A 113,517-nucleotide genomic window follows, 5' to 3' on the forward strand; every position below is an offset into this window, starting at 1 on the left:
GAAGTGGGTGCCGAAGTTGCGGTCCGTCAGCAGCATGGTGATGGCGCCGGCCAGAACAGGCAGCGACAGCAGCAGCAGGAAGGCGGTGATCAGAACCGACCAGGCGAACAGCGGCATGCGGTGCAGGGTCATGCCCGGCGCACGCATGTTCAGGATGGTGGTGATGAAGTTGATGGCGCCCAGGATCGAGCTGGCGCCTGCGACGTGCAGGGCGAAGATGGCCAGGTCGAAAGACGGGCCGACGTGGCCCACGGTCGACAGGGGGGGATAGGCCGTCCAGCCGCCGCCGAAGCCCTTGCCCGGTCCGCCGTCGACGAACATCGACAGGATCAGCAGGCACCATGCGGCGACCAGCAGCCAGAACGAGATGTTGTTCATGCGCGGGAAGGCCATGTCCGGCGCGCCGATCATGATCGGAACGAACCAGTTGCCGAAGCCGCCGATCATGGCGGGCATGACCATGAAGAAGATCATGATCAGGGCGTGGGCCGTGACCGTGGCGTTATAGCCGTGCTTGGAGGCCTCGACGAGGCCCAGGTACTGGACGATCGTGCCTTCCTTGAACACCTGGATGCCCGGCTCGGCCAGCTCCCAGCGGATCAGGCCCGACAGGGCGCCGCCGACGATGCCCGCCATGATGGCGAACAGCAGATACAGGGTGCCGATGTCCTTGTGGTTGGTGGACAGGAACCAGCGGGTGAAGAAGCCCACCTTGGGGTGGTCGTGATGGTCGTGGTGCGCGGTCCCGGTCTGGGTCGCGTCACGGGTAGCGATAGCGTCAGCCATAATCTGTTCGCCTCTTAGTGGGCGGCCGCTGCGGCGGGAGCCGCGGCGGGAACGGGTTGGTCGGTCGGCGCGGCGGCGGCCGCTTCCGGGGTCGAAGCCTCTGCAGCCGGAGCAGCCTCCACTGCCGGAGCAGCAGCAGGCGCCTCAGCGACCTTCGGCGTCATGGAGCCGCCCTTGGAGGCGATCCATTGTTCGAACCCAGCCTGGGTCACGACGTGGATTTCGATGGGCATGAAGGCGTGGTCGACGCCGCACAGCTCAGAGCACTGACCATAGAAGACGCCGGTGCGCTCAGCCTTGAACCAGGTGGTGTTGATGCGGCCGGGGACGGCGTCGATCTTCAGACCAAAGGCCGGAAGGGCGAAGGCGTGGATCACGTCCGAAGCGGTGATGACCAGTTGAACAGTCTTGCCGACCGGCACGACCATCGGTTCGGTCGCAGCCAGACGATAGACGGAGTGCGGCAGGCCGCGCTCAGCCAGCTGGTCTTCCGGCAGCATGTTGGAGATGTATTCCGACACGTTCTGGTCCGGGTATTCGTAACCCCAGTTCCACTGGTTGGCCGTGACCTTCACCGTCAGGTCCGGCGTCGGCATGTCGTGATAGGCGAACAGCAGGCGGAACGAGAACAGCGAGATGAAGACCAGGATCACGACGGGCAGAACCGTCCAGATCACCTCGATCAGGGTGTTGTGGCTCCAGCGGGCCGCCGTCGGGTTGGTCCGACGGTTGTAGCGGAAGACGATCCAGGCCAGCAGACCCAGCACCAGCAAGGTGATGGCCGTGATGACCGGCATCAGAATGATGTCGTGAAACCAGATGGCGTCATGCTTCAGCGGCGCCGCCGCTGGTTGAAGACCGATGCCGCCCGGCGTCGGTTGACCCATCAGATCCTGCGCCCAGGTCGGCGCAGCGGCGAAGATCGCCAGGCCGGCGCCCAGGACCGTCGAGGCGACGGCGCCCTTGAGCGTTCCTCGGGCTCGTGTGCCCATCCCCATACGAGATTTCCCCATAAAACCGTTCTGCAGCAGACACTTGCGAATAGTTCGCAAGTAATCACACTGGCGCAATTTCCACGCCTGTCGATCACGGTCACCTATCGGATCGGTTTCAGCTTGCCAAGCGATCAACGCACCTGCGCCGAGAAGTCGCCACTCATTCGCCCAGATTAAATCGCTGTCATGTTTGGACAGCTACCTTGCACGGCAAGATACCTTGCCGTATTCAATCTCCATCAGAGGAGACGCCGAGGTGCCTGAAACCATCGAGATACAACTGAAGAAGGGGGCGCTGGGACTGTGCGTCCTGGCCCTTCTGAATCAGGCGGACAGCTACGCCTACGAGATCGCCAGCCGACTGGCCGATGCGATCGGCATGGGGGAAGGAACCATCTACCCCCTGATGCGCCGGATGCAGTCTGACGGACTGGTGGAGACCTATCTGGTCGAATCATCGGCCGGGCCGTCGCGCAAATACTATCGTCTGACCGATGCGGGCCGGGGGGCCCTGGCCGCCCAATCCGCCGAATGGACCACATTCACACAGGCCGTCGACGCCATTCTGGCCAAGGACGCCGCCGCCAAGGAGGGAGCCGCTCAATGACGCGCGCAGAATTCATCGCCCGTCTGAAAGACGGCCTGGTCGGCCTGCCGACCACCACCGCCACTGACATCATCGCCGACTATGAGACCCATTTCGATGATGGTCTGGCCGCCGGCCGCACCGAAGCTGAAGTCGCCGCCGCCCTGGGCGATCCCGTCCGCCTGGCTCGCGAACTGAAGGCCGAGGCCGGGATCCAGCGCTGGCATCAGGAGAAGAACCCCTCCGCCGCCGCAGGCGCCGTCTTTGCGGTGTTGGGTCTGGGGGCCATCGACATCCTGATCCTGCTGCCCATCGCCATGGGCGTGGTCGGGACCATCTTCGGCTTCTTCATCGCCGCCATCGCCCTGTTCATCGGGGGCGGCGTGGTGATGGTGGCGGGACCGTTCGCCGGTTTCCCCGGCGGTCCGTTCGCCGCGATCCTGATGGGTCTGGGCATGATGGCCGGGTCCGTCTTCATCGGCGCCCTTCTGACCATCGTCACCATCTGGCTGGTCAACGCCACTGTCTGGTACGCCCGCCTGCACTACCGCCTGTTGAAGCCCGCGCTTGAGCCCCAGGCCCAGGCCGCCGTCCAATCCGCACCCCCCGCGCCAGGAGCCTCGGCATGATCCGCACCCTGTTCATCATCGCCGGCGCCGCCCTGGTGCTGTGCCTGGTCACCCTTGGCGGCGCCGCCGCCATCGGCGGCCATGACCTCCAGCGCCACGGCTGGTCCTGGACCCTGAAAGACGACAATGGCGAAAGCGTCCGCTTCGAGCGGGTCAAGGGCGGGGGGACCGAGGACCTGGGCCCCATCACCACCCGCTCCCTGCCCTGGACCGGCGGCGAGGCCCTGAAGATCGAATCGGCGATCAACGTCGAATATGTCCAGGGGCCCGAGAACACCGTGGTCATCACCGGGCCCAAAGGTCTGGCTGACCGGGTCCGCCTTGAGGACGGGCGTCTGTATCTGGCCGACGGCGACGAGCGCGTCGTCTTCGGCTGGAGCAACGGCGCCCTGTCGGCCCGCTCGGAACGCGACGAACTGAAGGTCGTGGTCACCACCCCCAATGTGCGCCGCTTCGAGGTGTCGGGATCGTCCGACCTGTCGGTGACCAGCTTCGACCAGCCGTCGCTGGCGGTGGCGATCTCTGGTTCGGCCGACGTCACCGTCACAGGCCGCACCGATGCGCTGGACCTCAGCATCTCTGGCTCGGGCGACGCCTATCTGGACGGCCTGAAGACCACCGACGCCACGGTCAACGTCGCCGGTTCCGGCACGGCCCGGATCGCCCCGACGGGCAAGGCCAGCATCACCATCTCCGGCTCCGGCGATGTCGACCTGTCGACCCGCCCGGCCCAGCTGGTGACCAATGTGTCGGGCTCAGGCTCGATCTCGCAGGGCTGATCCCAGCCGCACGAGGACTTAAGGCGGGACCGCAAGGCTCCCGCCTTTTTCTTCGCCCTTCACCCCCCGCTCCATTCCCGTTAAGTCACGGATATGACTTCCGCGCCCCTTCCCGATGCAGGCTCCAACTGGGTGGACCGCCACGCGCCGGAGGGGCTGAAGCCCTGGCTGAAGCTGGGGCGGCTGGATCGCCCCATCGGCACATGGCTGCTGCTGCTGCCCGGCTGGCAGGGGATCGCCCTGGCCCTGGCCCAGTATCGTCACGCGCCGGGCCTGTATGATCTGTGGCTCTTCGTCGGCTTCGGCATCGGGGCCGTGCTGATGCGTTCGGCGGGCTGCGCCTTCAACGACATCGTCGACCGCAAGATCGACGCCAAGGTCGCCCGCACGGCACTGCGCCCCATTCCCGCCGGTCTGATCAGCGTCAGACAGGCCCTGGCCTTCGTCATCGGCTGCTGCCTGATCAGCCTTCTGATCCTGCTGACCCTGCCGGTCGCGGCCATTGCGATGGGCGTCGGTTCGCTGGCGCTGGTCGCGGCCTATCCCTTCATGAAGCGGATCACCTGGTGGCCGCAGGCCTGGCTGGGCCTGACCTTCAACTGGGGCGCATTGATGGGGTTCGCCGCAGCCCTGCCCCTGGCCGCCGCCTCGATCCTGCCCGCCGACATGGCGTCAGAGCTGCGCCCCTTCCTGTGGCAGGTGTTCGATCAGGGCGCGGGGGACGGATATGCGCTTCGCCTGCATGGCGCCGCCTATCTGCCCGCCCTGCTGCTCTATGCGGGCGGCATCTTCTGGACCCTGGGCTACGACACCATCTACGCCCTGCAGGACATCGAGGATGACGCCATGGTCGGGGTCAAGTCGTCCGCCCGCCGACTGGCCTCGGCGGTTCAGCCCGGCGTGGCGGTCTTCTATGGCCTGGCGGCCGCCCTTGCAGGCGCGGCGGGTCTGGCCGCCAACCTTGGCCCGTTGTTCTTCCTGGGCCTGATCCTCTACGCCGCGCACCTGATCCGACAAATAGTTCTCATCGACCGCAACGATCCCGCCCGCGCGCTCGTTCTGTTCCGGTCTAACCGCGAAGCTGGGTTCATCCTGCTCGCCGCCATCATTCTCGGTTCCATCGGCCTGTCGTCATGAAGGAGCGCCGCATGTCTCTCTCCACCCGCACCCTGTTGATCGCCGTCGCCGTCACCGCCACCCTCGCCGCCTGCCAGCGTCGCGATGAGAAGCCCGCTGCACCGCCTGCGGCCCCGGACAAGGCGCCCGCAGCCGCCGCCGCCAGCACGACGCCGACCGCCTATGACAGCAAGAACCAGTATGCGACGGTCAAGCTGGCCCTGCCCGCAGGCGTGACCGACAAGCCCGAACTTCAAGGTCCGCTGTACGCCGACGCGGTGCGCGAACTGAACCAGTTCTCAGAAGGCGCTCAGGCCGATCTGAGCGAGGCGGGCGCAGGCCCCAATCCTTATGAGAAGTCGATCACCTATTCGCAGGGCGGCGAAAGCGGCAAGCTCTTCAGCCTGGCGCGCACCAATTTCGAATACACCGGCGGCGCCCACCCCAATCAGACCTATGCCGCGGTCATCTGGGACAAGGGCCTGAAGAAGCGGATCGGCTTCAATGACCTGTTCCGTCCGGGCGCCGACCTGTCGGTGTTGGACAAGGCCCTGTGCGATGCGGCCAACGCCGCCAAACAGGCCCGTTCGCCGGGTTCCGAGCGCGTCAGCGTCGGCGGTAAGGGCATGTGGTCCTGCCCCAAGGCCAGCGCGACGCCCTTCGTCCTGACCCCTGGCTCGACGCCGGGCAAGGTGGGCGGGATCACCTTCCTGTTCGATTCCTACCAGATCGGCCCCCACTCTGACGGCGACTACTGGCTGGCCGTGCCGCAGGCCGCCTTCCGCAGCCTTCTGGCCCCCGCATACGCCGACGAGTTCGCAGGCGCCCCGGTCAAGGCCGGGGACGTGACGCCCAAGGCTGGCTGATCCCTCATGGCTCACCCTCCTCGCCCCTGCGGCGAGGAGGGTGAGTGTCAGGTTAAACTGACACCCTAGATCGGCGTGTGCGGGTTCTCGAAGATGTCCTCGACCGGGCGCTGGAACGTCGCGGCGATGCGGTAGGCCAGGTCCAGCGACGGATCGTGCCGTTCCGTCTCCAGGGCGATGATCGCCTGTCGCGAGACGCCCAGCGCCTGTCCCAACTGTTCCTGGGTCCAGCCGCGTTCGACCCGCAGCAGCTTCAGCCGGTTCTTCATTTGCTGGACTTGATGAACAGGGCGCTGGCGCCGAAGAAGAACCACATCACCGCATAGGCCAGCCAGCCCGGCAGGTGCTGGGCGCCGGCGAAGGTTTCAAGAAACCCCCAGACCGACCACAGGGCGAAGGTCAGACAGGCCGCCACGATGAAGCGTTTGGCCATCAACGCCCGCAGAAACTCGTCGGTTCTGCGGAAGAAGTCCAGTGTGAAGACCAGCTGCGCCGTGATCGCCAGCCCCGGCAGGATCGAGGCTGCATACAGCGGCCAGCCGTGCAGCCAGCCCTGATTGACGCCCACGCTGACCCCCGCGACGGACAGACCGTAAAAGCCCATCGAAAGCCCCGTTCCCCAGCCATAGCGCGTGTCCCGCGGTCCACATTCCAGGTTCACCATCAGCCTGTCCCTTCCCATCTTTTTGTGAGGACAACCTGACATCGCTGAAATGTAATGTCAACCTGACTTAATGTCAGGCCAGCCCAACATTGCACGGCCCGCTTCCCGCCGCGCCTACTCCGGTCTATGCAGCCCCATGATCGTCGCCGACCCCGCCGCCTTCATCCGCGAGAACACCCGGCTGCAGCCCGTGCCGCACGCGCCGGAGATCAGCCTGTGGCTGGCCGACGAGATCACCCCGATCTGGCGTCTGACGGAGGAGGAGCTGGGCGAGATGGGCGTGCCGCCGCCCTTCTGGGCCTTCGCCTGGGCGGGCGGTCAGGCGCTGAGCCGCTATGTTCTGGACCATCCGCACGAGGTTGCGGGCAAGCGGGTGCTGGATTTCGCGGCGGGATCGGGCCTGGTCGGGGTGGCGGCGATGAAGGCAGGCGCGGCGTCGGTCCTGTGCGCCGACATCGACCCCTTCTGTCAGGCGGCCGTCGCGGCCAATGCCGCCGCCAACGCCGTGACCCTGGCCTTCACCGGCCAGAACCTGCTGGACGCCCCGCCGCCCGATGTCGATGTCATCTGCGCGGGCGACATCTGTTACGAGAAACCGATGACCCAGGCGGTCCTGGCCTGGCTGGCCCAGGCCCGCGCCCAGGGCGTGCGCGTTTTGATCGGCGATCCCGGCCGCACCTATTTCCCGCGCACCGGCCTGGACTTCCTGGCCGAATACCGCGTGCCGACGACGCGGGAGCTGGAGGATCAGGAGATCAAGCGCGCGTCCGTCTGGTCGATGCCGTAAGCCTCAGCCGCCCTGATGGCGGCCCTCGGCGAATTCCTCGATCATCCTGGCGTTGAAGGCGGGGATGTCATCGGGATTGCGGCTGGTGACCAGCCCATTGTCCACCACCGCCGCCTCATCGACCACATTGGCTCCGGCGTTCTTCAGGTCCGTGCGCAGGCTGGGATAGCTGGTCAGGGTGCGCCCCTTCACCACCCCGGCCTCGATCAGCAGCCAGGGCGCATGACAGATGGCGGCGACCGGCTTTCCCGCATCGAAGAAGGCGCGGACGAACTTCACCGCATCGGCGTCAGCGCGCAGCTGATCGGGATTGGCCACCCCGCCCGGCAGCAGCAGCGCGGCGTAATCCGAGGCCTGCACGTCCGCCACCGCCTTGTCCGCCGTCACCTTGTCGCCCGGCGTCAGGTGGTTGAAGCCCTGAAACGGCCCGGCCTTCAGCGACACGATCTCGACGGCGGCGCCCGCCGCCTTCAGCGCCTTCACCGGTTCGGTCAGTTCGATCAGCTCCACGCCGTCGGTCGCCAGGACAGCGACGGTCTTTCCCGACAGGGATTGGGTCATGACAGTGCTCCATTTCATCTGAATGTGGTCCTGCAATGAACCCGCGCCGCTCCAGACGGTTGCTGCGGCGCTTGGCGGCAGGCCGCCCGCCCCCATATGAGCGGCCATGAAGGGTCCGCCATTTCTGATCGCATCCGGCCTGATCGCCGCCGCCCTCGCCAGCCCGGCCGGCGCCCAGACCTATCAGCCGCCCTATGCCGCCTATCCGGGCGGCGCCCCTGCGGCCATCGCCGACCAGCACCGCTATGAGAACGACCGCCTTCGCAATCAGGCCGAGACCAACGCCGCCTTCGCCCGACAGCTTCAGACCGAAACCCAGTTGCGCCGTCTGGAGATCGAGGCGGCCCGCCAGCCCACGCTGACGCCCGCACCCCAGGCCCGGCCGCTGTATTCGCTGGAGCAGGAACGCAGCCTGCGTGAAGGGGCTGCGGCCCGTCTTGAACAGACCCAATCCGGCATGAAACAGATCGACGACTGGCTGGATCGCCCCCGCTGACGCATCCCTTCCCTTCCACCCGCGTTCGGGCCTAGCTTAGGTCATCAGACGAGGGGAAACGCAGATGCGTTGGCAAGGCGGACGGACGGGCGGCGGCGGCGTCGAGGATCGGCGCGGGCTTGGGGGCGGGGCGATTGCGGGCGGCGGCATCGGCGTCGGCGTGCTGGCCCTGATCGGCTATTTCTTCTTCGGCATTGATCCCTCGACAACCACGCAGCTGGCCAGCCAGCTGGGCGGCGTCGGCGCCTCGGAACAGCAGGGCCAGGTCGGCACGCCCGAGGATCAGGCCGGGCGGTTCGTCGATGTGATCGGCGGCAACATCAACGACGTCTGGGCGCAGAAGCTGAACGGCTACACCCCGCCCAAGGTGGTCATCTACACCCAGGGCACCCCGACCGGCTGCGGCATGGGCCAATCGGCGATGGGTCCCTTCTATTGCCCGACTGACAGGACCGTCTATCTGGACCTCGGCTTCTGGCAGGAGATGGAGACCAAGCTGGGTGCGTCCGGCGCCGACTTCGCCCGCGCCTATGTCATCGCCCACGAGTTCGGCCACCACGTCCAGACCCTGACCGGCACCTCGGATCAGGTCCGCCGCGCCCAGCAGCGGGCGCGCGGCCAAGGCGAGGCCAATCAGTATTCCGTCGCGCTGGAGCTTCAGGCCGACTGCTACGCGGGCGTGTGGGCCAAGAACGCCGCCGCCGTCTCCAACGGCCAGGTCGCCCTGGAGCCGGGCGACATCGAGGAAGGCATGAAGACCGCCCAGGCCATCGGCGACGACACCCTGCAACGCCGCGCGGGCGGCCGCGTCTCGCCCGAAAGCTTCACCCACGGTTCCTCGGCCCAGCGGGTCGAATGGCTGCAGCGCGGCTATCAGTCGGGCGATCCGGCGGCCTGCGACACATTCAGCGGCGCCTGACCGCGCGTAATCCCACGGTTGCAAAGCTTGGCCATAAGGCGGATGTCGGCCCGATGTCCGCCTTCGCTCATGCGTTGAACCCGACGCCCAGACCTATAGATTGATCCCATGCATGACCGCGCCGGCCAACTGGCCCGACCTGAAGACCTGATCGACCTGGACGCCCTGCTTGGCGCCTATCAGACGATCCGACCCGACATGAGCGACCCGGCCCAGCGCGTCGTCTTCGGCACCTCGGGCCATCGCGGGTCCAGCCTGGACGGCGCCTTCAACCAGACGCACATCCTGGCCATCGCCCAGTCGATCGCCGAATATCGCGCGGCTCAGGGGATCACCGGCCCGCTGTTCGTCGGGCGCGATCCGCACGGCCTGTCCGAACCCGCCTGGCGCACCACGCTGGAGGTGCTGATCGCCAACGGGGTCGAGGTGCTGATCGACGCCCGCGACGGCTTCACCCCCACGCCCGCCGTGTCCCACGCCATCCTGGCCCACAACCGCATCAATACGCGGCAGGCGGACGGCGTCCTGATCACCCCGTCGCACAATCCGCCCCGCGACGGCGGCATCAAATACAATCCCCCATCCGGCGGCCCGGCGGGCGGCGACGCCACCGGCGCCATCGCCGCGCGCGCCAATCAGCTGATCGAGAACGGCAACAAGGACGTGCGCCGCGTCCCCTTCGCCAAGGCCTATGCCGAGGCGGGCCGGTTCGATTTTCTGGCGGCCTATATCGACGACCTGCCCAGCGTGCTGGATCTGAATATCATCCGCGACGCCGGGGTCCGCATCGGCGCCGATCCGCTGGGCGGCGCCGCGGTCGACTATTGGGGTCAGATCGCGGATCGCCACCGCCTGAACCTGACCGTCGTCAATGAGGCCGTCGATCCGCGCTGGGCCTTCATGCCGCTGGATGCGGACGGCAAGATCCGCATGGACTGCTCGTCCCCCTCGGCCATGGCCAATCTGATCAGGATCATGCAGGGCGGCGCGGCCTATGACGTGGCCACCGGCAATGACGCCGACGCCGACCGGCACGGCATCGTCACGCCCGACAGCGGCCTGATGAACCCCAACCATTTCCTGGCCGCCGCCATCGCCTATCTGTTCGCCAACCGTCCCGGCTGGGGCGCGGACGTGGCGGTGGGCAAGACCTTGGTGTCATCGTCGATGATCGACCGGGTCGTCGCCGGGCTGGGCCGCCGCCTGCTGGAGGTGCCGGTCGGCTTCAAATATTTCGTGCCGGGCCTTCTGGACGGCAGCGTCGGTTTCGGCGGCGAGGAATCGGCGGGCGCCTCCTTCCTGCGTCGCGACGGCACGGTGTGGTCCACAGACAAGGACGGCATTCTTCTGTGCCTGCTGGCCGCCGAGATCCAGGGCCGCACGGGCCAAAGCGCCAGCCAGCTCTATACGGGCCTGACCGACCAGTACGGCGCCCCCGCCTACGCCCGCGTCGATGCGCCTGCGACCCGCGAGCAGAAGGCCCGCCTCGGCGCCCTCAGCCCGGCGGATGTGGCCGCAAAGACCCTGGGCGGCGAGCCGATCACCGCCATCCTGACCAAGGCCCCCGGCAATGACGAACCCATCGGCGGCCTGAAGGTCACCACCGCCAACGCCTGGTTCGCCGCCCGCCCGTCAGGCACCGAGGATGTCTATAAGATCTACGCCGAATCCTTCCACGGCCCTGACCATCTGGCCCAGGTGCAGGCCGAGGCGCGCGACGTGGTGGCGACAGCGCTGAAGGGCTGATCGCCCTCCCTTTTCGTCATTCCGGGTTCGCCCTTCGGACGCCCCGGAATGACGATTCTAGGGTGAATGTCGATTAAACCTAACGCCCCACCGTGATCTCCAGCGGGCGCGTCATGAACAGCCTCGGCCCGCCCAGATCCAGCACGACACGGCGGTCCTCAAACGCCGCCATGCCGATCAAGGCCTTGGGAAATCCCGGCACAGCGACATTGTCATAGATGGCCACCGACGCCTGACGATGCAGCTCATTGCCAATCGTCAGCGTGCGGACGGTGACCGTCTCGGCCCCGACGACGCCGCCCAGAACGATGCTCTGGCCCGGCGTGCGCTCACGGCCGTCGATCAGGCCGACCATCTCTGCGGTCTCTCGCGTCACGGCCAGCAGGGCCGACGCCCCGGTATCCACCACCGCCTCGACCTCGGCGCCCTCGACGGTGATCGAGGCCTGCAGCGCCTTGCCCGCGCGGGTCACTTCGACGGCGGCCAGATCGCGTGACGGGGTCCAGCCCTCGCGTCTCAGGAACCGCACCCGTTTCTGCGTGGTGTCCAGTTCCAGCACCAGGTTGCGCAGCACGTCCTGGCCCAGGATCAGGGGCGCCGCCAGCCCGTCGTCGCTGGCCAGCGGCCCCAGCCCCAGAATGGCGGCGCGCAGGCCTTCCAGCCGCATGGCCCCGACGGCGACATCCAGCGTCGTGCCGCGCCCCACCTGCGCCTCGCCGCCCACGCCGTAAGCCACCATCGGAATATTGAACCTGTGGGTCAGGCCCAGGGTCGCGACCAGCGAACGGTCGATCACCGAATACTGCGCCCCGGAATCGATCAGCGCCCGCACCCGCTGGCCGCTGATCGTCACCTCCACGGTCGGCGTCGCGGCGCGCGGCTCGGCATAGGTCATCCAGCCCGACGATCCATCCGCTGGAAAGACGATGGCGGGTTCACGCCACAGCACATGGTCGCGCAGCCACCAGGCCCCGCCCACGCCCCCGGCGACCAGCCCCAGGCGGATCAGAAGATCGCGTCGTCTCATGACCAATCCCATGGACTGTCACGGCGTGCGACGCCAGCAGGGGAATGGTCGCGCGCACCGGAAGGCGGCGCCTGCACCGCCGTTTTCAGGCAGGAATTTGCACCTCCGGCCCGCAACGCCCCCGGATGTGCGGAACGAAAAACCCAAACCCGCAAAAACCCGACAAAATCGCCCAAAAACCGGATGACGCCGCCGCCCCGTCTGGCTACGACCTCAGACATCATGAGCACCTCCAGCGCCCGTTACATCTCGACCCGCGGCAAATCGCCCGAAACCGACTTCGCCGACGCCCTGCTGCGCGGCATCGCCCCCGACGGCGGCCTCTATATGCCGACCGCCTGGCCGGCCCTGTCGTCCGATGCCTGGACCAAGGGCGCCGACTACAAGACCATCGCGCTGGAAGCGATTTCCCCCTTCATCGGCGACGCCCTGCCTAAGGGCGCGCTGGACCGGGCGCTGGACCGCCTGACCGCCGGGTTCGACCATCCGCTGGTGACGCCGTTGGTCGAGCTGGAGCCCGGCCTGTTCGTGCTGGAGCTGTTCCACGGCCCGACCGCCGCCTTCAAGGATCTGGCGATGCAACTGGTCGCCGCCCTGACTGACGAGGCGCTGACGGCATCCGGCGAACGCCTGACCATCCTGACCGCCACCTCCGGCGACACCGGCGCCGCCGCCGTGCGCGCCTTCGCCGGGGCCCAGTCGGTCAATCTGGTCGTGCTGCACCCCCTGGACCGCGTCTCGCCGGTTCAGCGCAAACAGATGACGACGGTCGAGGCCGACAATGTGCTGAACCTGGCCGTACGCGGCGATTTCGACGATTGCCAACGTCTGGTGAAGGGTTTGCTGGCCGAGGAATCCCTGCGTCAGGCGGGGCGTCTGTCCTCGGTCAATTCGATCAACTGGGCGCGTCTTGCGGGTCAGATCCCCTATTATGTCTCGGCCACCGCGCAGCTGGGCGAGGCCGCGACCTTCGTGGTGCCGACCGGCAATTTCGGCGACGCCTTCGCTGGCATCGCCGCGACCAAGATGGGCCTGCCCGCCAGGGGGTTCGTCGCCGCCGTCAACCAGAACGACGCCCTGGCCCGCGCCATCAATGACGGCGTCTATGCCCGCAAGGCGGCGGTCGAAAGCGGCAGCGTGTCGATGGATGTTCAGGCGCCGTCCAACTTCGAACGCCTGGTGTTCGAGGCGACCGGCCGTGACGCCGACGCCACGCGCGCCCTGTTCGAAACCTTCGCGCGCGAGGGGACGGTGACCTTCGACCCCGACCTGCTGTCGGCCCTGTGCGCCGAGGTTTCCGCCGTCTCCATCGACGAGGGCCAGACCCGCGCCGAGATTGCCTACGCCCACAAGACCTGGGGCCGGGTCATCTGCCCGCACACGGCCGTCGCCATCGCGGCGGCGCGCCGTCAGGACCGTTCGAATGGCCCCGTCGTCGCCCTGTCGACCGCCCATCCGTCCAAGTTCGGCGCTTTTGTCTCGGACGTGCTGGGCTTCGATCCCGAACTTGCAAACGTCATCACCGCCCTGGGCGACAAGCCCGAGCGGTTGACGATCATCGACGGAACGATGGAGGCGGCGCTGGACGCCGTGGCGGCCTTCTCAGGCCGCCACTAACGCGGATCAGCGACGGCGCAGGCCGCGCGACACGATGCCCGCCAGAAGCAGGCCGACGCCGGCGACCGACAGAGTCGTCAGCAGCGGCTTTTCACGGGCGGCGGCGGCGACTTCGCGGGCCTTGGGACGATAGTTTTCCGGCGCCTTCTCGACCAGACGATCGACGGCGTCCATCGCCTTGCCGAACTGCTCCAGCGACTTGCCCTTAGCGTCGTTATAGGCGCCTTCGACTTCCAGCTTCTGATCACCGACCAGTTTGCCAAAAGCCTTCTGCGCCTTGCCCTGCACCTGCGAGGCGGCGCCGTTGATCTGTTCGTCAGTCATGATTGGACCTTATCTTCGAGGTGAGGTTCGGGGAGAGCGGTCATCCCACCGCATGACTTGTTGAAGCCCCAAACCGCCATTCGGTTCCAAGCGTGACCTTAAGGTGCGACGTCAGGCCGTTTCGACCGCGCGCCAGTGCTCCAGGCGCCTCAGGAAGACCGCCGGGTCCTTGGGCGTCACCAGTTTGGAGGGGTCGTGGAAGATGCGGTCGTGCAGGCGCGTCAGGGTGAACCGCAGGGCCGCCGCCTCGCCCAGTCTGGGCAGGGCCGCCCGCTCTGCGTCGCTAAGCGGGCGCACGGATTCATAGCCGCGCTGGAAGGCGGCGATGGCGCCCGGCATGGCCCGTCCTTCGGCGTCGAAGCCCCAGGCCGACAGGGCGATGGCCAGATCATAGGCGAAGGCGCCGTTGCAGCCGAAATAGAAGTCGATGACCGCCGACACCTGTCCGCCCTCGAACAGGATGTTGTCGGGGAAATAGTCGGCATGGATCGGCCCGCCCGGCAGGTCGGCGCCGAACACATCACCCAGGCGCGCCAGAGCCGCCTCGACCTGATCCAGCAGCACCCGGTCCTCGCCCGACGCCCCCGCCGCGCAACGGTCGGCCAGACGTCGCCACATGGCCGGTCCCACCGGGTTCTCGCGCTGGATTTCGAAGCCCGCCGCCGTCTGGTGCAGGCGCGCCAGAACCGCGCCCGCCGCCGCCTGATCAGCCTCTGACGGATGGCGCAGCCAGGCGCCGGTCTTCCATTCGATCACCGCCGCCGCCCGTCCGTTCAGACGCCCCAGCCAGGCGCCCGCCCTGTCTTCGATCGGCGTCGGGCAGGGAAAGCCGCGCGCCGCCAGATGGGCGGTCAGCCCCAGACAGAAGGGCAGAGACGCCTCGTCCGTGCGCCCCTCGAACAGGGTCAGGACGAAACGGCCGTTCGCCGTCTCCAGCCGATAGTTGGTGTTCTCCACCCCCTCGGCGATGGGCGTCAGTTCGACCACCTCGCCCAGGTCGTACCCGGCCAGGAAGCCCTTGGCCTCGTCAATGGAGACAGGGGTGAAGACAGCCATGATCTAGTTCAGGCCTGCATCGGCGCGGCGCAGGCGCACGATTTCCGCCAGATCGGCCATGATGCTCTCGGTCGTGGCCCAGCGGCCGGCGCCGCGGCCCCGGCAACGCCAGACGCGGCCGTCGGCGCCGTAAACCTTCAGCGCATTGCCCTCGCCCCGCAGGTTGGAGAACAGCGGATCGCCGTGATCGGCGCTCAGCGACACCGAAGGCGTGATGGCCCCGTCCTTCAGATAGGCGGCGCCCAGCTGGCGCACGCCGCCGCTGGCGTCGGTGGCTTCCGTCAGATGATCGCGCGGCACGTCTTCGACCGCAGGAGAGACGCCGAAGGCTTCAAACGCCAGCAGGCGCACCTTGGCCGCCGCATCCAGACCTTCCAGGTCCGACGAGGGGTCCTCCTCGGCGAAGCCCGCCGCACGGGCGTCGGCCAGGGCCTCGGAGAAGGCGGCGCCGTCGCCCAGACGCTCCAGCATGAAGTTGACCGTACCGTTCAGGACGGCCTCGAACCCGACCACCTCGCCCGCCGCGCGGGCGGCGCGGACCGTCTCGACCATCGGCGCGCCGCCGCCGACCGAGGCCGACCAGAAGACGCGTTTTTTCTTGAGCTTGGCCAGGTCCTGCAGGCCGCCCGGATCACGGCTGACCGCCTGTTTGTTGGCGCTGGCCACATCGCAGCCGGCCTCCAGCGCGGCGCGGATCAGGGCGTGACCGGCCTCGCCTTCCGACAGGGCCTCAAGCACGATGTCAGGTTTGCGTGACAGAAGCTCGTCGGCGTCGGCGGTGAACAGCGACTGCGGACAGGCCACGTCGCGCACCTTGTTCGGATTGCGCACCAGCACCCCGACCACGTCATAGCGCGGGTCCGCCAGCAGCCGCCCCAGCACCCCGCCGCCGACCACGCCGCAACCGGCGACCGCCACCTTCAGCGGCGGCAGGGCGGGCGCAGGGCCGGGGGGCGCCGAGCGTTCGCCGATGACCGTGCCGTCGGCCCGGTCCAGGGCCGCGACCTCGATCTCCACGCCCCGGCTTTCGCCCAGGTCGATGGCGTCATGCTGCACCAGCGCGCCGCCCAGCTTGCGCGCCACATCCCAAGAGGCGCGGCGGTAACGCAGGGCCGGGGCGGCGTGATCGTTCGGGTCGTGGTCGTACAGGCCGTCAACATCCTTGACCAGGCGCACCTTGTTCAGACCCAGCTCCGCCGCCAGGAACACCGCCGTCAGATCCGATCCGCCGCGTCCCAGCAGCGCCACCTTGCCGTCCGACTTCACGGCGCCGAAGCCGGGAACCACCACCACCTCGTGCCGGTCCAGCGCCTGTTTCAGATGATCGGGACGCAGGCCGCTGGGGCGCGAATGCTCCGGCTCGCCCTCGGCGACGATGCCCAGCTCCCTGACCGACAGGGCGCAGGCGTCCAGGCCGATCCGGTCGCAGGCGATGGCCACCAGGGCCGCCGACTTCTCCTCGCCCAGCGCCACATAGCCGGGCAGCAGGTCGTTGGAATGCGACAGGCCCAGCGCGCGCGCCTCGGCCAGCAGCCGGTCCGTCGCCCCGCCAAAGGCCGAAACCACCGCCACCACCTTACGCCCGGCCCGCACATGGCCATAGACGGCGGATGCGACCAGCGGCGCCTCGGCCGGGCTGCGCAGGATGGACGAACCGAACTTCAGCACCACGACCTCGGCGGTCTGGGCGGCTAAGGCCGGTTTCTCAGGGTTCTCTACGACAGCGAGTGAGACGGACATCGGGTTTCTCGGGTTTCGGTGGGGTGCGTGGGGTCAAATCAAAAAACCCCGCCTGGCGATCCGGGCGGGGTTGGGGTTCTGCCTTGCCGGGGTTCCGGCGTGCTAAACTCGTCCCGCCCTGGGGGGCATGGTGGTGGTCGTACCGGTGATAATCATGCCGAAGGGCGTCGCGGTGAGCGCGACGGCGGAAGTTGCGGCGATGATCGAGCGCTGTTGCACAGACGGGATCCGGTTAAATCTGAGCCTTAGGGTGATGGCTCGCCCCCCATCCTGTCAAGCGCGCTTGGATGAATTTTTCGTCGCGTGGGATTTTCGGTCCATTTCACCCCTTCAACCTGCGCAGCATCCCTAATGTGGGGTGGAATTTTTCTCTTGACGAAATGACGCGCTGCAACCAACGTAAAGTCACTCATCAAGACCAGCCGAGGGATTAGGCCCTTTGACGCTGGGGCAACCATCGGACTAACCCTCCGAAACGGTGCCAACTCCTGCGAGATCCCTCGGGATCGCGAGAGATGAGTGGAGCATCGACGAGGCGACGCTCCACGATCTGTCACCGCATCGAGAACTTGCTGAGGCGAGACGATGCGGAAGACGATGATGACCCTTGCTGAAACATCCCTGCTGGAAGACCCCGACTGTCGGGTCGAGCCGATTGACGCCCCCGTCCGCGAACGGGGCGGCGCGCGTGACGTCATCGTCGCCATTCCCGCCGACTTCCGCCTGGCCTCAGGCGAAAAACTGAACCAGCCCAACATCGTAGGCCGTCTGCACGGCCGTGCAGGCGCGCCTGTCGTGGTCGTCGCCGGCGGCATTTCAGCCGGTCGTTTCGTCCACCGGACCGAGACCAACGGCCTGGGCTGGTGGTCGGGCGCCGTGTCGGTGCGCGGCCCCATCGACCTGTCGCGCTATCAGGTCCTGGCCGTGGATTTCGCGCCCGGCGCCGAGTTCCTGGACACCCCCGTCACCATCACCACCCAGGATCAGGCTCGCCTGCTGGGCCTGGTGCTGAACCATCTGAAGATCGAGCGCGTCTCCGCCTTCGTCGGCTGCTCCTACGGCGGCATGGTCGCCCTGGCCTTCGCCGAGCTCTACCCCGACTGGGCCGAGCAACTGATCGTCGTCTCCGCCGCCCACCGCGCCCATCCGCAGGCCACCGCCTGGCGCGGCATCCAGCGCCGCATCCTGCAGTTCGCCGTCGATGCGGGTCGCCCGGAGGAAGGCGTGGCCCTGGCGCGCGAGCTGGCCATGACCACCTACCGCACCGCCGAAGAATTCAACGACCGGTTCGAGACCACCGCCCCCGACGCCGTCGGCGGGGCCTATCCGATCTGCGAATATCTGACCGCGCGCGGCGAGGCCTATCGCACCCACACCACCCCGGCCCGCTGGCTGTCGATGTCCGATTCTCTGGACCGCCACAGCGTCACGCCGGAGAACATCACCACCCCCGTCACCCTGATCGGCTTCACCTCCGACCGTCTGGTGCCGATCGACGACATCCGCGAACTGGCCGCGCGGCTGCCGACCCTGTGGCGCTTCGTCGAAGCCCCCTCCCTCTTTGGCCACGACGCCTTCCTCAAGGAGGACGCCTTCGTCGGCGACATCCTCCGCACCGCCTTCAAGGATATCAAAGCATGACCCGCCGCCCCGCTGATCCGCACACCATCGCCGCCCGCACGGGCGTGGATTCGGACACGGCCCACGGCGCTGTCATGCCGCCGCTCTATCTGTCGTCCAACTATTCCTTCGCCGGCTTCGACCAGAAGCGGAAGTATGACTACAGCCGCTCGGGCAACCCGACCCGCGACGTCCTGGCCGAAACCCTGGCCGAACTGGAGGGCGGCGCAGGCTGCGTCATCACCGCAACCGGGATGGCCGCCGTCGACCTGCCGCTGAGCCTGCTTGTGCCCGGCGACCTGCTGGTCGCGCCGCACGACTGTTACGGCGGCACCTGCCGCCTGCTGACGGCCCGCGCGCGTCAGGGCCACTTCGAGCTGCTGCTGGTCGATCAGGGCGATCCTGAAGCCCTGGAGGCCGCCCTGGCGCTGAAGCCCAAGCTGGTGCTGATCGAAACCCCGTCCAACCCGCTGCTGCGTCTGGTCGATGTCGCCGACATCTGCACCCGCGCCCATGCGGCGGGCGCCAAGGTCGTGTGCGACAACACCTTCCTGTCGCCTGCGCTGCAGAACCCGATCAAGCTGGGCGCCGACTTCGTGGTGCATTCGACGACCAAGTTCATCAACGGCCATTCCGACGTGGTCGGCGGCGCCGTCGTCTCGGCCGATGCTGCGGATCACGAGACCCTGGCCTGGTGGGCCAACTGCACCGGCGTCACCGGCTCGCCCTTCGACGCCTATCTGACCCTGCGCGGCGTGCGCACCCTGTTCGCCCGCATCGAGCGTCAGCAGGCCACGGCCGTCCGCATCGCCGAGCTTTTGGACGCCCACCCGGCGGTCAAGGTCGTTCACTATCCGGGCCTGAAGTCGCACCCGACCCACGCCCTGGTCGCGGCCCAGCAGGCCGGCCCCGGCGCCATGCTCAGCTTTGAGCTGAACGGCGGCACCGACGCGGTGCGCGAACTGGTCGAAGAGCTGGAGATCTTCACCCTGGCCGAATCGCTGGGCGGCGTCGAAAGCCTGATCGCCCACCCGGCCACCATGACCCACGCCGCCATGACGCCGGAGCAGCGGGCCACCGCCGGAATCGGCGACGGCCTGGTGCGCCTGTCGGTCGGATTGGAGCACGTCGAGGACCTGATTGCGGACCTGATCCCGGCTCTGGACGCCCTGGCGCCGCAAAAGGCGGAAGCGGCGTAATTTTTCGCTTGCAGAAGGGGCCGATCCGGGGCAAATGCGCCGCCCCAGCCGGTCCCTTCGTCTATCGGTTAGGACGTCAGGTTTTCAACCTGAAAAGAGGGGTTCGACTCCCCTAGGGACTGCCACTGGAGCATTCAGCATGCTCCAGTCTGATCTGGAGCCTGTTTGACGGCGTCGATGAAATCGCGAGGTGATTTCTTCTCCGCCGATCAGGCTCTGGCCTCACCCGCCGGCTGGGAAACAATCGGGTCGTTGAGCATCTGCTCCGGTCACGGATTAACCAATCAGTAACCAGTATGTCCGGATCGAGGCGGTAAGCCTTTCGATTCATGGACTTTTTTCGGACGCAGTCAGGAACTATCCACAGAGCCTGTGGTTAATTCCACATCTCCTCAGCGCAGAAGCGCACCTTCCTCCTGCATTCGAGACACTGATGTTCATCGCCATCGCCCGCCCGGCGGTGGAGCCCAAAGGCCCCGACGCCGTCGCCGTCCCCGGCTCTCCCGCCATCTTCGAACTGTCGCCCCGCGCGCTTCACGCACGCCTGCTCGAAAACGCCGCACAACGCCGCCTGCGCGGCATGGAGCGGCGGCGTGAGAAACGGATGGACGACGCCGACTATTGGCTGCACGCGGCGCCGATCGCCGTGATGAAGGCCAGCGCCCTGCGCGGCCAGACCGGTTTCTTCGCCCTGCCCTGACGGGCCTCAGCGAAACTCCATCAGATAACGCGACAGCGTCGCCTTCAGCTTGGCCTGCACGCGTGAAAGACCCTGCGGTCCCGTGCGCACACGGTCGCGCGCCTCTGCGCTCCATCGCGCCCGCACCAGGCCCATCAGTTCGGGATGGCGGTCATACTGGTGCACCACCGGACTGATCGAGCCGTCAGGATTGGTGATGCGGTCCTCGTCCACGCCGACGCCGTCGATGCACTGGCCCAGGGTGGCGACCCGCGAATAGTTGGGCCGGACGCAGGCCGCGACCAGCCCCTGATGCACGGCCAGCTCCAGCGAGGCCTGGTCGATGCCGAAGCCCCCGCCGACGCTGGAGCGGGGAATGGCGCCCAGCGTCAGGATCAGGCGGCACAGGCGCGCCACGTCCGCCGCCGGGCCGATGATGGTGCCTGCGCACAGGCACGGCCGGTCGGCGATGGTGTCGGTCACCTCGTCGCCCGCCAGCGCGCGCAGATATTTGGAATGGAAGGGGTTCTGTCCCAGGCTGTGGTCCTCGTCCTCGACGAAGACCTCCAGGCCCGTGATCGGCTGGGCGAAGGGCGAGGCCTGGAACACCACGTCACGCACATCCGTCAGCAGGACGTTGCGCAGCGCAGAACGGCTTTCGATCAGGCGCGCATAGTCGCCGAACCGCGCCACCACCGGCAGGGGCGCCCACCCGGCGCAGGCGGTCGGATCCAGCGTCTCGACGCCCTGCGACGCCAGCCATGCGCGGAAATCAGGATCGGGATCGACGAACAGGCCGACAGGCCCGTCATGCACCGCCCGCAACGAGCGCACGAAGGCCTCGACATCGCACCGGCCATAGCCGGTCGCATAGCCCAGAACCAGGTCGTCGGGGCCGCCCGCAGACGCCGATGCATCCACGGGGGCCAGCGCGCGGGCCAGCCAGCTCAGATAGGTTGAGCGGGCGGCCCCTCGGCTCACGCGCGTTCGATCAGGTCTGCAAACCGGTCGAACAGATAAAGGCTGTCCGTCGGTCCCGGCGAGGCTTCCGGGTGGTGCTGCACGCTGAAGATCGGCTTGTCCTTGACCGCGATGCCGCAGTTGGTGCCGTCAAACAGGCTGACGTGGGTTTCGGTGACGGCCTCCGGCAGGCTGTCGCGGTCGACGGTGAAGCCGTGGTTCATCGACACGATCTCGACCTTGCCCGTCGTCAGATCCTTGACCGGATGGTTGGCGCCGTGGTGCCCCTGCTCCATCTTCACGGTCTTGGCGCCCAGGGCGATGGCCAGCATCTGGTGGCCCAGGCAGATGCCCATCAGGGGCTTGCCGCTGGCGACCAGCTTCTGGATTTCTGGCACGGCGTATTCGCCGGTCGCCGCCGGGTCGCCCGGACCGTTGGACAGGACCACGCCGTCAGGATTGCGGGCCAGAACCTCTTCCGCCGTCGTCGTTGCGGGGACCACGGTGATCTTGACGCCGGTCGAGGCCAGGGCGCGCAGGATGTTGCGCTTCACGCCGTAGTCGACGACGACCACATTCTTGCGCCCCTGCGTCTTGGGGTGGCCCTCCGGCCATTCCCACAGGCCTTCATCCCATTCGAACGCCTGCAGCGTCGAGGCGGGCTTGGCCAGGTCCAGGCCCACCAGCCCAGTCCAGGCCCTGGCCTGGGCGACCAGGGCGTCGAGGTCGAAGTCGCCATTGGGATCGTGGGCGATGACCGCGTGGGGCGCGCCCTTGTCACGGATGATCTTGGTCAGGGCGCGGGTGTCCACGCCCGCCAGGCCGACGACGCCGCGACGCTTCATCCAGTCATCGAAGCTGGCGTCCGAACGATAGTTGGCCGGATCGGTCGGCACGTCGCGGAAGATCGCGCCTCTTGCCGAGGTGTCAGACCCGCCGCCGATCTGTTCGATGTCTTCCAGATTGGTGCCGACATTGCCGACGTGCGGGAAGGTGAAGGCCAGGATCTGGCTCATGTACGACGGGTCAGTCAGGATTTCCTGATAGCCGGTCATGGCGGTGTTGAAGACCACCTCGCCCAGGGCCGAACCGGTCGCGCCGACACCGATTCCCTGCAGGATGGTGCCGTCGGCCAGTGCGAGGACGCCTGTCGCGCCGGGAAGAATCTTCGTCGTCATGGGCGCACTCCTACACGCAAATCCAGCCAGAACCGAGGCAGATCGCCGCAGAGCGTGTTCGCGTCTGCACAGCGACCGCGCGGCGGCCCCCGTGAGATGCAATCATGCTTCGGGCAAACGGCGGCGTCGTTAAGCCCTGCCGCCCCTTCGGTCAACGACCATCGGTGATCGAAGGCGGTTCGATTGCCGGCGCGGCCCCCTCCCGCACTTGTCGGGCGCCGTCGGCGACGCTCATCCAAGCGCGATGTCCAGGAACATCATCCCGACCAGGCCGATCATCAGGCCGATCATGGAGCCGTCGCCCTTGGACTGGTGGCGGGTCTCGGGAATGATCTCGGCGGTGACGACATAGATCATGGCGCCTGCGGCCAGACCCAGCCCCCATGGCAGGGCGCCCGGCATGGCGCCGACCACGCTGGCCCCGATCAGGCCGCCGATCGGCTCGACCAGGCCCGAGGCCAACGCCGCCAGGAAGGCGGCCCATCGGCCATAGCCCAGGGTCGCCATCGCCGCCGAGACGGCCAGCCCCTCCGGCATGTTCTGGATGCCGATGCCGACGGCGGTCGACAGGCCCTGCTGCATGTCGCCGCCGCCGAAGCTGACGCCGACGGCTGCGCCCTCTGGGAAGTTGTGCAGGGTGATGGCGATGATGAACAGCCAGATGCGGCGCGACAGATGCCGCGACCCGGCCGGCCCGATGGCCAGCATGTCGACCGGCGCGAACCGGTTCATCAGCCCGATCACTGTTGCCCCGATCAGCACCGCCCCCGCCATCGTCCCCGCCGCCCAGGCCTGTGACGCGCCGCCCGCCTGCAGCACCTCTACGCCGGGAATGATCAGGGAGAAGAAGGAGGCCGCCAGCATGACCCCGGCGGCGAAGCCCAGCAGCACGCTCTGGGTCTGCACGCCGGGTTTCCTGAAGAACAGCAGCGGCACGGCGCCGACAGCGGTCATCATGCCCGCCGCCAGACTGCCGAGCGCGCCAGCGGCGACCGGGGAAAGGGATTCCATCATTTCACTGGTCTGAGGGGCCAAGCAGCAAGAGACAAGCCTGAATGAGGGCGTTAGAGAAACCGTCATGTCGAATATGGCCTCCACCCTGTCGAAACTGGACGCGGCTTGCGCGCTGAGCGGTGCGCGACGCGTCGTGGTCAAGATCGGCTCGTCCCTGCTGATCGATGCCCAGACGCGCCAGCCGACGCGCGACTGGCTCGCGGCCATCGCGCGCGATCTGGCGGTGCTGAAGAGCGAAGGACGCGATGTGATCGTGGTCTCGTCCGGCTCCATCGCCCTGGGACGCGGGCGGCTGCCGGGGCTGGGCGTGCGGCTGGAGGACAAGCAGGCGGCGGCCTCGGTGGGGCAGTCCCTGCTGATGGCGGCCTGGTCGACGGCGCTGGAGCCGCACGGTCTGGTCGCCGGTCAGGTGCTGCTGACGCGCGACGACACCGAACGCCGTCGCCGCTGGCTGAACGGCCGCGCCACCATCGACGCCCTGCTGGCCCACGGCGTCATCCCCATCGTCAACGAGAACGACACGGTGGCGACCGAGGAGATCCGTTACGGCGACAACGACCGGCTGGCGGCGCGGACGGCCCAGCTGGCGCGTGCGGATCTGCTGATCCTGCTGTCGGACGTGGACGGCCTCTACACCGCCGATCCGCGCCGCGATCCCGCCGCCGCCCATCTGCCGCTGATCGAGACCCTGTCGCCCGAGGTCATGGCCATGGGCGGGGGCGCCAATGCGGATGCGGGCGTCGGCACCGGCGGCATGGCGACCAAGCTGGCGGCGGCCCAGATCGCGCGTTCGGCGGGCTGCGCCACCATCATCGCCTCGGGCCAGGCCCTGTCGCCGCTGACCGCCATCCGCGAGGGCGCGCGCGCCACCCTGATCTCAGCGCCCAACGGCCCCATGGCAGCCTACAAGCAGTGGATCGCCGGCAGTCTGTCGCCTGCGGGCGAGCTGCGCCTGGACGCCGGGGCCGTCACCGCCTTGAAGGCCGGAAAGAGCCTGCTGCCCGCAGGCGTCACCGCCGTGTCCGGCGATTTCGAAAAAGGCGACTGCGTGCGCCTGACCGACCCTTCCGGCCTGCCGGTCGGGGTGGGCCTGGCCGCCTACGCCGCCGAAGACGCCGCCCGTATTCGCGGACGCCGCAGCGATGAGATCGAGGCCATCCTCGGCTATCGCGGCGCCTCCGTCCTGATCCACCGAGACGACATGGTGTTGAGCGACCGATGACCGACCTGACCGCCCATATGCTTGAACTGGGCCGCCGCGCCCGCGCCGCCGCCCAGGGCCTGCGCGATGCGCCAGCCGCCGCCCGCACCCGCGCGCTGGACCTGCTGGCCGAAAAACTGAAGGCCGCCGAGGCGCCGATCCTGGCCGCCAATGCAAAAGACGTCGAGGCCGCCCGCGCAAACGGCATGACCGAGGCCATGATCGACCGTCTGGCCCTGTCGCCCGCCCGGATCGCGGGCATGGCCGAGGCGGTGGCCACCATCGCCGCCGTAGCCGACCCTCTGGGCGTGGAGACCGAACGCTGGACCCCCGCCAATGGTCTGGACATCGCCCGCGTCCGCACCCCCATCGGCGTCCTGGGCGTCATCTATGAGAGCCGTCCCAACGTCACCGCCGACGCCGCCGCCCTGTGCATCCGCTCGGGCAATGCGGCCATCCTGCGCTGCGGCTCCGACTGTCTGCAGTCGTCGCTGGCCATTGCGGCCCTGGTCGCAGAGGCTCTGGCCGAGGCCGGACTGCCCGCCGACGCCGTGCAACTGGTCGATACGCCCGACCGGGACGCGGTGGGCCTGATGCTGGCGGGACTGGACGGGGCCATCGACCTTCTGATCCCGCGCGGCGGCAAGAGCCTGGTCGCGCGCGTTCAGGCCGACGCCAAGACGGCGGTGCTCAGCCATCTTGAGGGGCTGAACCACACCTATCTGCACGAAGCCGCCGATCTGGACGTGGCCCGCGCCGTCGCCGTCAACGCCAAGATGCGGCGGGTGTCCGTGTGCGGCGCGACCGAGACCCTGCTGGTGGACCGGGCGGGGGCCCAGCGCCTGCTGCCCGCCGTCGCCGCCGATCTGATCGCCGCCGGATGCGAACTGCGCGGCGACGATGAGGCGCGCGCCCTGGTGTCGGAGATGAAGCCCGCCGACGACGCCGACTGGACCACCGAATATCTGGCGCCCATCCTGTCGGTCCGGGTCGTCGATGATCTGGACGCCGCCGCCGACCACATCGCCCGCTATGGCTCGGGCCATACCGAGGCGATCATCACCACCGACGCCGGGGCCGCCGAACGGTTCGCGTCGAAGGTCGACAGCGCCATCGTCCTGATCAACGCCTCGACCCAGTTCGCCGATGGCGGCGAGTTCGGCTTCGGCGGCGAGATCGGCATCTCCACCGCCCGCCTGCACGCTCGCGGCCCGGTCGGCGCCGAGCAGCTGACCACCTACAAATATGTGGTGCGGGGCCAGGGCCAGATCAGACCCTAATGATCTCCCTCCCCGTTCGGGGAGGGTGGCTGAGCCGAAGGCGAAGACGGGTGGGGGCGGCTGCACTGCTCACTCCAAAACGAGAAGGAGCGGCTCGTCGCCGAGCCGCCCCCACCCGGTCGCTGACGCGACCACCCTCCCCCGCAGGGGAGAGAGATTTGCTCTCGCCTCAGGATCTCTGAGGCAGGGCGTAGGCGATCACATAGTCGCCTTCCGGCGTCTCCATGAAGTGGTGGCCGGCGGCCACGATCACCAGATACTGGCGGCCGTTCTGCTCATAGATCATCGGGTTGGCCTGGCCGCCCGCAGGCAGGACGTCCGACCAGACGGTCTTGCCGGTCTCGATGTCGATGGCGCGGATCAGATCGTCGGTCGCCGCAGCGATGAAGATCAGACCGCCCGCCGTGACGACCGAACCGCCGTTGTTCGGCGTGCCGATCTCAAGCGGCAGCATCGACGGGATGCCGAACGGGCCGTTCTTGCGGGCCGTGCCGAACGGACGGTCCCACAGGGTCTTGCCGCTCTGCACGTCGATGGCGCGGATGCCGCCGTAAGGAGGCTCCTTGCACAGCACGCCGGTGAAGGGCATGCGCCAGCCCGCGTTCACGTTGATCGCATAGGGCACGCCCTGCTGCGGGTCGCCCGCACCCTCGCCCTTGGAGCCCTTGCCCGGCTGTTCAGCCTGATAGCGGGGGTCGTCGCGCGAGAACCAGCCCAGCTTGTCGGCCTCGGCGCGCGGGACCAGACGGTTGTAGTTGGGCATGTCGTTGTAGTTGGCGATGATCACGCCGCGCGCCGGATCGAGCGCCAGGCTGCCCCAGTCGGAACCGCCGTTGTAGCCCGGATACTGGATCCAGTGACGGTCGACCGTGGGGGCTGTGAACTCACCCTCATAGGACGCCTTCTTGAACTGGATGCGGCAGATCATCTGGTCGATGGGCGAGATGCCCCACATGTCGCGTTCGTGCAGCACAGGCTTGGCCAATGTGTTGAACAGCGAATAGGGCTGGGTCGCCGCACGCTGGGCAGGCTCGACGCCGCCGCGCGGTGCGGGACGGTCCTCAACGCCGTGCAGCGGTTGGCCCGTGCGACGGTCCAGCACGAAGATCTCGCCGCGCTTGGACGGCAGGATCACGGCAGGCACGACGCCCGACGCGGTGGGCAGGTCGACCAGGGTCACCTGCGAGCCCAGGTCATAGTCCCAGACGTCCATGCGGACGGTCTGATAATGCCAGCGCGGCTTGCCCGTGGTGACGTCCAACGCGACCAGGGCGCTGGAGTACTGGTTCTCCTGCGGACGACGCAGGCTGGAATAATAGTCCGCCGCCGAGTTGCCCATGGGCAGGTAGACCAGGCCCAGGCCTTCGTCCGCCGTCGCCGTCGTCCACATGTTCGGGGTGCCGGGGGTGTAGGTCTGGCCTTCCGGCGGGGTGGTGGTCGTCTCGGGACGCATCATGTCCCAGGCGAAGCGCAACTGGCCGGTGACGGCGTCATAGCCCTGGATCACGCCAGACGCGTTCCAGCGCTTCTGCCCATCCAGAACCTGGTGGCCGGTCACGATGACGCCGCGCACGATGACGGGGGGCGAGGTGATCGAGACCATGCCCGGATAGGGATCGCCCATGCCGACCTTGATGCTGACTTCGCCGTTCGTGCCGAAGGCTGGGCAAGGCACGCCCGTCTTGGCGTCCAGCGAGATGATGCGGCCGTCCAGCGTGCCTTCGATGATCCGCGTGGCGCAGGGCTGGGCCTGGTCCGCGTTCGGCACGGCGTAATAGGTCACGCCGCGGCAAGCCGCCGTGTACGGGATCTGGTCGTCCGGCACCTTGGGATCATAGGTCCATTTCTGCTGGCCGGTGTTGGCGTCCAACGCGAACATCTTGTTGCGCGCCGAGCAGAGATAGACGGTGTCGCCGATTTTCAGAGGCGTGGTCTCGGCGCCGAAACGCTCGCCCGGCAGGTCGCCGGTGCGGAAGGTCCAGGCGCGCTCCAGCTTGCCGACATTGTCCCGGTTGATCTGGGTCAGCGGCGAATAGCGCTGCGCGGCGTCCGAGCCGCCATAGGCGGGCCAGTCGACGCCCGCCTTGATCAGGGCCGGATCACCAAAGGGACCGCGCGCGCCCGGCACCGGGCTGTCGACGCGGGCCTGATTGGCCTGACCCACGACCAGGCCGAAGACGACCGAAACAACAGCCAGGGCGATGATCCCGATGCCCGCCTGTTTGCCGCCGCCGCGCGCTCTCACCACCGGCAGGGTGGCGATCACCAGGAACAGCAGCACCAGCGGCCCGACCAGACGCGGCACCAGTGCCCAGCCGTTCAGCCCCTTCTCCCACAGGGCCCAGACCAGGGTCAGCAGGAAGGTCGCGCCGTAAATCCAGACGCCCTTGATGTCGCGAAACACAAGGAAAAAGCCCGACACGATCAGCGCCAGGCCCGCAATCAGATAATACCAGGAGCCGCCCAGTGCGGCGAGCTGCACGCCGCCGATCGTCAAAACCAGTCCGATCACGGCAAGCAGCAGGCCGAGAAGCAGCGTCAGCCAACCTCCCAACCCGGTCGGCGAAGTCCATCGTGGCATGGAAGCCCCCTCATCTAAGGATCAGGGTTTTGCAACGCTTGGGTGCAGAGGCGGTTCCATATTGTCGCACCCCCTGAAACCCCTTGAAGACCATTGCGTCAACGCGCCGCTCAGTCACACGTTTTCGGCGCGCAATGAGGCGCTTGCGAATGTTTCTTGCTATTTTCGCAACTGAGAACCGCTCACAGCAATAATATTTGCCTGATATGGGCTGATTGCTGCATATGCGAAAAGTGACCCATAAAACCATAAAGCAAGGCGGGACTTTCGTCGTAGAGCCGCGCCGCCTCTCCAAGGCCTCAGCCGAACTGCGTGCGCGCGGATTCGGGGAGATTACGATTCCCCATTCGACCGAGACGGCCGAGAAACAGGCGTCACGCTGCACCGACTGCGGGGTGCCGTTCTGTCAGAACGCCTGCCCGCTGCAGAACAATATCCCCGACTGGCTGCGCCTGTCGGCCGAGAACGAGCCGCGCGAGGCGTGGCGCGTCGCGTCCCTGACCTCGACCATGCCCGAAATCTGCGGCCGCATCTGCCCGCAGGACCGGCTGTGCGAAGGGGCCTGCACGCTGAACGTCTCGGGCTGGGACGCCGTGACCATCGGCTCGGTCGAGGCCTGGCTGGGTGATCAGGCCTTTGCGAACGGCTGGGTCGAACCGATCCGTCCCAAGGCTGAACGCGCCGAGACCATCGGCATCGTCGGCGCGGGGCCCGCGGGCCTGGCCGCCGCCGACCGCCTGCGCAGCGAAGGCTATCAGGTCGTCGTCTATGACCGCCACGACCGTGCGGGCGGCCTGCTGATTTATGGCATCCCCGGCTTCAAGCTGGAGAAGCATGTGGTCCAGCGCCGCGTGGACCGCCTGATCGAAGGCGGGGTCCAGTTCGTCCTGGGCTGCGACGTCGGCAAGGACGTGACCCTGAGCGAACTGCGCGACCGCCACGATGTCGTGCTGCTGGCCATGGGGGTCTATCAGCCGCGCATCCTGTCGGCGCCGGGCCGTGGCCCGGACTCGACGGTCGAGGCCCTGCAGTATCTGACCCATCAGAACCGCCGCGACCTGGGCGACGCCGAACAGGCGGGCTGGTACGAGGCCAGCGGCAAGCGCGTCGTCGTGATCGGCGGCGGCGACACCGCCATGGACTGCGTCCGCACCGCCATCCGTCAGGGCGCGGCCTCCGTGACCTGCCTCTATCGCCGCGACCGCGAGAACATGCCGGGTTCGGCCCGCGAGGTTCAGAACGCCGAAGAGGAAGGCGTCGTCTTCGAATGGCTGGGCGCGCCCAAGGCCCTGCTGTCGCAGGGCGACCGCGTCACCGGCGTCCGCGCCGCGCGGATGCAGCTGACCGAGGCGGCCCCCGGCGAGCGGCGCGACATCGTGCCGGTGCCCGGCGCCGATTTCGACATTCCCGCCGACATCGTCATCGAGGCCCTGGGCTTCTCGCCCGAGCCGTTCGCGGCGCACGAGCCGGATCTGCGCCTGCGCGACGACGGCACCATCCGCGTCGGCGCCGTCAGCTTCGCCACCAGCCTGCCCGGCGTCTTCGCTGCGGGCGATGCGGTGCGCGGCGCCTCTCTGGTCGTCTGGGCCGTGCGCGAGGGCCAGGACGCCGCCGCCGAGATTGATCGCTACCTTAAGACCCGCACCGAGGAGGTCGCGGCATGACCCAGTGGCTTGATAAGTACGAACAAACCCGCGACCGTCTGGAAGCCGGCAACGCCTATGACCGCAGCTCCGAGCGCGACGCCTGCGGCGTGGGCCTGGTCTGCTCCATCGACGGCAGCCCGCGTCGCGACGTGGTCGAATATGCGATCCGCAGCCTGAAGGCCGTGGCCCACCGGGGCGCGGTCGACCCCGACGGCCTGTCGGGCGACGGCGCTGGCATCATGGCCGAACTGCCCCAGGCCTTCTTCGCCGAACAGGTGGCCTCCATCGGCCAGTCCCTGCGTCCCGGCCCGATCTGCGTGGGCCAGGTCTTCCTGCCGCGCACCGACCTGGGCGCCCAGGATCGCGCCCGCGCCATCGTCGAGACCGAGGCCCTGCGCGCCGGTTTCTGGATCTATGGCTGGCGCCAGACGCCCATCGACCTGTCGGTCGTCGGCACCAAGGCGGGCGCGACCCGGCCCGAGATCGAACAGATCATGCTGGCCCCGCCGCTGGACGACGCCGGTCAGCCGCTGGACGGCGAGGCGCTGGAGCGCGAACTGTATCTGTGCCGCCGCCGCATCGAAAAGACGGTCAAGGCCGAGAACCTGTCGGCCGTCTATATCTGCACCCTGTCCGCGCGCTCCATCGCCTACAAGGGCATGGTGCGGGCCGAACTGCTGGGCGACCTGTATCCCGATCTGGAGGACCCGCGCTTCGTCTCGGCCTACGCCGTCTTCCACCAGCGCTATTCGACCAACACCTTCCCCGAATGGAAGCTGGCCCAGCCCTTCCGCATGATGGCCCACAACGGCGAGATCAACACGCTGAAGGGCAATCTGAACTGGATGAAGTCGCACGAGATCCGCATGGCCGCCCAGGCCTTCGGCGACCGTGACGGCGAGGTGAAGCCTGTCGTCCAGCCGGGCGGCTCCGACAGCGCCGCGCTCGACAACGTCATGGAGGTGCTGGTCCACGCCGGCCGCCCCGCGCCCATGGCCAAGGCCCTGCTGATCCCGGAAGCCTGGTCCAAGGACGACGTGGTCATGCCCGAGGCGCACAGCGCCTTCTACGCCTATTGCAACGCGGTCATGGAGCCGTGGGACGGTCCGGCCGCCATCTGCGCCGCCGACGGCCGCTGGATCGTGGCGGGCAAGGACCGCAACGGTCTGCGTCCCCTGCGCGCGGTCGAAACCGTCGACGGCCTGCTGATGGCGGGCTCGGAAGCCGGTCTGGTGCCGATCCCCGAAAGCCGGGTGAAGCGCCGCCTGCACATCGGCCCCGGCAAGCTGATCGCCGTCGATTTGAAGCATGGCCGCGTCTATGACGAGCATGAGGCCATCGAGGCCCTGTCCGCCGTCCATCCCTACACCGAATGGCTGGGCAATATGGTCGATCTGGAATCGATCATCGGCCCCGGACCGGAGCCGCGCTCGGCCTCGGGCGAAGACCTGACGCGCCGTCAGATCGCCGCCGGCTACAGCCGTGAAGACCTGGACCTGCTGCTGGACGCCCTGGTGCGTGACGGCAAGGAAGCGGTCGGCTCGATGGGCGATGACGCCCCGCCCGCCGTCCTGTCGGCCCTGCCGCGTCCGCTGTCGCATTACTTCCGCCAGAACTTCAGCCAAGTCACCAACCCGCCGATCGACCCCTTGCGGGAATCGGGGGCCATGAGCCTGAAGACCCGGTTCAAGAACCTGGGCAACATCCTGGCCGTCGAAGAGGCCCAGACCGACGTCTTCGTGCTGGACAGCCCGGTCCTGACCAACGGCATGTACGAGCGGATGATCGACACGGTCGGCGCCGGTTCGACCGTGGTCATCGACTGCAGCTATGACGTGCCGTCCGACACGGCCCGCCCCGGCGCCGGTCTGCGCGCCGCGCTGGACCGGATCATGGACGAGGCCGAGGCCGCCGCCCGCAACGGCGCCGCCCTGATCGTGCTGACCGATCAGCAGGGTTCGGCCCAGCGTCTGGCTGCGCCGATGATCCTGGCGACCGCCGGGGTGCATGGCCGCCTGACGACGGCGGGTCTGCGCTCCTACTGCTCCATCGTGGTCCGCACCGCCGAGACGCTGGACCCGCACGGGTTCGCGGTCCTGGTCGGCGTCGGCGCCACCACCGTCAACGCCTGGCTGGCCCAGGACCTGTTCCAGGAACGCCTGGATCGAGGCCTGTACCCCGGCATGACGCTGCGCGACGCCTGCCTGAACTATAAGGCGGGGATCGAGGCGGGTCTGCTGAAGACCCTGGCGCGCAAGGGGATCAGCGTCATCTCCGCCTATCGCGGCGGGTGCGAGTTCGAGGTGCTGGGCCTGTCGCGCGCGCTGACGGCCGAGTTCTTCCCCGGCGCCCCGTCGCGCATCTCCGGCATCGGCCTGGCCGGGCTGGAGCAGGCGGCGCTGAAGCGTCACAGGCTGGCCTGGGGCGAGGCCCTGCCCTCCCCCGCCATCGGCGGCTTCTTCAAGATCCGCGCGGGCGGAGAGGCCCACGCCCACGAAGCCAAGACCATCCACCTGCTGCAGGACGCCTGCAACCGGGGCGACTATCGCCGCTTCAAGCAGTTCTCGGAGGCCGTGCGCAATCAGGCCGACGTCTCCCTGCGCGACCTCTTGGACTTCCGCGAAGGCGTCGCCATTCCGGTGGATCAGGTCGAGAGCGTGTCGGACATCCGCCGCCGCTTCCTGACCCAGGCCATGTCGCTGGGCGCCCTGGGCCCCGAAGCGCATGAGACGCTGAACATCGCCATGAATCGCATCGGCGCCCGCTCGGTGTCCGGCGAGGGCGGCGAGGATCCCGAACGCTATCACCCACGTCCGAACGGCGACGACGCCAACTCGGCCGTCAAACAGGTGGCCTCGGGCCGGTTCGGCGTCACCGCCGAATATCTGAACCAGTGCCGCGAAATCGAGATCAAGGTCGCACAGGGCGCCAAGCCCGGCGAGGGCGGCCAGCTGCCCGGCTTCAAGGTGACCGAGTTCATCGCCCGGATGCGCCATGCCGTGCCCGGCACCACCCTGATCTCTCCGCCGCCGCACCACGACATCTATTCGATCGAGGACCTGGCCCAGCTCATCTATGATCTGAAGGCCATCAACCCCGACGCCCGTGTCACGGTGAAACTGGTGTCCGCATCGGGCATCGGCGCCATTGCGTCGGGCGTGGCCAAGGCGAACGCCGACGCCATCCTGATCGCCGGCCACAACGGCGGCACCGGCGCCTCGCCCCAGACCTCGATCAAGCACGCGGGCCTGCCGTGGGAGATCGGCCTGGCCGAGGCCCATCAGGTGCTGACGCTGAACAATCTGCGCGGCTCGGTGACGCTGCGCACCGACGGCGGGGTCCGCACGGGCCGCGACGTCGTCATCGCCGCCATGCTGGGGGCCGAGGAGTACGGCGTCGGCACCGCCGCCCTGATCGCCATGGGCTGTCTGATGGTGCGCCAGTGCCATTCCAACACCTGCCCCGTCGGCGTCTGTTCGCAGGACGACCGTCTGCGCGAGAAGTTCACCGGCACGCCCGACAAGGTGGTGAACCTGTTCACCTTCATCGCCGAGGAGACGCGCGAAATCCTGGCCTCGATCGGCGCCCGGACGATGGACGAGATCATCGGCCGCACCGACCTGCTGCGCCAGGTCCGCCGCGGCGGCGCGCACCTGGACGATCTGGACCTGAACCCCCTGCTGGTTCAGGTGGACGAAGGGGCGGCAGGCAAGTGGGCCGACAAGACGACCCGCAAGCCTATCGCCGAAAGCCTGGACGCGCGCGTGCTGAAGGACGCCGTGCGTTTCCTGGATCGCGGCCAGACGCTGGAGCTGTCCTATCCGCTGAACAACACCCAGCGGACCGTGGGCGCCGCCGTGTCCTCGGCCATCGTGCGCCGCTTCGGCGCCCAGGGACCGGCGGGCCGTCTGAAGCTGCGTCTGGAAGGCATCGCGGGTCAGAGCTTCGGCGCCTTCGCCGCCAAGGGTCTGGAGCTGCACCTGACGGGCGAGGCCAACGACTATGTCGGCAAGGGTCTGTCGGGCGCCGAGATTTCGGTCCGCACGACCGAATGGCGCGAGGATCAGCTGATCTGCGGCAACACCACCCTGTACGGCGCGACCTCTGGCCGGCTGTTCGTCGCCGGTGCGGCGGGCGAGCGGTTCGCCGTCCGCAACTCCGGCGCCGAGGCCGTGGTCGAGGGTCTGGGCGCGCACGGCTGTGAATATATGACCGGCGGACGCGTGGTCGTGCTGGGTTCGGTCGGCTGGAACCTGGCGGCGGGCATGAGCGGCGGCGAGCTGTTCGTGCTGGATCAACCGGGCTTCGCCGAACGGGCGCTGAACGGCGATCTGGCGGGCGTGACCGACATCGACGAGGCGGCGGCCGAACGGCTGCGCGAACTGATCGAGGCCCATCTGGCGGCGACGGCGTCCCCGCTGGCGCGTCGTCTGCTGGGCGACTGGTCCAACACCCTCAGCCGGTTCGTCCGCATCGTGCCCCTGACCGACATCGTCGCCAGGACGGAACGGCTGAAGACCAGCGCCTGACCCCCTATTTCCCCGCCGTCTCCTCGGCGGCGGGGATTCCATGCCCAGGGCTGAAAACCCATCCCCGCTGCCCACAGGCCGGGATGGTTGATCCGGGCGCAGCCTGCCCCCATCTTCATCTGTGACCGGAGGTCTTGCCGATTGCGGGAGACAGGCCGGTCGGTCGCTTTTCCGAGGACCCAGATGACGACCCGCACCATCCTGTTCGACAGCCCCTTCCTGCTGGGCTTTGACCATACCCGCGCCCTGATCGACCGCGCCGCCAAGGCCGCAGCGGAATCCTATCCGCCATATAATGTCGAACAGATCGGCGACGCCGGGGTCCGCATCAGCCTGGCGGTGGCCGGGTTTTCGCCCGACGAACTGTCCATCACCCTGGAAGGCCGCCAGCTGACCATCGCTGGAAAGCGCGATGATGCGGGCAAGACCGAGCAGGCCTTCCTGCACCGGGGCATCGCGGCGCGCGGCTTTGTGCGCAGCTTTGTTCTGGCCGACGGGCTGGAGGTTCAGGGCGCGCGGGCCGAGCACGGCCTGCTGCACGTCGACCTGATCCGCCCCGAGGCCGAGCGCGCCGTGCGGCGCATCCCGATCACGGCGGGCTGAAAATATCGAAGTTCGAACCGCTCAGGGTTCTGAGCGTTCATCAGTAATGAAGGAGGCGGTCCTATGACGCCGTTGATGATGACCAAGGAAGATTTTGCAGGCCTGGGCGCCCCTGACCTCGTCTATGTGCGCGAGGTGAAGGCGTCGGACCTGATGGAGGACGCCGTCGAGATCAGAGACATGAGCTTTGATCCCGGCCAGTCCCTCTATGCGGTGCACAGCGCCGACGGCGAACGTCTGGCTGTGATGCTGGACCGCGACACCGCCTTCGCCGCCGCCGTGGCCCACGAACTGGAGCCGGTTTCGGTTCACTGAGAAAGACTGGAGGGCGGCCCCGCGATGGGAATGCGCCGCCTTCCAGAAGCCGTGATCAGGCCGCCGTCGCCGGGGCGTCGTCCTTGACGAACAGAGCCTTGATCGCATCAACGGTGCGCGCCTGACGCAGTTGTTCGCGCAGTTCCGACGACCGCAGCGCCCGCGACACCGCAGCCAGAGCCCGCAAATGTTCGGCGCCGTCCTTGGGCGGGGCGAACAGGGCCAGCAGCAGATCGACCGGACGGTCATCCACCGACTCATAGGCCACCGGCGTATCCAGACGCACGAAGACCGCCGTCACGCGGTCGACTTCTTTCAGACGGGCGTGCGGAACCGCCACGCCCGAGCCCAGACCCGTCGAGCCCAGGGCCTCGCGCTCCAGCAGCGCCTCCAGCACGCGCCCCTCGTCCACGCCCAGCGCATCGGCGGCGGCCTCGGCCACAGCATTCAGCGCCTGACGCTTTGATGAGGCGCCGCCGCGCAGCACCACGCCGTTCGGCGCAAGCAAATCTGCGATATCCATTGGAAACCCGGTTCTCAAAAATAGACTGGCGGTTGCGGGCGCCCGTTTAGAGGCTCCCGCAACAAAGTCAAACTAGGCCGTGCCTTTTGCCTGGCCGTTCAGTTTGCTGGTCCGCTCAGGATCGATCCAGCCGACGTTGCCGTCCGGCCGTCGATAGACGACCGACAGACCGCCATGAGCCGCGTTGCGGAACAGCACGACGGGATAGCCCGTCATGTCCAGCTCCAGCACCGCCCGCCCCACCGTGATGGTGCGGATCTCGTGTTCGGTCTCGGCGATGACCATGCCCACCGGCGGCGGGCCGTCGTTCTCGCTGGCGTCGCCGAAGACGTCGTCGTCCACGCTGTCGGGGTCACGCAGCACGATGCTGCGTGCGACCTCGCGGGCGGCGTTTTCAGTCTTTTCGGGCGACAGACCCTTGGGCCCGATATGATGGTCCTTGAGCCGGCGCTTGTAGCGACGAACCCGTGTCTCGAGCCGATCCAGCGCCTCGGTGAAGGCCGAGTGGGCGTCGCCGCCGAACCCGGTCGTCACCAGCGTCTGACCCGACGCGAGACGGACCCAACAGTCCACCTTGAAGTTGTGGCCGTCCTTGGAGACCACGACCTCGGCGCCATCGCCGCCGCGGGCGAAGTATTTTCCGACCCCGTCTTCGAGTTCCTGGGAGATGCGCGAGCCTAACGCTTCGCCGACATCCACTTGCTTGCCGCTGACTTGGACTTGCATGCCGATAGAACGCGCCCGACTGGATTTGGTGTCAATCCAGATCACCGTTTTGTGGTCACGCTTGTCAGGCCGTACGGAGCATCCTGCGGCGCTCGACGGAGGACGGAATCCTCAAGGCTTCCCGATACTTGGCGACTGTACGGCGGGCGATGTCGATGCCCGTCTCCTTAAGTATTTCGACGATCCGGTCGTCGGACAAAACGTCGCCATCCAGCCCCTCGCCATCAATCATTGTTTTTATCCGGTGACGGACCGCTTCGGCCGAGTGGGTCGAGGCGCCGTCCACCGATTGAATGGCGGCGGTGAAGAAGAATTTCAGCTCGAACACGCCGCGTGGCGTGGCGACATATTTGTTCGATGTGACGCGGCTGACGGTGGATTCGTGCATGCTGATCGCGTCAGCCACCGTCTTCAGATTGAGGGGCCGCAGGAACTCGACGCCGAAGGCCAGGAAGGCGTCCTGCTGGCGCACGATCTCGGAGGCGACCTTCAGGATGGTCTTGGCGCGCTGGTCCAGCGACTTGACGAGCCAGTTGGCCTGGGCCGCGCAGTCGGCGACGAAGGTCTTTTCAGTGTCGGACCGCGCGCCCGCCTGGACCAGACCGTGATAGCGTTTGTCGACCAGCAGACGCGGCAGGGTGTCGGCGTTCAGCTCGACCCGCCATCCCCCCGCCGGATCGGCGCGGACATGGACGTCGGGCACGACGGTCTGGGCTGGTTCGCCGCCGAAACCCGCGCCGGGACGCGGCGTCAGGGCCTTCAGCTCGGCGATCATGTCGGACAGGTCGTCGGCGTCCACGCCGCAGATCTTGCGCAGTCCCGCCAGGTCGCGCCGCGCCAGCAGGTCCAGATTGTCCAGCAGGGCCGCCATGGCGGGATCAAACCGATTGCGATCGATCAGCTGCAGCTTCAGGCATTCCGGAACCGAGCGCGCCATGACGCCCGTGGGTTCGAAACCGTGGCAGACGCCCAGCACCGCCTCGATCCGCTCAAGCGGCACGCCCAGCCGGTCGGCGAATTCGTTCAGTTCGCCGCGCAGATAGCCGCCCTCGTCGGTGGCGTCGATCAGGGTCAGGGCGATGCCGTGGTCGGCGGGGCTGAATCCGGCGGACGAGGCCTGGGCCTGCAGATGCTCCCACAGCGACAGTTCGTGGGTGTCGGGGCGTTCGAGGTCGCCGCCTTCGAAGGTCTGGCCGCCCTTGCCCGCGCTGGACCAGTCGGACAGGCCGGGCTGGGCCTCGTCGGTCATGCGGTCGCTGGTGCGCTCGCCCGGCGCGGCGTCGCCGTAAACATCGTCGGACCCGGCGTCCATCGAAGCCACGGCTTCATGGCCCACGCCGTCGCCAAAGGACATTTCACCGTCGGCGGTCGCGGTTTCGGCCTGTTGCGGGGCGTCCGGCCCCTCGCCTTCAGGCTCGTCACGTTGCAGCAGCGGATTGCGCTCCAGCTCGGCCTCGACGAATTCCTCCAGCTCGAGATTGGACAGTTGCAGCAGCTTGATCGCCTGCTGCAGCTGGGGCGTGATGACCAGCCCCTGCCCTTGTCTGACCTCTAACTTTTGACCGATCACTTGGCTTTTTCCCACCGAACGCTGAACTGGCCCGGAACTTGCTGGGGCCAGAATGTCGCCAAACCGGTTAACGGGACGCCAACAGCAACGCCTCCCCGTCAGAAACGGCGCGTTGGATAGATTGACGACGCCGGATCCCCTCCCTCGCCCGTCATCCTTGGCCTTGTCCCAAGGATCCATGCTCCCGGTGTTTCGGGTGTGCGCTGCGCCCGGAATGACGAAAGAGGGTGTGGCGATGCGGAACGAACTCCTCCGTCACGGCGCAAGAACGCGCCGCGCCACCTCCCCATGAAATGGGGAGGAGAAGGGCCTCAGGCGTACATTTCGCCCAGATAGACCCGGCGGACCTCGGGGTCGTGGATGGCTTCGTCGGATGTGCCTTCGAACAGGACCGAGCCGCCGGAGATGATGGAGACGCGATCGGTGATCTCCAGCGTCTCGCGCACATTGTGGTCGGTGATCAGCACGCCGATGCCCTGGCTGGCCAGATAGCGGATGACCGAGCGGATGTCGGCGATGGCCAGGGGGTCGATGCCGGCGAAGGGTTCGTCCAGCAGGATGAAGGACGGGCGCCCCGCCAGGGCGCGCGCGATCTCGACCCGGCGACGCTCGCCGCCCGACAGGGCTGTGGCCGGGGCGTGGCGCAGGTGGTCGATGTGCAGTTCGTTCAGCAGCCGGTTCGTCTCGGCTGCGATCTGGCTGCGGTCATAGTTCAGCTCGACCACCGACTTGACGTTCTGCTCGACCGTCATGCCGCGGAAGATGGAGGCTTCCTGGGCCAGATAGCCCAGACCCATGCGGCTGCGCTGATACATGGGCTGGCCGGTGATGTCCTCGCCGTCCAGCCAGATCGACCCGGCGTCCGGCGGGATCAGGCCGGTGATCATGTAGAAGCAGGTCGTCTTGCCCGCGCCGTTGGGGCCAAGCAGACCCGCGACCTCGCCGCGCTGGACGGTCAGGGAGACGTCGCGCACCACCTGACGCTGGCCGAAGCTGCGGGCGAGGTTGCGCACGCGCAGGCCCTTGTCCGCCTTGGAGGGGGCCAAGACCGGCTCCGCGACCGGTTCGTCGCGGTTCAGTGCGGAAAGTTCCTTGCGCGCCAAGTCTGCGAACGGCCTCTAGTTGTTGCCGGGATAGAAGACGCCCTGGATGCGGGTTCCGGCGGAGCCGCGCGGGGCCCCCGCCATGGTCGCGGCGTCGGTGTTGACGTTGTAGTTCAGCCGCCCGCCCGTCAGGACGTTCTGCCCCTGGGTCAGGATGACGTTGCCGGTCACGACGACTTCGCCGTTGTTGATCGTATAGACGGCGCGGTCGCCGCGCATCGACTGGGTCGGGGTGACGAAATAGACGGTTCCGGTGGCTTCGACCCGATCGGGGTCGCCCGCCGCATTGCGGAACATGGTGATGGCGTCGGCGCGCAGGCGGTTTCCGCCCTGCGTCACCTCGGCGCGGCCGCGCAGCGAGATGCTGACCGGCGTCTGCTCGCCCGAGTCGGCGCCGAAGGCGATCGGCTGGTTCGAGGTCTGTTTGTTCACCTGGGCGTCGCCCACGGCCGGAAGGGCCAGGACCGCCAGGGCGGAGACCGCCGCCAGTGCTTTGAACTTCATCGCCATCATCCGCCTGATCCCGAGGGATTGATCGTACCGCTTATCTTCTTGTCGCCCTGCCCGTCGAACACCACGCGCTGGCCCTGATCATAGATCGCATAGGACGAAGCGTTGATGGTTCCAAGAGGCCCCGCGCCCTGAACCCCCTTTGAACCCGTGATCACGCCGGTGTCCGTATTGACCACCGCCTCCGGCGTCGTCAGCACGAAGCCGGTGCCGCCGTCCGAGATTTTCACGTCAGGACCAAGGGTTACGGTGCGGGCCTGCTCATTATAGGTGCCGCCGCCTGCCGTTAGCTCCGTCACCTTGCGTCCGCCCAGGTTCAGTTTCAGCGCCGGTCCGACCAGGCGGAACTGGCCGGTCGCGGCGTCGCGGACCGCGCCCTGCGCCCCCACGGTGAAGGCGCGGCCCTGCGAATCCTGACCGTGGAACAGGGGCTTGTCCAGGCGGACCTCGTTGCTCTGGCTGGCCTTGCGCTCCACGCCCGACATGACGGTGCGGAACACGGTCCAGGTCAGGGCGCCGCCCGCCAGCACCAGGATGATGATGGGCAGGACCCGCCGATACAGCTTCACCCGCCGCGAGCGCGCGCGCCAGCGTTCGCCCGCCAGGGCGACGCGGGCCTCGTCGGCCTCGATCCGGGACTGATCGGCGGGTTCGGTCAAGCGCGCCTCAGCTGTGGGCGAAGATGTCGATCTCGTCCCAGCCGGCGAGGTCGAGCGCCGAACGGGTCGGCAGGAAGTCGAAACATTTGGCCGCCAGCTCTGCCCGGCCTTCGCGCTCCAGCATCTGATCCAGACGGGCCTTGGCCGCGTGCAGATACAGAACGTCGGAGGCGGCGTAGTCCAGCTGTGCCTGCGTCAGTTGCGGCGCGCCCCAGTCTGAAGACTGCTGGGCCTTGGACAGGTCCACGCCGACCATCTCGCGCACCACGTCCTTCAGACCATGGCGGTCGGTGTAGGTGCGGGCCAGTTTGGAGGCGATCTTGGTGCAATAGACCGGGCGCGTCTCGACGCCCAGGTGCAGCTGGAACATGCCGATGTCGAACCGGCCGAAGTGGAAGATCTTCACCACCTTCGGATCGGCCAGCAGCCGCTTCAGGTTCGGACAGTCATAGGCGGGGCGGTTCAGGCGCACGACATGGGCGTCGCCGTCGCCGGCGGACAGCTGGACCACGCACAGGGGATCACGGCCGAAACGCAGGCCCATGGTTTCGGAATCGACAGCGACCTCGGGCCCCAGGTCCAGATCGTCGGGCAGATCGCCCTCGTGCAGATAAACAGTCATGCGGGGCTTCTTACACGCGCAGGCGACGGGACGGAACGGCCAGATGTCGAAGGCCGCACCGATAAACGCACAGCTGCGTGCAAATGCCGATTCACCCAAACCGCCTCAAGCAGCAAGCCGCCGCGCGGCTTGCGATAGGCGAAAAATGAAAACGGCGCCGTGTTCGAAAACACGACGCCGTTTATAATATGGTGCCCAGAAGAGGACTCGAACCTCCACGGCCGTTAAGCCACTGGCACCTGAAGCCAGCGCGTCTACCAATTCCGCCATCTGGGCCCCGTCGGCAGCGCCTTGCGGCGTTTCCATCGGGAAGGCGCGTCATCTACGAGAGGGCTCGGGCCGGGTCAACAAGCTTTTTTCAGTTTGTGCGTTTTCTTGCGCAAGCGGAGCAAAAAGCGCGTCGGAGTAGCGCTCACGCATTGTTCCGGTTAGGTTTTTGACGATTTCCACGCCCCTCCTCCCCAATCAAGGCGTCGCCAAATGATGTTCATACTGCGTTGCGCGGCCGGTCTCGCACTGGCCGGGCTGTTCGTCGCCATGCTCGGCCCCTTTCAGGGGGCGGAGGAGAATCTGGGTCTGGACGACAAGTCGGCCCATGTGATCGGCTTCTTCATCATCACCGCCTGCCTGACGCTTCTGTTTCCCAAGCTGGGCCTGTGGCGCACCGCCTTTGTCGCCATCGCTCTGGGCGCAGGGGTCGAGGTGGTGCAGGGCCTGACGGGACGATCGGCCAATCTGTACGATCTGCTGGCCGACAGCATCGGGGTGGCGCTGGCCTCGCTGACGCGCTTCGTCATCCAGCGGGTCCGCCCCGGATTGGTTGACGCGGGTTAAGCCTGTTTTCTAACCCGTCCTTGAAGCCTGCTGCTGCATCCTGCGTCCATGGTGGATTCACCCTTCATCTCCCCGGCGCACGAGCGTCGATCCGCGCCGCGACCGCAGTTCCGCAAGCGTCGGCGCAGGCGTGAGCGCGTGCACATGCTGGGGCAGCTGGTCGATCTGGTGAAGCCCGAGGAAGTGCTGCACCACGTCCAGACGGCGGTGGCCGAAGGGCGCAAGACCATCGTCGCCAACCACAATCTGCACAGCCTGTATCTGATCCAGAAGAACCCGGAGATGCGCGCCTTCTATGCGCAGGCCGAGATGGTCGAGGTCGATTCGACGCCGATGATCTGGTTCTCGCGGACTCTGGGCCTGCACAGCCGGGGCTTCCACCGCTGCACCTATCTGGACTGGCGCGACCATTTCTGGAGCGTGGCCAACCGCAAGAAATGGCGCATCGCCTATGTCGGCGGCGAGCCCGGCGTCAGCGAGACGGCGGCGGAACGGCTGAACGCCGTCTATCCCCACGCCCGGATCCTGCCGCGCCACGGCTTCTTCGACGCCAGCGCAGGCTCGGCGGACAACGCCGCCCTGATCGCCGACCTCATCGCCTTCAAGCCGGAAATCCTGTTCGTGGGCATGGGAATGCCGCGCCAGGAGGCCTGGATCCTGCGCAATCTGGAGCTTCTGCCCAACTGCGTCATCTTCTCTGTCGGCGCCGCCTTCGACTATGAGGCCGGAACCCAGAAGCCCGCGCCGCGCTGGATGGGCCGGGCCGGGGTCGAGTGGGCCTATCGTCTGGTGCAAGACCCCAAACGCCTGTTCCGCCGCTATTGCGTCGAGCCCTGGACCTTGATTCCACTAGCGATTTCCGACATCCGCGCCGCGCGACGCCGAAAGGCCGGCCTGGCCCCGAAGGCGGCGCGTGAGTTCGGCGCCCCGCCGGTCACCGGCTATCACCGCTGACAGCCGACGATAGAATTTCCTACTTGTCCGGTAGGCATTTCTGACCAAGATCGAAAACCGAACCGCGCCGGATTGCGTTATGAGTGCGGGACGAGTGGTCGAGTTGGGAGCGCCTATGCCGCAAACCGGAACGCCAGACGGGCGCCAGAACGTGGCCGTGGTCGGGGCAGGATTCAGCGGTCTGCTGACGGCGATCCACCTGTTGCGGCTGAACGCCAGGCTCCGCGTCACCCTGATCGAGCGGCGCAAGGTCTTTGGTCCCGGCACGGCCTATGACACCGGCAACCCCCACCACCTGCTTAACGTGCGCCTGGACAATATGGGCGCCTTTCCCGATCAGCCGGGGCATCTGGCGGACTGGCTGGCGGAACAGCCGTCATGGCGGGCGCAGGACGGCTTCATCACCCGCGGAGTTTACGGCGACTATCTGCAGCACCTGCTGGATCAGGCGCTGGACGGCGCGCCCGAGCGTCTGACGCTGGCGGCGTCCGAAGCCAGGGCGCTGAACCGCAACGGCGCGGGCTGGACCCTGACGCTGGACGACGGCGGGACGGTGCAGGCCGAGGCGGTCGTGCTGGCCCTGGGCAATCTGGAGCCCGCCTCCCCGCCCGGCGTAGACGAGGCGTTGCGCAACTCGCCCCTCTATGTCGAGAACCCCTGGCGGCTGGAGGCCGAGGCGGCGGAGGGCGCGCGCGACATCCTGCTGATCGGGGCGGGCCTGACCATGGTGGATGCAGCCCTGTCGCTGCGGCGGCCCGGACGGCGCTTCACCGCCCTGTCACGGCACGGTCTGCTGCCGCGCGCCCACGCCACCGTGCCGCCCGAACCTTATGTCGAGGCCTTCGCCGGCGGTCCGTCCGACGTGTTGAAACAGGTGCGGCAGGCGACCCAGACGCACGACTGGCGCGCCGTGTTCGACCACCTGCGCCATTCGGCCCGCCCGCTGTGGCGGTCGTGGACGGCGGTTCAGCGCAAGCGGTTCCTGCGCCATCTGCGCCCCCTGTGGGACGTGCATCGCCACCGCCTGTCGCCCGGATCGGCGCGCGACATTCATTCGATGCTGGCCTCCGGTGAACTGACCGTGCTGGCGGGCAAGCTGTCAGAGACGGCGCTGGACGGCCGATCGGTCGAGGCGGCCTGGCGTCCGCGCGGGCGTCGCCGGGCCATCCGGGGACGCTTCGACCTGGTGGTCAACTGCACCGGCCCGCTGGGCGTCATCCAGCAGAGCCGCGAGCCCCTGATCGCCGACATCCTGAAAAAAGGATACGGCCGCCCCGACCCCCTGGGCCTGGGTCTGCAGGTCGACGGCGACGGCCGCCTGATCGGCCAGGACCGCCCGACCGACGGCCTCTACGCCATCGGCCCCCTGACGCGCGGCGCCTTCTGGGAGATCACCGCCGTGCCCGACCTGCGCGCCCAGGCCCTGGACCTGGCCGAACATGTGGCCGACGCGGCGGGCGCAACCGGGCAAAGCAGCGCCGCCGACTGGCCTCGGACCGATCCAGCGGCCATAGTTCGCGGAACATAAGACCCGGCGGAACATTCGGGTCGCTGGCGACAGGGACCAGAGACACGTGCGGTTCAATCAGTATTCGGCTTTCGGCCTCTGCATCCTGGTCTTCATCGTCGGCGTGCTGCTGGCGCTGTATTATCCTTGGACATGGTTCCTGCCGGTGATCGCCGGGGCTTTGACCCTGCTGGGCGTCGCCGACCTGGTGCAGCCGCACCATTCGATCCGTCGCAACTATCCGGTCATCGGCCATGTCCGTTGGCTGGCGGAGATGATCCGCCCGGAGATCCGGCAGTATCTGATCGAGTCCGACCAGGAGGCCGCGCCCTTCTCCCGCAACCAGCGCTCGCTGGTCTATGCCCGCGCCAAGAAGGAGGGCTCGGAGCGGTCTTTCGGCACCCAGATGGACGTCTATAGCGTCGGCTATGACTTCATGGGCCATTCGATCCGGCCCGCGCCCGCGGCGGACCCGGCGACCTTCCGCATCCTGATCGGCGGCGACCAGTGCGCCCAGCCCTATTCCGGGTCGGTGTTCAACATCTCGGCCATGAGCTTCGGCTCGCTCAGCGCCAACGCCATCCGCGCCCTGAACAAGGGGGCCGCCCTAGGCGGCTTCGCCCATGACACCGGAGAGGGCGGCTACAGCCCCTATCACCGCGAACACGGCGGCGACATCATCTGGGAGCTGGGCAGCGGCTATTTCGGCTGCCGCACCGAAACCGGCGCCTTTGACCCCGAAAAGTTCGCGGCCCAGGCCGCCAACCCCCAGATCAAGATGATCGAGATCAAGCTGAGCCAGGGGGCCAAGCCGGGTCACGGCGGCATTCTGCCCGCCGAAAAAGTCAGCGCCGAGATCGCGGCGACGCGCGGCGTGCCGATGGGCCAGGACTGCATCTCGCCCTCCACCCACAGCGCCTTTTCGACCCCGCTGCAGATGATGGAGTTCATCGCCAGACTGCGTGAGCTGTCGGGCGGCAAGCCGATCGGCTTCAAACTGTGCATCGGCCAGCCGTGGGAGTTCATGGGCATCGTCAAGGCCATGCTGGCGACGGGCATCCGCCCCGACTTCATCGTGGTCGACGGCGGCGAAGGCGGCACGGGCGCGGCGCCGGTCGAGTTCACCGACCATCTGGGCACGCCGATGCGCGAAGGCCTGCTGTTCGTGCACAACACCCTGGTCGGCGCCGGTCTGCGCGATCAGATCCGCATCGGCGCGGCGGGCAAGATCACCAGCGCCTTCGACATCGCCAGCGTCCTGGCCATCGGCGCCGACTGGGCCAATGCGGCGCGCGGCTTCATGTTCGCCCTGGGCTGCGTCCAGTCCCTCAGCTGCGGCACCAACCGTTGCCCCACCGGGGTCGCGACCCAGGACCCTCTACGTCAGCGGGCGCTTGTCGTGCCGGACAAGGCCGAGCGGGTGCACCAGTTCCACCGCTCCACCCTGAAAGGCCTGTCGGAGATGCTGGCGGCGGCGGGCATCCACCACCCCAGCGACCTGCGCCCCCACCATCTGGCGCGCCGCATCAGCCAGACCGAGATCAAGCTGTTCTCGCAATTGCACGTCTTCCTGCGCCCCGGCGAACTGCTGACCGGCGAAGACGGCCGCAGCTTCTATTCCGAAAGCTGGCGCCTGGCCCGCGCCGACCGCTTCGACCTGGACGAACCCGCCGCCACGCGGGTCTAAGGCGCCGCGAGCCCAAGCCTGCCGCAGGGGCGGCAGGGCCGCACATAAAACCGACCATGTCGTTGATTTTATAGCCAAATATGATTTGGCGACCCCGGCAGGACTCCAACCTGCGACCTCGGCTTTAGGAATCGATCAGAGGTTGTATTCATCCAGTTTCACTTCGTTCCAATCGGTTTCAAACCTCAGATGATTCAATAATATACTTGTTTTCCCCAGTTTCATAGCGTACCCTCAAGTTGTGTCACTCTGTGTCCCACAGGCGTCCCAACTTTGGAGGTCGCTATGGCCACCGTCGCGCTAACGGATCGATACTTAAACAGCCTGAAACCGCTACCCAGAGAGAGGATAGAGCTTTCAGATGCGGGGTGCCCCGGCCTGGTACTGCGAGCCAGTCACAAGGGCGCCAAGGTCTGGCTTCTGCGATACCGAGGCCACGACGGAAGAAACGCTCGCCATCGCCTGGGCGAGTATCCGGCAATGACGTTGAAGACGGCGCGCCTTGAGGCGGGTCGCCTTCGCGAGTTGATCGAAAACGGCGGCGATCCGCTCCACGAGAAACGTGAGGCCAAGGAGCAAGCCCGCCAGGATGCTGTCGCGACTTTCGGCAAATTGATTGATGCCTACTGGACGGCCTGCGAGACCGGCGAATGGCAACCCAAGCGCAAACGCAAGCGCACGAGCACCCTCGCCTACGAAAAGCGTCTCGCTGAGCGCCACATCCAACCCGTCCTGTACGATCTGCCGCTTAGCACGATCAAACGCTCGACCGTGAAGTCCCTGCTCAGAGAGATGGTTCGCAAGGGCATCACCGCACAAACCAATCGGGTCCAAGCCGTCATTCGGCAGGTTTACAATTTCGGCATCAGTGAGGAGTTGGTCGAGATCAATCCCGCCATGGGCTTTCCCCCCTTCCACGCTCAAAAGCCTCGCCTCAGGATTTGGAAGGATCAGGAACTGCGTCTTCTGTGGCGGGCTCTGACCGAGCCGGAACCGCGGAAAGCGATCAAGTCAGACGAAATCTTTGTGGGACCTCAGGTTCGCGTCGCCCTCCAACTCGCCATGCTGCTCCTTCAACGTCGAACGGAGATCGTAGGCATGGACCTGTCAGAGCTAGATCTCGATCAAGGCGTCTGGAGAATTTCCCCGGATCGAATGAAGTCGGGTCGCCCGCATCAAGTCCCGCTGCCGCCGTACTCCGTGGAACTGATCCGCAAGGCGATAACCCTTTCCAGCCTGCCTTCTGACCGGATGTCGGGCCCCGTCTTCCACGACCCGCGCGACACCACCAAGCCGATGCAGCCGGCCGCACTGACGCGTGCGATGGGTCGATTGAGAGAGCTGATCGGCGTCGACGACCTGACAGTTCACGATTTGCGCCGCACGGGATCGACTGCATTGACGAGCGAGCGCCTGCGGGTCTCGCCGCTAATCCGCTCCAAGGTGCTCGGCCATAGCTCCGACACAGGCGGAGGCGCCCAGGTTTCCAGCACGCACTATGACATGAATGAGTACATGGTCGATAAGCGCTCAGCTCTGAAAGGTTGGGAAGCCCTGCTGCTGAAGATCGTGAGCGACGGCCCGGCCAGAGATTCGAAGCCTCGACACCCCATAGTCATGCGAACCGTCATGTTCGGACTAGAAGCCGCAAACGACCCTTGGCCGATCTCATCGGCAAGTCATTAAAACTGACGAGGAACATCAAACGGGGCTTCAAAGCACGGTCATGTCCGAGCGCCACGGCAGAATTGCACGATTGGCTGCGCTTGAATTCCCATCCGATGAGACCGGCCGCAATCAGTCGAAGGTGATTACAACTTTGCCAAAATGGTTGCCGTCTTCCAGGTGACGGAGCGCGTTGGATAACTCTTCCAAAGCAAACGTCGCGTCCACGACCGGTCTTATGCCTTGGGCCGATATCGCTCTGACCATAGCCTCGGCGTCCTCGCGGTTGCCCGACATGATGCCGTGCAATCCCACACTCTTGGTCATGACCGGATAGAGCGGGATCGACGCCTCGAACCCGCCCAGGACTCCCACGATGGATATCCGCCCGCCGCTCGTCACTGCGTTGACGGCGCGCGCCAGAGTGGCGGAACCGACTACATCGACCACCAGATCCACCCCCCGGCCTACCGTCTGCGCCAGGACCTCGACGTCCCAGTCCGGTGTCGTCCGGTAGTTGATTAGATGATGCGCGCCCAACGCGCGCGCGCGCTCCAGCTTGGCATCGTCCGAAGAGATCAGCCAGACCTCCGCACCTGCCGCCAACGCAAACTGCAAGGCAAACAGCGAGACTCCGCCCGTCCCTTGTAACAGCACAGAACTGCCAGGGATAAGCCCACCCGCTTGCGTCACAGCCGACCAGGCGGTCAGCCCTGCGCAAGGCAGAGTCGCTGCCTGTGCATCGCTCAGATGGTCGGGAACCCGGACCAGTTCGTTGGCAGGAAGGACTAAATATTCAGCAGCCACGCCGTCTCCGGTCGCGCCGCGATCACGCGCAAACTTCTCTGGCCTGATCGGGCCGCTCTGCCAGTCCGGGTAATAAATGGCGAAAACGCGATCCCCGATGTCGAGACCATTTACGCCCGCCCCCGTCTCGACGACCTCACCGACCGCATCGGACAAGGGAATACGTGGATAGGCGACCGGCGCCAGCCCCTTGACGATCAGCAGGTCCCGATAATTCAGCGACGCCGCCCTGACCCGAATCTTGGCATGCCCGGCAGGCACGGACGGGATTTCGCGCTCGGCCACACGCATGGCCTCAAGGCCCGGGCCTATAAGCTCAATAACTTTCATTCTGGACATCCTGCCCCCCCGACCTACAGCCACTCTTCTTCGACTCTCAGCCGCGTCGTGTGACTACGCTGGATTTTCCAAGCGCCATCAACCTTGACGTACTCCTGATGATAGTGGCCCCAGCCCTTGAAGTTGCAGCTCGGCAGTTGAACCCAGTCATGCATCCACCAAACGCCCTTGGCCGTCGTGAGACTGGTGATGGTGATTTCTGGCAGGCTGGCTTGATGCACCGCCTTTACGCCCTGCAACAGAACCTCCATGGCGGCGATGAAGTCGTCGCGCCCCTGCATTTCGATCACGGCATTATGGTCGGGCGATGCACGCGGCGCGGCATCGATCAAGAAGGTTACGTCCTCGGTTAGTGTGGCGGCGAACTCGCCCCACTGTCGCGCATCGCCGAAGCGGATATAGCGGGCCTTAAGCTGTTTGATGGCTTCGATTTCGACCAGAGCCTCGAGTGGAGTCATTCTTGTTCTCGTGTGGGGAACCCACAATTTCGCGTGAAGGACACCTGGTATCACTTCTACACTTAGAGTAAATTAGGCACCAAAAAGAAACCAAGTGTTCTGAAGGTCACCGATGACAGCCACCGATAGTCGCCGCCTGCTGCTCGACCAGATTGCTGACAAATGGACGATCCTCATTCTCGAGGTCGTCTGCACCTCGGGAGGACGCGCTCGGTTCAATGCCATGCGTCGCAAAATCGACGGCATCTCGCAAAAGACCTTGACCCAATGCCTGAGACGCCTTGAGCGCAACGGCATCCTCAAGCGTACCGTCCTGAACACGACACCGATCGGCGTCGAATATTCTATTACGCCTCTGGGTTATTCGCTCGAAGGGCCGTTTAAGTCCCTGACCGAATGGGCCGAAAACAACCTAAGCGTCGTCACCGATGCCCAACAACAGTTCGATGCCCGTGAAGGCGCCTGAACGCAATAAACTCGACGGGACAACGCTCCCGCCCAATGCCGCGTCATCATACTCCCCCTGATTGAACCCGGCCAACAAGGGCACAGGATGGTCAGTTCCTGCGCCTCCATGGCGCGCAGTTCGGTCAGGCTGCGGCGGCCCAACTGATGACAGGCAGGACCGAACCGGGACGCATCACGCGTCTGGCGCCAGCGCGGCGTGCGCGCATTGCGAAGGCGAAGGGCGGATAGGCCGAGATGCTGGTGGGCATTTTCGGATCGGCGTCGGCTGTGATTTCACCGCGTTTAGCTACGATCTGGCCCATTTCGACTGCGCAGCTTCGAGCCGAGTTGAGCAGGACTTCACCAGCGCAGCGCAACGCGCCCGATGACCGCGCCGATCAGACCTGCCGCCGCCACGCCCAGGGTGTACCAGGTCGCTACAAAGGCTGCGGTCGCCTCCGGGCAGTGGAGCAGGCCATAGACGGTCGCCGCGATGCCGCCTGTCGCAACACCCAGGGCCGATCCCGTCAACGACGGGCGCGTGGGAGCCAGACGGCGTGCAGACAGGAAAACGAACGGCGCAGCCACACCAGAGATAAGCAGGATGTTGCGTCCGCAGATCGTCCATGTGCGCCCCAGCCAGTCAGCCAGACGGTCCCCGGGCGGTGTCATGATCACCTCGATGGCTCCCCACGAGAGGGCGACAGCGACCACCGAGGCGAGCGCAAAGACTGCCGGACGCGGGTCGACACCGGGCCGCCCCAGCCGCGCGGTCAGCCAGATGGCTGTTCCTGCCAGAGCCGCGGTGTAAATGCCCTTAAGCCAGGGCGTCGGTGCCTGCATCGCGTCGCCCAGGTCCGACCGAACACCCAGCAGAAGCCATACGGCCGCCAGGGCCGCGACGCCCCCAGCCGCCAACAGGACAATGGACGGGCGGGCCGGTCGTGTCGGTTCCAGACCCACGGCCAGGGCGTCGATCAGATCATCAGTCTTCATCGGGGATCACGCTGGCGGTCAGGGTCTTCATGGAGCGGTGAACACTCACCTTGGCTGCGCCCTCAGAGAAACCGTTGCGGGCAGCGGCTTCGGCCAGGCTGTAGCCGCTGATCCGCACGTCCTCGATCAGTCGGCGTTGGCGCCGGGGCAGGATGGACAGGACCCGTTTCAGATCACGCCTGACCACGCCCTCCTCCACCGTGTGTTCGGCCAGAAGCACGGACGCCTCTTCCAGCGGGACGGTATGGCGTCGGCCCTGACGACGGAAATGATCGATCAGCTTGTAGCGCGCGATCGCATAGGCCCAGGCGGTGAAGGGCAGCGATCGGTCATAGGTCGCCCGTTTGGCGTGGATGGCGATCAGGCTGTCCTGCACGAGATCCTCCGTATCGGCCTCACATCCGATCAGACGCCGCTTGAAGAACGGGGTCAGCAAGCCGCGCATTTCGGTCAACAGCGCGCGCCACGCCACGGCGTCTCCATCGAGACCCCGTAACATCAGACGCTTGAGCTCGGTTTCCTTGTCGACCACGCATCAACTCGTTCGTCGCGAACGGCTGAAAGGTTACACGGCGCGCGGCCCGCCGCGACGAATTCTTTTCTGGTGGTTCGCGTAACCTTTGTTGCGGGTGGTCCGAACCCCCTCCTGTCAGGCCGCTCCGTCCCGGACCGGCCCCCTTTGCAGGAGACGACCCCATGAACACCTCCACCCGGATTCTGGCCGGTGCCAGCGCACTGCTTGTCCTCAGCGCCAACGTCGCCGCCGCCCAGAACCGCCCGACCGCCCAGCAGGAACAGGGCATGGAAAAATGCTTCGGCATCGCTAAGGCTGGTCAGAATGATTGCGCCGCCGGGCCCGGCACGACCTGCGCCGGCACATCGGTGCGCGACTATCAGGGCAATGCCTGGAAGCTGGCGCCCAAGGGCACCTGCACCGCGATCCAGACGCCCAAGGGCAATGGTTCGCTGACCGCGATCCCGAACCGCTGATGTCCGCCCGCCCGACCGCCGGGGTAGGCCTGAAGCCCCAACACTATGCCGAGGCCGAAGCCTGTCCGGCGGTCGGCGCACAACAGGGCCTGTGGTTCGAGGTTCATCCGGAAAACTACATGGTCGAAGGCGGACCGCGCATGAGTTGGCTGGAGCGGATACGCAGTCGCCGCCCCTTGTCGCTGCATGGCGTGGGCCTGTCGCTGGCCGGAGATGAGCGGCCCGACCGCTCGCATCTGGCCCGGTTCCGCGCCCTTATCGACCGGTATGAGCCCTTCATCGTGTCCGAGCATCTGGCCTGGTCGCGGCGCGGGAACATCTATCATCCCGACCTGCTGCCGGTGCCGCGCAGCCGCGAGGTTCTGGCGCTGGTGTGCGATCATATCGACGAGGCCCAGATCGCCCTGGGACGCCCGCTGTTGATCGAAAACCCCAGCGCCTATCTGCCGTTGGCCGGTCATGAATGGGACGAGGTCGAGTTTCTGGTCGAGATCGCCCGCCGCACCGGCTGCGGCCTGCTGGTCGACGTCAACAATGTCCACGTCAGCGCCGCTAACATGGGATTTTCGGCTGAGAACTGGATCGACCGCATCCCGGCTGATCTGGTCGGAGAGATCCATCTGGCGGGGCACCGGCCCGACGCCGCCCTGGGCGAGGCCCTGCTGATCGACAGTCATGACGCCCCGGTCGCAGACACGGTCTGGCGACTGCATGAGCGCCTGGTCGCCCGTATCGGTGCTCGCCCGACCCTGATCGAGCGTGACGGCGACGTGCCCGAGTTTTCCGAACTGCTGACGGAACAGGCCCGCGCCGCAGATGTGCTGAGCGGCTTGGAGATGGCCGCATGACCGCCTTCCACGCCGCCTTCGCCCAGGCTTTGGAGGGACAGTCTGAGCCGCTGTGGCCCCACCTGACGACGAACGGGGCCGGGCCGAGTGCGCATACGCAGGCCGCCCTGGCCGTCTATCGCAACACCGCGATCAAGGCACGGATCGACGCCCTGGAGGCCAACTATCCGACCGTGGCCCAAATGGTCGGAAGCGAGTGGTTCCGCGCCGCCGCGCGTGAGTTCGTGGAGGCAGAGCCGGGCGATGATCCGGTGCTGGCCGCCTATGGCGAAGGCTTTCCTGAATGGCTGGCGCGTTTCGAACCCGCGCGGGTCATGCCCTATCTGGCCCCAACCGCGCGTCTGGACCGCGCCTGGACCGAGGCGCATCTGGCCCCGAATGCTACCCCACTGAACCCCGGCCAAGCGGCAGATGCGGGGTTGGCCCTGGCCGGGATTCCAGCCCGTCTGCACGCGTCAGCGCGGCTGTTCTGGTTCGACTGGACCGTGCCATCACTATGGCTGGCGCATCGAGACCCGCAGGCCGAGACAGATCTGTCCTGGAGGGCCGAGGCCCAGGGTCTGCTGATCCACCGACCCGATGCTGAAGTGCATGCGCGACGCCTGACCCGCGCCGAATGGGCCTTTCTGGATGCCGGCCGAAAAGGATTGTCCTTCGGCGCTGCCGCCCTGACCGCCCAATCGACCCAACCGCATCTGGATGCCTCTGGCCTGTTCGCAGACCTGATCGGCCTGGGCGTCTTCGATTCCGCCATCATCAAGATTGCACGCCCATGAACCCTGTCGCCCGCATTCACCAGCGCATCACTGCCGCCGTGCCCGAATGGTCGCTGGCCCTGTTGTTGCGCGTCGGGATCGCCGCGCCCTTCTTCCTGTCCGGCCGCACCAAGGTGGAAGGCTTTCTGACCCTGTCGCCCTCGACCCATTATCTGTTTGCCGAGGAATATCATGTGCCGCTGCTGTCGCCCGACGCAGCCGCCTATGTGACGACCTATGCCGAACACCTGCTTCCGATCCTGCTGGTGCTGGGGTTGATGACACGCCCGGCCGCACTTGGACTGCTGATCATGACCATCGTGATCGAGGTGTTCGTGATCCCGACCGGTTGGCCTACCCATCTTCTCTGGGCCGGACCGCTTGCCTATCTGATCGCACGTGGCCCCGGTGCCGTCAGCCTGGACCGTCTTGTGAAAATCGACTGAGCCGCGCCCAGGCCGGAGAGGAAATCAGCATGAAACTTCTGGTGGTTGGCGCAGGCTCAACAGGCGGATATTTCGGCGGACGTCTGCAGCAGGCGGGGCGGGACGTGACCTTTCTGGTCCGACCTCGACGTGCAGAACAGCTTCGCGCCACCGGCCTGCAGATCCGCAGCCCGCATGGCGACGTGGATCTGGTGCCCGACCTGGTTCAGGCCGACGGGCTGGATCAGACCTATGACGCCATCTTCCTGACGGTGAAGGCCTATGCCCTGGACGCCGCCCTGGCCGATATCGCGCCTGCGGTCAGGCCAGAGACGATGATCCTGCCGATCCTGAACGGCATGGCCCACATCGACCGCCTGACCGAGCGGTTCGGGACGCAGGCTGTCATCGGCGGGCTGTGCAAATGTTCGACCACCCTGGGCGAGGCGGGCGAGATCCTGCAACTCAACCCGATGCAGGACCTGACCTATGGCGAACTGGACGGGTCGCAGTCAGACCGGATCCAGCGCCTGGATGGCTTCATGAAGGGGGCAGGCTTCAATGCGCGCCTGTCGGCCGACATCGCGCTGGAGATGTGGGAGAAGTGGTTCTTCCTGTCCTCGCTGGCTGGCTCGACCTGTCTGTTGCGCGGCGATACAGGCCAGATCAATGCCGCCCCATCAGGCACGGATGCGGTCCATGCCATCATCGACGAAGCGGCCGCCATCATATCCGCCGTCGGCATCGCGCCACGCCCCGACTATGTCGCCGGCACGCGGGCGCAACTGACCAACACAGAGGCCCCGCTGTCGTCCTCCATGTTCCGTGACATGCAGGCAGGGCTGGCGGTCGAGGCGGACGCGATCATCGGTGATCTGGTCCATCGCGCAAAGGCCGCCAGCCTGCCCGCCCCCTTGATGACGGCCGCCTTCGTGAACCTGGCCCTCTATGATGCGGCGCGCCAGGAGCGGCTGATCTGATTGCGCCCTTCCCCGAGAGGTCTGCGCCGCTTCAGGGCTTTACGGGGTAGGGCTGAGGGCCGCCGAGATCGCCGGGTCGGCCGCTCAGGCGGCTGAGGATATTGTCAACCGCCGCCGTGATCTGGGCGTCTGGCAGTCCCTTCAGCGCAGGCTGATCCAGATCGACGTCGATATCGGGCGTGACGCCCTCGCCTTCGATGATCCATTCGCCATTGGGACCGGTCAGGGCGAACTGCGGCACAGTGATCAGTCCGCCGTCCAGCATCGGGCCGGTGTCGCCCGCCCCGATCACGCCACCCCACGTGCGACGACCGATCAGCGGGCCGCGCCGGGTCTGCTGAAACGTCCAGGCCATGGTGTCGCCGTCGGACATGGTCGTCTCATCGACCAGCATGGCCATTTCACCGGTGAAGACCTGTGTATAGCCGCCCCACGGATAGGTTTGCGGTATCTGCAGACCCCGCACAAAGCCGCGAGTGTAGGCAGGTCTCACCAACCGTTCCAAAATCATCCGTGAAACGCGACCGCCCGCATTGCCCCGGATGTCGATGATCATGCCATCCTTGCGTATCTGCCCATACCAGTCCTTGACGAACTCCTTGAGGCCGCCTCCATCCATGTCGGAGATGTGGACATAGCCGATGCGGCCGTTCGAGAGCCGATCAACCAGCCTGCGCGCCTCAAGCGTTTCGTTGAAACGGATCAGGGGCGCCTCCGTATCCAGCGTCTCAACCTGGACACGTCGCGCCGCCGAACCATCGCGCCGCACGCCCAACTCCACCACCCTTCCAGCCTTTCCGGCCAGAGCCAGATAAGGCGATGTGTCGGCGTCAAGAACGCGCCCATCCACAGACAACAGGGCATCGCCCGACCTAACCCCGACGCCGACCTCAGTCAGAGGCGAACGATATAGGGGATCGCCATTATCGCCTTCCAGTATGCGCGCGATCCTCCAGACGTTGGCCGATCGATCAAAGGTGAAACGGGCGCCGATGAGGCCGGTCTTTGGGCGATCCGGCAGGCTTTCCTGTCCGCCGCCGACATAGGCGTGGCTGATGTTCAACTCACCGATCATTTCACCGATCAGATAGTTCAGGTCGGCGCGTGTCCCGACGGCCGGCAGAAGCCGTTCGTAATGATCTCGGACCGCCTTCCAATCATGGCCGTGCATCTGGGGATCGTAGAAGAAGTCGCGATACCGTCGCCAAGCTTCAGAAAAGATGGTGGCCCACTCCTGGCGCGGAACGACCAGGGAGGTCAGAGCATCCAGCACGACCGGTTGTGCTTCACCAGCAATCTTGAGGTCGCCATCCAGATGAGCAAGCGCGCGTTTTCCAGCCTTGTCACGCAGCAGCACGCGCCCGTCGCCTATGGCCCGATCATAGTCCGCTACATCCTCGCGGATGCGGCTGGCCTGGCCGTTTTTCAGGCTGAAAATGTAAAGGTCGCCGGTGACGTCGTTCTCACCGAAAAATCGAGGCTGCTCGATACGATAGAGCAACCCGTCGGACGTCGCCGTCAGGTCCGCGTAGTTGTCGGGCTTCAGCGGCGCACGGATCAGCCGCTGCGCCAGCCCCGCGAACTGGATCGGCCGCATTCGACCATCACGAAGGTTTGTGCGTCTATCGGCGTCAGCGGCGCCGGACGCTGCATTTCGACCGCCGTTTTCTGCACCGAACGGGTTAGCTGTGTCGTCCTGCAGTGTGAGCAGATAAAGGCGTGTCTGACGTGAAGGGGCGAAGTTCCAGTCAGTTTCGCTCATCTGCAGGTTCACGTCGCGAACCGACTGGAACCACAGATAGCGCCCATCCGGCGACCACGTCGGATTCCATGAATCGTACAGCGGATCCGTGACGGCTGCGGCCTCCGCGCCCGTCGATCCATCCCAGATCCTGATGGTGCGAAAATTGGTCGGCTGCATCTCAACGAACGCCAGATAGCGGCTGTCGGGCGACCAGGAGTAGTCCTGCTGATACCAGGCCTTGGTCGCGCCGGCCTTGCGTCGCGCTCCCGTCGCGACATCGACGACGAAGAGATCACCGTCCTTGTCCAGATAGGCAATTCGACGTCCGTCCGGCGACCAGAGCGGACGAGAGTAGCGGGATGTATTCCCACGCGTGATCTGCTTGGCGGAGCCGCCATCCGCGTTGATGGTCCACAGTTCTTCCTCGCCGCCTGCATCGGACAGATAGGCGATTGTGCGGCCATCTGGCGACCAGGCCGCCTCACGATCGTGGGCGGTCGAACTGTTGGTCAGATTGACCACTGCGCCCTCCCGGCCTGCAGGGACCACGAACAGGTCGCCACGAGCGATGACGGCCAGCCGCTCCCCATCCGGTGACAGCGCGACCTTCTCGATCTGGTCGCCGACCTTGACCGTTCTGGGGCGCGCCGCTTCGTCTGAAGCAGGCAACTCAATCTCCAGCACCCGCGTCTGACCAGTCGCCGCCTCATAGACCTGGAGCGAACCTTCATACTGGAAGACCACGTCGCCCCCGGCGTCAGCGCTGGCGAATGCGGCGTCGCCTTGCGTGAAATGGGTCAACTGTCTGGGCGCTGAACTCGGCTCATCCTGATGATACAGATTGAGGCGCCCGTCCCGATCGGACAGGAAATATATCCCGCGCGTCGTCCACATCGGATCGCGATCCGTGCGGGGATCCCGAGTGATATTGGTCAAGGTCTTGGAGCCGAGATCAGCGACAAACAGGTCCTGCGCCAGCCCGCCCTGATACCGCTTCCACGTCCGGAAATCCTGCGACGTGGTCGAGAACAGCACCTTGCCGCCATCCGGCGAAAAGACCCCGGCCCCCGCCCGCGCCATCGGCAGGGCGGCGACATCGCCGCCAGCGGCAGGCACGGTGTAGAGGCGCGACTGCGACGGCGCAGAGACGTCCCGCAACGACCTGAACACGACCGCCGATCCATCCGGCGTCCAGCCCGTGACCTGATTGTCGTAACCGTATCGCGCCGGCAGCGGACCGCGCGCCGGATAGAAGGTCAGTTGTCTGGGGACACCCCCTTCTGAGGGAATGACATAAACCTGTTCGTCTCCACCGTACTGGCCTGTGAAGGCGATCCAACGCCCGTCCGACGAGTATTTGGGAAACAGCTTCAGCCCCGGTCCGCTGGTCAACTGACGCGCCAACCCGCCGTCGATTGATGCGCTCCACAGTTCGCCGCCATAAGAGAACGCCACCTCGCGCCCATGAATGTCGGGAAAGCGCATCAGCCTGGCTTCCGCCGCCTCAGCCGGCACGCACAGCGCCGAGACGACGGCGATGACCGACAGGAGCATTAGCCCGCGGCGGGGGCGAACTGGCACGGGCGCCTGCGCGGTTTTCATCAGGTGACGGACAGACATAGTTCGATCCATGCTAGGGGTCGTGGTTCATCCAGGCCGCCAGACTGTCGATGCAGTCTCGGCCTAACTGGATGCAGGCCTGTGGCGACCAGTCGGCGACGAAGTCGGGTGCCTCGAGCGACCGGCTGAACGGCATTTCCAGGGTCATGCCGACGGCGCCGAAACGGGCAGAGACGGCACGGGCGCACATGCCCACAGCCCCATCGCCGGCATAATCCTCGGGATAGCCGACAGCGGTCTGGAACGCCGAGTTTCGAGCTTGGAGCAGTCTCTCGAACCGTTTGGCGCCGTCCGCCTGCCTCTGCGCGGTTTCGGGGTATGGCGAAGCGGGCCGGCTGTCTATGAAGACGTGCGGCACGCATTCGTCACCGTGCACATCCAGCACCAGATCCGCGCCCCACCGCCCCATTTCGTCCAGAAGCCCGGCGACCTCGGGGGCCTCTAGCCGGTGCGGATCATTCCACTCGCGGTTCAGATCGCGCCCTGCAGCGTTGGCGCGGAGATTGCCGAGAACCACGCCGTCCGGATTGACCAGGGGCACGACGCTGATGCTGGCGCGCTCAAACAGGTCAGCCCTCTGTGTCGTCATTTCGCTCAACCGTGCGACCGCGCCCTCCATCCACCAACTGGCCATGGGCTCGCCAGGGTGTTGGCGCCCCAGCAGCCACATGCGGAAGTCGCCCTGTCCGAACACCAGCCGCTCAATCGCCCGGCCGGTCGGCGTCAGGGCCAGTTGATGCCGTCCACCACGGGCTGCGCCGTGATCCAGCAGGCGCGCATGCGCATCCAGACCATAGGGGGCGAAATAGGCGACCTCGACCGCTGCTCCCGTCAGCTGGTGATGAATGGACAGGACGCCCGCAACATAGCGGGTCTCGGCGCGGACCCAGTGGCGCCCGTCTTCGGAAACGCACGCGCGATACGACGCCCATCCATCCGGATAGGTGCATTCCGCAGCGTTGACGATCTGAAGCTCGCATAGAGCGCCTGGGTCGCCCCTGACCACGAAATGAAACCACTGGGCCCATGGCGCACGGCTGTCGCGCCTGATCTTCAGCCGTGCGCGCGTGCCCGCCACGTCTTCGACGACGATATTGCCGCCGTCGAAGTCCGCGTCGATCGCATGTATCCGAAGCCTGTCCTTCATTCAGCCGCCTGTGCGTAGCTTTCCAGCGGCGGACAGGAACACACCAGATTGCGGTCGCCGAACACATTGTCGATCCGGTTGACCGGCGGCCAATATTTGGAGCCTGTCTGCGCCCCAAAGCCAAGCCAGCCCTGGGCACGCGGATAGGCGCGATTCCACACATCGGCGGCGACATCATCCGCAGTATGGGGCGCATGACGAAGCGGGCTGTCTTCAATGACCAGCCGCCCCTGTTCGACATCGGCGATCTCGCGCCGAATGGCGATCATGGCGTCGCAGAAGCGATCCAGTTCGGCTTGGCCTTCGGATTCCGTCGGCTCGATCATCAGGGTGCCCGCGACCGGGAAGCTCATGGTCGGCGCATGGAAGCCATGATCGATCAGACGCTTGGCCACATCATCGACCGTCACCCCGGTCGCATCCTTGAACGGACGCAGATCAAGAATGCACTCGTGGGCGACGCGCCCCTGATCACCCCGGTACAGGATCGGGAAATGAGGCGCGAGCCTTTCGGCGATGTAGTTGGCGTTGAGGATCGCCACCTCGGTCGCCCGCTTCAGCCCCTCATCCCCCATCAACAGGATGTAGGCGTAGGAGATCGGCAGGATTGACGCCGACCCATAGGGCGCGGCCGAAACAGCGCCGATCTCGCCTGTCTGGGGCGCGCTGGGGAGGAAGGGCGCGAGATGGGCGCGAACCCCGATCGGCCCCATGCCCGGACCGCCGCCACCATGCGGGATGCAGAAGGTCTTGTGCAGATTGAAGTGGCTGACGTCCGCCCCATAGGCGCCTGGACGGCACAGGCCGACCTGGGCATTCAGATTGGCGCCGTCCAGATAAACCTGCCCCCCCGCCGCATGGGTCAGGTCGCAGATCTCGCGAATGCTCTCTTCGAACACGCCATGGGTGGACGGATAGGTGATCATGATCGCGGCCAGCCGGTCACCGACCTGTTCGATCTTGGCGCGCAGGTCCGTGATGTCGACATTGCCCGTCGCATCGCAGGCGACCACGACGACGGACATGCCCGCCAACTGAGCCGAAGCGGGATTGGTGCCGTGGGCAGAAGCCGGGATCAGACACACCTCCCGCTGGATGTCGCCACGGCTGCGGTGATAGGCGCGAATGGCCAGAAGGCCGGCATATTCGCCCTGCGCGCCGGAGTTCGGCTGCAAAGACACGGCGTCATAGCCGCTGATCGCACACAGACGGGTCTCAAGATCATCGAACAGCAACTGATAACCAGCCAGTTGATCTTCGGGCGCGAAGGGGTGGATTTCACCGAACTCGGGCCAGGTGACCGGGATCATCTCGACCGTAGCGTTCAGTTTCATCGTGCACGACCCCAGCGGGATCATCGTCCGATCCAGCGCCAGATCCCTGTCCGCCAGACGCCGCAGATAACGCAGCATCTCGGTTTCAGAACGATAGCGGTGGAAGACCGGATGTTCGAGGAACGGGCCGCTTCTGACCTGATCGGCCGGAATGCCTGCCAGCGCCTGACGGGAGTCTGCAGTCGCGCTCGATGTGGCCGCCGGCGCAAAGATCGCCAGCACCAATCGCACCGTCTCGTCCGAAGACGTCTCATCCAGCGACACCCCCAAGGTGTTCTCGTCAATACGCCGCAGATTGACGCCCGCCGCACGGGCGCGCTCATGGATCGCAGAGGTCTGGCCTCCCGTCTGGATGGTCAGGGTGTCAAAGAAGGCGCTGTTGATGCGTTCAAAACCCTGATCGGCCAACGCCTGCGCAAGACGGGCCGTCAGGTCATGGATGCGCTGAGCGATGGCGCGCAACCCATCCGGCCCATGATAGACCGCATACATGGAGGCGATGATCGCCAGCAGCACCTGGGCGGTGCAGATGTTGGAGGTCGCCTTCTCGCGGCGGATATGCTGTTCGCGCGTCTGGAGCGCCAGACGGTAGGCAGGCCGCCCCCGACTGTCCTGCGACACGCCGACCAGTCGTCCGGGGATCGAGCGCTTCAGTGTGTCACGCACAGCCATATAGCCCGCATGAGGGCCGCCGCATCCCATCGGCACGCCATAGCGTTGCATGGAACCGACGACGATATCCGCGCCCAAAGAACCGGGACTTGCCAGCAGCGTCAGCGCCAAGGGGTCCGCAGCGACCGCCGCAATAGCGCCTGCCTCGTGTAACTGAGCGATGACAGGCTTGATGTCGCGCACCTGTCCTGACGCGCCCGGATACTGCAGCAACGCACCGAAAACGTCAGCGGCTGCCAGATCCTTCTCGGGATCGCCGATGACCAACCGCCAGCCCAGCGCCTCAGCACGGGTTTTGACGACAGAGATCGTCTGGGGGAAGCAGTCGGCGTCGACAAAGAAGCTGTCCGCCTTCGAAGACGCCGAACGCTGCGCCAGGGCCATCGCCTCGGCTGCCGCCGTGGCTTCATCCAGCAACGAGGCGTTCGCCACGTCCAATCCGGTCAGTTCGCACACCAGTGTCTGGAAGTTCAGCAGGGCCTCAAGCCGTCCCTGGCTGATCTCTGGCTGATAGGGCGTGTAGGCCGTGTACCAGGCCGGGCTCTCCATCAGATTACGCAGGATCACCAGCGGCATTTTCGTGCCGTAGTACCCTTGGCCGATCAGCGAGGTGAACCGCTTGTTGCGCCGGGCGATCTCACGCAGGCGTTCCAGACAGGTCGTCTCATCCAACCCCGGGCCGAACCCCAGGCTGGAGCGGTCGCGAATACTGGCTGGGACTGTCTGCTCGATCAGGCCGTCCAGATCCGGCACGCCCAGAAGTTTCAGCATCTCAGCCGTTTCGGCCTCATCAGGACCGATGTGACGGTGAACGAAGGCGCCGAGAGTGGCGTTGCTGGAATTGCTCATCAGAATACTCCGCGACTAGGCGCCGGCGACCAGCGCGTCATAGGCTGCGCGGTCCAGAAGTTCCGACAGGCTTGCCGGGTCATCCAGCCGGATCTTGACCAGCCAGCCTGCCCCCTCCGGGTCGGCACTGACCACCGCCGGGTCATCAGACAGGGCGGTGTTGACCTCCACGACCTGCCCCGCGACAGGGGCGTAGATGTCGGAGGCGGCCTTGACCGATTCCACCACCGCCACCGCGTCGCCCGCCGACACCTGTTTTCCGTCGGCGTGCAAGTCGATGAAGACCAGATCGCCCAGCGCTTCTGCGGCGTGCTGCGTAATCCCGACGACGGCGAGATCGCCCTCGTGTCTCACCCATTCGTGGTCCTGCGTATAATAGGTCATGAAGCCCTCCCTCTGGCTGGTTATCGTTTGTAGGTTTTCTGGATGAATGGCGTTTCGCTGACCGTCACCGGCAGACGCATTCCGCGAACCTCGGCATAGAGAACTGAACCGACTGCAGCATGAGCGATCGGGACGTAGGCCATCGAAACCGCTCCGCCGACGCTGGGACCGAACCCGCCCGAGGTGACCTGCCCCAATGGAGTCGCTGCAGATATGGAATCGTACAGCAGTGTTCCGCTACGCACCGGCGTACGTTCCGGCGGGCGCAGGCCGACCCGGCGCCGCGACGCGCCTTGTGTTAATTGAGCCTCGATGACGTCCGCGCCCGGATAGCCTCCTGCCCTGACGCCGCCCGGACGACGCGACTTCTGAATCGACCATTCCAGCGCCGCCTCGACCGGCGTGGTGTCCGTCGTCAGGTCGGAGCCATAGAGGCACAAGCCGGCCTCAAGCCGCAGACTGTCACGCGCGGCCAGGCCGATCGGTTTCACGCCCTCGATGGCGAGCAAGGCCTGGGCCACATGAACAGCGGCCTCGCCGGGCATTCCGATCTCGAACCCATCTTCTCCGGTGTATCCAGAACGAGAAACCGTACAGCGCACGCCGGCCACATCCAGCTCACGGATTCCCATAAAGGCGAGATCCGCGAAGCCGTCGCCCAGTTGCGACAGTGCGGCCTCCGCCAGCGGCCCCTGCAACGCCAGAAGCGCCCGATCCGGGTGCTCGACGATTTCGACCTCCTCGCTCAGAGACCGCCGCAAATGCTCAATGTCATCCGCCTTGCAGGCAGCGTTGACGACCAGATAGAGGCGGTCGCCCAGGTTGGCGATCATCAGGTCATCCAGAATGCCGCCCGCTGCGTTGGTGAAGACGCCGTACCTCTGGCGACTGGGTGACAAGCTTACGATATCAGCCGGGACAAGCCGCTCCAGCGCTTGGGCGACATCGGTGAGATCGCCACTACGCGGACGAAGCTCCACCTGCCCCATGTGTGAGACGTCGAACAGACCGGCGGCTTCGCGTGTGTGCAGGTGTTCCTTCAACACCCCCGCCGCATACTGGACCGGCAAGTCATAGCCCGCGAACTGGACCATCTTGCCGCCATTGGCCAGATGCAGGTCATAGAGCGGCGTGCGCCGCCCGGGCTCCCCCCTTTCGCCGTCCATCACAGAAGCTCCGGGATGACGCCATCGGATCCAGCCTGCAACCCATAGACCGGGAAGGCCGCCGTCAGCGCCAGAACCGCTTGCCGCGCCTTGGCCTCTGCCTGCGAGTTGTCCTCCCGATTGTCGACCAGCGCGTCCAGTACGTCGGCGATCAGATGACCGACCTGGGTGAACTCAGCCTCCTTGAATCCTCGCGTGGTTCCCGCAGGGGACCCCAAACGGATGCCGCTGGTCTGCGCAGGCGGACGCGGGTCGAACGGAATGCCGTTCTTGTTGCAGGTGAGGTGGGCGTGCTCGAGGCTGACTTCCGCCTCACGTCCGCTGATGTCGCGTGAGCGCAGATCAACCAGCACCAGATGGGTGTCTGTGCCGCCGGTGACCAAATCAAAGCCCCGCTCGATCAGAGCTGCACCCAGAGCCCGTGCGTTCAACACCACCTGTTGCGCGTAGTCCTTGAAGGAGGGGTCCAGCGCCTCGCCGAACGCGACAGCCTTGCCTGCGATCACATGCATCAGAGGCCCGCCCTGCAGTCCGGGGAACACCGCCGAGTTGATCTTCTTGGCCAGCACCTCGTCATTCGTCAGGATCAGACCGCCGCGCGGCCCACGCAGCGTCTTGTGAGTCGTGCTGGTCACGATGTGGGCATGCGGCACCGGGCTGGGATGCAGGCCGCCCGCCACCAGACCCGCGATGTGAGCCATATCCACCAGCAGATAGGCCTCCACGCTGTCGGCGATCTGGCGGAACCGCGCGAAATCGATCTGACGCGGGATCGCCGACCCCCCTGCGATGATCAGCTTGGGGCGGTGCTGTTCGGCGAGGGACTGGACCTGATCATAGTCGATCAGACCATCACTCTCACGTACGCCGTACTGGACCGGCGTGAACCATTTCCCGGATAGAGTCGGCTTGGCGCCGTGCGTCAGATGCCCCCCCGCGTCGAGAGACATGCCCAGGATGACATCGCCAGGCTTGAGCAGCGCCATCAGCACCGCCCCGTTCGCCTGCGCGCCGGAATGCGACTGCACATTGGCGTAGGCGCTGCCGAACAGTTCGCAAGCCCGCTCAATGGCGACACGCTCGACGATGTCGACATATTCGCACCCGCCATAGTAGCGTTTTCCGGGATACCCCTCTGCGTATTTGTTCGTGAGAACACTGCCCTGAGCGGCGATCACCGCAGGCGACGTGATGTTCTCGCTTGCGATCAGCTCGATCTGGCTGTTCTGGCGAACGGCCTCCTGATTGATCGCGTCATAGATGACCGAATCCGCCTTCAGGTTGCGCGCGAAAAAGTCTGACATTCTGGTGCTCCTCCTCAGCATTCGACGACGTTGACTGCGAGACCGCCAAGGCTGGTCTCCTTGTATTTTGACCGCATATCCTCGCCCGTCTGGCGCATGGTCTCGATCACGGCGTCCAGAGAAACGACGTGCTTTCCATCGCCCTGCAGGGCGAGATAGGCGGCGTTGATCGCCTTCACGGCGCCCATGGTGTTGCGTTCGATGCAGGGGATCTGAACCAAGCCCCCAATGGGATCACAGGTCAGGCCCAGATTGTGCTCCATGCCGATCTCGGCGGCGTTTTCGACCTGCTCGTTCGTGCCGCCCAGTGCGGCCACCAGACCCGCTGCGGCCATCGAACAGGCGACGCCGACTTCGCCCTGACACCCCATTTCGGCGGCGGAGATCGAGGCTCTGGTCTTGTAGAGAAAGCCGATTGCGGCGGCCGTGACCAGGAAGGTCCGGCTGCCCTCAAGCGTCGATCCCGGAACGAAGGCTTCGTAGTATTTCATCACCGCAGGCAGAACGCCCGCTGCACCATTGGTCGGCGCCGTGACCACACGCCCCCCGGCGGCGTTCTCTTCGTTCACGCTCAGCGCATAAAGACTGACCCACTCGAAGACATGTGACGGGTCCGTGCGCGGCCCACGCGCCGTCAGGGCGTCATGCAGGCTCTTGGCCCGCCTGCGGACGTTCAGTCCGCCGGGAAGGATGCCTTCCTGGCGATAGCCGCGCTCGATGCAGGCCAGCATGGCCAGCCGGACGGCGTCAATGAAGGCGGCGGTTTCCTCGCGCGAACGCCAGGCTTCTTCATTGCCCCAGACGATGTCAGCGATTGAAAGCCCTGTCTCGGCGCCGATTGACAGCAGATCCGCGCCAGAGGTGAACGGACGGGCGACCTGAACATTCTGACGCGGCGGCGCATGGCCGCCCTCTTCCCTCACCGCCCCCCCGCCAATGGAATAATAGGTTCGTTCGATCCGGCGGCCGTCAGCATAGTCCGCCGACAGACGCATGGCGTTGGGATGGCCGGGCAGGAACTCTCCGAAATGGAAGACAAGCTGCTGATCCTCGTCGAACGGAACAGCGACCTGTCCGCCCAGTTGCAGCGCTTTCGTCCGACGGATTTCTTCAATCAACGTCGGCACAGCGTCGGGATCAACCCCTTCCGGCCTCAAGCCACACAGCCCCAGCAGGACCGCGACATCGGTAGCATGTCCGCGCCCCGTCAGGGCCAGCGATCCGTAGAGCTCACAGCGAACGGCCGTCGGCCGCCCCTCCAGCAGCGCCGCTTCACCAAATGCGGCCGCAGCACGCATCGGCCCCACCGTGTGCGAACTGGAAGGCCCTACGCCGATGGTGAACAGGTCGAGCACGCTGAGCGCGGGCGCACCTGTGTCGTGATGAGAAGCAAGTGTCATAGGCGCATTTCCCCGGCCGGTTCCCCGGTCCAACTGCGCCCCTTCTGTCGGTTTGCCTGAGATCGTTATCCCGTCGGCGGACGCTCTGGGCGCCTCTTTCCAGAATTATGTCACGACCTGGTCCCTGGTGCCTGAGAGTTTCCGGGGCGGTTGCTCCTTCGGCGCCGGTTGAACCGGTCTCTCCCAAGTCGTGTTCTTTGTGATCACAAATCATGCCGCAAGCAGGGCTGTCAACACGAAAACGACAAGAGCCATAGCGACCGCTTCAGATCAGCCCGCTGCAGCACCCTGCGCCAATTGCGTCATCAGCTTGGCGCCGGAGTTTGTCAGGTCGTCGGCTATCGCCTGACGCGCAGCGACGCCGTCCCTGGCCCGCAGCGCCTCCACAGCTCTCCAGTGCGCGCCCATGCTGGCGACCATGCTTTCACGGTCCGGCATCATCAGCGGGACATAGGGGCCGATCCGCAGCCACAGATTTTCGATCAGGGCGACCAGTCGTTCCATGCGGCTTGCCCGGCAGATCGCCAGATGGAAATCCCAGTTGGTGCGGACATAGTCATCCAGAATTCCCGCCTCAGCCGCCGCCTGCATGGCGCGGCACAGGGCGTCGATCTCATCGACCTCGTCCGGCGTCACGTTGGCCGCGGCGCGCTCGGCCGCCAGCCCGTCCAGCTGCACCCGGATGTCGCGCAGTTCCTGGTATTCGTCGCGCGTCAGTGCGGGGATCTCCAGCGTGCGCTTGCTGCCCCTCGCGACCAGCGCGCCTTCCGCCTCCAACCGTTGCAGAGCCGCGCGCACAGGCATCGGGCTGGTGCCCAGCGCCTCGGCGGCGGCGCGTATGGTGATCACTGTGCCCGGCTTGAACACCCCGGCCATCAACGCCTTGCGCAGTTGCTGATAGGCCTGCGCCTGCAACGTCATCCGATCAAGCGGATCGAAGGAAGGAAGGCTTGAACTTATCGACATGACCGCTGCTCACCTCTCCGGACGAGACGGCGCTCTGCCCATCCATCATCCTGCAACGCCCTGACGGACTCATGCGCGACGATCGATATCACACTACAGTCAGATCAGTTGAGAAGGAAACTCTGTCGGAAAATTCCACCGGATCGAGACCGAAGCCCCGATCCGGAAGAAACCCACCCGGATTACGACGTCAGAAACGATAGGTAAGGGCGCCGACGATCGACGTCCCCAGGTTGTCATAGAAGGAAGCGTTGTAGATGCCCTGGTGGATGTTGAAGGCGCGGTTCGGCGGCTTCACGTCAAAGATGTTCTGCACAGTGATGCGGGCGTCGGTTTTCGCGTTGATCTGATAGGCGACAGACAGATCATTGAAGACCTTGGTTCCTGTATTGGGCCGATCGAACTGATCAGCAGGCGGCGGGTTGGAGACGCTGATCCCGCTCAAGATCGAGGTGCTGCCATGGTATCGCGCGCGCCAACTGACCGACAGATCATCCAGGCGATAGACGGCCGAGGCGATGGCGTTCCACTTCGGCGACCCCAAAGTGCCCTCAAGCCGTATTTCGGTCAGGGGATCCGCCGCATCCGTCAGCTGACGCAGACGGTCCAGATAGGTTCCCGCCAGGTTCAGCGTCAGCTCCCCCGGCAGTGTCGAGGCGTATCGGGACAGATCGAATTTGTAGTTCAGGTTGAAGTCCACTCCACGGCTGGTGAACTTGCCTATGTTCAGGGATGTCGCCTGGACATTGGTGATGCCGTGGGTGGTCGAACTGCGTGTGACCGCCGCGCAGTTGGCGTTAGCGTCGGGCGAGATGTTCAGGTCAACACAGTTGTCCACCAGCGACTGCACCGGAATGGCCCCGATGGCGTCAGTGATTTCGATGTCGAAATAGTCCACGGTCACCGTCAGGCCGGGCAGACGCGATGTCGCCAGCGTCGCACCGATGGTCCAGGTCTTGGCAGTCTCCGGCTCAAGATGAATGTTGCCGCCGATCTGGCCGTGAACGGTCGAACCATTGGTGGGCGCCGAGAAGTTTGCCGGGATGCCCAAGGCTGTGCAGTTGGCCTCGCGCGTCGCCGACTGATTCCGCAAAGTGACGTCGCAGGGATCGCTGACGAAGAAGAAGCTTTCCTGCAGTGGCGAGAACAGTTCGGAGACGTTCGGCGCCCGCACCGACTGCGACCGCATCACCCGGAACCGCAATCCCTCGACCGGAGAATAGACGCCGCCAAGATTCCACGAATACTGGGTTCCGTTGACATTGTAGTCCGACACCCGACCCGCCGCCTGGATCTGCAGGTCGTTGATCAGGACATGGTCCCTGATCAGGGGCGCCCTCAGTTCGGCGAAGGCCTCCTTCACGCGGATGGAGCCGCTGACCGGGCTTTCCTGCGGATAGAAGGTCAGCCCCTGCTGCTGCAGCGCGGAAGGATGCGTCTCCGCGCTCGCCTCGCGCCATTCAAATCCGATCGCCGAAGCGACCGGCCCTGCGGGCAGTTGCAGCAGGTCGCCGCTCAGGCTGCCGCCGACCGTCTTCAGCCGGGTGCTGGCGGAATAGGGCTCGTCTATGCGGCTGTAAGCGATGGCGGCGTCCGTGCCCGTCGTCTGCCCGAACGGGTTATAGGGCACACACCCCTGCGCCCGCGCCTCTGCGCTGCGACAGGCCGGGGCGCCGTTCAGCAGGATGACGTCATTCTGTTGCAGCCAGCGGGTCTGGTTGCGGCCATTCACCAGCAGCGTGTTCTGGCTGTTCTCGCCATAGGCGGCGAACAGGTTGTACTTCCAACTGCCGGACAGCTTCCCGTCGATGCCTCCGGTGAACTGCTGTTGCGTCCGGTCCGCCACACTGCCGCGACGCCCGAACTGGTCATAGACGCGGTAAACCTCCGTGCCGGTCTGGCCATTGGCGGTCAGCACAGCCCGCAGATCGGTCGGCATGAAGGGATTATCCAGCGTCAACCACGGCGAGGCATAGACGAAATCATCCGCGACCGGCTGCCAGAAGGACTGGGTCTTGGTCTTGATGTAGTTGCCTTCAAAGAAGAAATGGATCTTCGGCGTGATCTGGTAGTTGAAATTGCTGGTCAGGCCATAGCGCTCCAGCGGCATGCTCAGATTGTCGTACTGCTCAAAGCTTCCGCCATCGCCGCCAACGCTGCGACCGCCTCGATCACCCAGCGCCCCGAAGTCGTAAGGCCGGATGCCCGTTCCATCCGATGTCAGCGACAGATACTGCCCTGCGACCCAGACCAGGCCCTGCTGGTTGGACCAGTTGAAGCGGATGTTGGGCGCCTGAATGAAGTTGGGTATGCCGTCGTTCGGCCCGGTATTCTCGGGGTTGCTGATCGTGTTGACGCCGCTGACGCCCCACGCGCGCTGGGTCGCCTGAACCCCGGCCACATCGTCATACAGGAAGTTGACGACGACATTGCCCTTACCCTCGTCGAAATTCTTGCCCGCAGTGAAGTTGAAGCCGCGCGATTCTCCATCCCCGCGCGACGTAATCCCCGCATTCACCGTAGCGGCAAAGCCTTCGAAATCCCGCTTCAGCAGGATGTTTACCACCCCGCTGACAGCGTCAGCGCCATACACCGCCGACGCGCCGCCCGTCACCAGTTCAACCCGCTCAACCAGCGCCGCCGGGATGGAGTTGATGTCGACCGCCGCCGTAAAAGGCTGACCCGCCACCACGCGGCGGCCGTTGACCAATACAAGCGTCCGATCCGCGCCCAGATGGCGCAGGCTGATCAGGTTAAGCCCCGCCAGGTTCGCGTTTCTCTGGCTGTTCGCGCCATTCAATCCGACACCGGTTTGCGGCAGCTCCGTCAGGATGTCGGCCAGATTCTGATGCCCTGTCGCCTCGATCTGTTCCGCACTTACGGCGGTGACCGGCACAGGCGAGTTCAGCGCCGACCCCGCCAATCGAGATCCGGTGACGACGACATCACCCACAGAAGCCGGCTCTTCATTCGTCTGGGCGACAGCGCCCGTCGCTAACAGCATTCCAAGCGTCAGACCGCTGACACCAAACATAGTCCGTCTCATACTTCCCTCCCATATTTTTTATATGAGCCGGGGCGCGGCGCGACCGCGGCTCGATCTGGCAAGCACGGCGAAGCAGAGGCAGAAAACGGGAATAACCTGAAACACGTCCCCTCCCGACGGTGTCAGTTCAGATAGGGCTCAGGGCCGAAACTATTTCGGCATGGGCTCCCCGCAAATCTCCCTCGCGCTCAACGCCCCATCTGTCTATCTGCCTGAGAGCGTTACTCCTTCGGCGAGCCTCTCGGCGGACGCCGATGACTTCTTTCCAGATTCATTCAGCGACGCGGTCCTTTTGCCTGAGAGATTCCGGGGCGGTTGCTCCTTCGGCGCCGGCTAGGCCGACCTCTCCCACGTCGCCTTGTTCGTTGTGATCACAAATCATGCATCTCGCATCCCTGTCAAGGCGCGACGGTCCTGACGGGCGCGTCGACTTCTCCCAGATCGGGTTATTTCCGGGCGACCTCAGCATCCGCCAGAGGCCGAGCGCCGAGGTCGACGACAAAGCCCAGCCTCACCTTTCTAAAGCCGCGGTAAACTTGCCAGCAGGACGCAACAATCTTGCGGAGATTGCGCAATCTCTTTGTTTTTCAAATATATACTTGAAATACGTGAAAGATATTTGCGAAGATCGGTGGCATGAGACCCGGTTTCAACGGTCACCTCTTGGAGTGAACGCGCCATGGCGGTTGCGGAGCCTCGAGATCCATATGGTGCGGCGCTCTGCGCAGTGCGCAGATTCGTCGACGCCGGGCGCTTCACTCCCGGTGAAGCGATCGTCATCACCGAACTGGCGGCGGAGGTCGGTCTGAGCCCGACCCCGGTGCGGGAAGCCCTCGCTTGCCTCGCCGGCCAGGGATTGATCGAGCGCCGAAAGGGACGAGGGTACTTCTATCCGGCGCTGAAAGCAGCGGATGTGATAGATCTTTTCGAACTGCAGCGCGCCTTTCTCCACGCAGCCCTCACCCTTTACCCTCGCGGGCTCACACCTCTGCGAAAGGCGGCTTCCTCGGTCGATCCTCTGGACGGCGTCCAGACGCTGTTCAACGGACTGGTCGCCCAGTGCGGCAACATGGCCCTCACCCTGGCGCACGAAAGGCTTAACGATCGCCTCCGGTCCGTCCTGGTGGCGGAGCACCGTCGCAATAGAGCGGGCGCCGACGCCGCGCGCACGATGATCGAGGCGACCGTCGAGGGACGAATTCCGGATCTGCTCGCGCTCATAGAAGGCTTCTACGAACGGCGTTGCGCCCGGACGCCAGCTCTGGTCGCCGAGCTCAGCTAGGCCTGTTCCGGCCCACGCTCCGCGAGCGCAGCGAGCGCGCCGGAGGCCCGTATGCGGCGATCGTGGTACAGATCGAGGAGCACCTCGAACGGCGGGTCCCCGCCGGCGACATAGGCCCGATACAACGCGTCGGCCTCTTGCCTCCGGTCGCCGAACAATCGGAGCTCGAGGCGGCGCATGATGTCGAGCTGCCCCGAAACCTTGAGAAAGGCCTCCCACAACACCTGATTCCCTGCGCTGCGAACAATCCCCGTGAACAGCTGCTGGGCCGCGTCCGTGGAAGCGATGTCGATGTCCGGTGCGGGCGCACGCAACGGCGCCAAAGCCCGACTATTCAGGTCGAGGGCGATCCTGACGAACTGGGCGTGCATCGCATAACGATCGCGCGCCGCCGTGGCGTCCAACCTGAGAGCGACATAGCCGCCGGAAGGGGCGCGCTCGACCAGACCCTCTCCGCTCAGACGCGCGAGCGCCTCCCGCACCGGGGTGGTCGACAGGCGCAGGCTCAGCGCCTCGTCCTGGACGATCACCGGCGAGCCGCCTGCAATCCGTCCGGACTGGATACGTTCCCGCAAGCTCGAAAGCGCTTGCATGAAGGGGTCGCGATTCCGCGCCATGGTGGGATCCGATCCGCACGAGAGGCACGCCCGCCTCCGATCGTTCGATCGAACCATCGTTCCCCAGAGCCGCCCCCAAGTCTGCGAAAATCTTCGTCGCAACCCCCGCAAATTGGACGGTGTCGTGCCCGCTAAATTCTTGCGGTATTGGCCACTGCTCCGGAAACAGAACAAAAAAGACACACACGCCAGCATTGATCCGCAGCAAGGAAATGGACACCTTCGGTAGTGAAAGGTCGTCCCTCATGCCGCCCGATCCGCCTAAAAACCTGAGTGATGCGCGCCTGGTCGGGCTGGCCGCCCGCACCATTCGCCGCGCCCGTGGCATGACGGTTCAACAGGTCGCCACGGCTATGAATCTGCCGCCTAGGACCTACGAATATTTTGAAAGCGGCGCCGGTCGTCTCAACCACGACTACGTCCAGAGATTCGCCGTCGCCACGGACAGCGATCCCTATTCCTTGCTGATCTCGCCCGCCCTGGGGTCCACGGAATTCGCCAGGAACACAGCCGACATAAAGCTTATGCTGATCTTCCTGATCGCCCTGGGCGAGTTTGATCGCAGCATGGGGCCGCGTTTGCGCACGCTCGACCCACGCGCCTTGATCGAAGCGTTTACCGATGCCTTTCAGAAGCTCGAAACCGAGAGCCGCCAACGTGACGCCGAGACAGAGGCCTGGCTGGAAGCCGGCCGTGACCTGATTGCAGGCCGCCGGGACGTCGGCGACGCCTGACCCTCGCAAATACACGACAGATATAGATTGTCGGTTCGGACCACCGGGCTCTTGATGGAGCCGTCGCAATGTCGCGGCGCTCAAGAAGGGAGACCGACCATGACCACCTCTTCGAACATCCGACTGATCGCTTTCGGCCCTGCGTCCACACTGACGCGCGGCGCCGAGCAAGGCACCATCCCGGAGAACGACCTCAGCGTCTATCCGACCCTCGGGTGAAGCACGCAGCGGGTGCGCTCAGGCGCGCCCGCCTTCACACCACCCCTTCCAACCCCCAGTCGCAGGGCGTTCAGGGCACACGCTCAAGAGTTGGGCCCGCGCCTCAGCGCCTCCTCCAAGGAGATGACGATGACCAAATCCGCCTTCCGCCGGATCGACTTCGGCGCCGCTGGCACCCTCACACTCGGCTCGGACATGGGCGACCTGCCCGAAACCGATTTCGGTGTCTGGAAAGTGCATCCCTGACCGGGATCGGGGCGGGCCTCAGGCCCGTCCCGCACCTTGCCGTGGAACGCCACAGCTCATCGTATGGCAAAATGCGCCTCACTCTCCGGCCGCTTGGTCGACGGCGTTTTCCTCGCTGTGACCGGGCAGGATGTCGTCATTCTGGATCTCCGGACCGACACCTATGGCTGTCTGCCGGAAATCGGTTCCCGTATCTTGGTGGACGGTCGAAACTTGACCTTCGACGAAGCACTGTCAGAGTTGCTGAAAGCCTCTGGCCTGCTGTCGGACACTCTGTGCGCGGCGACGCTTTCCGACGTCGGAACGCGCTTCCCTCATCCTCCAACAACTTGTCTGCCACTCGGTCGAAACCGCCGCCGCCCGGCCAATGTAGTAGCCTTCCTGTCAGCAGCGAGACGGATCCGAAACCTTGGCCCCGATCCGACGGTCCGCATTCTCCTCGATGCACTCCCCGCTCGACCGACGAAGAATCCTGACCGGAAACGCGTCGCCGTCACAACCGAGGCGTTTCAAGCCTTGTTGCCCTGGACGCCGCACCAGGGCGCCTGCCTCTATCGGGCCTTCGTGTTGCTTTCGATGCTGCGGCGCTCCGGACAGGACGCCGCCTGGGTGTTCGGCGTTCGAACCTGGCCCTTCAGCGCGCACTGCTGGCTTCAATTCGACGACGCCGTGTTGGACGACGACCCGGAACGCGTTGGCCTATACACGCCGATCATGGTGGTCTGATGCGAGGCTATGTCGCCTTCAGCTGGGCGTCCGACGACGCGGAGGCCGTGCGTCGGGCATCGCAGCTTCGACGCGACGCCGGCCCCGCCGGTTACGTCGCCGTGGAGATGACCCGAACATCATGGGTCGGGATCAAGGGGCCTTGTCCGCCCGCCCTGCAGAGACCGCGACAGGGCGAGCTCGTAATCGGCGACCTATTCGCGTTCGGTTCGACCCCGCTTCCCGCTGGACCGAGAGAGGATCTTCAGGCGGCTGCCTGGTACAGCCGTAATCGATGGGGACGATACGTCGTTCTCTTCCGGGACTCAGAAGGTGGTTTCCGATCGGCCTTTCGAGACCCGTCGGGGGCGTTGGCGGCCATCCTCTGGACAGCCAACGGCGTCCGGATCTGTGCTTCTGAAACTGAGGACTGGATGTTTGCAGGCGCACCTACGCGTCTGAGCTTCGACTGGGATGCGGTCGCGCGACTTGTCGCCTCTCCGTTCGACTTGCGCGGAAGCCCCCCACTGCAGGGCCTGACGATCCTCGGAGCGGGAGAGCATGGCGCCATTGGCCAAACCCCGACCACCGTCTGGTCGGCGATCAAGATCGTAGGCCGTTCGGCATCCGCCCCAAGATCGGCCGCTGCAGAGCTACGGGAACGTCTCGATGAGTGCGTCGACGTCATGGGTCGGAATAGCCGACTGGGCGTGGAGCTTTCCGGCGGATTGGACTCCTCAATCGTCGCCGGGGCCGCACGGGCGATGGAGCTCCCGATCGCCCTGACACTGAACACGCGCGGCCCTCAGCCCGAGACCGACGAGCGAAGGTTTGCAACCATGATGGCCAATTGGATAGGACTTCCTCTCGAAGTGCGCCTGCGCCAAGAGGTCGTGTTCACGGCTGAAGCCTTCGAGGCCACAGCGGGCGATCCATGGCCCAGCCAGAACGGCCGTGATCTTGCCAACGACCTGACGGTCGTCGAAGCCTGTCGATCGGCAGGTGTCGACAGGCTTCTGACCGGCAAGGGGGGCGACGCCCTCTTCTTCCAAATGCACACGCCGCTCACCTTCGCCGACCTATGGCGCCGCCGTCCGATCCAGGCGCTTCTATCCCCAGCGCTGCCGGGCGTTGCGCGCTGGACCCGCAGTTCGACCTGGTCCGTTCTCCGTGCTTCGCGCCACGCCTTACAGGACCTCAAGGTGCACGACCTCTCTCCCGGAAAGCGGATGCAGATCGCGGCCATCGAGAGCGGGCTTGCCTACTACTCTCGGTGTCTGCGGTCTGACGTGGTCGATATGGTCCACCCCCTGATGTCCCAACCCCTGATAGAGTGGGCGCTCAGAACGCCCGTGCCGGACCTTACGCCGGGCGGACAGGAGCGCGGTCTTGCCCGACGTGTCTTTGCAGATCGTCTGCCTGAGGCGATCGCGAACCGTCGCGCCAAAGGAGACTACGCCGCCTATTTCAATCAGCAGACGGCCGCAAACCTGCCCTTCCTCCGAGACTATCTGCTTGGCGGCCGCCTCGCCGATCAAAGCGTTTTCGATCGAGCCGACATGGAAGCCCGGCTCGTTCCGGATCGACTTCTATGGCGCGGCGGCGCCGCCGAGATTCTGGCTGCCGTCTCTACGGAGGCGTGGGTCCGCCGATGGGAAGCTCGGATGACGGCGGGACGGTGAGCCTCGCAGGAGACGGCCCGAGCGTTGAGGCGAACCAGCCGTCGATCCGATTCCAAAGATCACGGATCACGCCCGGACTGGAGAAGAGATGATGCTCCCCCCAATAGGTCACCAGCTGCACGTCCTTGTTCTGCCGCCATAGCGCGGTGAAGACGCTTTCAGCCTCAGTCAAGGGGACAAAGTCGAGGTCACCATGGACCAGAAGAACCGGTGCCGTGATCGATCGGGCGCTGAAGAAGGGACTGTTCCGGACGTAGGTTTCCGAAAGATTCCAGGGCGGGCCGCCCATCGCCCCCTGCCCTTGCTCCGACCAGCCCGCGCTGCGGCGGACGTAGAGGCCGAACTCCTGATTGGCCCGTGCAAAACCAGCGAAGGCTCCCCAAGCTGCGGCGAGATTGGCTGAACTCGACAGAACGACGAAGCTGCGAATGCGGTCCGTCTCCGTAGCGAGGACCAGTCCAGCGTATCCACCGAAACTATGTCCGATATAACCGACCCGGTTGCCATCCAAGTCGGGATATTGCTCGAGTGCTGCATCGAGCGTCGCCAGGACTCGCTCGGTGAGGTGAGAGGCCGGCCCGTCCGGTCCGGTTCCAGGAAGCGCCGGAAGGAGTACAGCATAGCCGAAACCGGCCAGCAACTGGGCGTTCGCCATGGCCGAAGAATCGCCTCGGCTATCCGGTCGATGAGTCGAAGCGCCCGGATAGGCCAGCAGGATGACCGGAGTGCCCGGTCGGAGCCCGCCGGGCGGCGCGATGAGCCAGCTTGTGCGGTAGGCTGCTTGAGCGCTCAGCGTCGTAACCGGCAGGGGTTCGCCGAACTCCACGTTGACCAGGAAGCCGTTGATCCGGGCCAGAGACCGCCTCCCCTCCAACGTCTGAAGGTCCAAAACCTCACCATCGTGTTCCACCCGCCGGCTCACCAGAAGGTCCGCCCCTGCCGCGCGCACATCCGCTGCCACAGTCGCAGCGATCACCTCAGCCGGATGATCGCGGTCGAACCGCCATACCGATCCGTCTGGTGCGCGACCGAGAACCCACAGCTTTTGCTCGGGCGCGTTCAACCTTAGGCGGGGAGATGTCCATAACGTCGTGGTCGCCACCGCCGAAACGCCCTCAGGGCCGGCAAGACGACGGGCCCCACCGACTGAGATCGACCAGAAGGCGCCTTCGGCGCCGACGATGAAACCGTCGTCTTGGACAGCTTCGATTCCGCCTGGTGCCCCCGGGAGAGATGCGGTGAGATTGATCGGCTCGCCCTCGCCTACACGATACCAATCCGCGCGTGACGCACCCGGTTGTCTCGCAAGCGCGACGACGTCGGCCCCCCTCCATACGGCGCGAACGGTCTGGAAGCCCGCATCTCGGGTCGCGCCCACTTCCGGTTCAAGGTCTCCGAGCGAGAGCGGGGCGACGGCCTTCCGGGCAGGATCGAGAACCAGAAGACGGCCGTTGGTCGACGCCAGCGTCGTCTCCCGCTCCCAGACGAGGAGCTTTCCGTCCCTAGACCACCCGAGAAGGCCGGACGCGACCTCGCATCCCCCGCAGGCTTCCCACCACTCGCCCGTCGCAAGGTCCTGAAGCCTCAGCCTACGACGCTCCGGCGGCTCCAGCGACCTCAGCGGCTCGGTTGCCGGCGCTGGTGCGCCCCGGTCCAGCATGGCAAGCCATCGACCATCGTCGGACAGGGCCATGTCGAGGGTCTGGCCTTCCGCAAGCAGGGTGCGTTCTGCATTGGCCAGATCGATCCGCCAGGTCCGCAGAGGCGCACCATAGCCCTCCTTGTCGGCCAGCCGCCCAGCGCCCCACACAGTGATGCCGACACCGCCTAGCGCACTAACCTGACGACGCCTGTCGGTCTCTCGCACGGCCCGAGCGATCCCGCCGATCTCGTAAGGCAGATCGCCGTCACTACGGGCCGTCAGGAGGAGTTCCTGATCGGATCGCCAAATCACCGTCTGCCCCTTGACGGGAGGCTCCGCCCCCAGCCCCAGCCAGGCGACGACGCCGGTAGCGAGTTCGACAACCCCCGTCTCCCATCGATCGTGTTGGAGACGGTGAACGACGAGCCGGCGGCCGGAGGGCGAGAAGTCTCCGAGCACCACCCCCCGACTTTCCGCAGCCGCAAGCAGAGGACGCGGAGGCGTCGACGCCGTCCTGTCAGCCACCCAGACCTCGCTCGTCGTCCAGCCGCCGAAGAACCCCAGATCGAACCGGTCAGCGCTCTCGTACGGCCCTTGGCGTTCGAACAGGATTTTTCGTCCGTCGGGCGAGAGGCGGACTGAGCCGAACGCCTCCCGTTGCAGGATGTGGTCGACCCGAAACGGATCGGCCTGTGATGGACAAGCCGTGAGAACCAGCGTCGCCGCCAGCATCCACGGCGTAAGCCGCAGGATCGTGCACATGGGAAATGCTCACCAACGCTTGGTCAGTTGAAGCGACACCACGCGACCGAGGATGTTGGCGTTTGCCGGATCGAATCCGAACCCCTGAGGATTATCGTAGAACGGCGGTGTCTCATCGAAGAGGTTCTGCGCGCTTAGCGCCAGGTCGACGCCTTCGAGCAGACGCCAGCCTGACGGCGACCAGCGCAGTTGCGCATCGACAGTCGTCCAGGGATCGATCTTCACGCCCTTAAGGCTGCGGTAGTCATCGACGTAGTTGACGCCGAGACGGCCTGACCAGTCGCCGCGGGTCCATCTTGCGGCGGCGTTGAGACGAAGGTTCGCCGGGAAGCCGACCAGGTCGGCCAACTGCTCCCGAGACGCCACAGGCGTGAGCTTGCGGCTGTATTCGAGGACATAGGTTCCGCCGATGTCGAGATCGATACGATGCGCGCCGAGATCCAGCCCGTATCCGGCCGTGAAGTCCACGCCCCTCGTCCTGAGTTCGCCCGTGTTCGCCCACCGACCGTCGAGGATGATCCGAAAGGCGGTGGCAGGATACTGGCCGGGCTGAAGATAGGCCGGGTTCGCCAGATAGCTCTGGACAAGCGCCAGATCTGCGGCGCTGCTCGACGGATTCACGAACGTCAGGAAGGGCGCCAAAGCCGGGTTGTTGAGCACGGTGGTCAGGTTACTGGACGCGGGCCGGCCGATGCGGTCATCGAACAGGATGTCGAAATAGCTGGCGCCGAACTTCAAACCGCTCGGCCGGACGATGTCGAAGCCGACAGTCAGACTCTTGGCCTTCTCCGGCTGGAGTTCCTCATTGCCGCCAAGGCGGACGAGCGACAGCTGCGAACCGGTCGGCGAAGCCAAGTTGACCGCCCCAATCTGCACCGGCTCGTACAGTTCGGTTAAAGCCGGGGCGCGGAACGACGTCCCCCAGCTCGCCTTGCCAGTAACACCTTCGAACGGCTCCCAGATGACGCCCAGCTTGGGGTTCGTCGTGGATCCGAAATCGCTGTAAGATTCGGTTCGTGCGGCGAGGCTGAGCTCCAGTCTCCGCAGACCGGGCGCGGCGTTGGGCACGCCGAAGAGCGGCGCGCGGAGCTCGACAAAGGCGGCGTAGATTTCCCGGTCTCGAATCCGGGTCAGACCTTCGATCGGCGTCAGCCCGGACTTGAAGGAGGCGCCGCGGTTACGTAAGACCTCACGTCGGTAATTGAAGCCTGTCGCAACCTGCAGGGGCCCGCCCGGCAGTGTCATAGCGGTCCCGTTGATCAAGGCGTTGACCGTCTCGACGCGACTACGCGCCCAATTCCGATCATATCCCTGGCTGATGAAGTCAAGCACCTCGCGACCGTTGGCCGCGCCCGAACCGAAGAGGTTGAGATAGCCGTCGCGGGCCGGACTGTAGGAGGTCAACGGATTGTCGGCGATTGACCCCAGAGCCTCGTTCAGGAAGGTGGTGTTGATCTGGTTTTCCTGGGCGCCGAAACTCGCTTCTTCGGCCCAGGACCCGTAGAGGTCGAGCGACCAGTCGGGCGTCAGGTTGATATCGGCGCCGAGTGTCGTAGCGAAACTCCTGGAGCGACCGGTCCGTTTGGTAGGACCGATTTCCCGACCGAAATCATAGGCGATCAGGTGGGACGTCGAGCCGTTGGGCGACACGAACCAGGGATTGGCGTTCGTGACGGTGTAGAGCCCGCCAGCGGAGATGCTTGCGTAGTCGTAGTTTCGCTCGCTGAAGCGCACATCGCCGGAGATTTCCACGTGATCGCCGAACGCCTGCCGGGCGCGAGCATACACAGTCTGCCGCTCCTGCTCGGGAATGAGATCCATTCCCTCCCTGCGATTGTAGAGATTGGACTGCCCTGCGGAGAAATCCGCAGGGGATCGCGCGATGCCGTCGGCGCCGGGACGGATCGCATAGGCCGAGACATAGGCGCCGAGGCCAGCGTCAAACCGCGCAATGTTTGCGGGCACGCCGTAGATGTTTCTGTAATCCAGACCACCCCAGGGCCGCAGGTCGCCCGTCGCCGTATAGGGACGGTCCGCCGAGTTCAGGGCGTTCGAGTGCTGATATTCGTAACTCAGAAGCGCTGAGCCCGATGACCATCCCTTGCCGAAGAGATGGGAGGCGAGAACATCTTCCGCGCCGCCCTGCGCCGCCGCGACGCGGACGCGGCTTTCGTGTCCGTCGAAATTGCGTTTCAGGATGACATTCACCACGCCGCCCACGGCGTCCGATCCGTAGATGGCGGAGGCTCCGTCGAGCAGAACATCGACACGTTCAAGCGCCGCGCCCGGAATTGTCGAAAGGTCAGCGAATTCGCCACGCGAACCTGTGCCTGCGATCCGGCGACCGTTGATCAGGACCAGGGTGGAGTCTTCGCCCAGCCCTCGGAGGTTGACCCCGGTCGACAAAGAACTGTTGCTGCCCTGGGCGTCATTGAGCGCCAACAGTGTTCCGGGCGTAGCAGAGCCGGCGTAGCTCTGAGGCAGGGTGGTCAGGACATCCGCCGCGGTCGCAGCCCCTCTCGCGTCGATCTCGGCCCGCGAGATGACGGTGACGGGCGACGGCGTCTCTCCTGCCCCCCGCAGCAGCGAGCCCGTGACGAGGACTTCGCTGATGTCAGCCGCATCCGTGAGATCGGCGCGGACATCGACCGCCCGTCGGAGAACAATGACACCCGGGCGGCTGCGGGACCAGACGATCCCGGTCCCCGACAGCAGACGGTCGAGCGCCGCGCTGGGTGCATGACGCCCAGTGACGCCCGAGGTCCTGAGGCCGTCCACCAGATCGGCCGTGTAAAGCAACTGGATTTCGGCCTGACGGGCGTATCTGACGAGCGCTGCGTCGAGCGGTCCGGCACCGATGTCGAAGTCGCGGGCGGCCTCGGCCTGGGCGGCTCCCGCCATCGCGGCGATCGGCGCGACAATGGCGCTCAGGAGCAGGCTTCGAAAATGTGTGGTCATGGTGTGTCCCCTCCGACGCGAGATGGCGTCGAACAAGAGACGCAGCCCGGACCCATGATCTGAGTTTGAACCCTATATTTTTATCCGCTGACGGATGAGCGGATCAGACGCACGCCACCGTCGGCGTCCACCACGGCCCGCAGGCCGAATAGGTCGGAGACGGCGGCGACGAAGGCGTCACCATCTCCGGTTGCGAACACTCCATTGACGGGGGTATCGGCGAGTGGACCGACCGCCAGAACGATCTTGTCGGGAAGGTAGCGGTTGATCTCGGCCACCGCCTCGCGCAGCGGTGTGCCCCTGAACACAAGACGGCCCTGCGTCCAACTGGTCACCTCGACGGCGTCAACGGCGACAGGCGTGACGTTGGACTTTGCGGTCTCGACCTGCTGGCCGGGCCGCAGCCGCCAGGTCCCGCCAGCACGCGCGTCGGCGTCGGTGACCACAACGACGCCCTCAAGCAGGGTAACGCGCGCGCCTTCGGGCCGACGACGAACATCAAAAACCGTGCCGAGCGCCGTCACCTCGGTCGCACCAGCAGAAACCCGGAATGGACGATCCGCGTCGTGGGCGACGGTGAACAGGGCCTGCCCCTGTTCCAGGACGATCTGCCGCTCGGCGCCGGTGAACTGGACGCGAACCCGCGTGTCCGTGTCCAGGCGAACCTGGGTTCCGTCTGCAAGCCGGATTACTTCGTGCTGGCCGACTTCGGTTGAATACAGATTGCGGGTCTGAAGCCAGAAACTCGCGAGCAGAACGACGGCGCCCAGCCCCGCGAGAAGCGCCGTCGCCGGGATCAATCGGCGGGTCCAAGCCCGCTCCCGTGGGGCTGTGGCCTTCAACGTCTCGCGCGTCAGCGCCTGGACGTCAGCGTCTGCCCCGAGCCCGCCCGCCGAACGCCACAGCATCTCGACGCGGCGGTAGGCGTCGGCGTTCACAGGGGTCTCCCGCCAGACTTTAAATGCGGACAGGGTAGCCGCAGACACGGGCCGTTTGCCGAGGCGCACATGCCACTCGGCTGCTTGACGGTCCGCAACGCGTTTTCCGGCTTGCGGGTCGCTCATGACGCTCCCCATCGACTACAGCCGCAACTGGGCTGCGCAGTAGTCAAGGGCCTTTCGCATTCTCCACTGGACCGTGGTCACGGGAATGTTCAGGCGCTCGGCTATCTCTTGATACTCCAGATGAGCGAAACGGCTCAAGACGAAGACAGTGCGGAGCTTCGGCGGCATATTGAAAATGATCTGTTTCAGCAGGATTTCGTCGATCTGGCTTGCCGGATCGACCGCCTGTTGGATCTCGGCCCGGTCGGTCTGTTCGAGCGGACGGGGACCGCCACGTCGGCTGCGGTCGATGGCAAGATTCTCGACGATCCTGAGTAGAAGCGCCTTGGGATGAGCAATCGCGCCTTCGCGCATATAGGGCGTCATGCGCACCCAGGCTTCCTGGGTGAGGTCGTCCGCTTCGTCCCCGTAACGGCGTCGAAGCCGCGCTGTCAGCCAGCGGGAGTAGAGGCGATAGAGATCACCGAGGCCCGTGTCCCCCCGTGATCCTCTCGCTTCTCTCGACCGGTCCGACACGGGCTCGCCTCCAGGTGTCGAGGCGAGCCCGGCCGATGCACCGGGTGTTGAGATCATGCTTGAGGCATGCGCCAACGCCTTTAGCCCGAAGGCCTGGACATACGCGCCGACCACACCGCTGCCGCGGAGCGAAAATGTTCAGATCGTCTCAAGCGAGGTTCTCACGCCTCGACGCCACCCGCAGGTGACGCACTCCAAGCTTGAATCAAGGTTCAAGGGATTGCAAGTCGGTGCCATCTCCTGAGCGGTCAGCAGTGGCGCGCGCCCAGCCGAGTTCCAGATCGGAGCGCGGTCATTCGGAGCACATTGCAAACACGACATTCGGCTCATGATCCAGACGATACGCTCATGCCCTTAGACGCCTTGACGTCGAATCGCGTCACCTGGAGGCGCTCCCCGAGAACGGCAGTTTCCAGTAGACGATCGAGAGAAAAAGGGTTCGGCAGGCATCCTAAGGGAGAGCATCTTGGGCGGGGAAGATGCCTCGGGGCGGGTTCATCCAGGAGACAACTATCGCGACATAAGCCGCGCGGACCAACTAACCGGTCGCGCACCGCAACTGAGCCGCCTGATTGACCATATGACCGGAATTGCATTCCACCAAAGTTCTTCACTCACAATCGACGACAGTCGGATTGGAGCCTTCGGTTTCTCAGCCGGCGGCTTCACAGTGGTCTCGGCGATTGGTGGGATCTCCGATTTTTCCCACGATCAGACGATATTGCACCTCGCATACAGATGACTTTGCATGTCGACTGCTAGGAAGCCGATTCATCCACTCGGATCTTTGGAAATCGAGCCCTTCCGATGGACGCATCAAAGCGGCCGTTATAGCCGCTCCTGCATTTGGCTACTCCTTTACAGACGACAGTCTAGCCAAGATCCAAATTCCCGTGCAGCTATGGCAAGCGCAAAACGACCAGATTGTGCCCTCCCCGGACAACGCAGAGTCGCTGCGCGACCGACTGCCTACGACGCTCGAATATAGAATCGTTGAAAACGCAGGACACTACGACTTCATGCCGCCATGTTCACCTGGCCTTTCGCTAGCTGCTCCCACCATCTGCGCACCTACGCCCGGGTTCGACAGAACCTCGTTTCACGATAAGTTTAACCAAGAAGTTGTTAAGTTCTTTCAACGGACCCTTGGATGATGAATTGTCCTCGACATCGAAAGTAGTCGGCATCGATCAAGGCGATGTTCGGGCGGCTCTTTACCCCAAAGTTGTTTCTAACAACATTATTATAGATAAAAGAAAAGAATAGATACCGATGCGAATTGACTAACAAAATCTGCGCAAACCTTATAGAATAAACGTATGCAGAATGGATGACATTTCCAGAATTAAACAATGCACGAGGTAAGACGTTTTCTCGCCGACACTTTCGCAATGGTAGCCTTCTCTTTTCTCGTAGGAGGCTTTGTCGAACTAGCGATAAGTGGGCTCACTCTGGACCAAACTTTAAAAATTAGAGTCGCTGCTATACCTGTATCAATATTAATTGGGCGACCTTACGGACTTTATAGAGATTTCCTCCTTCACATACTAACAAGAGTTCACGATAATCATCATGTAAATAAATTTTTGGTCGATACTTTTGCCAATCTAACATTTCAGGTCCCGTTGTATGCTTTGATTTTGTCTTTCAATGGCGCTACCCACGCGCAAATTATTTCCGCAGCGGGCTCAATCGTACTAATTTCTTCCATTTCTGGCCGACCCTATGGACTATTTCTAAATATATGCAGGCGATTGTTTTCAGTACCTATTGCCTGAATTACGACCGGTGAATTACGCCTGACTTTCGTCACGAACATAAAACAACCCAATTCGCCCAACCCAACAGATCACCGGCCAATAATTTTGCGCCTTGAGGTACATTCCTGATAAGTCGTGAAACAACGACATTGACCATCATCTTGAAACAGAAATGAAACGCCCCGAACTGACGAAGCTCGACTTGTCTTCCGCCTCCTTCACCTGAATGCCCGCCCGCTTTCACGCAGCCCCAGTCCGGAACTGCCATTGTCTTCGATCTCTCGGCGAAAGGCCGAAGCTGACCCTTCTGCGACATTGGGAAGGTCCCTAGTCGGGCAGGGGGCGGGTCATAATGGAACCCAAGCGTTGAACTGATTAAATCTGGCGGAGAGAGGTTATAGTTCGAACGGGATGTGCACGCGATTTCTCTCAGACGCCAATTTGAATAACAAAAAAATACCAAGAGAACCCGTGAAAACAAAAAGGATATCATCGCTTCATACTTGATAATGCAATGTGGAAGTCGGGCAAAATTACTGAATAAAAGGGGTAATACGCTTTCTTTTTTACCACATGGGGAAAGTCGTGCCTCTTCTCTCGAGGGGACAAAACGTAATCCGGTCTAGCCATCGCGAAAAAGTCGTCTTAGACATCCATCAATGGTTGTGGCCCTTTCAGCGAGGTGTGGAGATGGCTTGGCTGCCGCTAATCGCCGCTTTCGTCACAGGGCACAGCGCAGCCATACTGGAACCGGTCGAGGCGTCGCGAAGTCAAGTCGCCGCTCAGAAGCTAGAAGCACCCGTCCAGGTCGACGACGTCGAGGTGTTCGGCCGACGCGGCGCCGCACTCACGCCGCCTCAACTTGAACTGGATGGCGCCGACATCGACGCACTTCACGCGTGGAGCATTGACGAAGTTTTGAAGCGAATGGGCGAGATTCTCGCGCTCGGCGAGCAGCCCATGGTTCTCATTAACGGCCAGCCCACTCCGAACCTTTCAGCCTATACCGGCTTCCCGCCCGATGCGCTCGTGCGTGCTGAAGTGCTTCCCACACAGGCGGGCGGAATCTACGGCGCGGCCTCCGGACAGCGGGTCGTCAACCTTGTCCTGCAATCGCAATTCTCGAGCTACGACGGCCGCCTTGTCGGTACACGGCCGACCCAGGGAGGCACATCCTCGCTTTCGGGAGATCTTCGACGTTCCGCGATCGCCGGCCGCAACACCCAACAGATTGGCCTTCGGCTTGCGCGCGACACAGCGCTCCGAGCGGGCGAACGAAAAGGCTATCTTGCGCGAGACGAATCCGACGACGAGATCGTGACGATCCGACCTGAGTCGGCCTCCGCCTTGGTCAACCTCAGCGCGACACGAGCGCTTGGCGACTGGTCGGGCGTATTCAGCATGAATGCCCAGACCCAGGATAGTCGTGGGATCGTTCGCTTTGGAAACGACGTGGTCGCGACGGATCGGTCGTTCGAAAATCTGACGGCTTCGGCGGGATTTAGCGGCCAGGCTATTGGGTGGTTCTTGCAGGCCAACCTGAACGGGCGCGCGGCCTGGAGCCGTGAACGTGGGCTTCAGGATCTTAGAAACGATTCCCAGGCGTTCACCCTCACTGGATCCGCACGCCGCTCGCTTCTTGACCTCCCGGCCGGCGCGCTGACCGGCAACCTGAACACCAGTCTGATGACGAACCGCTCAGTCGGGACGCGGGATGGAGTCTCTATAGACAACGCGTTCCAATCCCAAGATCTTCAGGCCCTTCTTGCGGTTCCGCTTTCGAAGGCGGGCGCGGCTTCATTCCCGCGTCGACTGCTCGGCGATCTCGCGGCGACATTCGGCGCAGGCGTGCGACAAAGCGGCGGCGGTGGAGGCGAGGAATTGCGCGCAGGCCTGTCATGGGCCCCTCATCGGGGGATCCGGCTAAATGGCGAATGGGTTGGTTCGACGGAGAGCGTGCCGGATATCGTCAGGACGGAGCCGGAATACTACGGTGCCCCTATCGTCGTCTTCGATTTCCGAAACGGGGAAGCGGTCGAGATTCTACCGCTGCGAGGCGGCAATCCTGACCTGAGCCCGCCTCGATCTGACCGATTCTCCTTGATTACAGCTCTCGGGCCATTCACGTCCTGGGCCATTTCGGCGAACGTGGCCTATCAGAGGGCCAAGGCGTCCGACGGCATCGGCGCCCTTCCTGGCTTGACCGAGGAGATCGAGGTGGCGTTTCCTGAGCGTTTTCAACGCGATCCGGAAGGCCGCCTGATCAGCATCGACTATCGCCCGGTGAACTTCAGTTCGACCTTGACCGAGAGTCTGAGCACGGGTCTGAACTTCAACCTTCCGCGCCCAACGGGGGTCGGCGAGGGCAAAGCGACGGTGTTGCGCATCGCCGTCAATCATACGCTGCAACTGTCGAGCATAATTCAACTGCGCGGCGGCCTGCGCGAACTGGATCGTCTGCATGGCGACGGCGGCGGCCTAGCGCGGCAGAACGCCCGCGTGATGGTTGACGCACGGCGCGGGCCGTGGGGCGCGAACGTATCCGCCCAGTGGCAGGACGGATATCGGACCCGCCGCGTCGGCGGGCAGGACGGGCCGGGCGATCTCGTCGTCTCGCCCTTCACGACGGTCGATCTGCGTTTAAGTCTTCAACTGACCTCAAGCGGATTGAGGATGCCCGCCGAAGACGGTCCTCAACGACGAAGCGGGGGCGTGCAGGTCAATCTCGACATCGAAAATCTGTTGGACGCCCGACGCGAGGCGCGCCTCGGCGACGGATCCGTCGCACCGGGATACGGCCGCGACGTGCAAGACCCTCTTGGACAGACCGTCCGGTTGACGTTGCAACAGCGCTTCTAGGTTCGCGCTTGTAGGTTCGCGCTTGGGTTGACGCGCGCGTCACCTTTGACCCAGAGTGTCCGCGAGCGAGCGATGGTCCGGGGAGGGTCGTAGTGAAGCCGCTATCACGTATTGCGACGGCCCGGGATCTGGAGGCGGCGTTTCGTTCGAGCGCCGACGGATTGCGCGCCATTACGCGCCGCGTCGAGGGCGAAGAGGCGGATATAGCGCAAGACGCGTGCCTGAAGCTTATCGAGACCGCGCGCCGCGAGCCGATCGCTGCGCCGACACACCTCTTGTACCGAATGGCGCGGAACCTGGTGATCGATCGGTTGCGATCCCGTGCGCTGGCGACCCGGCTCTTCCGGTCGGACGAGGCCGACGATCATCACCCCTGCCCCGAAGCCGATCCCGAGCGCGCGCTCCTAGCGAGCGAACGTCTCAAGCGAGCACTGCAAGTGATAGACACCATGCCCGACCGCCGTAAGGAAGCCTTCCTGCTGCACCGGATCGACGGGCTGAGTTATCTCGAGATCGCGCGGGCGATGGGGGTCAGCATCAAGGCGATCGAGAAGCATATTTCGGCCGCGATGCTCGAACTGACCCGAAAAATGCATGCGGATGAACTCGACAAGTAGGGAACAGCCCTATTCGTTCGTCTATAAGGGTGTCCTCCGGACTTTCCGGTCGGTAGCGCTCCGTTCATGATCCTAGACGACGACATTCACGAAGAAGCAGCCCGATGGTTCGCCGCTCAGCGGCGAGGCCCGATGCCGCTGGAGGAACGGCAGGCATTCGACGCCTGGCGCGCTGACCCTTTGCATCAGGCCGCGCTGAACCGCATGCACGAGGTCTGGGGGGAATTGGCCGCCGTTGGGAGGGGCATTCCGCGACCAGGCCGGCTGCCAGTCCATCGCGACCGCCGGAAGGTGATCGCCGCCGTTCTCGTGCTCGGCTTAGGAAGCCTAGCCGCTGGCGCGGCCTGGAAACTTCATCAACCGTCGGCGATAACGGGCATCGGCGAACAGCGCAGTCAGGAACTTCCGGACGGCAGCATTGTCGCCCTGAACGTCGTTACGAAGGCGCGCTACGATATCAACGCCCGCGAGCGGCTCGTGCATTTGACCGAGGGCGAGGCGACCTTCGTGGTGCATAAAGACCCGGAGCGTCCATTCCTGGTTCGGACGGCGGGCTTCGAAGTTCGCGCGATCGGAACGGCGTTCAACGTCCGCATTCGCGATCGTAGCCTCGATGTCGCCGTCAAGGAAGGCGTGGTGCAAGTGCGGCGCCTCGCGGGCGACGACAAGCCGGTTTTTCTTCGCGCTGGCCAGCGGTTTCAGGTCCGCGACACCGCCCACCCTGCGCAGGCACCGGTGAAAATCTCGAATATCGCGCCGGGCGCGGTCGATGAATGGCGCCAGCGCGTCCTGACATACGAGGACGCCCCGGTCGATCAGATCGTGCAGGACGTCAATCGCTTCTACGACCGCCCCATCGCCGCGGATGCCGACCTCGGCCGGCGTCACGTGACGCTGAGGCTGGTGATCGACGACCGCGCCGACACGGTGAAACGGCTGGCCTCCCTCTTGAATGCGGATGTTCAGAGCAACGGACGGGCGGACAGGCTTAAGCCCCTCGCCTGAAACAATCTTCGCGAAATTGAAAAAAGTTCGCGACGGGAGGTAGGGTCTTTCCCGCCTGAATCGTCAATCCCTTCAAAACAACGATCTCTTGGGAGGGAGAGGCTTATGGTGTTGCGGTCTTCGCATGTCCGTTTTTCGCGTTTGCGCATGTTGGCTGGGGCTGGCTGCGCCGCCTTGCTGATTGCGGCGGCGCCGCTGGGGGCTGCGGCCCAGTCGGCGGTAGCATCGTTCAATATCCGGCCCGCCCCGCTGTCGCAAAGCCTGCTGGAATTCGGGCGTCAGGCCGGAATCTCCATCGCCGCCGAACAATCCCTTACCTCCGGGCTGCGCGGTCGCGCCGTCTCGGGTCACCTGCCGGTCGATGAAGCGCTGAGCCAACTCTTGTCCGGCACCGGTCTCAGCGCCGAGTTCGCCAGCCCGAGCGCCGTACGCCTGGTTCGCACCGGCCAAGGGGACGCTGGGGGAAACGACCTCGGCGGGCAGAACCTGATCGCTCAGGAGCCGACGTCCGTCGAGGACATCGTCGTCACCGCCCAGAAGCGTGAACAATCAATCCAGGACGTGCCGATCGCCGTTTCGGCCTTCTCGGCCGAAAACCTTGACGCGATGAAGATCGAGGGCGGGTCCGAGTTGTTCCGCGCAGTGCCGAACGTGACCTTCTCCAAAGGCAATTTCAGCATGTACAACTTCTCGATCCGGGGGATCGGGACCAAGGCTGTGTCGGCTTCGTCAGATCCAGCGGTGGCGGTGAGTTTCAATAACACTCCGCTGATCCGCAATCGCCTGTTCGAGCAGGAATATCTGGACGTGAATCGTGTCGAGGTGCTGCGCGGACCGCAAGGGACCCTCTACGGCCGCAACGCGACGGCGGGCGTCGTCAACATGTTCCCGAACCTGCCGGGTCCGGACTTCGACGCCATGCTGAAAGCTGAGACGGGCAACTACGGCTCGGTTCGCGGCCAGATGATGGTCAACATCCCGCTGGCCGACACCTTATGGATTCGGGCGGCGGCCGGCCTGACCAAGCGCGACGGCTTCGACTACAACACCTTCAACGAGACTCACGTCAACGGGCGCGATCTGTACTCGGTTCGTCTGTCGGCAGCCTGGGAACCGACAGACAGTTTCCGCGCCAACCTGATTTGGGAGCATTTCGGCGAGGACGACAATCGTTCGCGAACCGGCAAGCAACTTTGCACGACCGATCCGGGTCCCGCGCAGGTAGGAAGCTACACCCTCACAAGTTCTTTCCTGAGGGGGGTTCTGAGTCAGGGCTGCCAGCCCGGCAGCCTCTTCGACGATGCGGCCTACGGCACACCCAACGGCACCAGCATGGGGCAAATCTGGGCGGCGGCGAATATCGCCTACGGCTTTCGCACAATCGACGGCAGGCTCACTTCGATCAGCGGCATTTCTCAGGGTGTAAATCCCTATGCCGGCGTCACCCAGTCGACGAACCTTCGCGAGATCGCCACCAGCTACGACCCGAGATTCCGTGCGACCAATGATGTCTATCAGTTGAATCTCGAATTTGACCTGTCGCCATCCCTGAAATTCGTGTCGCAGACGACCTATGCAAAGGACGAATTTTGGTCAACCCAAGACTACATGCGATATGTATCCAACGAGATATTCAATCGTAGCGACTATGACGACTACAAAAACGTCTTTGGTCAGATCAGCCCGGTCCATGAGACAAGATATAATGCAGCGCCAGGCGGGATATACACAGACCCTCAGCTTGGACCATCCAGCCGGATGCTGGCCGTCGACCTGAGCAAGTCGAATAACGAGCAATTTTTCCAGGAATTCCGTCTTCAGTCGAGTTTTGGCGGACGATTTAACTTCAACCTCGGAGCGAACTATCTCAAGTTTGATACTAGAGATGACTACTACGTCTTCAACAACGTCTTCACCCTGATCGCCGAGCAGTGGTACAATACGATACAGGTCCCCGGCGGCGGCCCACTCAACAGCGGCATGTCGATTCCTTGCGTCGACGGCAGCCAGACCGAATGCGTCTATGTCGACCGTTCCTCGATCGATAATATCGCCGGCGACGGGCACAACTATTTCCGCAGCAAGAACGAGGTGACGACGGAATCCTTCGGCGTCTTCGGCGAAGCCTATATCGACCTTGCGGACACTTTCCGTCTGACGGCTGGGCTGCGCTACACCGACGACACCAAGACGACGACGCCCTATCCGACCCAGTTGTTGCTCGGGACGCGAGACAGTCTCGGCTACGGGCACCTGACCGGCGGCTCGATCGCCCGAGGCTTTGAGGCGCTTCCCGATATCAAGCAAAATTGGGCCGAGACGACGGGACGCCTAGTGCTGGACTGGAAGCCGACGACCAATCTGATGGCCTATGCGTCCTACGCTCGCGGATACAAGGGCGGCGGGACCAACCCGCCCCGCGCGGGCATCGATCCGCGCGTGGTGCAGTATCTGCCCCAGTCCAGCGTCTTCGATCCCGAATTCCTCAACGCCTATGAGGTGGGGATCAAGAGCAATCTGTTGGATCGGCGGCTGCGGGTGAACGCTACGGCCTTCTACTACGACTACACTGACTATCAGGTCTCGCAGATCGTCGACCGTATTTCATTGAACGAGAACTTTGATGCGGAAAGCATGGGGCTGGAACTGGAGGTCGCCTACCAGGCGACGCCACACTTCCGGATCGACGGGAACTTCGGCTATCTCAAAACCCGCATCGCCAATGGCGAAGGCTCCATCGACGTGATGAATCGGACTCAGGGCAATCCCGATTGGATGGTGCTGCGCCCTTGGGTTCAGGTGCCGTCGAACTGCGTGGCACCGACCGCGATCGTCGAGAAGATCGTTCGCAGCAACTATGGCGACGGATTGAACCAGCTCGCGCTTCAGGTCCTCTGCGGCGGTTCCAAGAACTACGGTTCCTTTGATCCAAGCTTCGTCGGTGGCACGCCCTTCTGGGCTCTATACGGCGTCACCTACAATCCGCTGACGGATGCACCTAACAACGGCCGCGGCTTTATGGCTGATCTCGGCGGGAACGAGCTGCCGAACTCTCCGCGATGGACCGCCAGTATCGGCGCCGAGTACGTCTGGAATATCGGCAGAACAAACATTACTCTTAGAGGTGATTATTATCGCCAAGCTAAAAGTTACTTCCGCGTTTACAATACCGAGTACGACCGACTTAAAGGGTGGGGCAATGCCAACCTATCTCTTTCGATTGAGAACCTTTCATCCGGCATAGTTGTCAGTGCCTATGTAAAAAATGTCTTTGATGACAGTCCAATAGTCGATGCTTTCACGAACAGCGACGACACGATGTTAACCACAAACGTATTCACACTAGATCCTCGAATTATCGCGATCTCAATATCAAAGAAGTTTTGATATAAGTATTGACTATATGCGTTTTAGCTATAGATTTCACTAATCTGAAAAATTGTTTTCAGGTAAAATATAATGAAGAAAGGCACGGATCATGAATAAGATGTTTGCTGTAGTCTCTTCCATTGCTGCTGTAACTTTGTTTGGCGCTGCTTCCGCTAGCGCTGCGGACTTTGCGACGGCGCCCGGCACCTATCGCGCTGAAGGTGATCTGCAACTTTATCAGACGATCCCGAATATTTTCTGCCACGTCTCGATGGACATCGTCGTCGACGCCGCCGGAAACGCCACTGGCACGAACGTCACTTTCAGCCCGGGTAATGGTCTGTGCGGAACCGTCATTCGTCCGCTGACCACCAATTGGGCGATCCACAAAGTGTCCAAGGGTACGGACGAGGGAGGCGTTTCGCTGGACGTCTCGGTCCAGGCCGGGGCTGGAACCTGCACTGGCAATCTCGCGCCGCTGAAACTCTATTGGGGCAGCAAGGGTCCAAACCGAATCGAGACGGATCCGACCGCGTTCGTCGCCGGCTCCCCCTCGACCTGTCAGGTCACTGGCACACTTGCCGTTACTCCGACCGGCGGAACGTCCGGTGAGTTCCGGATGCAATAATCCTCCGGACACAAACAAGCGCATTCCCCGGCGCTTGAACCTTGACCGGACGTTCATCGTCCGGTCAAGGGCCTTGCCACCGAGGCTTCCCACAGGGACTAGGCCGAGCGTCATTCGCTCGGCCATTCTTTTAGGCGGCTCGAACGCTCACGTGGAAGGCGACACGTCGATTTCAAGAAAGAGGTGAAACCGGACTGGCCCCTCGAAACGGAAGACTGGTGACGTGCCCCTGAGTTGTCATCCAGCAGGGACCAGAGCCCTTAAGTTAGTTACGCCTCGCAGCGTGAGGTGAGCAACAGGCCGGGGTCGCGCAGGTTTCATCCTGCGCAGCGGGCCGGCCTGTTGCGGTCAGACTGGCGACCAAAACCTCCGGCGTGAGGCGGCCGATCGACGAGTGTGGCCGGCGCGTATTGTAGCCCTGCGCCCAAACGGCGACCTTCTGACGTATGTGGTCGAGACTGAAGAACAGGCTCTCATTGAGCAGCTCGTCCCGCATCCGGCCGTCGAAAGATTCCACAAACCCGTTCTGAGCCGGCTTGCCCGGCGCGGACGTAGTCCCAGTCGACGTCATGATCCTGCGCCCAGGCCAGGATGGCCATAGACGTGAACTCGGTACCGTTGTCGCTGACGATCATCGCGGGGCGGCCCCGGCGAGCAATCAGCATCGTCAGCTCACGTGCGACACGACATCCTAAGATAGAGGTGTCGGGGATCGCCGCCAGACATTCGCGGGTGACGTCGTCGACCACGTTGAGAATGCGGAAGCGGCGGCGTGCGGCTCACTAGCGATTGGCCCCTCCCACTCCGCACAGGAACGCAAAGCTAGACCTTTGCTACACGCTTAGGCCGCGAGCGTCTGAGGGAGGCGGACGGTGAAAGTGCTCCCGGTCCCCGCCCCCTGAAGCCATGGTTGAGAAAACGCTCGACACCCTGTTTCACGACACGCTGCGAGACATCTATTATGCAGAACGGAAAATCCTGAAGTCTCTGCCGAAGATGGCCCGCGCCGCTCAGGCGCCGGAACTGAAGGCCGCGTTCGCCAAGCACAAGGATCAGACCGAAGGCCAGATCGAACGCCTTCAGCAGGTCTTCGAGATCATCGGCAAGGCGCCGCGTGGCAAGACCTGCGACGCAATCGAAGGCATATTGGCCGAGGGCGACGAGATCATCGAAGAATACAAGGGCAGCCCCGCCCTCGACGCCGGTCTGCTCGCTGCCGCGCAGGCGGTGGAGCATTATGAAATCACCCGTTACGGCACGCTCAAACGCTGGGCCTTGGTTCTCGGCTTGAACGACGCCGCAGCGCTTCTGGATGAGACACTCCAGGAAGAAGCCCAGACGGATCAGGATCTGATGAATCTCGCGCCAGGCTGTCCGTTACGCAGGAGAATATGAAGTTCAACCTCCTGGTTTTCCAGCGCCAGACTGAACGCCACGCGTTTCGCGGCGTCTTCTGCTTTTCCTCCGGTGGTGAAGGTGACGGGTTCCGTCTCATCGACGAAGACAGCCCAAGCGTCTCCGAGAGGTTCCACAACGATCTTATGCACGGACGATCTCCTGTGAAGCGGTCTCGCCACAGCGAGCCGTGGCGGGACCGAGATGAGGGCTTGGTGAGATGTTGCAGGCTGAAAAGAGCCCGCCCTTCAAGCTGGACGGGCCCATTTCAAAACTAGTCTGTGTTCGACAAGGCTTCTGCATTGACTGCAGCATCGGCGATGCCGGTCTGCTTCCCTCCCCTTTCCAGCGGGGAGCCTCCGCTGCTTGTGGGCGGACCCGCCTTCAACCATCAGCGTGTCGAGGCGGAACATGCCCTCTGAAACAACTGCCGCCTGCGCGACGAGCTGTTGAACGAGACGTTATTCCGCTCTCTGCCGCACGCCCGCGCTATGATGGAGGCGTGGGGATGCGACGATAACGAACGGCGCCCCCACTCCAAGCTCGGCTGGCTGACGCCGCAGACCTAGCCAGAAGCGCTCACCGAACAGTTCGGCCAACCCCAGCTCAGATCAACCCGGGAGCTCGTTGCGGCCGGATGAGAACCAGGATCACGTCAATTGAAAAAGCCCCGGAGGCTGTGACTCCGGGGCATCCATTCACCGCGGTTTTGGTTCATCAGGTTCCTGGTTAAGCCGCTCTGCTGTGCACGGGGGCGTGAGCGGTCGCCGCGAGCTTGATGCGCTCGTCAACATCAAGCTGGCGCAGCCAGAAACCGATACGGTTTACAGCCGCGACGTCGAGACCGTCGCATCTGGCACCAGCCTGCATATTGTACGCAACTTCGTCGAGGATATCGGCGGCTTGCTCCCAGTGCGTGGGTGTGTGACGCAATACGATCTTCTCAAGATCGTCAGTGTCTGGGGCTTCTTCTTCTGGAAGAAGTCTCGCCTGTCGCAGCAACTTCACAGCTTCGTCAAAGCCGGTCTTACGCGCCATCTTTCCCTCCATAGGCTGGCACGTCGAGGCTGCTCTTGCTCGGTTAACTGGTCCTGAATTCTGATTACGTAGGAATACGTGATCTCGCCGTATTTCGCTGAGTAAGAATGCCGCACTCACGGAGTGAGGGAAAAAGAGGAAGAGCGGCCCGGCCTTATGTTTGGAGGAAAGACGGGCCGCCCCTAGCGCCGCAGCCAATGAAGGTTCGGCACTTGCCCCACGCCCCAAGTGTTGCGCATCGAAACCGTTATAGAGTTTTGCGTTACAGTAAAGCTTGATTACGGGTAATTATAGGCTGGAAACGTAAATTATTGCCACACCCACGAACCTTGCTTCTTGTTGATGGCGGTCTACGTCAGACTCAGACAGATGCGACTATGTGGCTGGACTACATATTTCCAACTGGAAGTGTGGGCATGGCTGCTATAGCCAATCGGCACATCACCTTGATGCATCTGGAGGATTTCAGTTCCTCGAAAACCGAGACGCCATTTCGCCGAGAATGCCGTTGCGTTAGCTTTCAATCGACGATCTTGTGATCAGTCGTTTCAGTGGCAGTGCGGGATGGCCAAGGTGGCGGAAGACAAGGAAGTCACAACGCGAATTGCGGAAAATATAGACAGTCGTCGGGCTGCGCTCGGTTTGAGCCAGGTCCAGCTTGCCGACGTCCTGGGGGTCTCATTCCAGCAAGTTCAGAAATACCTTGCAGGCAAGAATCGGGTGCCATCCGACAAAATGCCCGCTCTAGCCAAGGCGCTACGATGCAGCATTGGAGAGTTGTACGGCGCCGAAGAGGCCACAGTCATTGGTGCTGAGCGGCTGCTAAGGGCTTGGGGTGATCTTCCCACCGGTCAGCGCGAGGCAATTACCGATCTCGTGGAGGCACTGGCTGCCCAGGACCATCCTTCATAGGCATGCTCCGGTCTGCCGCGAAGTTTGGCCGCAGGGCGGAATATCAGCCTGGGCCGTTCCTACTCAGATGTGAGGGAAGGATCGGCCAGATGATCGACTTCAATGACCCGGCTATTGTCGAGTGGGACTGCGCTTTAGCTGCTCTGTGCGCCGCTCATGAAGGCTTCCGCCAAAGTCTGGATGAGCCATCCAGAACACAGGCGCGTGCTACGCTCGCAGTGGCTCGTGAGAGGTATGACGCAGCCCTGGAGAAGCTGGCTTAGCTCATCCGCCGGATCACGCGGCGTCGCGAGGCCGGTCGAAAAAGGGAAGATCAGAACCGTTCGGCCTCAAGCCTCAGCGCTGCCAACTTGGCCTGACAGGTTTCGCCCACCAGAGTTCGCAGGCGCCGCGCGCACATTGCCAGAGCCTCGAGATCGTCCACGCTGATGTCATACTGGTCCGAATAGCGGGCCTCGACATAGGCGCGCTTGAGGGTCTCGAACCGACGCCGGTCAATCTTCTGTTCGCGGGGCCAAGCCTCAATCAGCCGCTTGTCGACGTCTTCCGCAAGAGAGCGGAGGAATTTGATGTTGTGAGACCGGGGAAAATAGAAGGTGTGGACCAGCAGGAAGCAGATGTAGGCGCGCTCAGCCGCTTGGTGGAGGTTGTAGGCAGCGTCCTTCCTGTTGCCCCTGCCGATATAGAACTCTGCACCAACCAGAGACTCTTCGATCTTAGAAAACCAAACGTTGAAGTGCTGCTGCGCCATTTCGACGGCGTCCTTGGGCGTCATCGGCTTGGCCACGGCCAGAGGATGGCCGGGCATTTCGTAGAGCATGACGCCGTCGCGAACGATGTCGGTCCAGAAGTATTCGCCCCGGCCGATGGCCTGGTTCACCTCGGCAAGATCATGGACGATGATGTTGACGATCCGGCCGACCGAAGGGTCGCTCATGATCTTGTTCTCGGCGACCCACCAGTAGTCGGCGATGTCCGTCAGCTTCGGATGACTGACGATCACTAGCAGATCGAAATCGCTAAGATAGCCGTTCTCGGGTTCGTCGACCCAGTCGGTCCGGGCATAGCTGCCGAACAGGATGATCTTCAGGACTTGGCCGCCCTTGCGCCAATCCGAGGTGCCGCCGGCGCCCTTGCGCAGCGCAGCCTCGAACTCGGTCAGCAGGGTCGTGCGGACATGCGCGAGCTCCTGCTGCTGACGGGCTGGAAGATGATCGAGGTCCGACTTCATGACGACGAGTCTAGCCAGAAAAGCGCGGTGGACAGAAGCATATTCGAAGTTGAACGTTCGAGATGCCTGCGGAGGTTGGCTTTGACAGGGATCGATAGTCGACGAAGCACTGATGCCGACAAAGGCTGGCGGACCGGGTGCGCCGGGCGTTGAGAACATGTGAGATTCGCATGCGCCCACGCCTTTAGCCGAAGCCTGTACATACGCGTGGGCCGCACCGGGCGAACCGATCCTAGTCGCTTTAGACAGACAACGGGAGTCTCGCGCGGCGAAGATCAGGCCTGTCCTCCCCCGCCACAAAGCCCTCAGAAATCAAACCCCAGTTGTCCTTCAGACACGATGGACCTGCGCCGTGCGCCGGTATTGCGAACCTCGCCCACAGGCTCCTTCGTGCCTTCGTCCCGGGACGGCGACGCGGTGACCAAACGCAGCGATGGACGGCCCCGAGCCGGCGCCGTCAGCGGGGCAGGCTTTGGCGTGAACGACGGAATGATGGGGCCTCGACTCTCATGCCAGGCGGCGATGTCCCGCGCCCGCCAGGCGACGCGGCCCGGCGAGATCGGCACCGGCTCAGGGAACTGGCCGGCGCGACGCAGCCGCCAGGCCGTAGTGCGCCCCAGCCCCGTCAGGTCGCGCACCTGACGCCAGGCCAGAAACCGGTCCAGACCGTCGTTATGCGACATGAGACCCTCCGATGAGGGCGACGGCCCGACGGCCCATGATCTCCGCCACCACGGCGGCGTCGTTCGCCGCATCCACGGGATCGCGGCCCCACCACACGACCAGAACGGCCTTCAGCGGATAGCTGACGGCAGGGTCGTTGATCAGGGTTTCCAGATCGGGGCGCTCAGGGGTCATGAGGGCGCTCTGCTTTCCGGGACTCCCGCCGCAACCGCTGCCGTTCGCTCGAGGAGGAGACCGGCGCCGTGATCTGGGCCTCCGCCCAGGCCTCCAGCAGGTCTACGGGATAGAAGGGCTTGTTGCGCACATGGCGGCAGGGCGGTCCGCCTGAGCCGGTGGAATAGGCCCGGGCGAGGGTCGTCGCCTTCATCCGGATACCCTTGCGTTCAAGATAGAGCGACGCCTGCGCGCGCGTGAGCCAGGCCTCGAAGCAGGGCTGAGCTTCGACGTCCGCATCCATCTCCGGCACGCCGCTCATAGCTCGACCTCCCCCGGCCCGCAGTCGCGGGAAGATCGGACGCCCCTCCCCGCCGTCAGCGCCAGATAACAGTCGATGACGGCGACGACGTAGGCGCGGGTTTCGGCGATGTTCGGAACTCGTCCCAGACGCGCCACGCGATCCGGACCGGCGTTGTAGGCCGCGAGAGCGAGCCTGAGATCCCCGAAGCGATGGAGCTGCCGCGCCAGATAGTTCGCCCCTCCGGCCAGGTTGTCGGCGGGATCGAAACGATCCACGACGCCCAGCTCGGCGGCGGTCCCGGGCATGAGTTGGGTCAGGCCGCACGCGCCGGCGGACGAACAGACGCGGGCGCGATAGGCGCTCTCCACAGCCACCACCGCGTGAAGCAGCTTCGGGTCCAGACCATGACGTTCGGCAGCAACCGCTACCGCCGGGGCGAACGGCTGCTCTGCAGCGCGCAGCCGGAACGGCTCGGCCGAAACCTCGCCGTCGCGCTGCGGCGCCGGACTATGCACGCCAGCGAACAAGGGGCCGCCAGCCTCGCTCCAGCTGATAGACGACTGGGCCAGCGCCGGACTGCCGACGCCGAGAACGGCCAGGATCGAGAGCGCAACAACAGGTCTCACCATGTCAGGGCCTCCCGATAGACGCCATCGATCTCGCCGAGCTTCACCGGTCCGAAATAGCGGCTGTCCAGGCTCGTGGACGTGTCTCCCAGAAGGAGACGTTCATCGGGGGCGAGGCGGCGGCAGCCGCGCCATACGGGAAGCCGCTCTCCCGCCCGATCCTCTGACCTGATGGGTTCGGTGCGGAAGGGTCCGATCAACCATCGCCCGTCCGAACAGACCAGGTCGCCGCCCGTCGCCGCGACCCGCTTTATGAGCCGCACGGAAGACGGCATGCCGCGCCGCGCCAGATAGGGCCGAACGACGTCAGGCTGGCGAATAGCGACGACGGCGCCGCGCTCCGGGAGGGCCAACGGAAGCCGGACGTAGAACCCAGCGGGGAGGCTCGGGCTTTCATTGACGAGAGCCGGTGTGGGCGTGTGCGCGGTGGCTGCGCCCAAGAGGACCAGGCCGGCGCCCGGCGCAACGGTCCACTGGATGAGACGAGATGCTCGGGTCATCGGATGTATGGCTCCAGAATGAGATCCCGCGTGATCATCACGCTGACCGGCGTGCCGGCCTCAACCCGGATCGAAGGCCGCACCGCCAGTTCCCGGTCAATCAATCGTCCTCCGACCTGCGCCGCCTCGATGGACGCCGCATCCCCCGCGCTGGCGACCACGGAGCGATCGTCAGATCGCCCCCGCGCCAGTTCGCCGATCGTGCTGATCGCGCCCGCAAACAGACTGGCGATCCCAAGCGAGCCGAGACGCCGGTCGACCTGCCCCCGGACGCCGACCGCACCCTGTGCGTCGACGCCTTGCTCCTGCGCCAGCAGCAGGCTCTTGCCGTTGGGAAGGATCATGCGATCCCACACCAGAAAGGCGCGGCGATCGCCGTAGGCGCTGTCACCCTCGTACCGCCCGAGCAGGCGCGTCCCCTGGGGAATAACCAGATGACGTCCCGAGATGGAGTCGAAGATGTTCTGCGTCACGGTCGCCAGCACGGGTCCAGCCCGGCCCGTATCGACGGCGGTGAGGAGCGCGCCGGGAACGATGGCGCCGGCCTTCAGCTCATAAGGAGACACAGGGGCGATCAGTTCGTGAGGGCTGTAGATCGTCCCGTAGTCCCTTGCGGTCGCGGAGGGGCCGACGGTCGCGAGCGCCGCCGCGGCGGCCGCAGGGGCGGACGGCGGTCTGGCCGCTCCCCCCTCCGGAAAGAACAAGCCTGACGCCGCCGCGAGCGCGCCTGGCCTAGGGGCGGCGGGCGCGCCGGAATTGGCGGTGTGCGCAACCGGCGAAATCGCTGGATCGGACGGCGACGCATCGATCTGGGATCTCCCTTCGTCCCGCGCTCCGAAAACACGTGGCGGCGGGAGGCGGTCATAGGTTGCGGGCTGATCCGTCACGCGTTCCGAGGGGCGGACGCCGCCCCTCGGAGCGTCCGGGCGGATTTCGTTTGCAGCGTCACGCGCCTGGCTGGTCAGCTTGGGCTGGATGATGAAGGCCCAGGCGAGCGAACCCGAGACAAGGAGCGCGGCGATCATTACGGCGCCCTGCACGACCGGCTTGCGGATCCGGACCGCCGACGGGCGGGACGCACGCCCCATAAGCGGAGGGGGCACGGCCTTCGACGTCGGGGGCGTCGACGGCTCATGGGACGTGGCGGTCTCGGTCGATTGATTGAGAGGAGAGGCGGGGTCACTCATCACACGGCTCCTGGCGTTCGGAGGATGCGGACAATCTGCGGGCGGGAACCGCCGACGCGCAGCTCGGCCTCGTCGAACCTCCGGTCGACGATGATCAGCCCGTCGGACTGCCGGTAGTTGACCAGCTGGAGTTCGCCGTTGCGGCGGACAAACAGGGCCGGCGCTTCACTCACCCGGGCGTCAGGGGAAAGGGCGATGAAGGTGCGCACGCCGTCTGTGAAAACCGCAGTCGGCGTCCATACCGGCGCACGGCCCTGGGGCTGGATCCTGAACCTGGCATCGAGGGGGCCTTGAGGAGCCACCGCCTCGACATCGACAGAAGGCGGCGGGTCGGTCGGCGCCGCCAGCCTGACCGGTCGTGAGCCATGATCCCAGACGACGGCGGGATTGAAGGCTTCGGCCTCCCCGCTTCGGAGCGTCAGCAGATAGACCCTCTGGTTGGTGGTCAGAACCAGATTGGTCTCCAGCCCCGCGCGAAGGGGCTTGATCAGGACATGGGTGCGGGCGTCTTGCCCGGAACCAGAAGCGCTCTCTCCGATCTGCCAGCGCACCGTGTCGCCCGCCGCCTTTGCGCTCACGGTTTCGCCCGGCGCCAGCGTCAGGACAGTGACGCGCAGCGGCGCCGTCCTGACCTCATAGATCCGGCCATCTCGCCATTCGAAGACCCGGATGCCGCCGATGAAGCCGTCAGCTCCGGACAGGCCGCTGGCCGAACCAAAGACCGTCGGAGCCGCTCCCCTGCCCTCCGGCCTTCTTTGGGGCTCCGGCGCCTCGCGGGGTCGATCCGGCCGGTCTCGCGTGTCGACGAGGTCCGGGATGGAACGCGCCGAGATCGGCTCTGCGGCGGCCGGGCCTGCGCTCGCCGAGAGGACGTCGGAGTCCGGCGGCGTCGACAAGCTCTCGCTCGGTGCGACGCCGCCCGCCTCCGCAGGGGCGTCTTCCGTCACGGCGACAGGATAGGTCCCGTCCGCAGCGGGAGCGACAGGACGAAGCAGAGCGCAGCCCCCGAGCACCAGGGAAAGGGCGGCGAGCGTCAGGAAGCGTCGGGGGTCCATGAGACATCCTCGATTCTAAGGCCAAGGGGATTGCGCATCAGCTCCGCCTCTGTGCGAGGCGGCTGATGGGCGACGGTGATCAGGGCGCGCCAGCGTTCGGTTCCGGCTTGCTGGCCGTTGACGAAGCGGGTCTCTCGCCACTGGAGGTCGAAGCTTCGGTCGCTGCGACGCACGACGTTCAGAACCTCCACATTGACGGCCTCACGACCGGCCTCCGCGAACGGATCACGAGCCTGGGCCCAGTCATTGAGGAAGCTCGACGCCTTTGGCGTCAGCAGGTCGTAGGCGCGCAGCCAGTTCTGGCGGATGACGATGGGGTCTATCGACTTTGACCGGACGTCCCGGATCCATTGAGCGAGCGCATAGCTCGTCTGGGCCTCCGTCGGCTCGTAACGACCGTCCAGAGCGGTGATCTTCTGGGTCTGCCCCCAGTCCGCGACCTCGACCACGAAAGGTTTGACGACGGCCCGATCAGCCTGCACCCACCACCCTGCTCCGAGGAAGGCCGCCAGGGCCAGATTGGCGAGCGCCATGCGCCGCCAGTTCCGGGCATGCGCGATGGAGAGACCCATGCGGTCGTCCCAGACCTGACCGGCTCTCTGATAGGGCGTGCTGCCCGGCGAGGCGGTCAGGGCTCGCTTGGGTTTCGAGAAGGGGTTCACGTTCAATCCTCGGATCTGAAAGTGGGTTTGACGGCGCCGCTGTTTTCCCCCGCAGGCATCAATCCACGCCCGCTGTTGGCGATGACGAACGCTTGCAGGGCCGCGGACCGGCCGCCTGGTCGACGCGACGTCCGTTCGGCGGGGCGCGCGGGCGCCTTGTCCTCGTTGAGCGGCGGCCTGTCAGTTTGCGGCGATGCTGTCGTGGAGCCCGCTTCGCTCGCAGGATCCGGGCTCCCCGCACCGCCGGCTGGGCGTTCCGGCACGGGTTTCGCGCCGCCGATGCCGGACGGCGGGGAGGAACCGCCAGACGGCTGGGGGCGGCAGCCTCCGGTCGGAGGCGCCGCTCCGCCAGACGGGCGTGATGCCGCCGATGCGCCAGCCGCTGACCGCGACGCTCCGCTGACGAGCGCCGCGCGTCCTGCGAGCGCTCCGCCGGCCGCCGCAACCCCGCCCGCGGCAAGAGCGCCTGCGCCCGCAACAGCCAGGCCGCCGGTCAAGGCCGCGCCTGCGCCGAGGGCCGGCCCACCGGTGACCAGGGCGGAGGCGAGGTTGGGGATGAAGATCGCCAGCATGGCCAGAAGGAGGGCGGCGACCAGTATGGTCAGAGCCTCGTAGATGTCGGGATTGGCGGACGGTTGGAGCTGGTCGAAAATCGTCCTTGCGCCCGAGACGACAATGGCCAGCGCCAAGACCTTAAGGCCGGACGAGACGACGTAGCCGAGAGGGCGTTCCGCCAAGAAAGCCGTCCTGTTCCAGATGCCGAATGGAAGCAGGACGAAACCGCCCAGGGTGACGATCTTGAACTCAAGCAGCGAAACGATGATCTGGAGAGCGAGGACGGCGAAGGCCAGCAGAATGCCGATCATCGCCAGTCCCAGGATCAGGGCGTCCGCCATATTCCCCATGACGTCGAGCGGGTTCTCGACCGGCGCGGGAGTCTCGCCGAGCGCCTTCACGATTTCCCATCCCTGCTGGAGGATGGCGCCCGGGTTGAGAAACTCACGGCGCGACAAGGATCCGCCGCCCGCCGTCAGACCCAGTTCGAGAAAGCCGGCGTAGATCGTCTCGGACAGGCTCTGCCAGTCGTTGATGATCCAGGCGAAGGCGCCGATCAACAGCACCTTGCCGAAGGCCGACGCCAGGATCTCCCGGTTCGGGGACATGGCCCACTGAATCCCGGTGAGCGCGACCACCAGGGCGATCATCAGGCCGAAGACGCTGTTCACCGAGCCCGACAAGGCGTCGAATCCCGCCGTGACGGTGTTCGAGAACACCACCATCAGTTCGTTCGGGGTCTCCATTCCGGGGGCGGCCATGGCGCTTCCCTCAGTCGCGCGCGTTGGGGAAGGGATCGAACGCCGGCGCGGACGGGGCGGACCTGCGCCCTTCCCAGAACCGTCGGCGCGCCTCGACGGACGCTGCCCGCTCGGCAGCCTGCCGGGCGCTCGCCTCGGCCATCAGCCTGGACTGGGCCAACAGAAGCGTGCGCATGCTGGCGAGGTCCTCGGCCAGAACCGAAAGCATCTGGGTGGAAGACTGGATCGCCGCCGTTTCGCCGCCTGCGCTCTGGCTGGCGGAGAGCGCGCCCTCGAGTCGCCGGTCGCGCCCCTGGGCCAGGCGTTCAAGTTCCGCCGCAGTCCGCGCGAGATCCTGGGCTGTCCGGCGCGCCGTGGCGTTTCGATCCCCGCCCAACCTGACGAGGTCGGCGGCGGACAGGTCCTGCGGGTAGAGATCAGAAAACTGGCGCTCTACGCCCTGCAGAGTCGAGGCGGCTCCCCTGACAGTTCGGGCGAGCTCGCCGATATCCCGCAATGTCTGCGAGGACTCCACGAGATGACTATAGGGCGAGGAAGCGAGACTGCGCGCGTCATTGGCCAGCGACCGGGCCTCGTTGGCGAGGCTCTCGATCTGTCGCGCCGCCGAAAGCAGCGCCTGGGTGTTGGCGCTGGGATCATAGACGACCCACTGTGCGGAAACCGGTTGCGGCGTGCAGGATAGCGTAATGAGCGAGAGGCTCAGCAGTCCGAGCCAGCTCCGCCTAGCCGGCGTCGAGAGGATGATCAGCGGGCGGATCGAAGCTGTCGAAGACCATGTCGACATGTTGGACTCCCTTGGCTTTGAGGAACGCCCGGACAAACCGGTCCGGGCGAGTGTCGATCGGATCAAGTCCGGCGAGGACAGCGTCGATGATGAGCTGGTCCTCTGGCGAAGCAGCGCCGCACAGCGCCAGACCGGCGCCGGAGAGTTTGAGATCGAACAGGCGGCGCCCCTCGGGCTGACGCAGATAGTAGGCGCGCTTCGGCGTCGCCCAGGCGATCAGCTCGAGTTGACGCCGGTTCAGACCGAACATCCGGTAGAGGTCCGCAGACGCCGGCTCCAATGCGCGCGGATTGGGCAGGAAGACCTGTGTCGGGCAGCTTTCGATCAGCGCCGATGCGATCGTCGAGCGCACGACGTCGTCGAGCGACTGGGTCGCGAAGACCACAGCCACTCCCTTCTTGCGCAAGGTTTTCAGCCATTCCCGGATTCGGGCCGCGAAGGCCGTCTCGCCGAGGAAGAGCCACGCCTCGTCGAGGATAAGGAGCGTGGGGCGACCGTCGAAGCCGCGCTCGACCTCGTGGAACAGGGCGGCGAGCACGGGGGCGACGGCAGACGGCGTCGCCATCAGACGGTCGAGTTCGAAACACTCGAAGATGGAAAGCGTCCCTTCTGGCGGCGCGACGCCGTCGATCAGGGCGCCGTGCGGTCCCTTCAGGGTGAGCGGCTCAAGTGCGGCGGCAAGCGCCTTGTCCTGCACCAGCGCCGTAAACACAGTGAGGGTCCGTTGCGCAACGGGCGCCTGGGCCAGGGCGCCAAGCGCCGCCCAGATTTCCTCCCTAATCGAAGGCGTCGGCTCGAGACCGGCCGAGCTGGCGGCGTCGGCCAACCATTCGGACGCCCAAGCCCGTTCCACGTCTTCATCGACACGCGCGAGCGGCTGCAAGGTGAAGGCGCCGCCGGGCTCCAGGGGGTGCCAGCGGCCGCCGGCCGCCAGGGTCGACGCGCGGGCGCTCCGTCCCTTGTCGAAGACGACCACCCGCGCCGCCTTGTAGCGGAGCCACTGCATGGCCAGGAAGCTGAGGAGGACGCTCTTGCCCGCGCCGGTCGGCCCGACCACCATGGTGTGCCCGACGTCCCCGACGTGCAACGCCAGACGGAACGGGGTCGAGCCGCTGGTCCGGGCGACGGTCAGGGGCGCAGACTTGAGCTTCGGGTCTTGCGAAGGTCCCGCCCAGACGGCCGAGACCGGCAGCAGATCCGCCAGGTTCAGCGTGGACACCAGAGGACGCCGGACGTCCGCGTAGGGTTCGCCGGGCAGGGAGCCCAACCAGGCCTCCACAGCGTTCAGATCCTCGGTTCTGGCGACGAAGCCCTGGGCGTTGAGGGTCGCCTCTACCGCACGCGCCCTCTCCGCCGTTTCGACGGGATCGTCGCCCAGGAGGGTCACGGTCGTCGTCAGATATCCGTAGGCGCAGACGTCCCCGCCGAGCGCCTCGAGAGCGCCGTCGCATTCCTCTGTCTTCGCCGCGGCGTCGGTGTCGAGCAGCGGCACCTCTTCCTTGGTGATCGCTTCGCGCAAGAGGACGCTCACGCCCTTTCGCTTCGCGAACCAGCGCTTGCGCAGCCTGACCAACTCGACCTCGGCGTCAGCCTTGTCCAGACCGATCCACCGCGCGCTCCACCTGTAGGCGAACGGCAGGGTGCCCAGAGCATCGAGAAGACCGGGACGGGTGGCGGCCGGGAGGCCACGCACCGAGACGATCTTCAGCACCTGTCCGCCCAGGGTTGGCGAAACGCCGCCCAGCAGGGCCGCGTCCGCCAGCCAGGCGTCCAGAAACATCGGCGTGTCCGGCAGATTGAGGGCGACAGAGCGTGGAGAGACGCAGTCGTGCAGCCAGGTCAGAAGGGCGGCGTCGTCCAGGGCGCTCACCTCCGGCAGGGCGTCTGCGATCAGATCTGTGATCTGGGCGCGTTCCCGGTCGAAGGCGTCGAGCGCCATGCGCCAGTCCCGATCAGCGGGAGCCGCCCCGTCGAACAGCCAACGCTCGGTCCGGCGGGTGTCGTCCGCGGGGGGCAGCCAGGTGAGCGACGCCCGGTAGTCGGTTTCAAAAGCCGGTTCGCTGGTTTCGAACAGCGATCGACGCTCAGCGTCCACCAGCCAGGCAGCCGCGACACTGAAATCGCCGGCCGGATAGGGATCGGCGGACCGGCGTCGCGCCTCGACATGCAGGCACCAACCGCTGCCAAGCCGCTTCAGGGCGTTGTTCAGACGGGCGCGGACAGCGAGCAGTTCCTGGTCCGACGCGGAGCCCAGGTCCGGTCCGCGGAAGCGGAGGCCCGCTGTGAAGGAGCCATCCTTGTTCAACACCACGCCCGGCGCCACGAGCGCAGCCCAGGGCAGGTGATCGGCGAGAAGCGCCGGACGGCGGCGATGTTCGTCGAGGAAGCGCATGGGAGCCTCACACGTCCAGATGACCGGGAAGGGCGAGATGACGGCGGAGCACGTCGAAGAACCGCTTGTCGGCTCGCGCGGCGTACAGGCCGACCGCGTGGGCGATCGCCCACCAGAGCAGGCCGAGCCACCAGATGCGCAGGGCCAGGCCCAGGACCAAGGCCACCGTGCCCATCAGTATGGCGTAGTCGCGCGGCATTCCCGCGAGGGTCACCGGTTCGGTGAGCGCCGCCGCGACCGGCAGGTCCCATCCCGGCGGACGAGTGTCGATCGCGTCGACCATCATCCGATCTCCGCCCCGCCCGCAAAGCCGAAGAACTGTAGGAAGAAGGTCGAGGCGGCGAAGGCGATGGACAACCCGAAGAGAATGCCCAAGCCGCGCCGCATCGACGAGCCGTTCTCGCTCATGGCGACGCCTGCCCCGAACAGGACGACGGCGACGACCGCCGCCGCCTGGACCACCGGTCCTGTGATCGAGGCGACGATCTGTTGGAGAGGCCCTTCCCAGGGCATGCCCGAACCACCGGCCACAGCCTCACCGGCCAACAGCAGGCCGCAAGTCACCGTCGCGGCCGAAAGGCCGCGTTTAAGCATACGCTGCATGATCTGGTTTCCTGAGGTCAGGACGCTCAATGCGTCGACGACTCAGGACATCAAAATCATCCACAGACTGTCAATCAGTTGTGGAAATATATTCCTTGCGTCATCGGAATCTTATAGAATTAGACATCAAGACGTTCCACGCCCTTACTCGACATGAGACTGACAATCCAAGTCTTCACCAAGTCGTTTCTGAGAGCTTTCCCTTTGAATACTCGAAACATCCCACGCCAGTCCGCCTCGCATTGCGCGATGCGGTATCAGGACGGAGAGGCTTGGCTTTGAAACAGCAGCCGCTGACATCCTCAGGGAGGATCGCCACATTGTTCGCTCACAATATAGAGGGTCCACGCGCCGACGCGCCAAAACACACACCTGGTTGTGGATCCCGGACCGCCGAAATCCGGGTGGCGGAGGGCTTCTGACCTGCCCAGGGCGCATGAGACAAACTTCGTTTTCGCCTATCTGAATCACTGCGGCTCACGATTGCGCCACGCGTCTGCGACGTGATGGTGATGACCAGGCTCCTGGCCTCCTGATATGCATGCGCCGATGAGCCGCCTCCCGACATGCTCGGTTGGGTCCATCAAGTCGGTGAAATCGTATTGTTCGCCTCGCCCGACGGATCAGCGACCGAACCTCGCCTCATCCAGCGCCTTGATGAAGGCCAGCAGGCTCAACACGCTGTCGAAGACGGAGCCCCCTGCCCCGCTGACAACTGATTGTCGAGCGTCAGACTGCAAGTGTCCGAACCGTCCCCTCCGCCACCACTCATCACGGCGACGCTGTCACCTTGAGGATCGCTTCGACCTTTCGCCCACTTGGCGTGCGCCGGATATGAACGACCACGTCCAAGGCATGGGCGATCATGCGTTGCGGCGCTGCAGAGGTCACTTCGGCGATCAGATCCTCAACGCGCCTCAGCGCCTCCGGAGCGGAGTTTGCGTGGATCGTCGACAGACCGCCGGGATGCCCGGTGTTCCAGGCCTTGAGAGTTTCAAGGGCGGCGGCGCCGTCGCGCATTTCGCCGACGACGATCCGGTCCGGCCGCATGCGAAGGGCGTCCCGCACCAGATCGACCACCCCGATAGCGACAGGGAAACGCCGGGTGAGCATCGACACCAGATCCCATGCCGAACACTGCAGTTCAGGGGTGTCCTCTATCAGGATCACCCGGTCGTTGGCGAACGCCGGCTCGGCTAGCAGGGCGTTGGCCAAGGTGGTCTTTCCCGATCCGGTCCCTCCGGAGATCAGCAGGTTCCGGCGCGTCAGCACCGCCGTCCGCAGCTGATCCGCCTGCACCGACGTCATCGCTCCGTCCCGGACATAGTCGCTCAGCGTCCAGATCAGCGCGGGTCGCTTGCGTATTGAAAAGGCCGGACCGGTCGTGACGGGAGGGAGGAAGCCCTGGAAACGTTCGCCCGTCACCGGCAGGACGCCGGACAGGCGCGGGTTCTCCCGGGTCACTGGCTCCCCGACATAGTCGGCGATCAACCGGATGACCCGTTCCCTCGCCTCGACGTCCAGCCGAGCCCCGGCTGCGGCGCGCCCGCTTCCCACGCGGTCAAGCACCAACAGCCCGTCGGGATTGACGAGTATCTCCACCACTTCGGGATTCGTCAGGGCGGCCAGAACGTCGGAGCCGAGGGCATGTCTTAGGGCGTCCAGCTTGCGTTCGGCTACGATCGGATGGGCGTTCACCCCGGCTCTCCCCCGGCCCGACGGGTGGCCGCCGCGCAGACCAGGCGCGCCGCCGTCGCATCCAGCAGACTTTCGATCCGTCTCTCCACCGCAGCGAGCACGACGGGGTCCTGGTCGGTCACCGCGTCCGGGAGCCTCAGAAAGAAGGCGCGAGCGAGCTCGATCATCAGCTCCTGGATGATCTGCACATCCCGCGCCGTCGCGCGCATGTGGTCACGCAACGCCCTGTCGAGATGAAGCAAGCGGTCCTCCGGGTCGGCGGTCAGGCTGCGCGCCAACCCCTTCGCCAACGACCGTCCAGCCGCCTGACTCAGCGGAATCCTCGCCGCCTGCGCCTCGCGGCGGAGCGCGGCCACGACGCGGGGATCGGTCACATAAACCTGGATTCGTGTGGCGGAGGCAGGATCACGACCGCGCATCGCCGTCCCCTTGCAGTCCATCCAGCACGGCCTGTTCTGCGGCATAGGCCGTGGATATCCGCTCATAGGTCTCCGCCGCCCGTGCTGCGACCCGTTTGTCTTGGATCGCCGCCTCCACCTCCTTGAACAGCGGGAGGACGGCCTCAGGATCCTCTCCGAGACTTGCTCGCCCGGTCCAGGGATGGGGCGGTCGTCCGGGCGTATCCACCGCGTCGGACTGGTCGGGAGGGGGATGGTCGGCCCGGTCGCGGAAGGGCCGGTCGCGATCATAGCGAACCTTGCGGGTCCGGAGGGGACGATGACCAGCGGCGAAGGTCAGCTGAACATCATCGGGAAGAGCGCGGATTTCCCCCGGCTCCAGCAGTGGACGGTCGACCTCGGAGCAGGAGACCGAGCTTCTCCCAGCGCCCATCCCTGCGGGTCGGGTCCGAGAGGTCTTTGTTTCGAGAACCGTCCCGGTCAGCTTCGAAACCTTGTCCTGAGTGAGGGGATCCAGGGCGCTGAAGGCTGTATAGACATGGCAGTTGTCGAGGATGGTGTTATTGGCGCCATAGGTCTCGACGATATCGTTGAGCGACTGGGCGACGAACATCGTCTTGATGCCGTAACCGCTCATCAGCCTGAGGGACTTTTCGAAAAAGGACAGACGCCCCAAAAGCGGGAACTCGTCCATCACCATCAACAGGCGGTGACGTTTTTCGCGCCCGGCGGCGTCGCGGGTCTCGTGGATCGTCAGCGACTGGGCCGCCGCATAGAAGAGCAGCCTGATCACGGGACGGAGCGCAACGGCGTCGGCGGGGGCGACCTGGACGTAAAGCGTCACCGGGGCTTCCGCGCACATCAGGTCGCCGAGTGCGAGATCGGAGCACGACAGCGCGCGCTCGAGATCTTCGCCCGACAACCATTTCAGATAGCTGCGAGCCGTTCCCTGAACTGAGGTGCGAAAGCGATCGTGCATCGCCGCATAGCCTTTCACGGCGTTCGCGATAAAGGGGTGCACCTCCGCCTCCCCGTCGCCCCTGCGCCGATGAAGCGTTCTGACCATCACGTCGGCGGCAGCATCCATATCCGCCAGGAGCGCACGGACCGTCAGCAGCGTCTTCTCCTTGTCCGGAGCCGTGTAGAGCACGTGCAGGATGACCGCCTCGAGGATCTCCGATGCGGCCTTGTCCCAGATCGCCTCATCGTCACGGGCGCCGCCAGGATCGCTCAGGATGGCGACAAGCCGCTGGATCTGCGCCAGTTCGTGCGGGCCGGGGCGGATCTCGGCGAGCGGATTGAACCGCGCGGACGCCGCATCCCGCGGGTTGAAATAAAGGGCGTGGCCAAACCGCCCTCTCCATCCCGACGTGATCCGCCACAATTCTCCCTTGGGGTCGTGCACGAGAGCACTTTGTGTCCAGCTCAACAGGGTCGGAACGACGTGACCGCGGCCCTTTCCCGCGCGGGTTCCGCCCGTGAGCAGGGTCGGTCTCAGATCTGTTGTCGCGAGCAGACGTCCGTCCATTCGCCCGAGGATACAGCCCGCCCCGTCGCGTAGCCCCGCCCGTCCTGCATCCGCCATGCCGCCCCAGCCCCGAATACGCGGCGTCCCCTGCTGGTCCAGAAGGAGGGCGGCGGCGATGCCGAGCGCCGCCGTGACGAGGAAGACGGAGATCGACATGGAGAAGGCTTCAGACTCGCCGTCCCCGAACCGCTGTCGCCAGCCGACAAGACTCCACGGCCAGTAGAGCGACCAGGCTCCCAGACGAAGGGAGGGCCCCAGCGCCTCATGGTATCGGAACATCCAGGCGAAGGTCTGGGTCCCGGCCTGAAGAGCGCAGGTCAAGGCCGCGGCGACCATGCACAGACGCATTGAAACCATTCTGGAGCCCCCCGGGCGATCCGGCGTTGCGGGCCAGGGGAGGCGCCAATCGAGGCAGGATTTTGGCAGGTGATCGGCATGCCGTCGGCAGATGAGAGGCCTATATTCGTGACGCGCGCCAAACTAGTCGTCAGTTCTATTCGCGCCTCCGGAATATATTGTCGCGGGACACCTCAGACCGCCGGAAAGCCCGTCTTCGCGGCCGCTAGCCCTTGGTGGGCGAGGGTGCATCTTGCGAACCTGCAGGCCTTAGTCGCCCTCACGACATCGTTGAACAATCCGCGCGCCCCTCTCGACCTACGAGGACTGAGGACGAACGGTCCGCGCGATGATGGCCGCCGTGGAACTAGTCTATCTTGCGGCGACAGGCTTGCGTGCCGGCACCGTGTGGACGTCGAGTAAGACCGTGGACGCGGCGCCGCCCGGTTCGGCGGTCCGGCTCGCACAGAGTGCGCCGGCGATGGTGGTGGCTGGAGAGGTCGCCCCTCTCCGCCATGGCGCTCTTTGATCCGCTAAGGCTGGGCGCTGTTGTCCGCGAACAACCTGTGGCGATGGCGGACTCCTGCGGGTGCCGATCACATCCTTCTCGCAACGTACCGGGCACGACGCAGAGAGTGCGCTCGCGCCCTGGAGGTTGGCCTCAATGCGCTTGGAATCGGCCTCGCCTTCGGCCAGACCAGCGACCTTCGCAGCGGCCGTTCGGACCAGCGCTCAACCTCGGACAAAAGACGATCGAGAACGGAATGCAACTCTGCCCACCATGTCGCGAGCCGCCTGAACCAGCCTGCCTTCAGCAATAACCCGCTTCGTTTTGGCCGGGCGGGTTTTTGTCTGCCGTCCGGAAGCGCCCGCGCTCTGCCCATGGGACTCGGCTCTGGTTGCGAAGGTTTGATCGGCTGTGTTTGCTGTTGGAGAGACTGGTGAAGAATCGTCAGATCAGGGGCTTAGGGCAAGATAAAAGAGGGGTTTCGGGCTTCTGCTTTCTTCAGCTTTGACCGACAGTTGCGGCTATCATGGAGACTGTCGTCGACTTGCGATGAGTTGAGACCGTCTCCGCCCCTCCGACCGGCCGGAGTTGAGATCATGCAGGTCCGAACCGCTATCGAAGCCCGCCTCGCCGCCACATCCGGCGATGATGCTTCAGCCTTGCACATCCGCCTTCCCCAACGCTTGAAACCCGACAACACGAGTGTTCGGGTGGCGATGTTCCAGCGTCTCGCCGCGTCGCGCCTGTTCGCCTATGGCGACCGCGCAGGATGTCTGCGTGCAGCTCAGAACCGGTCGGGTCGAGCCTTTCGTCTCGACGTCCGCCAACGCGTCACGGTCAAGGCGCTCGTGTCACGTCACATGGGCAAGGGGTTTGCGCGGGGCGCCGCCCTGGCCGCCCATATCGCCTATCTTGGACGCAGAGGAGCCGGGGAGGACGGGGAACAGGCAGCCTTCTTCGGACCGGCCCGCGACGGGGTGGATGCGGCTGGCGCGACGGCGAATTG

Annotated in this window: 101 protein-coding genes, 2 tRNA genes, 2 pseudogenes and 3 riboswitches (2 of these 108 cut by a window edge); of the genes and pseudogenes, 45 read left to right on the plus strand and 60 right to left on the minus strand. The window is 65.0% G+C overall.

All coding sequences use genetic code 11. The annotated features are described in order from the left end of the window. Together ctaD and coxB are read right to left on the minus strand one after the other, a co-directional pair. A protein-coding gene (gene ctaD / locus KWG56_RS11540) for a cytochrome c oxidase subunit I (RefSeq protein ID WP_244999488.1) crosses the window boundary here: on the minus strand, nt 1–786 show its 5' end (the start). 900 nt of this gene lie to the left of the window's left edge; 786 of the gene's 1,686 nt are visible here — the first part of the coding sequence; the start codon lies at nt 784–786; its stop codon lies beyond the left edge, outside the window. 14 nt (nt 787–800) lie between these two features. Beyond that, complete coding sequence (coxB, locus tag KWG56_RS11545) at nt 801–1,799, minus strand: cytochrome c oxidase subunit II (protein WP_244999489.1); 999 nt, start codon at nt 1,797–1,799, stop codon at nt 801–803. Between the two features lie 238 nt (nt 1,800–2,037). Here coxB and KWG56_RS11550 point away from each other — a divergent pair, with 238 nt between their 5' ends. The 5 genes from KWG56_RS11550 (at nt 2,038) to KWG56_RS11570 (ending at nt 5,757) form a co-directional block, all read left to right on the plus strand. Continuing rightward, entirely contained in the window at nt 2,038–2,388 is a 351-nt protein-coding gene (locus KWG56_RS11550; RefSeq protein ID WP_219354865.1) for a PadR family transcriptional regulator, read from the plus strand. After that, entirely contained in the window at nt 2,385–2,996 is a 612-nt protein-coding gene (locus KWG56_RS11555; RefSeq protein WP_219354866.1) for a DUF1700 domain-containing protein, read from the plus strand. The genes KWG56_RS11550 and KWG56_RS11555 overlap by 4 nt, the downstream gene beginning before the upstream one ends. After that, nucleotides 2,993–3,775, plus strand: coding sequence for a GIN domain-containing protein (locus tag KWG56_RS11560; protein WP_219354867.1), 783 nt, complete (start codon nt 2,993–2,995; stop codon nt 3,773–3,775). The genes KWG56_RS11555 and KWG56_RS11560 overlap by 4 nt, the downstream gene beginning before the upstream one ends. 93 nt (nt 3,776–3,868) lie before the next feature. Further along, on the plus strand, nt 3,869–4,912 hold the full coding sequence (locus KWG56_RS11565; protein WP_219354868.1) for a UbiA family prenyltransferase: 1,044 nt from the start codon (nt 3,869–3,871) through the stop codon (nt 4,910–4,912). An 11-nt stretch (nt 4,913–4,923) separates the two neighbouring features. After that, nucleotides 4,924–5,757: a DUF3298 and DUF4163 domain-containing protein gene (locus KWG56_RS11570; RefSeq protein WP_219354869.1), complete on the plus strand. Its 834-nt coding sequence runs from the start codon at nt 4,924–4,926 to the stop codon at nt 5,755–5,757. A gap of 65 nt (nt 5,758–5,822) precedes the next feature. On the opposite strand, the gene KWG56_RS11575 is transcribed toward KWG56_RS11570, so the two are convergent. Together KWG56_RS11575 and KWG56_RS11580 are read right to left on the minus strand one after the other, a co-directional pair. Then, nucleotides 5,823–6,026, minus strand: a complete 204-nt coding sequence (locus KWG56_RS11575; RefSeq protein WP_219354870.1) for a helix-turn-helix transcriptional regulator — start codon at nt 6,024–6,026, stop codon at nt 5,823–5,825. After that, a complete protein-coding gene (locus KWG56_RS11580; protein WP_201096490.1) occupies nt 6,023–6,421 on the minus strand; it encodes a hypothetical protein in 399 nt (132 codons plus the stop codon). The genes KWG56_RS11575 and KWG56_RS11580 overlap by 4 nt, the downstream gene beginning before the upstream one ends. A 136-nt stretch (nt 6,422–6,557) precedes the next feature. Between KWG56_RS11580 and KWG56_RS11585 the strand changes: the two genes are divergently transcribed. Beyond that, nucleotides 6,558–7,208 (plus strand): class I SAM-dependent methyltransferase, encoded by a 651-nt coding sequence (locus KWG56_RS11585; protein ID WP_219354871.1) that lies wholly within the window; start codon nt 6,558–6,560, stop codon nt 7,206–7,208. Nucleotides 7,209–7,211: 3 nt separating this feature from the next. On the opposite strand, the gene KWG56_RS11590 is transcribed toward KWG56_RS11585, so the two are convergent. Then, a complete protein-coding gene (locus tag KWG56_RS11590) occupies nt 7,212–7,877 on the minus strand; it encodes a type 1 glutamine amidotransferase domain-containing protein (protein ID WP_280638379.1) in 666 nt (221 codons plus the stop codon). Here KWG56_RS11590 and KWG56_RS11595 point away from each other — a divergent pair. The 3 genes from KWG56_RS11595 to pgm all read left to right on the plus strand — a co-directional run bounded on the left by KWG56_RS11595 (nt 7,876) and on the right by pgm (nt 10,930). Beyond that, nucleotides 7,876–8,265 (plus strand): hypothetical protein, encoded by a 390-nt coding sequence (locus KWG56_RS11595; protein WP_219354872.1) that lies wholly within the window; start codon nt 7,876–7,878, stop codon nt 8,263–8,265. The genes KWG56_RS11590 and KWG56_RS11595 overlap by 2 nt on opposite strands. A gap of 64 nt (nt 8,266–8,329) precedes the next feature. Continuing rightward, entirely contained in the window at nt 8,330–9,184 is an 855-nt protein-coding gene (gene ypfJ, locus KWG56_RS11600) for a KPN_02809 family neutral zinc metallopeptidase (RefSeq protein WP_201096482.1), read from the plus strand. Nucleotides 9,185–9,292: 108 nt separating this feature from the next. Further along, complete coding sequence (pgm, locus tag KWG56_RS11605) at nt 9,293–10,930, plus strand: phosphoglucomutase (alpha-D-glucose-1,6-bisphosphate-dependent) (protein ID WP_219354873.1); 1,638 nt, start codon at nt 9,293–9,295, stop codon at nt 10,928–10,930. A 79-nt stretch (nt 10,931–11,009) separates the two neighbouring features. On the opposite strand, the gene KWG56_RS11610 is transcribed toward pgm, so the two are convergent. Next, complete coding sequence (locus KWG56_RS11610; protein ID WP_219354874.1) at nt 11,010–11,957, minus strand: retropepsin-like aspartic protease; 948 nt, start codon at nt 11,955–11,957, stop codon at nt 11,010–11,012. Nucleotides 11,958–12,179: 222 nt separating this feature from the next. On the opposite strand from KWG56_RS11610, the gene thrC reads away from it, so the two are divergent. Beyond that, complete coding sequence (gene thrC / locus KWG56_RS11615) at nt 12,180–13,574, plus strand: threonine synthase (RefSeq protein ID WP_219354875.1); 1,395 nt, start codon at nt 12,180–12,182, stop codon at nt 13,572–13,574. A gap of 6 nt (nt 13,575–13,580) precedes the next feature. Here thrC and KWG56_RS11620 read toward each other — a convergent pair whose 3' ends face one another. The 3 genes from KWG56_RS11620 to KWG56_RS11630 form a co-directional block, all read right to left on the minus strand. Then, the gene (locus tag KWG56_RS11620; protein ID WP_201096476.1) at nt 13,581–13,898 is read right to left on the minus strand and encodes a CsbD family protein; all 318 of its coding nucleotides are present in this window, start codon (nt 13,896–13,898) and stop codon (nt 13,581–13,583) included. A gap of 111 nt (nt 13,899–14,009) precedes the next feature. Beyond that, complete coding sequence (thrB, locus tag KWG56_RS11625; RefSeq protein ID WP_219354876.1) at nt 14,010–14,954, minus strand: homoserine kinase; 945 nt, start codon at nt 14,952–14,954, stop codon at nt 14,010–14,012. A gap of 3 nt (nt 14,955–14,957) precedes the next feature. Beyond that, nucleotides 14,958–16,694: an amino acid kinase family protein gene (locus KWG56_RS11630; RefSeq protein WP_201096394.1), complete on the minus strand. Its 1,737-nt coding sequence runs from the start codon at nt 16,692–16,694 to the stop codon at nt 14,958–14,960. Between the two features lie 406 nt (nt 16,695–17,100). Beyond that, a riboswitch (SAM riboswitch) is annotated at nt 17,101–17,216 on the plus strand. Nucleotides 17,217–17,294: 78 nt separating this feature from the next. Here KWG56_RS11630 and metX point away from each other — a divergent pair. The 4 genes from metX (at nt 17,295) to KWG56_RS11650 (ending at nt 20,213) form a co-directional block, all read left to right on the plus strand. After that, entirely contained in the window at nt 17,295–18,335 is a 1,041-nt protein-coding gene (gene metX, locus KWG56_RS11635; protein ID WP_219354877.1) for a homoserine O-succinyltransferase MetX, read from the plus strand. Continuing rightward, nucleotides 18,332–19,513: a cystathionine gamma-synthase gene (gene metB, locus KWG56_RS11640; protein ID WP_201096392.1), complete on the plus strand. Its 1,182-nt coding sequence runs from the start codon at nt 18,332–18,334 to the stop codon at nt 19,511–19,513. Before metX ends, metB begins: the two co-directional genes overlap by 4 nt. A 50-nt stretch (nt 19,514–19,563) precedes the next feature. Next, nucleotides 19,564–19,638, plus strand: a tRNA-Glu gene (locus tag KWG56_RS11645). A gap of 308 nt (nt 19,639–19,946) precedes the next feature. Then, a complete protein-coding gene (locus KWG56_RS11650; RefSeq protein ID WP_201096391.1) occupies nt 19,947–20,213 on the plus strand; it encodes a hypothetical protein in 267 nt (88 codons plus the stop codon). 6 nt (nt 20,214–20,219) lie between these two features. Here the strand turns inward: KWG56_RS11650 and KWG56_RS11655 are convergent, their stop codons facing one another. The 3 genes from KWG56_RS11655 to KWG56_RS11665 all read right to left on the minus strand — a co-directional run bounded on the left by KWG56_RS11655 (nt 20,220) and on the right by KWG56_RS11665 (nt 23,341). Further along, nucleotides 20,220–21,173, minus strand: a complete 954-nt coding sequence (locus tag KWG56_RS11655) for a hypothetical protein (protein WP_201096390.1) — start codon at nt 21,171–21,173, stop codon at nt 20,220–20,222. Beyond that, nucleotides 21,170–22,330 carry a glutamine-hydrolyzing carbamoyl-phosphate synthase small subunit gene (carA, locus tag KWG56_RS11660; RefSeq protein ID WP_219354878.1) on the minus strand — a complete coding sequence of 387 codons (1,161 nt, stop codon included), beginning with the start codon at nt 22,328–22,330 and terminating at the stop codon, nt 21,170–21,172. Before carA ends, KWG56_RS11655 begins: the two co-directional genes overlap by 4 nt. A 231-nt stretch (nt 22,331–22,561) precedes the next feature. Next, nucleotides 22,562–23,341 carry a ZIP family metal transporter gene (locus KWG56_RS11665; RefSeq protein ID WP_244999490.1) on the minus strand — a complete coding sequence of 260 codons (780 nt, stop codon included), beginning with the start codon at nt 23,339–23,341 and terminating at the stop codon, nt 22,562–22,564. Nucleotides 23,342–23,417: 76 nt separating this feature from the next. Between KWG56_RS11665 and proB the strand changes: the two genes are divergently transcribed. After that, nucleotides 23,418–24,566: a glutamate 5-kinase gene (gene proB, locus KWG56_RS11670; RefSeq protein WP_219355288.1), complete on the plus strand. Its 1,149-nt coding sequence runs from the start codon at nt 23,418–23,420 to the stop codon at nt 24,564–24,566. Beyond that, a complete protein-coding gene (locus tag KWG56_RS11675) occupies nt 24,563–25,825 on the plus strand; it encodes a glutamate-5-semialdehyde dehydrogenase (protein ID WP_219354880.1) in 1,263 nt (420 codons plus the stop codon). Before proB ends, KWG56_RS11675 begins: the two co-directional genes overlap by 4 nt. Before the next feature lie 169 nt (nt 25,826–25,994). Here the strand turns inward: KWG56_RS11675 and KWG56_RS11680 are convergent, their stop codons facing one another. Next, the gene (locus tag KWG56_RS11680; RefSeq protein ID WP_219354881.1) at nt 25,995–28,406 is read right to left on the minus strand and encodes a membrane-bound PQQ-dependent dehydrogenase, glucose/quinate/shikimate family; all 2,412 of its coding nucleotides are present in this window, start codon (nt 28,404–28,406) and stop codon (nt 25,995–25,997) included. 233 nt (nt 28,407–28,639) lie between these two features. On the opposite strand from KWG56_RS11680, the gene KWG56_RS11685 reads away from it, so the two are divergent. The 4 genes from KWG56_RS11685 (at nt 28,640) to KWG56_RS11700 (ending at nt 35,499) form a co-directional block, all read left to right on the plus strand. Further along, nucleotides 28,640–30,070, plus strand: a complete 1,431-nt coding sequence (locus KWG56_RS11685) for an NAD(P)-dependent oxidoreductase (protein ID WP_244999491.1) — start codon at nt 28,640–28,642, stop codon at nt 30,068–30,070. Further along, nucleotides 30,067–34,581, plus strand: a complete 4,515-nt coding sequence (gene gltB, locus KWG56_RS11690; protein ID WP_219354883.1) for a glutamate synthase large subunit — start codon at nt 30,067–30,069, stop codon at nt 34,579–34,581. The genes KWG56_RS11685 and gltB overlap by 4 nt, the downstream gene beginning before the upstream one ends. A gap of 183 nt (nt 34,582–34,764) precedes the next feature. Continuing rightward, on the plus strand, nt 34,765–35,184 hold the full coding sequence (locus KWG56_RS11695; RefSeq protein ID WP_219354884.1) for an Hsp20 family protein: 420 nt from the start codon (nt 34,765–34,767) through the stop codon (nt 35,182–35,184). Between the two features lie 63 nt (nt 35,185–35,247). After that, nucleotides 35,248–35,499: a DUF1150 family protein gene (locus KWG56_RS11700; protein WP_201096373.1), complete on the plus strand. Its 252-nt coding sequence runs from the start codon at nt 35,248–35,250 to the stop codon at nt 35,497–35,499. A gap of 55 nt (nt 35,500–35,554) precedes the next feature. Here the strand turns inward: KWG56_RS11700 and KWG56_RS11705 are convergent, their stop codons facing one another. From KWG56_RS11705 to KWG56_RS11740, 8 genes are all read right to left on the minus strand, one after another. Then, a complete protein-coding gene (locus KWG56_RS11705; RefSeq protein ID WP_219354885.1) occupies nt 35,555–36,022 on the minus strand; it encodes a PTS sugar transporter subunit IIA in 468 nt (155 codons plus the stop codon). 72 nt (nt 36,023–36,094) lie between these two features. After that, on the minus strand, nt 36,095–36,748 hold the full coding sequence (hpf, locus tag KWG56_RS11710; protein WP_201096371.1) for a ribosome hibernation-promoting factor, HPF/YfiA family: 654 nt from the start codon (nt 36,746–36,748) through the stop codon (nt 36,095–36,097). Between the two features lie 64 nt (nt 36,749–36,812). Beyond that, the gene (gene rpoN / locus KWG56_RS11715; protein WP_219354886.1) at nt 36,813–38,318 is read right to left on the minus strand and encodes an RNA polymerase factor sigma-54; all 1,506 of its coding nucleotides are present in this window, start codon (nt 38,316–38,318) and stop codon (nt 36,813–36,815) included. Nucleotides 38,319–38,629: 311 nt separating this feature from the next. Continuing rightward, nucleotides 38,630–39,364 (minus strand): LPS export ABC transporter ATP-binding protein, encoded by a 735-nt coding sequence (lptB, locus tag KWG56_RS11720; RefSeq protein ID WP_236260997.1) that lies wholly within the window; start codon nt 39,362–39,364, stop codon nt 38,630–38,632. Between the two features lie 72 nt (nt 39,365–39,436). Beyond that, nucleotides 39,437–39,925, minus strand: a complete 489-nt coding sequence (locus KWG56_RS11725; RefSeq protein WP_219354887.1) for an LptA/OstA family protein — start codon at nt 39,923–39,925, stop codon at nt 39,437–39,439. Nucleotides 39,926–39,930: 5 nt separating this feature from the next. Beyond that, nucleotides 39,931–40,590: an LPS export ABC transporter periplasmic protein LptC gene (lptC, locus tag KWG56_RS11730; protein WP_219354888.1), complete on the minus strand. Its 660-nt coding sequence runs from the start codon at nt 40,588–40,590 to the stop codon at nt 39,931–39,933. A 7-nt stretch (nt 40,591–40,597) separates the two neighbouring features. Continuing rightward, the gene (locus tag KWG56_RS11735; protein WP_201096366.1) at nt 40,598–41,212 is read right to left on the minus strand and encodes a ribonuclease D; all 615 of its coding nucleotides are present in this window, start codon (nt 41,210–41,212) and stop codon (nt 40,598–40,600) included. 189 nt (nt 41,213–41,401) lie between these two features. After that, a tRNA-Leu gene (locus KWG56_RS11740) sits at nt 41,402–41,488 on the minus strand. Nucleotides 41,489–41,692: 204 nt separating this feature from the next. Here KWG56_RS11740 and KWG56_RS11745 point away from each other — a divergent pair. The 5 genes from KWG56_RS11745 to KWG56_RS11765 all read left to right on the plus strand — a co-directional run bounded on the left by KWG56_RS11745 (nt 41,693) and on the right by KWG56_RS11765 (nt 47,880). Beyond that, nucleotides 41,693–42,046: a VanZ family protein gene (locus tag KWG56_RS11745; protein WP_219354889.1), complete on the plus strand. Its 354-nt coding sequence runs from the start codon at nt 41,693–41,695 to the stop codon at nt 42,044–42,046. Nucleotides 42,047–42,190: 144 nt separating this feature from the next. Further along, nucleotides 42,191–43,000 (plus strand): WecB/TagA/CpsF family glycosyltransferase, encoded by an 810-nt coding sequence (locus tag KWG56_RS11750; RefSeq protein WP_244999492.1) that lies wholly within the window; start codon nt 42,191–42,193, stop codon nt 42,998–43,000. A gap of 115 nt (nt 43,001–43,115) precedes the next feature. Next, entirely contained in the window at nt 43,116–44,528 is a 1,413-nt protein-coding gene (locus KWG56_RS11755; RefSeq protein ID WP_219354891.1) for an FAD/NAD(P)-binding protein, read from the plus strand. 46 nt (nt 44,529–44,574) lie between these two features. Next, nucleotides 44,575–46,194 carry an FMN-binding glutamate synthase family protein gene (locus KWG56_RS11760; RefSeq protein WP_219354892.1) on the plus strand — a complete coding sequence of 540 codons (1,620 nt, stop codon included), beginning with the start codon at nt 44,575–44,577 and terminating at the stop codon, nt 46,192–46,194. Nucleotides 46,195–46,479: 285 nt separating this feature from the next. Then, nucleotides 46,480–47,880: a tyrosine-type recombinase/integrase gene (locus KWG56_RS11765; protein ID WP_219354893.1), complete on the plus strand. Its 1,401-nt coding sequence runs from the start codon at nt 46,480–46,482 to the stop codon at nt 47,878–47,880. 111 nt (nt 47,881–47,991) lie between these two features. On the opposite strand, the gene KWG56_RS11770 is transcribed toward KWG56_RS11765, so the two are convergent. Beyond that, a complete protein-coding gene (locus tag KWG56_RS11770; protein ID WP_219354894.1) occupies nt 47,992–48,996 on the minus strand; it encodes a zinc-dependent alcohol dehydrogenase family protein in 1,005 nt (334 codons plus the stop codon). 23 nt (nt 48,997–49,019) lie between these two features. After that, nucleotides 49,020–49,463 carry a nuclear transport factor 2 family protein gene (locus tag KWG56_RS11775; protein ID WP_219354895.1) on the minus strand — a complete coding sequence of 148 codons (444 nt, stop codon included), beginning with the start codon at nt 49,461–49,463 and terminating at the stop codon, nt 49,020–49,022. A 112-nt stretch (nt 49,464–49,575) separates the two neighbouring features. Between KWG56_RS11775 and KWG56_RS11780 the strand changes: the two genes are divergently transcribed. Beyond that, nucleotides 49,576–49,929, plus strand: a complete 354-nt coding sequence (locus KWG56_RS11780) for a winged helix-turn-helix transcriptional regulator (protein ID WP_219354896.1) — start codon at nt 49,576–49,578, stop codon at nt 49,927–49,929. A 124-nt stretch (nt 49,930–50,053) separates the two neighbouring features. On the opposite strand, the gene KWG56_RS11785 is transcribed toward KWG56_RS11780, so the two are convergent. Genes KWG56_RS11785 through KWG56_RS11795 form a run of 3 tightly spaced genes read right to left on the minus strand, consistent with a single transcriptional unit; the run spans nt 50,054 to nt 51,438 of the window. Then, nucleotides 50,054–50,233 carry a hypothetical protein gene (locus tag KWG56_RS11785; protein ID WP_219354897.1) on the minus strand — a complete coding sequence of 60 codons (180 nt, stop codon included), beginning with the start codon at nt 50,231–50,233 and terminating at the stop codon, nt 50,054–50,056. Between the two features lie 37 nt (nt 50,234–50,270). Further along, the gene (locus KWG56_RS11790) at nt 50,271–50,906 is read right to left on the minus strand and encodes an NrsF family protein (protein WP_219354898.1); all 636 of its coding nucleotides are present in this window, start codon (nt 50,904–50,906) and stop codon (nt 50,271–50,273) included. Further along, a complete protein-coding gene (locus tag KWG56_RS11795) occupies nt 50,896–51,438 on the minus strand; it encodes a sigma-70 family RNA polymerase sigma factor (RefSeq protein ID WP_219354899.1) in 543 nt (180 codons plus the stop codon). Before KWG56_RS11795 ends, KWG56_RS11790 begins: the two co-directional genes overlap by 11 nt. Nucleotides 51,439–51,602: 164 nt before the next feature. On the opposite strand from KWG56_RS11795, the gene KWG56_RS11800 reads away from it, so the two are divergent. The 5 genes from KWG56_RS11800 to panE are packed head-to-tail and all read left to right on the plus strand — an operon-like array spanning nt 51,603 to nt 54,904. After that, nucleotides 51,603–51,896 carry a BufA1 family periplasmic bufferin-type metallophore gene (locus tag KWG56_RS11800; protein WP_219354900.1) on the plus strand — a complete coding sequence of 98 codons (294 nt, stop codon included), beginning with the start codon at nt 51,603–51,605 and terminating at the stop codon, nt 51,894–51,896. Continuing rightward, nucleotides 51,896–52,744, plus strand: coding sequence for an MNIO family bufferin maturase (gene bufB / locus KWG56_RS11805; protein WP_219354901.1), 849 nt, complete (start codon nt 51,896–51,898; stop codon nt 52,742–52,744). The genes KWG56_RS11800 and bufB overlap by 1 nt, the downstream gene beginning before the upstream one ends. Continuing rightward, nucleotides 52,741–53,520, plus strand: coding sequence for an HvfC/BufC N-terminal domain-containing protein (locus KWG56_RS11810; RefSeq protein WP_219354902.1), 780 nt, complete (start codon nt 52,741–52,743; stop codon nt 53,518–53,520). Before bufB ends, KWG56_RS11810 begins: the two co-directional genes overlap by 4 nt. After that, on the plus strand, nt 53,517–53,945 hold the full coding sequence (locus KWG56_RS11815; RefSeq protein ID WP_219354903.1) for a DoxX family protein: 429 nt from the start codon (nt 53,517–53,519) through the stop codon (nt 53,943–53,945). The genes KWG56_RS11810 and KWG56_RS11815 overlap by 4 nt, the downstream gene beginning before the upstream one ends. A gap of 29 nt (nt 53,946–53,974) precedes the next feature. Further along, complete coding sequence (panE, locus tag KWG56_RS11820) at nt 53,975–54,904, plus strand: 2-dehydropantoate 2-reductase (RefSeq protein ID WP_219354904.1); 930 nt, start codon at nt 53,975–53,977, stop codon at nt 54,902–54,904. A 31-nt stretch (nt 54,905–54,935) separates the two neighbouring features. On the opposite strand, the gene KWG56_RS11825 is transcribed toward panE, so the two are convergent. From KWG56_RS11825 to KWG56_RS11865, 9 genes are all read right to left on the minus strand, one after another. Continuing rightward, the gene (locus KWG56_RS11825; protein ID WP_219354905.1) at nt 54,936–58,268 is read right to left on the minus strand and encodes a S41 family peptidase; all 3,333 of its coding nucleotides are present in this window, start codon (nt 58,266–58,268) and stop codon (nt 54,936–54,938) included. Nucleotides 58,269–58,281: 13 nt separating this feature from the next. Next, on the minus strand, nt 58,282–59,415 hold the full coding sequence (locus KWG56_RS11830; protein ID WP_219354906.1) for a M14-type cytosolic carboxypeptidase: 1,134 nt from the start codon (nt 59,413–59,415) through the stop codon (nt 58,282–58,284). Continuing rightward, nucleotides 59,412–62,270 carry an aminomethyl-transferring glycine dehydrogenase gene (gene gcvP / locus KWG56_RS11835; RefSeq protein WP_219354907.1) on the minus strand — a complete coding sequence of 953 codons (2,859 nt, stop codon included), beginning with the start codon at nt 62,268–62,270 and terminating at the stop codon, nt 59,412–59,414. The genes KWG56_RS11830 and gcvP overlap by 4 nt, the downstream gene beginning before the upstream one ends. 15 nt (nt 62,271–62,285) lie before the next feature. Continuing rightward, the gene (gene gcvH / locus KWG56_RS11840) at nt 62,286–62,654 is read right to left on the minus strand and encodes a glycine cleavage system protein GcvH (protein WP_219354908.1); all 369 of its coding nucleotides are present in this window, start codon (nt 62,652–62,654) and stop codon (nt 62,286–62,288) included. A 20-nt stretch (nt 62,655–62,674) separates the two neighbouring features. Then, complete coding sequence (gene gcvT / locus KWG56_RS11845) at nt 62,675–63,820, minus strand: glycine cleavage system aminomethyltransferase GcvT (protein WP_219354909.1); 1,146 nt, start codon at nt 63,818–63,820, stop codon at nt 62,675–62,677. Further along, complete coding sequence (glyA, locus tag KWG56_RS11850; protein ID WP_280638380.1) at nt 63,820–65,124, minus strand: serine hydroxymethyltransferase; 1,305 nt, start codon at nt 65,122–65,124, stop codon at nt 63,820–63,822. The genes gcvT and glyA overlap by 1 nt, the downstream gene beginning before the upstream one ends. Nucleotides 65,125–65,138: 14 nt before the next feature. After that, nucleotides 65,139–66,524, minus strand: coding sequence for an L-serine ammonia-lyase (locus KWG56_RS11855; protein WP_219354911.1), 1,386 nt, complete (start codon nt 66,522–66,524; stop codon nt 65,139–65,141). A gap of 108 nt (nt 66,525–66,632) precedes the next feature. Continuing rightward, nucleotides 66,633–66,720, minus strand: a riboswitch (glycine riboswitch). A 74-nt stretch (nt 66,721–66,794) separates the two neighbouring features. Continuing rightward, nucleotides 66,795–67,490: a GntR family transcriptional regulator gene (locus KWG56_RS11860; protein ID WP_219354912.1), complete on the minus strand. Its 696-nt coding sequence runs from the start codon at nt 67,488–67,490 to the stop codon at nt 66,795–66,797. A 190-nt stretch (nt 67,491–67,680) separates the two neighbouring features. Beyond that, the gene (locus tag KWG56_RS11865) at nt 67,681–70,536 is read right to left on the minus strand and encodes a TonB-dependent receptor plug domain-containing protein (protein WP_219354913.1); all 2,856 of its coding nucleotides are present in this window, start codon (nt 70,534–70,536) and stop codon (nt 67,681–67,683) included. Between the two features lie 274 nt (nt 70,537–70,810). Continuing rightward, nucleotides 70,811–70,897, minus strand: a riboswitch (glycine riboswitch). Between the two features lie 318 nt (nt 70,898–71,215). Here KWG56_RS11865 and KWG56_RS11870 point away from each other — a divergent pair. Beyond that, nucleotides 71,216–71,818, plus strand: coding sequence for a GntR family transcriptional regulator (locus KWG56_RS11870; RefSeq protein ID WP_280638381.1), 603 nt, complete (start codon nt 71,216–71,218; stop codon nt 71,816–71,818). Here the strand turns inward: KWG56_RS11870 and KWG56_RS11875 are convergent. Beyond that, nucleotides 71,815–72,435 carry a GntR family transcriptional regulator gene (locus KWG56_RS11875; RefSeq protein WP_219354915.1) on the minus strand — a complete coding sequence of 207 codons (621 nt, stop codon included), beginning with the start codon at nt 72,433–72,435 and terminating at the stop codon, nt 71,815–71,817. The genes KWG56_RS11870 and KWG56_RS11875 overlap by 4 nt on opposite strands. Before the next feature lie 194 nt (nt 72,436–72,629). Between KWG56_RS11875 and KWG56_RS11880 the strand changes: the two genes are divergently transcribed. From KWG56_RS11880 to KWG56_RS11890, 3 genes are all read left to right on the plus strand, one after another. Next, complete coding sequence (locus tag KWG56_RS11880) at nt 72,630–73,169, plus strand: helix-turn-helix domain-containing protein (protein ID WP_219354916.1); 540 nt, start codon at nt 72,630–72,632, stop codon at nt 73,167–73,169. Between the two features lie 558 nt (nt 73,170–73,727). After that, the gene (locus KWG56_RS11885; RefSeq protein WP_219354917.1) at nt 73,728–74,360 is read left to right on the plus strand and encodes a lasso peptide biosynthesis B2 protein; all 633 of its coding nucleotides are present in this window, start codon (nt 73,728–73,730) and stop codon (nt 74,358–74,360) included. A gap of 413 nt (nt 74,361–74,773) precedes the next feature. Then, nucleotides 74,774–76,021, plus strand: coding sequence for an asparagine synthase-related protein (locus KWG56_RS11890; RefSeq protein ID WP_280638382.1), 1,248 nt, complete (start codon nt 74,774–74,776; stop codon nt 76,019–76,021). On the opposite strand, the gene KWG56_RS11895 is transcribed toward KWG56_RS11890, so the two are convergent. Genes KWG56_RS11895 through KWG56_RS11910 form a run of 4 tightly spaced genes read right to left on the minus strand, consistent with a single transcriptional unit; the run spans nt 75,969 to nt 83,020 of the window. Further along, complete coding sequence (locus KWG56_RS11895) at nt 75,969–78,425, minus strand: S9 family peptidase (RefSeq protein WP_219354919.1); 2,457 nt, start codon at nt 78,423–78,425, stop codon at nt 75,969–75,971. The genes KWG56_RS11890 and KWG56_RS11895 overlap by 53 nt on opposite strands. 9 nt (nt 78,426–78,434) lie before the next feature. Next, nucleotides 78,435–81,419, minus strand: a complete 2,985-nt coding sequence (locus KWG56_RS11900; protein ID WP_219373665.1) for a TonB-dependent receptor — start codon at nt 81,417–81,419, stop codon at nt 78,435–78,437. A gap of 44 nt (nt 81,420–81,463) precedes the next feature. Then, complete coding sequence (locus KWG56_RS11905) at nt 81,464–82,459, minus strand: FecR family protein (RefSeq protein WP_308384597.1); 996 nt, start codon at nt 82,457–82,459, stop codon at nt 81,464–81,466. A gap of 3 nt (nt 82,460–82,462) precedes the next feature. Beyond that, nucleotides 82,463–83,020, minus strand: a complete 558-nt coding sequence (locus KWG56_RS11910) for an RNA polymerase sigma factor (RefSeq protein ID WP_244999494.1) — start codon at nt 83,018–83,020, stop codon at nt 82,463–82,465. 1,295 nt (nt 83,021–84,315) lie between these two features. Between KWG56_RS11910 and alaE the strand changes: the two genes are divergently transcribed. Next, on the plus strand, nt 84,316–84,741 hold the full coding sequence (alaE, locus tag KWG56_RS19070; protein ID WP_219354923.1) for an L-alanine exporter AlaE: 426 nt from the start codon (nt 84,316–84,318) through the stop codon (nt 84,739–84,741). A 31-nt stretch (nt 84,742–84,772) separates the two neighbouring features. On the opposite strand, the gene KWG56_RS11920 is transcribed toward alaE, so the two are convergent. Further along, the gene (locus KWG56_RS11920) at nt 84,773–85,039 is read right to left on the minus strand and encodes a hypothetical protein (RefSeq protein WP_219373666.1); all 267 of its coding nucleotides are present in this window, start codon (nt 85,037–85,039) and stop codon (nt 84,773–84,775) included. A 374-nt stretch (nt 85,040–85,413) separates the two neighbouring features. Here KWG56_RS11920 and KWG56_RS11925 point away from each other — a divergent pair, with 374 nt between their 5' ends. The 5 genes from KWG56_RS11925 to KWG56_RS11945 all read left to right on the plus strand — a co-directional run bounded on the left by KWG56_RS11925 (nt 85,414) and on the right by KWG56_RS11945 (nt 93,201). Continuing rightward, nucleotides 85,414–87,582, plus strand: coding sequence for a porin family protein (locus KWG56_RS11925; RefSeq protein WP_219354924.1), 2,169 nt, complete (start codon nt 85,414–85,416; stop codon nt 87,580–87,582). 92 nt (nt 87,583–87,674) lie between these two features. Further along, nucleotides 87,675–88,199, plus strand: a complete 525-nt coding sequence (locus KWG56_RS11930) for an RNA polymerase sigma factor (RefSeq protein WP_219354925.1) — start codon at nt 87,675–87,677, stop codon at nt 88,197–88,199. A gap of 66 nt (nt 88,200–88,265) precedes the next feature. Then, on the plus strand, nt 88,266–89,204 hold the full coding sequence (locus tag KWG56_RS11935; protein WP_219354926.1) for a FecR family protein: 939 nt from the start codon (nt 88,266–88,268) through the stop codon (nt 89,202–89,204). A 105-nt stretch (nt 89,205–89,309) separates the two neighbouring features. After that, nucleotides 89,310–92,591 carry a TonB-dependent receptor gene (locus KWG56_RS11940; RefSeq protein WP_244999495.1) on the plus strand — a complete coding sequence of 1,094 codons (3,282 nt, stop codon included), beginning with the start codon at nt 89,310–89,312 and terminating at the stop codon, nt 92,589–92,591. Nucleotides 92,592–92,682: 91 nt separating this feature from the next. Continuing rightward, on the plus strand, nt 92,683–93,201 hold the full coding sequence (locus KWG56_RS11945; protein WP_219354927.1) for a hypothetical protein: 519 nt from the start codon (nt 92,683–92,685) through the stop codon (nt 93,199–93,201). 237 nt (nt 93,202–93,438) lie between these two features. Here KWG56_RS11945 and KWG56_RS11950 read toward each other — a convergent pair. Beyond that, nucleotides 93,439–93,980, minus strand: a pseudogene (locus tag KWG56_RS11950) (integrase core domain-containing protein); the annotation flags it as partial. Between the two features lie 127 nt (nt 93,981–94,107). On the opposite strand from KWG56_RS11950, the gene KWG56_RS11955 reads away from it, so the two are divergent. After that, a complete protein-coding gene (locus KWG56_RS11955; protein WP_219354928.1) occupies nt 94,108–94,596 on the plus strand; it encodes a YciE/YciF ferroxidase family protein in 489 nt (162 codons plus the stop codon). A gap of 425 nt (nt 94,597–95,021) precedes the next feature. After that, nucleotides 95,022–95,156 (plus strand): annotated as a pseudogene (locus tag KWG56_RS19075) (integrase core domain-containing protein); the annotation flags it as partial. Nucleotides 95,157–95,325: 169 nt separating this feature from the next. Here KWG56_RS19075 and KWG56_RS11965 read toward each other — a convergent pair. After that, complete coding sequence (locus tag KWG56_RS11965) at nt 95,326–95,634, minus strand: hypothetical protein (protein WP_219354930.1); 309 nt, start codon at nt 95,632–95,634, stop codon at nt 95,326–95,328. A 564-nt stretch (nt 95,635–96,198) separates the two neighbouring features. On the opposite strand from KWG56_RS11965, the gene KWG56_RS11970 reads away from it, so the two are divergent. Further along, nucleotides 96,199–96,546, plus strand: coding sequence for a helix-turn-helix domain-containing protein (locus KWG56_RS11970; protein WP_219354931.1), 348 nt, complete (start codon nt 96,199–96,201; stop codon nt 96,544–96,546). Between the two features lie 313 nt (nt 96,547–96,859). On the opposite strand, the gene KWG56_RS11975 is transcribed toward KWG56_RS11970, so the two are convergent. From KWG56_RS11975 to KWG56_RS12055, 17 genes are all read right to left on the minus strand, one after another. Then, nucleotides 96,860–97,777, minus strand: a complete 918-nt coding sequence (locus KWG56_RS11975; protein ID WP_219354932.1) for a HEPN domain-containing protein — start codon at nt 97,775–97,777, stop codon at nt 96,860–96,862. 305 nt (nt 97,778–98,082) lie between these two features. Continuing rightward, on the minus strand, nt 98,083–98,460 hold the full coding sequence (locus KWG56_RS11980) for a helix-turn-helix transcriptional regulator (protein WP_219354933.1): 378 nt from the start codon (nt 98,458–98,460) through the stop codon (nt 98,083–98,085). After that, the gene (locus KWG56_RS11985) at nt 98,450–98,635 is read right to left on the minus strand and encodes a hypothetical protein (RefSeq protein WP_219354934.1); all 186 of its coding nucleotides are present in this window, start codon (nt 98,633–98,635) and stop codon (nt 98,450–98,452) included. The genes KWG56_RS11980 and KWG56_RS11985 overlap by 11 nt, the downstream gene beginning before the upstream one ends. After that, nucleotides 98,625–98,936: a hypothetical protein gene (locus KWG56_RS11990; RefSeq protein ID WP_219354935.1), complete on the minus strand. Its 312-nt coding sequence runs from the start codon at nt 98,934–98,936 to the stop codon at nt 98,625–98,627. The genes KWG56_RS11985 and KWG56_RS11990 overlap by 11 nt, the downstream gene beginning before the upstream one ends. Then, nucleotides 98,933–99,547 (minus strand): lytic transglycosylase domain-containing protein, encoded by a 615-nt coding sequence (locus tag KWG56_RS11995; protein WP_219354936.1) that lies wholly within the window; start codon nt 99,545–99,547, stop codon nt 98,933–98,935. The genes KWG56_RS11990 and KWG56_RS11995 overlap by 4 nt, the downstream gene beginning before the upstream one ends. Then, a complete protein-coding gene (locus KWG56_RS12000; RefSeq protein ID WP_219354937.1) occupies nt 99,541–100,044 on the minus strand; it encodes a S26 family signal peptidase in 504 nt (167 codons plus the stop codon). Before KWG56_RS12000 ends, KWG56_RS11995 begins: the two co-directional genes overlap by 7 nt. Next, a complete protein-coding gene (locus KWG56_RS12005) occupies nt 100,041–101,069 on the minus strand; it encodes a TraB/TrbI/VirB10 family type IV secretion system protein (protein ID WP_219354938.1) in 1,029 nt (342 codons plus the stop codon). The genes KWG56_RS12000 and KWG56_RS12005 overlap by 4 nt, the downstream gene beginning before the upstream one ends. Before the next feature lie 161 nt (nt 101,070–101,230). Then, nucleotides 101,231–102,286 (minus strand): TrbG/VirB9 family P-type conjugative transfer protein, encoded by a 1,056-nt coding sequence (locus tag KWG56_RS12010; RefSeq protein ID WP_219354939.1) that lies wholly within the window; start codon nt 102,284–102,286, stop codon nt 101,231–101,233. Next, the gene (gene trbF, locus KWG56_RS12015; protein ID WP_219354940.1) at nt 102,265–102,948 is read right to left on the minus strand and encodes a conjugal transfer protein TrbF; all 684 of its coding nucleotides are present in this window, start codon (nt 102,946–102,948) and stop codon (nt 102,265–102,267) included. The genes KWG56_RS12010 and trbF overlap by 22 nt, the downstream gene beginning before the upstream one ends. 2 nt (nt 102,949–102,950) lie before the next feature. Further along, a complete protein-coding gene (gene trbL / locus KWG56_RS12020) occupies nt 102,951–104,264 on the minus strand; it encodes a P-type conjugative transfer protein TrbL (RefSeq protein ID WP_244999496.1) in 1,314 nt (437 codons plus the stop codon). Nucleotides 104,265–104,274: 10 nt separating this feature from the next. Beyond that, nucleotides 104,275–105,048: a TrbJ/VirB5 family protein gene (locus KWG56_RS12025; protein ID WP_244999497.1), complete on the minus strand. Its 774-nt coding sequence runs from the start codon at nt 105,046–105,048 to the stop codon at nt 104,275–104,277. After that, nucleotides 104,987–107,440 (minus strand): conjugal transfer protein TrbE, encoded by a 2,454-nt coding sequence (gene trbE / locus KWG56_RS12030; protein WP_219354941.1) that lies wholly within the window; start codon nt 107,438–107,440, stop codon nt 104,987–104,989. Before trbE ends, KWG56_RS12025 begins: the two co-directional genes overlap by 62 nt. Nucleotides 107,441–107,447: 7 nt before the next feature. Further along, a complete protein-coding gene (locus KWG56_RS12035) occupies nt 107,448–107,723 on the minus strand; it encodes a VirB3 family type IV secretion system protein (protein WP_219354942.1) in 276 nt (91 codons plus the stop codon). Beyond that, nucleotides 107,723–108,043, minus strand: coding sequence for a TrbC/VirB2 family type IV secretion system protein (locus tag KWG56_RS12040; protein WP_219354943.1), 321 nt, complete (start codon nt 108,041–108,043; stop codon nt 107,723–107,725). Before KWG56_RS12040 ends, KWG56_RS12035 begins: the two co-directional genes overlap by 1 nt. 771 nt (nt 108,044–108,814) lie before the next feature. After that, complete coding sequence (gene trbB / locus KWG56_RS12045) at nt 108,815–109,741, minus strand: P-type conjugative transfer ATPase TrbB (protein WP_219354944.1); 927 nt, start codon at nt 109,739–109,741, stop codon at nt 108,815–108,817. Then, the gene (locus KWG56_RS12050) at nt 109,738–110,160 is read right to left on the minus strand and encodes a hypothetical protein (protein WP_219354945.1); all 423 of its coding nucleotides are present in this window, start codon (nt 110,158–110,160) and stop codon (nt 109,738–109,740) included. Before KWG56_RS12050 ends, trbB begins: the two co-directional genes overlap by 4 nt. Beyond that, nucleotides 110,147–111,823: a type IV secretory system conjugative DNA transfer family protein gene (locus tag KWG56_RS12055; RefSeq protein ID WP_244999498.1), complete on the minus strand. Its 1,677-nt coding sequence runs from the start codon at nt 111,821–111,823 to the stop codon at nt 110,147–110,149. Before KWG56_RS12055 ends, KWG56_RS12050 begins: the two co-directional genes overlap by 14 nt. Nucleotides 111,824–113,107: 1,284 nt before the next feature. Between KWG56_RS12055 and KWG56_RS12060 the strand changes: the two genes are divergently transcribed. Next, nucleotides 113,108–113,517: the 5' portion of a DUF3363 domain-containing protein gene (locus tag KWG56_RS12060; protein ID WP_219354946.1), read on the plus strand. 841 nt of this gene lie beyond the right edge of the window; the window shows 410 of its 1,251 coding nt (coding positions 1–410); the start codon lies at nt 113,108–113,110; the stop codon falls past the right edge of the window.

Origin of the sequence: Brevundimonas nasdae (assembly GCF_019395145.1) — a bacterium.
GTDB lineage: Bacteria > Pseudomonadota > Alphaproteobacteria > Caulobacterales > Caulobacteraceae > Brevundimonas > Brevundimonas nasdae.

What these genes read in the sequence shown, in the direction of transcription:
- KWG56_RS11575 (WP_219354870.1), bottom strand. Translation starts at nt 6,026, where the DNA reads ATGAAGAACCGGCTGAAGCTGCTGCGGGTCGAACGCGGCTGGACCCAG.
- KWG56_RS11580 (WP_201096490.1), bottom strand. Translation starts at nt 6,421, where the DNA reads ATGGTGAACCTGGAATGTGGACCGCGGGACACGCGCTATGGCTGGGGA.
- proB (WP_219355288.1), top strand. Translation starts at nt 23,418, where the DNA reads ATGGCCTCCACCCTGTCGAAACTGGACGCGGCTTGCGCGCTGAGCGGT.
- thrB (WP_219354876.1), bottom strand. Translation starts at nt 14,954, where the DNA reads ATGGCTGTCTTCACCCCTGTCTCCATTGACGAGGCCAAGGGCTTCCTG.
- gcvT (WP_219354909.1), bottom strand. Translation starts at nt 63,820, where the DNA reads ATGGACGGCGAAAGGGGGGAGCCCGGGCGGCGCACGCCGCTCTATGAC.
- KWG56_RS11650 (WP_201096391.1), top strand. Translation starts at nt 19,947, where the DNA reads ATGTTCATCGCCATCGCCCGCCCGGCGGTGGAGCCCAAAGGCCCCGAC.
- KWG56_RS11680 (WP_219354881.1), bottom strand. Translation starts at nt 28,406, where the DNA reads ATGCCACGATGGACTTCGCCGACCGGGTTGGGAGGTTGGCTGACGCTG.
- KWG56_RS11855 (WP_219354911.1), bottom strand. Translation starts at nt 66,524, where the DNA reads ATGACACTTGCTTCTCATCACGACACAGGTGCGCCCGCGCTCAGCGTG.
- gcvH (WP_219354908.1), bottom strand. Translation starts at nt 62,654, where the DNA reads ATGACCTATTATACGCAGGACCACGAATGGGTGAGACACGAGGGCGAT.
- KWG56_RS11800 (WP_219354900.1), top strand. Translation starts at nt 51,603, where the DNA reads ATGAACACCTCCACCCGGATTCTGGCCGGTGCCAGCGCACTGCTTGTC.
- KWG56_RS11980 (WP_219354933.1), bottom strand. Translation starts at nt 98,460, where the DNA reads ATGTCGCATAACGACGGTCTGGACCGGTTTCTGGCCTGGCGTCAGGTG.
- KWG56_RS11955 (WP_219354928.1), top strand. Translation starts at nt 94,108, where the DNA reads ATGGTTGAGAAAACGCTCGACACCCTGTTTCACGACACGCTGCGAGAC.
- KWG56_RS11765 (WP_219354893.1), top strand. Translation starts at nt 46,480, where the DNA reads ATGGCCACCGTCGCGCTAACGGATCGATACTTAAACAGCCTGAAACCG.
- KWG56_RS11610 (WP_219354874.1), bottom strand. Translation starts at nt 11,957, where the DNA reads ATGAGACGACGCGATCTTCTGATCCGCCTGGGGCTGGTCGCCGGGGGC.
- KWG56_RS11675 (WP_219354880.1), top strand. Translation starts at nt 24,563, where the DNA reads ATGACCGACCTGACCGCCCATATGCTTGAACTGGGCCGCCGCGCCCGC.
- KWG56_RS11565 (WP_219354868.1), top strand. Translation starts at nt 3,869, where the DNA reads ATGACTTCCGCGCCCCTTCCCGATGCAGGCTCCAACTGGGTGGACCGC.
- KWG56_RS11570 (WP_219354869.1), top strand. Translation starts at nt 4,924, where the DNA reads ATGTCTCTCTCCACCCGCACCCTGTTGATCGCCGTCGCCGTCACCGCC.
- KWG56_RS11630 (WP_201096394.1), bottom strand. Translation starts at nt 16,694, where the DNA reads ATGTCCGTCTCACTCGCTGTCGTAGAGAACCCTGAGAAACCGGCCTTA.
- KWG56_RS12025 (WP_244999497.1), bottom strand. Translation starts at nt 105,048, where the DNA reads ATGTCGACATGGTCTTCGACAGCTTCGATCCGCCCGCTGATCATCCTC.
- KWG56_RS11590 (WP_280638379.1), bottom strand. Translation starts at nt 7,877, where the DNA reads ATGGCCGCTCATATGGGGGCGGGCGGCCTGCCGCCAAGCGCCGCAGCA.
- bufB (WP_219354901.1), top strand. Translation starts at nt 51,896, where the DNA reads ATGTCCGCCCGCCCGACCGCCGGGGTAGGCCTGAAGCCCCAACACTAT.
- KWG56_RS11825 (WP_219354905.1), bottom strand. Translation starts at nt 58,268, where the DNA reads ATGTCTGTCCGTCACCTGATGAAAACCGCGCAGGCGCCCGTGCCAGTT.
- gltB (WP_219354883.1), top strand. Translation starts at nt 30,067, where the DNA reads ATGACCCAGTGGCTTGATAAGTACGAACAAACCCGCGACCGTCTGGAA.
- KWG56_RS12000 (WP_219354937.1), bottom strand. Translation starts at nt 100,044, where the DNA reads ATGACCCGAGCATCTCGTCTCATCCAGTGGACCGTTGCGCCGGGCGCC.
- KWG56_RS12050 (WP_219354945.1), bottom strand. Translation starts at nt 110,160, where the DNA reads ATGCGCGGTCGTGATCCTGCCTCCGCCACACGAATCCAGGTTTATGTG.
- KWG56_RS11905 (WP_308384597.1), bottom strand. Translation starts at nt 82,459, where the DNA reads ATGGGGAGCGTCATGAGCGACCCGCAAGCCGGAAAACGCGTTGCGGAC.
- KWG56_RS11920 (WP_219373666.1), bottom strand. Translation starts at nt 85,039, where the DNA reads ATGTCGCAGAAGGGTCAGCTTCGGCCTTTCGCCGAGAGATCGAAGACA.
- KWG56_RS11890 (WP_280638382.1), top strand. Translation starts at nt 74,774, where the DNA reads ATGTTTGCAGGCGCACCTACGCGTCTGAGCTTCGACTGGGATGCGGTC.
- KWG56_RS11830 (WP_219354906.1), bottom strand. Translation starts at nt 59,415, where the DNA reads ATGAAGGACAGGCTTCGGATACATGCGATCGACGCGGACTTCGACGGC.
- KWG56_RS11990 (WP_219354935.1), bottom strand. Translation starts at nt 98,936, where the DNA reads ATGAGCGGCGTGCCGGAGATGGATGCGGACGTCGAAGCTCAGCCCTGC.
- KWG56_RS11995 (WP_219354936.1), bottom strand. Translation starts at nt 99,547, where the DNA reads ATGGTGAGACCTGTTGTTGCGCTCTCGATCCTGGCCGTTCTCGGCGTC.
- KWG56_RS11665 (WP_244999490.1), bottom strand. Translation starts at nt 23,341, where the DNA reads ATGGAATCCCTTTCCCCGGTCGCCGCTGGCGCGCTCGGCAGTCTGGCG.
- KWG56_RS11755 (WP_219354891.1), top strand. Translation starts at nt 43,116, where the DNA reads ATGCCGCAAACCGGAACGCCAGACGGGCGCCAGAACGTGGCCGTGGTC.
- KWG56_RS11750 (WP_244999492.1), top strand. Translation starts at nt 42,191, where the DNA reads ATGCTGGGGCAGCTGGTCGATCTGGTGAAGCCCGAGGAAGTGCTGCAC.
- KWG56_RS11870 (WP_280638381.1), top strand. Translation starts at nt 71,216, where the DNA reads ATGGCGGTTGCGGAGCCTCGAGATCCATATGGTGCGGCGCTCTGCGCA.
- KWG56_RS11725 (WP_219354887.1), bottom strand. Translation starts at nt 39,925, where the DNA reads ATGAAGTTCAAAGCACTGGCGGCGGTCTCCGCCCTGGCGGTCCTGGCC.
- trbL (WP_244999496.1), bottom strand. Translation starts at nt 104,264, where the DNA reads ATGGCCGCCCCCGGAATGGAGACCCCGAACGAACTGATGGTGGTGTTC.
- KWG56_RS11770 (WP_219354894.1), bottom strand. Translation starts at nt 48,996, where the DNA reads ATGAAAGTTATTGAGCTTATAGGCCCGGGCCTTGAGGCCATGCGTGTG.
- KWG56_RS11775 (WP_219354895.1), bottom strand. Translation starts at nt 49,463, where the DNA reads ATGACTCCACTCGAGGCTCTGGTCGAAATCGAAGCCATCAAACAGCTT.
- KWG56_RS11705 (WP_219354885.1), bottom strand. Translation starts at nt 36,022, where the DNA reads ATGGATATCGCAGATTTGCTTGCGCCGAACGGCGTGGTGCTGCGCGGC.
- coxB (WP_244999489.1), bottom strand. Translation starts at nt 1,799, where the DNA reads ATGGGGAAATCTCGTATGGGGATGGGCACACGAGCCCGAGGAACGCTC.
- KWG56_RS11965 (WP_219354930.1), bottom strand. Translation starts at nt 95,634, where the DNA reads ATGGCGCGTAAGACCGGCTTTGACGAAGCTGTGAAGTTGCTGCGACAG.
- KWG56_RS11700 (WP_201096373.1), top strand. Translation starts at nt 35,248, where the DNA reads ATGACGCCGTTGATGATGACCAAGGAAGATTTTGCAGGCCTGGGCGCC.
- KWG56_RS11985 (WP_219354934.1), bottom strand. Translation starts at nt 98,635, where the DNA reads ATGACCCCTGAGCGCCCCGATCTGGAAACCCTGATCAACGACCCTGCC.
- gcvP (WP_219354907.1), bottom strand. Translation starts at nt 62,270, where the DNA reads ATGAGCAATTCCAGCAACGCCACTCTCGGCGCCTTCGTTCACCGTCAC.
- KWG56_RS11975 (WP_219354932.1), bottom strand. Translation starts at nt 97,777, where the DNA reads ATGAAGTCGGACCTCGATCATCTTCCAGCCCGTCAGCAGCAGGAGCTC.
- pgm (WP_219354873.1), top strand. Translation starts at nt 9,293, where the DNA reads ATGCATGACCGCGCCGGCCAACTGGCCCGACCTGAAGACCTGATCGAC.
- KWG56_RS11815 (WP_219354903.1), top strand. Translation starts at nt 53,517, where the DNA reads ATGAACCCTGTCGCCCGCATTCACCAGCGCATCACTGCCGCCGTGCCC.
- KWG56_RS11735 (WP_201096366.1), bottom strand. Translation starts at nt 41,212, where the DNA reads ATGACTGTTTATCTGCACGAGGGCGATCTGCCCGACGATCTGGACCTG.
- KWG56_RS12040 (WP_219354943.1), bottom strand. Translation starts at nt 108,043, where the DNA reads ATGCAGCGTATGCTTAAACGCGGCCTTTCGGCCGCGACGGTGACTTGC.
- KWG56_RS12005 (WP_219354938.1), bottom strand. Translation starts at nt 101,069, where the DNA reads ATGATCGCCGCGCTCCTTGTCTCGGGTTCGCTCGCCTGGGCCTTCATC.
- KWG56_RS11695 (WP_219354884.1), top strand. Translation starts at nt 34,765, where the DNA reads ATGACGACCCGCACCATCCTGTTCGACAGCCCCTTCCTGCTGGGCTTT.
- KWG56_RS11860 (WP_219354912.1), bottom strand. Translation starts at nt 67,490, where the DNA reads ATGTCGATAAGTTCAAGCCTTCCTTCCTTCGATCCGCTTGATCGGATG.
- hpf (WP_201096371.1), bottom strand. Translation starts at nt 36,748, where the DNA reads ATGCAAGTCCAAGTCAGCGGCAAGCAAGTGGATGTCGGCGAAGCGTTA.
- KWG56_RS11865 (WP_219354913.1), bottom strand. Translation starts at nt 70,536, where the DNA reads ATGAGACGGACTATGTTTGGTGTCAGCGGTCTGACGCTTGGAATGCTG.
- KWG56_RS11810 (WP_219354902.1), top strand. Translation starts at nt 52,741, where the DNA reads ATGACCGCCTTCCACGCCGCCTTCGCCCAGGCTTTGGAGGGACAGTCT.
- KWG56_RS12055 (WP_244999498.1), bottom strand. Translation starts at nt 111,823, where the DNA reads ATGTCGATCTCCGTCTTCCTCGTCACGGCGGCGCTCGGCATCGCCGCC.
- KWG56_RS11620 (WP_201096476.1), bottom strand. Translation starts at nt 13,898, where the DNA reads ATGACTGACGAACAGATCAACGGCGCCGCCTCGCAGGTGCAGGGCAAG.
- KWG56_RS11585 (WP_219354871.1), top strand. Translation starts at nt 6,558, where the DNA reads ATGATCGTCGCCGACCCCGCCGCCTTCATCCGCGAGAACACCCGGCTG.
- KWG56_RS11910 (WP_244999494.1), bottom strand. Translation starts at nt 83,020, where the DNA reads ATGATCTCAACACCCGGTGCATCGGCCGGGCTCGCCTCGACACCTGGA.
- KWG56_RS11970 (WP_219354931.1), top strand. Translation starts at nt 96,199, where the DNA reads ATGGCCAAGGTGGCGGAAGACAAGGAAGTCACAACGCGAATTGCGGAA.
- KWG56_RS11925 (WP_219354924.1), top strand. Translation starts at nt 85,414, where the DNA reads ATGGCTTGGCTGCCGCTAATCGCCGCTTTCGTCACAGGGCACAGCGCA.
- trbE (WP_219354941.1), bottom strand. Translation starts at nt 107,440, where the DNA reads ATGCGCTTCCTCGACGAACATCGCCGCCGTCCGGCGCTTCTCGCCGAT.
- metB (WP_201096392.1), top strand. Translation starts at nt 18,332, where the DNA reads ATGACCCGCCGCCCCGCTGATCCGCACACCATCGCCGCCCGCACGGGC.
- KWG56_RS11780 (WP_219354896.1), top strand. Translation starts at nt 49,576, where the DNA reads ATGACAGCCACCGATAGTCGCCGCCTGCTGCTCGACCAGATTGCTGAC.
- thrC (WP_219354875.1), top strand. Translation starts at nt 12,180, where the DNA reads ATGAGCACCTCCAGCGCCCGTTACATCTCGACCCGCGGCAAATCGCCC.
- KWG56_RS11595 (WP_219354872.1), top strand. Translation starts at nt 7,876, where the DNA reads ATGAAGGGTCCGCCATTTCTGATCGCATCCGGCCTGATCGCCGCCGCC.
- panE (WP_219354904.1), top strand. Translation starts at nt 53,975, where the DNA reads ATGAAACTTCTGGTGGTTGGCGCAGGCTCAACAGGCGGATATTTCGGC.
- KWG56_RS11895 (WP_219354919.1), bottom strand. Translation starts at nt 78,425, where the DNA reads ATGTGCACGATCCTGCGGCTTACGCCGTGGATGCTGGCGGCGACGCTG.
- carA (WP_219354878.1), bottom strand. Translation starts at nt 22,330, where the DNA reads ATGACGACGAAGATTCTTCCCGGCGCGACAGGCGTCCTCGCACTGGCC.
- KWG56_RS12035 (WP_219354942.1), bottom strand. Translation starts at nt 107,723, where the DNA reads ATGGTCGACGCGATCGACACTCGTCCGCCGGGATGGGACCTGCCGGTC.
- KWG56_RS11945 (WP_219354927.1), top strand. Translation starts at nt 92,683, where the DNA reads ATGAATAAGATGTTTGCTGTAGTCTCTTCCATTGCTGCTGTAACTTTG.
- KWG56_RS11560 (WP_219354867.1), top strand. Translation starts at nt 2,993, where the DNA reads ATGATCCGCACCCTGTTCATCATCGCCGGCGCCGCCCTGGTGCTGTGC.
- glyA (WP_280638380.1), bottom strand. Translation starts at nt 65,124, where the DNA reads ATGTCAGACTTTTTCGCGCGCAACCTGAAGGCGGATTCGGTCATCTAT.
- KWG56_RS11940 (WP_244999495.1), top strand. Translation starts at nt 89,310, where the DNA reads ATGGTGTTGCGGTCTTCGCATGTCCGTTTTTCGCGTTTGCGCATGTTG.
- KWG56_RS12010 (WP_219354939.1), bottom strand. Translation starts at nt 102,286, where the DNA reads ATGGACCCCCGACGCTTCCTGACGCTCGCCGCCCTTTCCCTGGTGCTC.
- KWG56_RS11875 (WP_219354915.1), bottom strand. Translation starts at nt 72,435, where the DNA reads ATGGCGCGGAATCGCGACCCCTTCATGCAAGCGCTTTCGAGCTTGCGG.
- alaE (WP_219354923.1), top strand. Translation starts at nt 84,316, where the DNA reads ATGCACGAGGTAAGACGTTTTCTCGCCGACACTTTCGCAATGGTAGCC.
- KWG56_RS11935 (WP_219354926.1), top strand. Translation starts at nt 88,266, where the DNA reads ATGATCCTAGACGACGACATTCACGAAGAAGCAGCCCGATGGTTCGCC.
- KWG56_RS11555 (WP_219354866.1), top strand. Translation starts at nt 2,385, where the DNA reads ATGACGCGCGCAGAATTCATCGCCCGTCTGAAAGACGGCCTGGTCGGC.
- metX (WP_219354877.1), top strand. Translation starts at nt 17,295, where the DNA reads ATGACCCTTGCTGAAACATCCCTGCTGGAAGACCCCGACTGTCGGGTC.
- KWG56_RS11745 (WP_219354889.1), top strand. Translation starts at nt 41,693, where the DNA reads ATGATGTTCATACTGCGTTGCGCGGCCGGTCTCGCACTGGCCGGGCTG.
- ypfJ (WP_201096482.1), top strand. Translation starts at nt 8,330, where the DNA reads ATGCGTTGGCAAGGCGGACGGACGGGCGGCGGCGGCGTCGAGGATCGG.
- KWG56_RS11790 (WP_219354898.1), bottom strand. Translation starts at nt 50,906, where the DNA reads ATGAAGACTGATGATCTGATCGACGCCCTGGCCGTGGGTCTGGAACCG.
- KWG56_RS11785 (WP_219354897.1), bottom strand. Translation starts at nt 50,233, where the DNA reads ATGGGCCAGATCGTAGCTAAACGCGGTGAAATCACAGCCGACGCCGAT.